This window comes from Micromonospora sp. NPDC005257, from assembly GCF_042872445.1.
GTDB lineage: Bacteria > Actinomycetota > Actinomycetes > Mycobacteriales > Micromonosporaceae > Micromonospora.
Genome location: NZ_JBIAKL010000003.1, coordinates 223,332 through 338,068 on the forward strand (window position 1 = coordinate 223,332; position 114,737 = coordinate 338,068).

97 protein-coding genes and 2 pseudogenes (2 of these 99 cut by a window edge) are annotated in these 114,737 nt (G+C 73.2%); 49 read left to right on the forward strand and 50 right to left on the reverse strand.

Annotated elements, in window-relative coordinates; translation table 11 throughout:
* Nucleotides 1-17, forward strand: the final stretch of a protein-coding gene (locus tag ACFYO8_RS07890) for a DUF3072 domain-containing protein (protein ID WP_091424546.1). It extends 208 nt beyond the left edge of the window; only the last 17 of its 225 coding nucleotides appear in the window; its start codon lies beyond the left edge, outside the window; it ends in the stop codon at nt 15-17.
* A gap of 2 nt (nt 18-19) precedes the next feature.
* Here ACFYO8_RS07890 and ACFYO8_RS07895 read toward each other — a convergent pair whose 3' ends face one another.
* Together ACFYO8_RS07895 and ACFYO8_RS07900 are read right to left on the reverse strand one after the other, a co-directional pair.
* Nucleotides 20-520: a YfcE family phosphodiesterase gene (locus ACFYO8_RS07895; RefSeq protein WP_354867159.1), complete on the reverse strand. Its 501-nt coding sequence runs from the start codon at nt 518-520 to the stop codon at nt 20-22.
* Between the two features lie 17 nt (nt 521-537).
* On the reverse strand, nt 538-2,313 hold the full coding sequence (locus ACFYO8_RS07900) for a glycoside hydrolase family 15 protein (protein WP_354867162.1): 1,776 nt from the start codon (nt 2,311-2,313) through the stop codon (nt 538-540).
* Nucleotides 2,314-2,424: 111 nt separating this feature from the next.
* Here ACFYO8_RS07900 and ACFYO8_RS07905 point away from each other — a divergent pair, with 111 nt between their 5' ends.
* The 3 genes from ACFYO8_RS07905 to ACFYO8_RS07915 all read left to right on the forward strand — a co-directional run bounded on the left by ACFYO8_RS07905 (nt 2,425) and on the right by ACFYO8_RS07915 (nt 4,758).
* Nucleotides 2,425-3,012, forward strand: a complete 588-nt coding sequence (locus tag ACFYO8_RS07905) for a general stress protein (RefSeq protein ID WP_354867164.1) — start codon at nt 2,425-2,427, stop codon at nt 3,010-3,012.
* A gap of 265 nt (nt 3,013-3,277) precedes the next feature.
* The gene (locus ACFYO8_RS07910) at nt 3,278-3,760 is read left to right on the forward strand and encodes a MarR family transcriptional regulator (protein ID WP_354867167.1); all 483 of its coding nucleotides are present in this window, start codon (nt 3,278-3,280) and stop codon (nt 3,758-3,760) included.
* An 11-nt stretch (nt 3,761-3,771) separates the two neighbouring features.
* The gene (locus ACFYO8_RS07915) at nt 3,772-4,758 is read left to right on the forward strand and encodes a pirin family protein (protein ID WP_354867169.1); all 987 of its coding nucleotides are present in this window, start codon (nt 3,772-3,774) and stop codon (nt 4,756-4,758) included.
* Between the two features lie 44 nt (nt 4,759-4,802).
* Here ACFYO8_RS07915 and ACFYO8_RS07920 read toward each other — a convergent pair whose 3' ends face one another.
* Nucleotides 4,803-4,928, reverse strand: coding sequence for a hypothetical protein (locus ACFYO8_RS07920; RefSeq protein WP_354867172.1), 126 nt, complete (start codon nt 4,926-4,928; stop codon nt 4,803-4,805).
* A gap of 137 nt (nt 4,929-5,065) precedes the next feature.
* On the opposite strand from ACFYO8_RS07920, the gene ACFYO8_RS07925 reads away from it, so the two are divergent.
* The 3 genes from ACFYO8_RS07925 to hrpB all read left to right on the forward strand — a co-directional run bounded on the left by ACFYO8_RS07925 (nt 5,066) and on the right by hrpB (nt 10,395).
* Entirely contained in the window at nt 5,066-6,655 is a 1,590-nt protein-coding gene (locus ACFYO8_RS07925) for a phospholipase D-like domain-containing protein (protein WP_354867175.1), read from the forward strand.
* Between the two features lie 178 nt (nt 6,656-6,833).
* Entirely contained in the window at nt 6,834-7,655 is an 822-nt protein-coding gene (locus ACFYO8_RS07930; RefSeq protein WP_354867178.1) for a SigB/SigF/SigG family RNA polymerase sigma factor, read from the forward strand.
* Nucleotides 7,656-7,869: 214 nt separating this feature from the next.
* A complete protein-coding gene (gene hrpB / locus ACFYO8_RS07935; protein ID WP_354867180.1) occupies nt 7,870-10,395 on the forward strand; it encodes an ATP-dependent helicase HrpB in 2,526 nt (841 codons plus the stop codon).
* Between the two features lie 7 nt (nt 10,396-10,402).
* Here the strand turns inward: hrpB and ACFYO8_RS07940 are convergent, their stop codons facing one another.
* On the reverse strand, nt 10,403-11,128 hold the full coding sequence (locus ACFYO8_RS07940) for a protein phosphatase 2C domain-containing protein (protein ID WP_357706900.1): 726 nt from the start codon (nt 11,126-11,128) through the stop codon (nt 10,403-10,405).
* Between the two features lie 212 nt (nt 11,129-11,340).
* Here ACFYO8_RS07940 and ACFYO8_RS07945 point away from each other — a divergent pair, with 212 nt between their 5' ends.
* Both ACFYO8_RS07945 and ACFYO8_RS07950 read left to right on the forward strand, forming a co-directional pair.
* Nucleotides 11,341-13,947 carry a glycoside hydrolase family 9 protein gene (locus ACFYO8_RS07945; protein ID WP_355096241.1) on the forward strand — a complete coding sequence of 869 codons (2,607 nt, stop codon included), beginning with the start codon at nt 11,341-11,343 and terminating at the stop codon, nt 13,945-13,947.
* A gap of 53 nt (nt 13,948-14,000) precedes the next feature.
* Nucleotides 14,001-14,321 (forward strand): multidrug efflux SMR transporter, encoded by a 321-nt coding sequence (locus ACFYO8_RS07950; protein ID WP_184684385.1) that lies wholly within the window; start codon nt 14,001-14,003, stop codon nt 14,319-14,321.
* Nucleotides 14,322-14,333: 12 nt separating this feature from the next.
* Here ACFYO8_RS07950 and ACFYO8_RS07955 read toward each other — a convergent pair whose 3' ends face one another.
* The gene (locus ACFYO8_RS07955) at nt 14,334-14,867 is read right to left on the reverse strand and encodes a GNAT family N-acetyltransferase (RefSeq protein WP_354867188.1); all 534 of its coding nucleotides are present in this window, start codon (nt 14,865-14,867) and stop codon (nt 14,334-14,336) included.
* Between the two features lie 197 nt (nt 14,868-15,064).
* Between ACFYO8_RS07955 and ACFYO8_RS07960 the strand changes: the two genes are divergently transcribed.
* A complete protein-coding gene (locus tag ACFYO8_RS07960; protein WP_354867191.1) occupies nt 15,065-16,330 on the forward strand; it encodes an MFS transporter in 1,266 nt (421 codons plus the stop codon).
* A gap of 23 nt (nt 16,331-16,353) precedes the next feature.
* Entirely contained in the window at nt 16,354-16,887 is a 534-nt protein-coding gene (locus ACFYO8_RS07965) for a GNAT family N-acetyltransferase (RefSeq protein ID WP_354867193.1), read from the forward strand.
* A gap of 4 nt (nt 16,888-16,891) precedes the next feature.
* On the opposite strand, the pseudogene ACFYO8_RS07970 reads toward ACFYO8_RS07965, so the two are convergent.
* The 4 genes and pseudogenes from ACFYO8_RS07970 to ACFYO8_RS07985 all read right to left on the reverse strand — a co-directional run.
* Nucleotides 16,892-17,947: pseudogene (locus ACFYO8_RS07970) on the reverse strand (cation:proton antiporter); the annotation flags it as partial.
* A gap of 37 nt (nt 17,948-17,984) precedes the next feature.
* Nucleotides 17,985-18,959 (reverse strand): TIGR03885 family FMN-dependent LLM class oxidoreductase, encoded by a 975-nt coding sequence (locus ACFYO8_RS07975; RefSeq protein WP_354867195.1) that lies wholly within the window; start codon nt 18,957-18,959, stop codon nt 17,985-17,987.
* 31 nt (nt 18,960-18,990) lie between these two features.
* The gene (locus ACFYO8_RS07980) at nt 18,991-20,403 is read right to left on the reverse strand and encodes an NADP-dependent succinic semialdehyde dehydrogenase (protein ID WP_354867197.1); all 1,413 of its coding nucleotides are present in this window, start codon (nt 20,401-20,403) and stop codon (nt 18,991-18,993) included.
* Nucleotides 20,404-20,415: 12 nt separating this feature from the next.
* The gene (locus ACFYO8_RS07985) at nt 20,416-20,679 is read right to left on the reverse strand and encodes a DUF6343 family protein (RefSeq protein WP_269700639.1); all 264 of its coding nucleotides are present in this window, start codon (nt 20,677-20,679) and stop codon (nt 20,416-20,418) included.
* 113 nt (nt 20,680-20,792) lie between these two features.
* Between ACFYO8_RS07985 and ACFYO8_RS07990 the strand changes: the two are divergent.
* A pseudogene (locus tag ACFYO8_RS07990) lies at nt 20,793-21,119 on the forward strand (antibiotic biosynthesis monooxygenase); the annotation flags it as partial.
* A 99-nt stretch (nt 21,120-21,218) separates the two neighbouring features.
* Nucleotides 21,219-22,058: a GDSL-type esterase/lipase family protein gene (locus ACFYO8_RS07995; protein WP_354867200.1), complete on the forward strand. Its 840-nt coding sequence runs from the start codon at nt 21,219-21,221 to the stop codon at nt 22,056-22,058.
* A 47-nt stretch (nt 22,059-22,105) separates the two neighbouring features.
* Here the strand turns inward: ACFYO8_RS07995 and ACFYO8_RS08000 are convergent, their stop codons facing one another.
* The 3 genes from ACFYO8_RS08000 to ACFYO8_RS08010 form a co-directional block, all read right to left on the reverse strand.
* A complete protein-coding gene (locus tag ACFYO8_RS08000; protein ID WP_354867202.1) occupies nt 22,106-22,840 on the reverse strand; it encodes an EcsC family protein in 735 nt (244 codons plus the stop codon).
* A 39-nt stretch (nt 22,841-22,879) separates the two neighbouring features.
* On the reverse strand, nt 22,880-23,026 hold the full coding sequence (locus ACFYO8_RS08005) for a hypothetical protein (protein WP_166456378.1): 147 nt from the start codon (nt 23,024-23,026) through the stop codon (nt 22,880-22,882).
* A 95-nt stretch (nt 23,027-23,121) separates the two neighbouring features.
* Nucleotides 23,122-23,967, reverse strand: coding sequence for a peptidase M23 (locus tag ACFYO8_RS08010; protein ID WP_354867205.1), 846 nt, complete (start codon nt 23,965-23,967; stop codon nt 23,122-23,124).
* Between the two features lie 390 nt (nt 23,968-24,357).
* Here ACFYO8_RS08010 and ACFYO8_RS08015 point away from each other — a divergent pair, with 390 nt between their 5' ends.
* From ACFYO8_RS08015 to ACFYO8_RS08025, 3 genes are read left to right on the forward strand one after another with little or no spacing between them, the layout of a single operon-like run.
* Complete coding sequence (locus tag ACFYO8_RS08015; RefSeq protein WP_354867207.1) at nt 24,358-25,278, forward strand: PAC2 family protein; 921 nt, start codon at nt 24,358-24,360, stop codon at nt 25,276-25,278.
* A 37-nt stretch (nt 25,279-25,315) separates the two neighbouring features.
* Nucleotides 25,316-26,113 (forward strand): exodeoxyribonuclease III, encoded by a 798-nt coding sequence (locus ACFYO8_RS08020; protein WP_354867210.1) that lies wholly within the window; start codon nt 25,316-25,318, stop codon nt 26,111-26,113.
* Nucleotides 26,114-26,138: 25 nt separating this feature from the next.
* On the forward strand, nt 26,139-26,453 hold the full coding sequence (locus tag ACFYO8_RS08025; RefSeq protein WP_354867212.1) for an antibiotic biosynthesis monooxygenase: 315 nt from the start codon (nt 26,139-26,141) through the stop codon (nt 26,451-26,453).
* Between the two features lie 56 nt (nt 26,454-26,509).
* Here the strand turns inward: ACFYO8_RS08025 and ACFYO8_RS08030 are convergent, their stop codons facing one another.
* Nucleotides 26,510-27,370, reverse strand: a complete 861-nt coding sequence (locus ACFYO8_RS08030; protein ID WP_387187843.1) for a class F sortase — start codon at nt 27,368-27,370, stop codon at nt 26,510-26,512.
* Between the two features lie 8 nt (nt 27,371-27,378).
* Nucleotides 27,379-27,957, reverse strand: coding sequence for a hypothetical protein (locus ACFYO8_RS08035; protein ID WP_354867214.1), 579 nt, complete (start codon nt 27,955-27,957; stop codon nt 27,379-27,381).
* Between the two features lie 83 nt (nt 27,958-28,040).
* On the opposite strand from ACFYO8_RS08035, the gene trmB reads away from it, so the two are divergent.
* A complete protein-coding gene (gene trmB / locus ACFYO8_RS08040) occupies nt 28,041-28,727 on the forward strand; it encodes a tRNA (guanosine(46)-N7)-methyltransferase TrmB (RefSeq protein ID WP_354867216.1) in 687 nt (228 codons plus the stop codon).
* Between the two features lie 60 nt (nt 28,728-28,787).
* A complete protein-coding gene (locus ACFYO8_RS08045; RefSeq protein WP_357706907.1) occupies nt 28,788-31,292 on the forward strand; it encodes a DUF3516 domain-containing protein in 2,505 nt (834 codons plus the stop codon).
* 27 nt (nt 31,293-31,319) lie between these two features.
* Here the strand turns inward: ACFYO8_RS08045 and ACFYO8_RS08050 are convergent, their stop codons facing one another.
* Together ACFYO8_RS08050 and ACFYO8_RS08055 are read right to left on the reverse strand one after the other, a co-directional pair.
* Nucleotides 31,320-32,045: a nucleotidyltransferase domain-containing protein gene (locus ACFYO8_RS08050; protein WP_354867220.1), complete on the reverse strand. Its 726-nt coding sequence runs from the start codon at nt 32,043-32,045 to the stop codon at nt 31,320-31,322.
* A gap of 281 nt (nt 32,046-32,326) precedes the next feature.
* On the reverse strand, nt 32,327-33,025 hold the full coding sequence (locus ACFYO8_RS08055) for a class I SAM-dependent methyltransferase (protein WP_355095598.1): 699 nt from the start codon (nt 33,023-33,025) through the stop codon (nt 32,327-32,329).
* 336 nt (nt 33,026-33,361) lie between these two features.
* Here ACFYO8_RS08055 and ACFYO8_RS08060 point away from each other — a divergent pair, with 336 nt between their 5' ends.
* Both ACFYO8_RS08060 and ACFYO8_RS08065 read left to right on the forward strand, forming a co-directional pair.
* A complete protein-coding gene (locus ACFYO8_RS08060) occupies nt 33,362-34,006 on the forward strand; it encodes a hypothetical protein (protein WP_354867225.1) in 645 nt (214 codons plus the stop codon).
* A 333-nt stretch (nt 34,007-34,339) separates the two neighbouring features.
* Nucleotides 34,340-35,599: an Nramp family divalent metal transporter gene (locus tag ACFYO8_RS08065; RefSeq protein ID WP_354867228.1), complete on the forward strand. Its 1,260-nt coding sequence runs from the start codon at nt 34,340-34,342 to the stop codon at nt 35,597-35,599.
* A gap of 55 nt (nt 35,600-35,654) precedes the next feature.
* On the opposite strand, the gene ACFYO8_RS08070 is transcribed toward ACFYO8_RS08065, so the two are convergent.
* From ACFYO8_RS08070 to ACFYO8_RS08085, 4 genes are all read right to left on the reverse strand, one after another.
* Nucleotides 35,655-36,599 carry an iron-siderophore ABC transporter substrate-binding protein gene (locus tag ACFYO8_RS08070; protein ID WP_354867231.1) on the reverse strand — a complete coding sequence of 315 codons (945 nt, stop codon included), beginning with the start codon at nt 36,597-36,599 and terminating at the stop codon, nt 35,655-35,657.
* Between the two features lie 32 nt (nt 36,600-36,631).
* On the reverse strand, nt 36,632-37,519 hold the full coding sequence (locus tag ACFYO8_RS08075) for an ABC transporter ATP-binding protein (protein ID WP_357706913.1): 888 nt from the start codon (nt 37,517-37,519) through the stop codon (nt 36,632-36,634).
* A complete protein-coding gene (locus ACFYO8_RS08080) occupies nt 37,516-38,526 on the reverse strand; it encodes an iron ABC transporter permease (RefSeq protein WP_354867237.1) in 1,011 nt (336 codons plus the stop codon). Before ACFYO8_RS08080 ends, ACFYO8_RS08075 begins: the two co-directional genes overlap by 4 nt.
* A 122-nt stretch (nt 38,527-38,648) precedes the next feature.
* Nucleotides 38,649-39,695, reverse strand: coding sequence for an iron ABC transporter permease (locus ACFYO8_RS08085; RefSeq protein WP_354867239.1), 1,047 nt, complete (start codon nt 39,693-39,695; stop codon nt 38,649-38,651).
* Between the two features lie 108 nt (nt 39,696-39,803).
* Here ACFYO8_RS08085 and ACFYO8_RS08090 point away from each other — a divergent pair, with 108 nt between their 5' ends.
* Nucleotides 39,804-40,748 (forward strand): MerR family transcriptional regulator, encoded by a 945-nt coding sequence (locus ACFYO8_RS08090; protein WP_354867242.1) that lies wholly within the window; start codon nt 39,804-39,806, stop codon nt 40,746-40,748.
* Nucleotides 40,749-40,901: 153 nt separating this feature from the next.
* On the opposite strand, the gene ACFYO8_RS08095 is transcribed toward ACFYO8_RS08090, so the two are convergent.
* Nucleotides 40,902-41,375, reverse strand: a complete 474-nt coding sequence (locus ACFYO8_RS08095; RefSeq protein ID WP_354867244.1) for a cytidine deaminase — start codon at nt 41,373-41,375, stop codon at nt 40,902-40,904.
* Between the two features lie 60 nt (nt 41,376-41,435).
* Complete coding sequence (locus ACFYO8_RS08100; protein ID WP_354867247.1) at nt 41,436-41,645, reverse strand: CGNR zinc finger domain-containing protein; 210 nt, start codon at nt 41,643-41,645, stop codon at nt 41,436-41,438.
* Nucleotides 41,646-41,857: 212 nt separating this feature from the next.
* On the opposite strand from ACFYO8_RS08100, the gene hrpA reads away from it, so the two are divergent.
* Nucleotides 41,858-45,853 (forward strand): ATP-dependent RNA helicase HrpA, encoded by a 3,996-nt coding sequence (gene hrpA / locus ACFYO8_RS08105; protein WP_355096628.1) that lies wholly within the window; start codon nt 41,858-41,860, stop codon nt 45,851-45,853.
* 103 nt (nt 45,854-45,956) lie between these two features.
* Here hrpA and ACFYO8_RS08110 read toward each other — a convergent pair whose 3' ends face one another.
* Nucleotides 45,957-46,886 carry a LysR family transcriptional regulator gene (locus tag ACFYO8_RS08110; RefSeq protein ID WP_354867253.1) on the reverse strand — a complete coding sequence of 310 codons (930 nt, stop codon included), beginning with the start codon at nt 46,884-46,886 and terminating at the stop codon, nt 45,957-45,959.
* A 35-nt stretch (nt 46,887-46,921) separates the two neighbouring features.
* On the opposite strand from ACFYO8_RS08110, the gene ACFYO8_RS08115 reads away from it, so the two are divergent.
* From ACFYO8_RS08115 to ACFYO8_RS08125, 3 genes are read left to right on the forward strand one after another with little or no spacing between them, the layout of a single operon-like run.
* The gene (locus tag ACFYO8_RS08115; RefSeq protein WP_354867255.1) at nt 46,922-47,653 is read left to right on the forward strand and encodes a succinate dehydrogenase cytochrome b subunit; all 732 of its coding nucleotides are present in this window, start codon (nt 46,922-46,924) and stop codon (nt 47,651-47,653) included.
* Between the two features lies 1 nt (nt 47,654).
* Nucleotides 47,655-49,589 carry a fumarate reductase/succinate dehydrogenase flavoprotein subunit gene (locus ACFYO8_RS08120; RefSeq protein WP_354867258.1) on the forward strand — a complete coding sequence of 645 codons (1,935 nt, stop codon included), beginning with the start codon at nt 47,655-47,657 and terminating at the stop codon, nt 49,587-49,589.
* The gene (locus ACFYO8_RS08125) at nt 49,586-50,347 is read left to right on the forward strand and encodes a succinate dehydrogenase/fumarate reductase iron-sulfur subunit (RefSeq protein WP_354867261.1); all 762 of its coding nucleotides are present in this window, start codon (nt 49,586-49,588) and stop codon (nt 50,345-50,347) included. Before ACFYO8_RS08120 ends, ACFYO8_RS08125 begins: the two co-directional genes overlap by 4 nt.
* Nucleotides 50,348-50,481: 134 nt before the next feature.
* Here the strand turns inward: ACFYO8_RS08125 and ACFYO8_RS08130 are convergent, their stop codons facing one another.
* Complete coding sequence (locus ACFYO8_RS08130) at nt 50,482-51,363, reverse strand: NAD(P)-binding domain-containing protein (protein ID WP_354867263.1); 882 nt, start codon at nt 51,361-51,363, stop codon at nt 50,482-50,484.
* 97 nt (nt 51,364-51,460) lie between these two features.
* Between ACFYO8_RS08130 and ACFYO8_RS08135 the strand changes: the two genes are divergently transcribed.
* The 4 genes from ACFYO8_RS08135 to ACFYO8_RS08150 all read left to right on the forward strand — a co-directional run bounded on the left by ACFYO8_RS08135 (nt 51,461) and on the right by ACFYO8_RS08150 (nt 55,529).
* The gene (locus ACFYO8_RS08135; protein ID WP_354867265.1) at nt 51,461-51,829 is read left to right on the forward strand and encodes a helix-turn-helix domain-containing protein; all 369 of its coding nucleotides are present in this window, start codon (nt 51,461-51,463) and stop codon (nt 51,827-51,829) included.
* Between the two features lie 284 nt (nt 51,830-52,113).
* Nucleotides 52,114-53,298 (forward strand): zinc-dependent alcohol dehydrogenase, encoded by a 1,185-nt coding sequence (locus tag ACFYO8_RS08140; protein WP_354867268.1) that lies wholly within the window; start codon nt 52,114-52,116, stop codon nt 53,296-53,298.
* The gene (locus ACFYO8_RS08145) at nt 53,295-54,239 is read left to right on the forward strand and encodes an SDR family NAD(P)-dependent oxidoreductase (protein ID WP_355095003.1); all 945 of its coding nucleotides are present in this window, start codon (nt 53,295-53,297) and stop codon (nt 54,237-54,239) included. The genes ACFYO8_RS08140 and ACFYO8_RS08145 overlap by 4 nt, the downstream gene beginning before the upstream one ends.
* A 144-nt stretch (nt 54,240-54,383) precedes the next feature.
* The gene (locus tag ACFYO8_RS08150) at nt 54,384-55,529 is read left to right on the forward strand and encodes an MBL fold metallo-hydrolase (protein ID WP_355095001.1); all 1,146 of its coding nucleotides are present in this window, start codon (nt 54,384-54,386) and stop codon (nt 55,527-55,529) included.
* 33 nt (nt 55,530-55,562) lie between these two features.
* On the opposite strand, the gene ACFYO8_RS08155 is transcribed toward ACFYO8_RS08150, so the two are convergent.
* Nucleotides 55,563-57,074, reverse strand: a complete 1,512-nt coding sequence (locus tag ACFYO8_RS08155) for a dGTP triphosphohydrolase (protein ID WP_355094999.1) — start codon at nt 57,072-57,074, stop codon at nt 55,563-55,565.
* Nucleotides 57,075-57,136: 62 nt separating this feature from the next.
* Between ACFYO8_RS08155 and ACFYO8_RS08160 the strand changes: the two genes are divergently transcribed.
* Both ACFYO8_RS08160 and ACFYO8_RS08165 read left to right on the forward strand, forming a co-directional pair.
* Nucleotides 57,137-59,605 carry a Tex family protein gene (locus ACFYO8_RS08160; protein ID WP_357706920.1) on the forward strand — a complete coding sequence of 823 codons (2,469 nt, stop codon included), beginning with the start codon at nt 57,137-57,139 and terminating at the stop codon, nt 59,603-59,605.
* 77 nt (nt 59,606-59,682) lie between these two features.
* Nucleotides 59,683-60,117, forward strand: a complete 435-nt coding sequence (locus tag ACFYO8_RS08165; RefSeq protein ID WP_354867282.1) for a hypothetical protein — start codon at nt 59,683-59,685, stop codon at nt 60,115-60,117.
* Here the strand turns inward: ACFYO8_RS08165 and ACFYO8_RS08170 are convergent.
* The 6 genes from ACFYO8_RS08170 to ACFYO8_RS08195 are packed head-to-tail and all read right to left on the reverse strand — an operon-like array spanning nt 60,080 to nt 66,332.
* Nucleotides 60,080-61,090 (reverse strand): DUF389 domain-containing protein, encoded by a 1,011-nt coding sequence (locus ACFYO8_RS08170; protein WP_354867284.1) that lies wholly within the window; start codon nt 61,088-61,090, stop codon nt 60,080-60,082. The genes ACFYO8_RS08165 and ACFYO8_RS08170 overlap by 38 nt on opposite strands.
* Nucleotides 61,091-61,144: 54 nt before the next feature.
* Nucleotides 61,145-62,092 (reverse strand): NAD-dependent epimerase/dehydratase, encoded by a 948-nt coding sequence (locus ACFYO8_RS08175; protein WP_355094530.1) that lies wholly within the window; start codon nt 62,090-62,092, stop codon nt 61,145-61,147.
* Nucleotides 62,089-62,814 carry a sugar transferase gene (locus ACFYO8_RS08180; RefSeq protein WP_355094528.1) on the reverse strand — a complete coding sequence of 242 codons (726 nt, stop codon included), beginning with the start codon at nt 62,812-62,814 and terminating at the stop codon, nt 62,089-62,091. Before ACFYO8_RS08180 ends, ACFYO8_RS08175 begins: the two co-directional genes overlap by 4 nt.
* Nucleotides 62,815-62,857: 43 nt before the next feature.
* Entirely contained in the window at nt 62,858-64,126 is a 1,269-nt protein-coding gene (locus ACFYO8_RS08185; protein ID WP_355094526.1) for a glycosyltransferase family 4 protein, read from the reverse strand.
* A gap of 47 nt (nt 64,127-64,173) precedes the next feature.
* Entirely contained in the window at nt 64,174-65,298 is a 1,125-nt protein-coding gene (locus ACFYO8_RS08190) for a capsular biosynthesis protein (RefSeq protein ID WP_355094524.1), read from the reverse strand.
* Complete coding sequence (locus ACFYO8_RS08195) at nt 65,292-66,332, reverse strand: polysaccharide biosynthesis protein (RefSeq protein ID WP_387256873.1); 1,041 nt, start codon at nt 66,330-66,332, stop codon at nt 65,292-65,294. Before ACFYO8_RS08195 ends, ACFYO8_RS08190 begins: the two co-directional genes overlap by 7 nt.
* Nucleotides 66,333-66,545: 213 nt before the next feature.
* Between ACFYO8_RS08195 and ACFYO8_RS08200 the strand changes: the two genes are divergently transcribed.
* Complete coding sequence (locus ACFYO8_RS08200; RefSeq protein WP_355094522.1) at nt 66,546-67,775, forward strand: glycosyltransferase; 1,230 nt, start codon at nt 66,546-66,548, stop codon at nt 67,773-67,775.
* Between the two features lie 49 nt (nt 67,776-67,824).
* Here ACFYO8_RS08200 and ACFYO8_RS08205 read toward each other — a convergent pair whose 3' ends face one another.
* The 3 genes from ACFYO8_RS08205 to ACFYO8_RS08215 form a co-directional block, all read right to left on the reverse strand.
* Nucleotides 67,825-68,871, reverse strand: coding sequence for a glycosyltransferase (locus ACFYO8_RS08205; protein WP_355094520.1), 1,047 nt, complete (start codon nt 68,869-68,871; stop codon nt 67,825-67,827).
* Between the two features lie 10 nt (nt 68,872-68,881).
* Nucleotides 68,882-70,384, reverse strand: coding sequence for a hypothetical protein (locus tag ACFYO8_RS08210; protein ID WP_357706926.1), 1,503 nt, complete (start codon nt 70,382-70,384; stop codon nt 68,882-68,884).
* 107 nt (nt 70,385-70,491) lie between these two features.
* On the reverse strand, nt 70,492-70,917 hold the full coding sequence (locus ACFYO8_RS08215) for a hypothetical protein (RefSeq protein ID WP_355094516.1): 426 nt from the start codon (nt 70,915-70,917) through the stop codon (nt 70,492-70,494).
* Nucleotides 70,918-71,403: 486 nt separating this feature from the next.
* Between ACFYO8_RS08215 and ACFYO8_RS08220 the strand changes: the two genes are divergently transcribed.
* Nucleotides 71,404-72,750, forward strand: a complete 1,347-nt coding sequence (locus tag ACFYO8_RS08220) for a hypothetical protein (protein ID WP_355094514.1) — start codon at nt 71,404-71,406, stop codon at nt 72,748-72,750.
* 29 nt (nt 72,751-72,779) lie between these two features.
* Here the strand turns inward: ACFYO8_RS08220 and wecB are convergent, their stop codons facing one another.
* From wecB to glgC, 3 genes are all read right to left on the reverse strand, one after another.
* Nucleotides 72,780-73,904, reverse strand: coding sequence for a non-hydrolyzing UDP-N-acetylglucosamine 2-epimerase (gene wecB, locus ACFYO8_RS08225; RefSeq protein ID WP_355094512.1), 1,125 nt, complete (start codon nt 73,902-73,904; stop codon nt 72,780-72,782).
* A 216-nt stretch (nt 73,905-74,120) separates the two neighbouring features.
* On the reverse strand, nt 74,121-75,764 hold the full coding sequence (gene pgm / locus ACFYO8_RS08230) for a phosphoglucomutase (alpha-D-glucose-1,6-bisphosphate-dependent) (RefSeq protein ID WP_355094510.1): 1,644 nt from the start codon (nt 75,762-75,764) through the stop codon (nt 74,121-74,123).
* Nucleotides 75,765-75,798: 34 nt separating this feature from the next.
* Nucleotides 75,799-77,031, reverse strand: a complete 1,233-nt coding sequence (glgC, locus tag ACFYO8_RS08235; protein ID WP_354867315.1) for a glucose-1-phosphate adenylyltransferase — start codon at nt 77,029-77,031, stop codon at nt 75,799-75,801.
* 93 nt (nt 77,032-77,124) lie between these two features.
* Between glgC and glgA the strand changes: the two genes are divergently transcribed.
* The 5 genes from glgA to glgB all read left to right on the forward strand — a co-directional run bounded on the left by glgA (nt 77,125) and on the right by glgB (nt 84,439).
* Nucleotides 77,125-78,336: a glycogen synthase gene (glgA, locus tag ACFYO8_RS08240; RefSeq protein WP_355094508.1), complete on the forward strand. Its 1,212-nt coding sequence runs from the start codon at nt 77,125-77,127 to the stop codon at nt 78,334-78,336.
* A 53-nt stretch (nt 78,337-78,389) separates the two neighbouring features.
* On the forward strand, nt 78,390-79,313 hold the full coding sequence (locus ACFYO8_RS08245; protein WP_355094507.1) for a class I SAM-dependent methyltransferase: 924 nt from the start codon (nt 78,390-78,392) through the stop codon (nt 79,311-79,313).
* Nucleotides 79,295-80,140 (forward strand): SDR family oxidoreductase, encoded by an 846-nt coding sequence (locus tag ACFYO8_RS08250; protein WP_357706930.1) that lies wholly within the window; start codon nt 79,295-79,297, stop codon nt 80,138-80,140. Before ACFYO8_RS08245 ends, ACFYO8_RS08250 begins: the two co-directional genes overlap by 19 nt.
* A 100-nt stretch (nt 80,141-80,240) precedes the next feature.
* Entirely contained in the window at nt 80,241-82,343 is a 2,103-nt protein-coding gene (locus ACFYO8_RS08255; RefSeq protein WP_355096078.1) for a maltotransferase domain-containing protein, read from the forward strand.
* Complete coding sequence (gene glgB, locus ACFYO8_RS08260) at nt 82,331-84,439, forward strand: 1,4-alpha-glucan branching protein GlgB (protein ID WP_355096076.1); 2,109 nt, start codon at nt 82,331-82,333, stop codon at nt 84,437-84,439. Before ACFYO8_RS08255 ends, glgB begins: the two co-directional genes overlap by 13 nt.
* Before the next feature lie 61 nt (nt 84,440-84,500).
* Here the strand turns inward: glgB and ACFYO8_RS08265 are convergent, their stop codons facing one another.
* Entirely contained in the window at nt 84,501-85,544 is a 1,044-nt protein-coding gene (locus tag ACFYO8_RS08265) for a phosphatase domain-containing protein (RefSeq protein WP_354867328.1), read from the reverse strand.
* A 118-nt stretch (nt 85,545-85,662) separates the two neighbouring features.
* On the opposite strand from ACFYO8_RS08265, the gene ACFYO8_RS08270 reads away from it, so the two are divergent.
* The 4 genes from ACFYO8_RS08270 (at nt 85,663) to ACFYO8_RS08285 (ending at nt 89,857) form a co-directional block, all read left to right on the forward strand.
* Nucleotides 85,663-87,267 (forward strand): hypothetical protein, encoded by a 1,605-nt coding sequence (locus ACFYO8_RS08270; protein ID WP_357706935.1) that lies wholly within the window; start codon nt 85,663-85,665, stop codon nt 87,265-87,267.
* A gap of 22 nt (nt 87,268-87,289) precedes the next feature.
* The gene (yaaA, locus tag ACFYO8_RS08275) at nt 87,290-88,087 is read left to right on the forward strand and encodes a peroxide stress protein YaaA (RefSeq protein WP_354867332.1); all 798 of its coding nucleotides are present in this window, start codon (nt 87,290-87,292) and stop codon (nt 88,085-88,087) included.
* A gap of 109 nt (nt 88,088-88,196) precedes the next feature.
* The gene (locus ACFYO8_RS08280) at nt 88,197-88,844 is read left to right on the forward strand and encodes a hypothetical protein (protein ID WP_355097117.1); all 648 of its coding nucleotides are present in this window, start codon (nt 88,197-88,199) and stop codon (nt 88,842-88,844) included.
* Between the two features lie 89 nt (nt 88,845-88,933).
* Entirely contained in the window at nt 88,934-89,857 is a 924-nt protein-coding gene (locus tag ACFYO8_RS08285; RefSeq protein WP_387187912.1) for a TAXI family TRAP transporter solute-binding subunit, read from the forward strand.
* Between the two features lie 7 nt (nt 89,858-89,864).
* On the opposite strand, the gene ACFYO8_RS08290 is transcribed toward ACFYO8_RS08285, so the two are convergent.
* Both ACFYO8_RS08290 and ACFYO8_RS08295 read right to left on the reverse strand, forming a co-directional pair.
* Nucleotides 89,865-91,310 (reverse strand): sensor histidine kinase, encoded by a 1,446-nt coding sequence (locus tag ACFYO8_RS08290; RefSeq protein ID WP_387189127.1) that lies wholly within the window; start codon nt 91,308-91,310, stop codon nt 89,865-89,867.
* Nucleotides 91,311-91,320: 10 nt separating this feature from the next.
* Entirely contained in the window at nt 91,321-91,977 is a 657-nt protein-coding gene (locus ACFYO8_RS08295; RefSeq protein WP_354867341.1) for a response regulator transcription factor, read from the reverse strand.
* Between the two features lie 84 nt (nt 91,978-92,061).
* Between ACFYO8_RS08295 and ACFYO8_RS08300 the strand changes: the two genes are divergently transcribed.
* Both ACFYO8_RS08300 and ACFYO8_RS08305 read left to right on the forward strand, forming a co-directional pair.
* Nucleotides 92,062-92,400, forward strand: a complete 339-nt coding sequence (locus ACFYO8_RS08300) for a DUF952 domain-containing protein (RefSeq protein ID WP_355096920.1) — start codon at nt 92,062-92,064, stop codon at nt 92,398-92,400.
* Nucleotides 92,401-92,464: 64 nt separating this feature from the next.
* Nucleotides 92,465-93,007 carry an acyltransferase gene (locus tag ACFYO8_RS08305; RefSeq protein WP_120570706.1) on the forward strand — a complete coding sequence of 181 codons (543 nt, stop codon included), beginning with the start codon at nt 92,465-92,467 and terminating at the stop codon, nt 93,005-93,007.
* A 54-nt stretch (nt 93,008-93,061) separates the two neighbouring features.
* Here the strand turns inward: ACFYO8_RS08305 and ACFYO8_RS08310 are convergent, their stop codons facing one another.
* The 4 genes from ACFYO8_RS08310 to ACFYO8_RS08325 all read right to left on the reverse strand — a co-directional run bounded on the left by ACFYO8_RS08310 (nt 93,062) and on the right by ACFYO8_RS08325 (nt 99,473).
* Entirely contained in the window at nt 93,062-94,810 is a 1,749-nt protein-coding gene (locus tag ACFYO8_RS08310; protein WP_387256874.1) for a CDP-glycerol glycerophosphotransferase family protein, read from the reverse strand.
* A gap of 191 nt (nt 94,811-95,001) precedes the next feature.
* Complete coding sequence (locus ACFYO8_RS08315) at nt 95,002-96,285, reverse strand: nucleotide sugar dehydrogenase (RefSeq protein ID WP_355095831.1); 1,284 nt, start codon at nt 96,283-96,285, stop codon at nt 95,002-95,004.
* 3 nt (nt 96,286-96,288) lie between these two features.
* Nucleotides 96,289-97,857: a glycosyltransferase gene (locus tag ACFYO8_RS08320; protein WP_355095833.1), complete on the reverse strand. Its 1,569-nt coding sequence runs from the start codon at nt 97,855-97,857 to the stop codon at nt 96,289-96,291.
* Nucleotides 97,854-99,473 (reverse strand): glycosyltransferase family 4 protein, encoded by a 1,620-nt coding sequence (locus tag ACFYO8_RS08325; RefSeq protein ID WP_355095835.1) that lies wholly within the window; start codon nt 99,471-99,473, stop codon nt 97,854-97,856. Before ACFYO8_RS08325 ends, ACFYO8_RS08320 begins: the two co-directional genes overlap by 4 nt.
* 229 nt (nt 99,474-99,702) lie before the next feature.
* On the opposite strand from ACFYO8_RS08325, the gene ACFYO8_RS08330 reads away from it, so the two are divergent.
* Entirely contained in the window at nt 99,703-100,893 is a 1,191-nt protein-coding gene (locus tag ACFYO8_RS08330; protein ID WP_387189125.1) for a hypothetical protein, read from the forward strand.
* A 4-nt stretch (nt 100,894-100,897) separates the two neighbouring features.
* Here the strand turns inward: ACFYO8_RS08330 and ACFYO8_RS08335 are convergent, their stop codons facing one another.
* The gene (locus ACFYO8_RS08335) at nt 100,898-102,799 is read right to left on the reverse strand and encodes a hypothetical protein (protein ID WP_354867361.1); all 1,902 of its coding nucleotides are present in this window, start codon (nt 102,797-102,799) and stop codon (nt 100,898-100,900) included.
* Between the two features lie 349 nt (nt 102,800-103,148).
* Here ACFYO8_RS08335 and ACFYO8_RS08340 point away from each other — a divergent pair, with 349 nt between their 5' ends.
* Together ACFYO8_RS08340 and ACFYO8_RS08345 are read left to right on the forward strand one after the other, a co-directional pair.
* Nucleotides 103,149-104,519, forward strand: a complete 1,371-nt coding sequence (locus tag ACFYO8_RS08340; protein ID WP_387256876.1) for a glycosyl transferase — start codon at nt 103,149-103,151, stop codon at nt 104,517-104,519.
* Nucleotides 104,516-106,666 carry a glycosyltransferase family 1 protein gene (locus tag ACFYO8_RS08345; RefSeq protein ID WP_355096546.1) on the forward strand — a complete coding sequence of 717 codons (2,151 nt, stop codon included), beginning with the start codon at nt 104,516-104,518 and terminating at the stop codon, nt 106,664-106,666. Before ACFYO8_RS08340 ends, ACFYO8_RS08345 begins: the two co-directional genes overlap by 4 nt.
* A 67-nt stretch (nt 106,667-106,733) precedes the next feature.
* Here ACFYO8_RS08345 and ACFYO8_RS08350 read toward each other — a convergent pair whose 3' ends face one another.
* The 5 genes from ACFYO8_RS08350 to ACFYO8_RS08370 form a co-directional block, all read right to left on the reverse strand.
* Nucleotides 106,734-108,350, reverse strand: coding sequence for a glycosyltransferase family 4 protein (locus ACFYO8_RS08350; protein WP_387189124.1), 1,617 nt, complete (start codon nt 108,348-108,350; stop codon nt 106,734-106,736).
* Between the two features lie 50 nt (nt 108,351-108,400).
* Entirely contained in the window at nt 108,401-110,071 is a 1,671-nt protein-coding gene (locus tag ACFYO8_RS08355) for a glycosyl transferase family 1 (RefSeq protein WP_355095663.1), read from the reverse strand.
* Nucleotides 110,068-111,093 (reverse strand): Gfo/Idh/MocA family oxidoreductase, encoded by a 1,026-nt coding sequence (locus ACFYO8_RS08360; protein WP_354867371.1) that lies wholly within the window; start codon nt 111,091-111,093, stop codon nt 110,068-110,070. Before ACFYO8_RS08360 ends, ACFYO8_RS08355 begins: the two co-directional genes overlap by 4 nt.
* Nucleotides 111,094-111,149: 56 nt before the next feature.
* On the reverse strand, nt 111,150-112,259 hold the full coding sequence (locus tag ACFYO8_RS08365; RefSeq protein WP_354867373.1) for a DegT/DnrJ/EryC1/StrS family aminotransferase: 1,110 nt from the start codon (nt 112,257-112,259) through the stop codon (nt 111,150-111,152).
* Between the two features lie 151 nt (nt 112,260-112,410).
* Nucleotides 112,411-113,043, reverse strand: coding sequence for a TetR/AcrR family transcriptional regulator (locus ACFYO8_RS08370; RefSeq protein ID WP_354867375.1), 633 nt, complete (start codon nt 113,041-113,043; stop codon nt 112,411-112,413).
* A gap of 153 nt (nt 113,044-113,196) precedes the next feature.
* Here ACFYO8_RS08370 and ACFYO8_RS08375 point away from each other — a divergent pair, with 153 nt between their 5' ends.
* Together ACFYO8_RS08375 and ACFYO8_RS08380 are read left to right on the forward strand one after the other, a co-directional pair.
* Nucleotides 113,197-114,099: an ABC transporter permease gene (locus ACFYO8_RS08375; protein ID WP_354867377.1), complete on the forward strand. Its 903-nt coding sequence runs from the start codon at nt 113,197-113,199 to the stop codon at nt 114,097-114,099.
* Nucleotides 114,092-114,737, forward strand: partial view of an ABC transporter ATP-binding protein gene (locus ACFYO8_RS08380; protein ID WP_354867380.1) — the 5' portion only. The gene runs 155 nt beyond the window's last position; 646 of the gene's 801 nt are visible here — the first part of the coding sequence; the start codon lies at nt 114,092-114,094; its stop codon lies off the right edge, out of view. The genes ACFYO8_RS08375 and ACFYO8_RS08380 overlap by 8 nt, the downstream gene beginning before the upstream one ends.

Below are 114,737 nucleotides of genomic sequence, written 5' to 3' on the forward strand. Positions count from 1 at the left end.
CCGGCCGGGGCCGCTGAGCTCAGCGCGGGGGCAGGCGGTGCAGCTCGACCCGGTCGAGCCGCCCCGCCGCCACCCGGGCGGTCAGGTAGGTGGCGTACGGCTGCGCCCGCCGGTCGGTGGGTGAGCCGGGGTTGAGCAGGCGAAGGCCGCCCGGGGCGACGCTGTCCCACGGGATGTGCGAGTGTCCGAAGACGAGCAGGTCGCAGTCGCCGTACGCGGCGGCGCAACGCTCCTCGCGGCGGGCCTTCGGGCCGGTCTCGTGCACCACGGCGACCCGCAGGCCGTCCAGTTCGACCCGGGCCACCTCGGGCAGCCGGGCGCGCAGCGCCGGCCCGTCGTTGTTGCCGTACACAGCGATCAGGCGGCGCGACCGCTCCTCCAGCGCGTCCAGCAGCGCCACATCCACCCAGTCCCCGGCGTGGACCACCACGTCCGCGGCCGCCACCGCCGCCCAGAGCGGCGCCGGAAGGTCCCGTGCCCGCTTCGGCACATGGGTGTCCGCCATGATCACGAGTTCCACACCCCCCATCCTCCCCCTCAGCGGGTGGCGGCGTCGGTGATGCGGCCGGCGGCGATGATCAGGCCGATGTGCGAGTACGCCTGCGGGAAGTTGCCCACCTGCTCGCCGGTGTCCTGGTCGATCTGCTCGGCGTAGAGGCCGAGGTCGTTGGTGCGGGCGGCGAGGCGCTCGAACAGCCGCCGGGCCCGGTCCAGCTCCCCCGCCTCGGCCAGGCAGGCGGCCAGCCAGAACGAGCAGATCACGAACCCGGCCGGGTCACCGTCCCAGCGCCGCAGCAGGCCGTCGCGGGACAGCCGCCGTTCCAGCACGTCCATCGTGGCGCGCATCCGTGCGTCGTCCGCCGGCAGGAAGCCGACCAGCGGCATGACCAGCACCGAGGCGTCCAGGTCGGCGGAGCCGAACGCCCCGGTGTACGCGCCGGCCTGCTCGTTCCAGCCGTGGGTGAGCACTGCCGCCCGTATCTCGTCGCGGGCGGCGGCCCAGCGCGCCACGTCCGCGGGCCCGCCGATGCGGGAGCCGAACCGCACCGCCCGGTCGAGCGCGGTCCAGCACTCCACCTTCGACGACACGTAGTGCCGCTGCGGGCCGCGCACCTCCCACATCCCCGCGTCGGGCCGGCGCCAGCCGCGCTCGGCCTGGTCGGCGAGAGTCCGCAGCAGGTCGCGGACCTCGAGCGACATGGGGTCGAGGTAGTACCGCATCAGCCAGGCGGCGTCGAGCACCTCGCCCAGCACGTCGTTCTGCCGCTGCCGCCAGGCGTCGTTGCCGACGAGCACCGGGCGGCTGTGCTCGTACCCGGCCAGGTGGTCGAGGTCGTGCTCGGTCAGGTCCCGCTCCCCCTCGACGCCGTACATGATCGGCACGGGCTCGTCGCCGATGCGGCCCATCGCCCGCGCCACCCAGGTGAACTGCCGGTCCGCCTCGTCCGGGCAGGCGGCCCGCCAGAGCGCCTGAAGCGTGAGGCTGAAGTCGCGCAACCACACGTAGCGGTAGTCGTAGTTGCGGTCGCCGCCGGGCTTCTCCGGCAGCGAGGTGGTCGCCGCCGCGACGACAGCGCCGCTCGGCGCGTACGTCATACCCTGCACGGCGAGCGCGCTGCGCCGCACCTCGTCGCGGTACTCGCCCTGGTAGTCGTGCAGCGCCGACCAGGACCGCCAGCCGGCGACCGTCTCGGCCACCACCTCGGCGGCGTCGGGCACCGCCGGTTCACCGCTGGCGTACGTCGGGGCGTACCCGAGGGTGAAGCGGTGGACGCTGCCGGCGCGGGCGGTGAACCGGCCGGCGGCGGTCCCCCCGGCGAGGGCCAGCGGGACGTCGGCGCGCAGTTCCAGGCGGCAGGCGCCGGCGGTGGCGGCCACCAATCCGTCGCGCTCGGTCAGGTAGGCGCCGACCCGGCCGTACTCGAAGCGCGGCGCGTAGTCGACGCGCATCGGCACCTCGCCGGTCAGCCCTTCGACCAGCCGGGCGAGCACTCGCGGCGAGCGCATCCCGATCTCGTGGCCGCGCGCGCCGGGCTCCAGCGCCAGCGCGTCGGTGACGGCGACCGCGCCGGTCGCCGTGGTGAAGACGGTACGCAGCACCAGCGTGTCGTCCAGGTAGGACCGGCTGCTGGTGGCCGCGCCCTCGGGCCGGATACTCCAGTGCCCGGCGTCCTCGTCGAGCAGGCGGCCGAAGACCGACGGCGCGTCGAACCGGGGCGGGCACCACCAGTTGACCGAGCCGTCGCTGTCGACGAGGGCCGCGCTGCGCCCGTCGGCGAGGAAGCCGTGCTCGCTGATGAGTCGGGTGGGCACGACTGTGGCTACCCGGCCCGGGTGCCGACATGCCTGGCCACATCGGTGCCGGTCGGCGCGTTACCGGTGTCCGGCGGCGGGAACGCGGCGGGTTGACGAAGGAGGATGCTCATGACCAGACCCTCGACTCCGACCGCGGCCTGGCAACCCGGAATGCCGGGCAGCGACAACCTCCCGTCCGGCCCGGGCGGTCGCCCGACGCCGCCGAGCGGGGACGGGCACGGCCCACATGCCGGGGCGGCGACCGTCACGATCGGCTCGTACCCGGACTATCCGTCCGCCCAGCGCGTGGTGGACTATCTGGCCGACAACCGGTTCCCGGTGGAACGTACCTCGATCGTCGGTACGGACCTCACGCTCGTGGAGACCGTGATGGGACGGCTCACCACGGGCCGGGCGGCCCTGCTCGGGGCCGGCACCGGCGCCTGGTTCGGCTTGTTCATCGGGTTGCTGTTCGGCATCTTCACCGCCGGCAACTGGCTGGCGGTGATCCTGGTCGGGCTGGTGATCGGCGCGATCTGGGGTGCCGTGTTCGGCGCGGTGGCGCACGCCATGAGCGGTGGGCAGCGTGACTTCACGTCGGCCAGTTCGCTGCGGGCCGCCCAGTACGCGGTCACTGTGGACGCGGAGCTGGCCGGTCAGGCCCAGCAACTGCTCAGCCGGATGCACCTGACACCGACCGGCGCCACCGCCCGCTGACGCGGGGTACGCGATGAGGGGAGGGCCGGTCGGCCCTCCCCTCATCCGTGGTAGACCCGCTCGCCGGCCGGTACGCGACCACCCCGTCCGGGCCGCCGGTGTCGATGCGCAGTTCCCGGAGGCCGGGCGCAGCGACGCCTCGGTCGTCCATCCCCCGACCCTAGCCGGGTTCATCATTTCAGGTTTTGAGAGAGGGCCGGCGTAAGCCATCCTGCGCTCGGCAGAATCACTCGTTGAAATTTTAAATAGTGCTACTCTCGGAGCCATGACGGAGAGCCTGGACGCGGAGCGGATGGCCTGCTGGCGCGCGTACATAGAGTCGAGCCAGCGGCTGTTCACCCGGCTCGAGGACGACCTACGCGCCGACAGCGACCTGAGCTTCGCCGACTACCACGTGCTGGTGCTGCTCTCCGAGGCGCCCGGCCAGCGGCTTCGCATGGGTGAGCTGGCCGACCGGCTGGTGTTCTCGCCGAGCCGGCTGACCTACCAGGTCACCACCATGCAGAAGCGCGGCCTCGTGGCGAAGGAGGCGTGTCCGGCGGACCGGCGCGGCAGCGAGGCCGTGCTCACCGCGGCCGGCCTGCTCGCCCTGCACGAGGCCGCGCCGCACCACCTGCGCTCCGTGCGCGCCCACCTGATCGACGACCTCGACGACGCCGAGGTCGCCTGCCTCACCCGGGTCTTCGAGCGGCTCGGCCGGCGCCTGCGCGCCGACCGCACCGCGTCGTCCACCCCGGCCGACAAGTAAGGAGCCCCGCGATGCCCGCGATCACCGTCGACGACGTCCTCGTCCTGCCCCGCCTGCCGAAGCTCGGCGAGGCCACCGAATACCGCTCGGTCCGCCGGGTCACCACCGCGCCCAGCGGGTACGAAGGTGAGGGTTTCCCGGTCCGCCGGGCCTTCGCCGGGGTGCCGATGAGCGAGCTGGACCCGTTCATCCACCTCGACCAGATGGGCGAGGTCGACTACGCGCCGGGCGAGCCGAAGGGCACCTCCTGGCACCCGCACCGCGGCTTCGAGACGGTGACCTACATGATCGACGGGATCATGGACCACCAGGACTCGACCGGTGGCGGCGGCACCATCACCGACGGCGACACCCAGTGGATGACGGCAGGTAGTGGCCTGCTGCACATCGAGGCGCCGCCGGAGCACCTGGTGATGAGCGGCGGGCTGTTCCACGGCCTGCAACTCTGGGTCAACCTGCCCCGGGTGGCCAAGATGAGCGAGCCCCGCTACCAGGACATCCGCGGCCGGGAGTCGGCGCTGCTGACCACGCCCGACGGCGGCGGCCTGATCCGGGTCATCGCCGGCGAGGTCGCCGGGCACCAGGGCCCGGGCTCGACGCACACGCCGATCACCATCGCGCACGTCACGTTGCAGCCCGGCGCCGAGCTGAGCCTGCCGTGGCGGTCGGACTTCAACGCGCTGGTGTACGTGCTGGCCGGCCGGGGCACCATCGGCACCGACCGGCGGCCGATCCACCTCGGCCAGCTCGCCGTGCACGGGCCCGGCGAGGCGCTGCGGATCACCGCCGATCCGAGGCAGGACGCCAACGCCCCGGCGCTGGAGCTCTACCTGATGGGCGGCCAGCCGATCCGCGAGCCGGTGGCGCACTACGGCCCGTTCGTGATGAACACCCGCGCCGAGCTGATCGAGGCGGTCGAGGACTTCCAGGCTGGCCGGCTCGGGGTCGTCCCGACCGGGCGGGTGCCGCACAGCGACGGCCAGGGCGACCGGCCCTGACCTGCCACGGGCGCCCCGGTTCGCCGGGGCGCCCCGGCGCGGTCTCAGGAGACGGCGAAGATCCCGGCCACCCCCAGGATCACCATCAACAGGACCGCCACCAGCGCACCCCGCTCCCCCTCCACCGCCTGGTCGCGGTCGGTCACGCTGTTCGTCGTCTCGGCGGGCATGTCGGTGCCTCCTCGGCTTCGCGGTCCAGGGGTCCGGCGCACCCCTGACGCGCGGCGCCGACGCCTGCTGCTCGGCGTGCGGGGCCCTGCCGGGGGTCCTACCGTGTGAGGACGTCGTCGACCTCGGGGGGTGGAACGTGACTCTGCGGGACTGGTTCCTCACCGCACAGGAACGCGCCAACCCGGGGTCTGAGTTACCCGTCTGGACCGATGGAAACCTCGCCGAGCCGCTGATTCACGGTGCCGCGTACTTCGATCGCCTGGTCAGCGAGGTGGAATCGCTCACAGCGGGCGACCACCTGTTCTTCACCGACTGGCGCGGCGACCCGGACGAGCGGATGCGCCCGGACGGCCCGACGGTGGCGCAGTTGTTCGCCCGGGCCGCCCAGCGCGGCGTGATCGTCAAGGGCCTGATCTGGCGTTCCCACGTCGACACGCTCTCCTACAGCGAGGCGGAGAACCGCGACCTCAGCGAGGCGATCCGCGCGGCCGGCGGCGAGGTGCTGCTCGACCAGCGGGTCCGGCGCGGCGGCTCGCACCACCAGAAGCTGGTGGTGCTGCGGCGCCCCGGCGACCCGAGCCGCGACATCGCCTTCGCCGGCGGCATCGACCTGTGCCACAGCCGCCGCGACGACGCCGGCCACGCCGGCGACCCGCAACCGGTGGCCATGTCCCCCCGGTACGGCCCCACGCCGCCCTGGCACGACGTGCAGCTCGCGGTGCGCGGGCCGGTGGTCGGCGCGCTCGACACGACGTTCCGGGAGCGGTGGACCGACCCGATGCCGCTGGACTCGGAGAACCCGATGGCGTACCTGCGGGACCGGCTGCGCGGCGCCGACCTGCGCCCGGACCCGCTTCCCGCGCAGCCCGCCGATCCGCCACCGTGCGGGCCGCACCACGTGCAGGTGCTGCGCACCTACCCGGCGGTACGACCCCGCTACTCCTTCGCCCCGGACGGCGAGCGCACCGTGGCCCGCGGCTACACCAAGGCGGTACGCCGGGCCCGGCGGCTGATCTACCTGGAGGACCAGTACCTCTGGTCGACCGAGGTGGCCGAGCTGTTCGCGCAGGCGCTGCGGGAGCACCCGGACCTGCACCTGGTGGCGGTCGTGCCCCGGCACCCGGACGTGGACGGCCGGCTCGCACTGCCGCCGAACCTGGTGGGCCGGGAGCAGGCGCTGTCGCTGTGCCACCGGGCCGCGCCGGAACGGGTGCACGTGTTCGACGTGGAGAACCACGACGGCACGCCGGTCTACGTGCACGCCAAGGTCTGCGTGGTGGACGACGTCTGGGCCAGCGTGGGCAGCGACAACTTCAACCGCCGATCCTGGACGCACGACAGCGAGCTGTCCTGTGCCGTACTCGACGACACCCGCGACGAGCGGGCGCCGGCCGACCCGGCCGGGCTGGGCGACGGCGCCCGAGCGTTCGCCCGCGACCTGCGGCTGCGGCTGTGGCGCGAGCACCTGGACCGCGATCCCGGCGGCGGGCAGGACGGCGATCTGCTGGACCCGGCGGACGCGGTGACGACGATCACCGCGGCGGCCGATGAGCTGGACCGCTGGCACGCCGGGGGCCGGGTCGGTCCCCGTCCGCCGGGCCGGTTGCGGCCGCACCGCCCGGAGCGCCTGCCCTGGCGTACGCGGCTCTGGGCGCTACCGGCGTACCGGCTGGTCTACGACCCGGACGGCAGGCCACTGCGGGCCCGCCGGGCCGGCACCTGGTGAAGCCAGGTATAGGCCCCTTCACACCGTTCACGTCCACCTACACCTTAAGTACATCGTACTTTCGGCTAGATTTCCGCAGCACGATCGGGCTATGGTGGCTTCCGAACGTACGAACAACATCTAAACCTAAGCGTCACGTCTTTTTTCTTCCGTGGACGAGGTGCAGGGAGGACCACCCATGACCGCTCCCACGATCAGCGCCCCGGCGACCACGCCGGCCGGCTCCTCGAAGCTCGACCCCCGCTCGCTCACCGACAGCGCCGCCGACCTGCTCGCCGCGATGGCCGCGCTGCCCGCCGACCACCCGTCGCGGCCCGCGCTGCGCGACCGTGCCATCGAGGCGTGGCTGCCGCTGGCGAACCACCTGGCCCACCGCTACGGCGGCCGGGGCGAACCCAGCGACGACCTGGCGCAGACCGCCGCGATCGGCCTGATCAAGGCCATCGACAAGTTCGACCCGTCGCGCGGCGTCGACTTCGCCGGCTACGCCATCCCCACCATCATCGGCGAGCTGAAGCGTCACTTCCGCGACCGCACCTGGGACATCCGGGTGCCCCGCCGGCTCCAGGAGCTGCGCCTGGCGATCTCCGACGCCAACAGCACGCTGCTGCAGACGCTCGGCCGCTCGCCGACTGTCGCCGACATCGCCGCCCACCTCAAGCTCACCGAGGAAGAGGTGCTGGAGGGCCTGGAGGGCGCCCGCGCCTACAACGCGGTGTCGCTGTCCACCCCGACCGGCGACGGCGAGCGGGCCACCGAGCTGGGCGACCTGCTCGGCGGCGAGGACGGCGAGTTCGAGCTGGCCGAGATGCGGGTGGCCCTCGGCCCGGCGCTGGCCACGCTCGACCAACGCGAGCAGAAGATCCTCACGCTGCGCTTCTACGGCAACCTGACCCAGTCGCAGATCGCCGAGCAGATCGGCGTCTCGCAGATGCACGTGTCCCGGCTGCTGGCCCGGGCCCTGACCAAGCTGCGCGGGCAGCTCGACGGAACCTACTAGGGGGTGGCGGCGGCCGGGGCGGCGGACCCGGCGTCGCGGTCCACCCGGCCCGGTCGGCGGTGCGCCGGCCGGGCCGTTCCGTGTCCGGGGGTGGCGCCGGCAGTGCCGTTCCGTCCCAGGCCGTAGCAACGGGTGACGGAGCGGATACGACGTGACCCGGCGTGCGGCGGGGGGCACCTCGGGGCGTGCGGCGGCGCGGTGCGAGAGTGGGTCGGTGCTCGCCGACATCCCGCTCGACCTGCCGGTCCGCCCGGTCCTGCCGGCGCTGATCGACGCGCTGCGCGAGCGCGGTGCCGCCGTCCTGGTGGCGCCGCCGGGCACCGGCAAGACCACCACCGCGCCGCTCGCGGTCGCCGGCGCGGTCACCGGCCGCGTGGTGATCGCGCAGCCCAGACGGGTTGCCGCCCGCGCCGCCGCGCACCGGATGGCCGCCCTGCTCGGCGAGCGGGTCGGCGACCGGATCGGGTACGCGGTGCGCGGCGAGCGCCGGGCCGGGCCGCGTACCCGGGTGGAGGTGGTCACCACCGGCCTGCTGGTCCGTCGCCTGCACCACGACCCGGAGCTGCCCGGCGTGGACGCGGTGCTGCTCGACGAGTGCCACGAACGGCAGCTCGACGCGGACCTGGCACTGGCGTTCAGCGTCGAGGCGCGCGGCACGCTGCGCCCGGATCTCTGGCTGCTGGCCATGTCGGCCACCCCGCAGACCGACCGGTTCGCCACGCTGCTCGGCGCGGGCCACCCCGCCCCGGTGGTACGCGCCGAGGCGGCGCTGCACCCGGTCGAGCGGGTGTGGGCGCCGCCGCCGCGCCCGGTGACGCCACCCGGCGCCGGCCGGGTCCATCCGGCGCTGCTGGACCACGTGGCCGCCACGGTCCGCCGGGCGTTGCGCGAGCACGACGGGGACGTGCTGGTCTTCCTGCCGGGCGCGGGCGAGATCGCCGCCGTCACGGGCCGGCTGGCCGACCTGCGTGACCACGTCACGGTCCTGCCGCTGCACGGCCGGCTGCCCGGAGCCGCCCAGGACGCGGCCCTCACCCCGGCCGCCGGGCGGCGCGTGGTGCTCGCGACGGCGGTGGCGGAGAGCAGCCTGACCGTCCCCGGCGTACGGGTGGTGGTGGACGCCGGACTGAGCCGCGTGCCCCGTACCGACCTGGCCCGAGGGCTGGGCGCGCTGGTCACGGTGCCGGTGTCGCGGGCGGGAGCGACCCAGCGCGCCGGCCGGGCCGGCCGGGAGGCGCCCGGCGCCGTCTACCGCTGCTGGTCGGAGGCGACGCACGCGCGGCTCGCCCCGCAGCCGGAACCGGAGATCGCCACCGCCGACCTGACCGGGTTCGCGCTGGAGCTGGCGGCCTGGGGCACACCGGACGGCGCCGGGCTGGCGCTGCCCGACCCGCCGCCGCCGGCCGCGCTGACCGTGGCGCGGGAGACGCTGACCACGCTCGGCGCGGTGGACCACGAGGGCCGAATCACGGCACGGGGGCGAGCGGTCGCGGCGGTGGGCACGCATCCCCGGCTGGCGCGGGCACTGCTGGACGGCGTGCCCCGGGTGGGCGCCGAACGGGCCGCCCAGGTGGTGGCGATCCTCGGCGAGGACACGCTGGGCGGGACGGGAGACGACCTGCCCGCCCGCTGGCGGCGGCTGCGCGACGGCACCGACCCGGCCGCCACCGCGCGCTGGCGCACCGAGGTACGCCGGCTGCGCGCCGCCCTGCCCACCGACCAGCGCCCCGCCGACCGCGTGAACCAGCGGGAGCGGCTGCCGGACGATCTGGCCGCGGGGCTGCTCGCCGGGCTGGCGTACCCGGAACGGCTGGCCCGGGCGCGGCGGCCTGGCGGGTCCGCGTACCTGATGGCCGGCGGGACCGCCGCGGAGCTGGCGCCCGGGTCAGGGCTGGCCGGAGCGGCGTGGCTGGCCGTCGCGGTGGCCGACCGCTCCCCCGGCGCCCCGGCCGCCCGGGTGCGGCTGGCCGCGCCGATCGACGAGGCGACCGCCCGGGAGGCCGGGGCGGCGCTGCTGCGCTCGGGGCGGGAGGTGGTTTGGTCCGGCGGGGACGTGGTGGCCCGGGAGCTGGTCCGGCTCGGCGCCGTCGAGCTGGTCGACCGGCCGCTGACCGCGCCGGAGCCGAAGCTGGTCGCGGCGGCGCTGCTGGACGGGCTCCGGCAGGAGGGGCCGGGGCTGCTGCGCTGGACGCCGGAGGCGACCGGGCTGCGCCAGCGGCTGGCGTTCTGCCGCCGGGCGCTGGGCGACGACTGGCCGGACGTCTCCGACGCCGCGCTGCTGGCCCGCGCCGAGGAATGGTTCGGCCCGGAGCTGGCCCGCGCCCGCCGCCGGGCGGACCTCGGCCGGGTGGACGTGGCGGCGGCACTGCGCCGGCTGCTGGACTGGCGGCAGGCCGCGCGACTGGACGAGCTGGCGCCGGAGCGACTCGCGGTGCCCAGCGGCTCGCGGATCCGGGTCGACTACGCCGACCCGGCCGCCCCGGTGCTGGCGGTCAAGCTCCAGGAGACATTCGGCTGGCGAGACGTGCCGCGCGTCGCCGACGGGCGGGTGCCGGTGCTGCTGCACCTGCTCTCCCCCGCCGGGCGGCCGGTGGCGGTCACCGCCGACCTGGCCTCGTTCTGGCGCACCGGCTATCCGCAGGTACGGGCGGAGCTGCGCGGACGCTACCCGCGCCACCCCTGGCCGGAGGATCCGACCACCGCCGAGCCGACCCGCCGGGCCAGCCCGCGCGGGCGGTGAGGGCTGGCTACTCCTCGACCACGTCGGCGATCACGACGGTGATGTTGTCCGGGCCGCCGGCCCGCAACGCCAGGTCGATCAGCCGGGCCGCGCAGGCGTCGCGTTCCGGCTGCTCGCTGAGCACCTCGGTGAGCGTGTCCGCGCGGACCACGTTGGAGAGGCCGTCGCTGCACAGCAGCCAGCGGTCACCGGCCCGGGGCACCATCGTGGCGTACGACGGGGAGACCTCGTCGCCCTGCAACGCCTGGGTCACCACGGCCCGCCGAGGGTGGCTGCTGGCCTGCTCGGCGGTGATGACGCCCTGGTCGACGAGCATCTGCACGAACGTGTCGTCGCGGGTGACCTGCTTGAGCACGCCCTCGCGGTACAGGTAGGCCCGAGAGTCGCCGACGTGCGCCAGCGCCAGGCAGCTACCGGTGCGGGCGAACAGCAACGCGGTGAGCGTGGTGCCCATGCCCTGGCGTTCCGGATCCTCCTCGACGGCCTGGCGGATCCGCGCGGTGGCCAGCTCGATCCCGCCCTGGAGCGCGGCGACGAGCGCGTCCTCCGGCGTCGCCAGGTCCAGCGGGGCGATCGCGTCGATGGCGATGCGGCTGGCCAGGTCGCCGGCCGCCATGCCGCCCATGCCGTCGGCGACCGCCACCAACCAGGCGCCCGCGTGCTGCGCGTCCTGGTTGCCGCTGCGGATCAGCCCACGGTCGCTCGCTCCGACGGAACGAAGCTTCAGGGTCATGGGTCGCAGCCTGCCAGGTCGAGGGCTCGGATGTCTCTAGGAGATCACTGACATCGTACGTGGCGCGCGGAATCCCCCCGCGCGCGGGCCGCGCACCTCATCGGGCCGGATCGATTGACAGCGACGGAACGCGGTGGAAACATCGGGCTGATATTGGGAGCGCTCCCAGCTTCCGGTCTCCCCCATCACCCCCGAGCACGGAAGGAACCTCCGTGACCCGATCCCGTCGTCGGCTCGCCGCGATCGCGGCTACCACGCTGGCGCTCACCGGCCTCACCGCCGGCCCGGCGAGCGCCGAGGTGCCGCCGGACGCCCCCGAACAACTACGCAACGGCGACTTCAGCGCCGGTGTCTCACCCTGGTTCTCCTACGGCACCGGCGACCTCGCTGTCGCCGACGGCCGGCTCTGCACCTCCGTCGCCGCCGGCACCGCCAACCCGTGGGACGCCGGCATCGGCCAGGACGCGGTGCCGCTGACCGAGGGCGCCGAGTACGAACTGTCCTTCGACGTCTCCGCCACCCCCGGCGCGGCCGTCAAGGCGGTGCTCCAACTCGGCAGCGCCCCGTACACCACGTACGCGAGCGTCGACGCGACCGCCACCGGCACCGCTCGGCACGTCACCACCACGTTCACCTCCCCCGCGGACAACCCCACCGCGCAACTGATCTTCCAGGTCGGCGGCAGCGCCGAGGCGCAGACGTTCTGCCTGGACAACGTGTCGCTGCGCGGCGGGGAGCCGGCGCCGCCGTACGAGCCGGACACCGGGCCCCGGGTCCGGGTCAACCAGGTCGGCTACCTGCCCGGCGGTCCGAAGCACGCGACTGTGGTCACCGAGGCCACCGACGCGCTGCCCTGGCAGCTCAAGTCGGCCGCCGGCGCGGTGGTCGCCAGCGGGCAGACCACGCCGCGCGGCACGGACGCCGCCTCGGCGCAGAACGTGCAGACCGTCGACTTCTCCGCGTACCGCACGCCGGGCACGGGCTACACGCTCACCGTGGACGGCGAGACCAGCCACCCGTTCGACATCTCCGGCGCGCTCTACGACCGGCTGCGCGCCGACTCGCTCCAGTTCTTCTACGCCCAGCGCAGCGGCATCGAGATCGACGGCGACCTGATCGGCGAGGAGTACGCCCGCCCCGCCGGCCACCTGGACGTCGCGCCGAACCAGGGCGACACGAACGTGCCGTGCCAGGCCGGCGTCTGCGACTACTCGCTGGACGTGCGCGGCGGCTGGTACGACGCGGGCGACCACGGCAAGTACGTCGTCAACGGCGGCATCGCCACCTACCAGTTGCTGAGCACCTTCGAGCGGACCAAGACCGCCGAGACCGCCGACGGCGGCGCCGCCCTGGGCGACTCCACGCTGCGGGTGCCCGAGCGCGGCAACGACGTGCCGGACGTGCTCGACGAGGCCCGCTGGGAGCTGGAGTTCCTGCTGCGCATGCAGGTGCCGGCCGGCAAGCCGCTGGCCGGGATGGTCCACCACAAGATCCACGACCGGAACTGGACCGGCCTGCCGCTGCAGCCGCAGGACGACCCGCAGCCGCGCGAGCTGCACGCGCCGTCCACCGCCGCCACGCTGAACCTGGCCGCTGTCGCGGCGCAGTGCCAGCGCCTGTACGCCCCGTACGACGCCGCGTTCGCCGCGCGCTGCGGCACCGCCGCGAAGACCGCGTACGCGGCGGCCAAGGAGCACCCGGCGATCTACGCCTCGGCCAGCGACGGCACCGGCGGCGGCGCGTACGACGACACGAACGTCAGCGACGAGTTCTACTGGGCCGCTGTCGAGCTGTGGCTGACCACCGGCGACAAGGCGTACCTGGCCGACGTCACCGGCTCGCCGCTGCACACCGCCGACGTGTTCGCCGCGAACGGCGCGTTCGGCTGGCAGAGCGTCGCCGCGCTGGGTCGCCTCGACCTGGCCACGGTGCCGAACACGCTGCCCGCCGCGGAGAAGACCCGCATCCGCGAGTCCATCACCGCCGCCGCCGACAGCTACCTGGCCACCATCGCCGGCCAGGCGTACGGGCTGCCGTTCCCGGGCAGCGCCGACGCGTACGTCTGGGGCAGCAACAGCAACCTGGTGAACAACGCGATCGTGCTGGCCACCGCGTTCGACCTGAGCCGGGACGCGAAGTACCGGGACGGCGCGGCGCAGGCCGCCGACTACCTGTTCGGCCGCAACGCGTTGAACATGTCGTACGTGACCGGCTGGGGCGAGCAGCACGCCCGCAACCAGCACAGCCGCATCTTCGGCCACCAGCTGAACCCGGACCTGCCGCGCCCGCCGGCCGGTTCGCTCGCCGGTGGTCCGAACGCCGCGCTCCAGGACCCGTTCGCGGCGAACCTGCTCGCCGGGTGCGCGCCGATGTTCTGCTACGTCGACGACATCAACTCGTACGCGACGAACGAGGTGGCGATCAACTGGAACTCGGCGCTGGCCTGGCTCGCGTCGTTCCTGGCCGACCAGGGTGACTCCGGCGCGGTGCCGGCGCGGTCCTGCGCGGTCAGCTACACCACGCACGGGAGCTGGCCGTCCGGCTTCACCACCCAGGTGACGGTGCGCAACACCGGCACGACGGCGGTGAACGGCTGGAACCTGCGCTGGGCCTTCCTCAGCGGTCAGAAGGTGAGCCAGTCCTGGTCGGCGCAGGTCGGCCAGAGCGGCGCCACGGTCACCGCGAAGAACCTGTCGTGGAACGCGAAGCTGGCGCCCGGCGCCAGCACCACGTTCGGCTTCAACGGCGTCTCCTCCCCCGGCCCCAACCCCGACCCCGGGCTGGTCACGCTGAACGGAAAGGCCTGCACGGTCTCCTGACCGGCTTTCCCGCTCCAACCGGGCGCCATCGCAGGACCGGGTACGGTCCTGCGATGGCGTACCTGTTCCTGCTCGGCGCGATCACCGCCGAGGTGATCGGCACGAGTCTGCTCAAGGCCACCGACGGCTTCACCCGGCTCTGGCCCACGCTCGGCCTCGCCGTGGCGTACCTGTCCGCGTTCGGGTTGCTCTCGCTGGCCGTCAAGGACATCCCGGTCGGCGTCGCGTACGCGATCTGGTCCGGGCTCGGCACCGCCGCCATCATGGCGATCGGCGCGGCGTTCCTGGGCGAGCCGCTGAGCGTGGCGAAGGTGGTCGGCGCGGGACTGGTCATCGCCGGGGTCGTGGTGCTCAACCTCGGCGGCGCCCACTGAGCGCGGCCCGGCTCAGCCCGGCCGCCCCGCCGGGCGCGGGACGGGGCGGCGCATCGCGATCCGCTCGGCCGGGTCGAGGCCCAGCGCCGCCTCGGCGGCCAGCAGCTCGATCAGGCCCGCCGTCAGCTCCGTCCCGCTCAGCTCGCGGAATCCGCACCGCACGTAGTAGGGCCCGTTCCACGGCACCGAGCGGAACGTGGTCAGCGTCAGCGCCGGCAACCCCTGCGACGACGCCCACCCCGCCACCCGGTCGAGCAGACGCCGCCCGATGCCACGCCGGGCGTACGCCGGATCGACGCTGAGCTGCTGCACGTGCGCCGCCCCGTCGACCACATCGGCCAGCACGAACGCGATCGGCCGGTCGGCCGGGTCGGTCGCCACCCACAGCCGGCCGGCGCGCTGCCCCGCGGCCAGCGCCTCGACCGGCAGCGGCGGCATGTCGGCCACCAGGGTCATGCCGATCTCCCGGAACGGGGCGCCGGAGGCCACCTCGATCCGCTGCACCTCGGTCAGTTCCTCGGCCGTGGCGATCCTGCTGCGCTCCACGGCGCCGACACTGGCAGAGCGGGGACCGGCAGGCGAGCGGATTTCCCGCACCGCGCTCGATCCGGGTGTTTCGGCGGTGACCAGCGGCGGCGACGCCCCGGCGGGCTCGCGGTGTGACAGGCGTCGCCCCGAGCGGGGCTCCGGGCCAGCCGGAACAGTCCTAGCGTCGATCCCATGGCCCTCGCCGGACCCCGCTGATGGGAAGCGTCTCGCCGCTTCCGCCGCCCGGGCCGCTGCGCACGCTCGCGTACGCCACGCTGGTCAACACCCTCGGCGCAGGGCTGTGGCTGGCGGGCGGGGCGCTCTACCTGACCCGGGACGTGGGCCTCTCCGCCACCTCGGTGGGCGCCGGACTGACCGTCGCCGGGCTGGTCGGGCTGAGCGCGAGCGTGCCACTGGGCGGGCTTGCCGACAGGTGGGACCCGCGTACGCTCCGGGCCGTCCTCCAGGTGGGCCAGGCCGTGGCCGCGCTGGCGTACCTGCTGGTCGGCTCGTTCCCGGCGTTCCTGGCGGTGGCCGTGCCGGAGGCGCTGCTCGCGGCCGGCAACCTGGCGGTACGGGCGGCACTCGTCGCCGCGGTGGGCGGCCCGGACGGCCGGGTGCACGCCTTCGCCACGCTGCGCGCGGTGGCGAACCTGGGCATCACCGTCGGCACCGCGCTGGCCGGGATCGCCCTGGCAGTGGACACACACCGGGCGTACCAGGTGCTCATCGTCGGCAACGCGGCCACCTACCTGCTCTCGGCGGCGCTGCTGCTGCGCCTGCCGCCGCAACCGGCCGCCGACGGCGCACGACGCACGCCGGGCACGCTGCGGCGCGGCGGGCGACCACGGCGCGGCGGACCGCTGCGGGACGGACGGTTCCTCGCGGTGAGCGGCACGTCGGCGGTGCTGAGCACGCACGCGACGGTGCTCGTGCTCGTCGTGCCGCTGTGGACGGTGAACCGGGCCGGCGCGCCGCCACCGGTGGTGTCGGCGGTGCTGCTCGTCAACACGGTGCTCACCGTGCTGCTCGCGGTGCGGCTGAGCCGGGGCGCGGAGCGGGCCGCACCGGCCGCCCGGAAGCTGCGCCGGGCGGGGCTGGTGCTCGCCGCGGCGACACCCCTGTACGCCGTGACCGGCGTCCTGCCGGTGCTCCCGGCGGTCGTGCTGCTGCTCGTCGCCACCGCGGTGTGGACGGTGGGCGACCTGTGGCACGGCGCGGCCGGTGCGGGGCTCGCCTACGACCTGGCCCCGCCCGGGGCGATCGGGGCGTACCAGGGCGGGGACGGCCTGCTCGCCGGGCTGGCCCAGGCGCTCGGCCGTGGCCTGCTCACGCTGCTGGTACTCGGCGGAGGTCCGGCCGGCTGGCTGGTGCTCGGCGGGGTCTTCGCCGCCGCCGGGCTGGCCGCCCCGGCGCTGACCCGCCGCGCGGTGGCGAACCGGTCGGCGCCGCAGGCCCGACCCGCCGGCGTGCCCGGCTGAGCGCGGTGTAGCAGCATGGCGGGATGACCGACCAGTCCTCCCTCACCATCCGCCCGGGTGGACCCGGCGACGCGCCCACGCTGCTGCGGCTGCTCGACAGCGCCACCGCCTGGCTGGCCGAACGCGGGCGTACCGACCAGTGGGGCGCCGAGCCGGCGTCGATCGACCCGCGCCGCATCGCCCAGGCCGACGCGTGGGCGGCCGGGGACGGCCTGCACCTCGCCGAGATCGACGCGACGGTGGTGGGCGCGCTCGTGGTGGGCGCGGCCACCGACTATGTGCCGCCGGCCACCGAACCGGAGCTGTACGTGAACCTGCTGGTCACCGACCGGGCGTACGCGGGGCGTGGGGTCGGTGCGGGGCTGCTGGCGTACGCGGCGGAGCTGGCTCGCGCACGCGGTGTGGGCCTGCTGCGGGTGGACTGCTTCCGCAGCCCGGACCGGGCGCTCGTGCGGTTCTACGAGCGCTGCGGCTTCACCGCCACCGAGCCGTTCACTGTGGAGCGGCCGGGCCGCGAGCCGTGGACCGGGCAGGTGCTGGAGCGCCGGGTCGGCTGAGTCAGCCGGCCCAGCCGATGACGACCGGGAACTGCACCGGAGGCGCCGGGTCACGCCGGCGGATCCGGGGCACGAGCCGGGCCAGGTAGGTGGCCGGGAACACCCAGACGAACCGGGCCAGGAAGACGGCGGCCAGCACCGCGGCGGTGATCGCGGCCAGCGAGCCGAACGGCTCGTCGATGTCGCGGACCACCTCCGGCAGTTGCAGGCCGACCAGCAGGAAGACCAGCCCTTCCAGCAGGAACCGGATGAGCCGCCAGAACGCGGTCACCTGCAGGCGGGAGGCGGCCGACAGCAGCGTGGGCAGCTTGTGCCCGATGCCCAGGCCGGTCACCACGACCGCGACCACACCGGAGGCGTGGATCTCCTCGGCGGCGAAGACCACGGCGAACGGCACGATCAGCGACAGCGCGTTGTCCAGCACCGGGTCGGTGATGCGCTTGTGCAGGTAGCCGAAGACCACCACGCCGAGCAGGCCGACCAGGATGCCGCCGCCGGCCGCGACGACCACCTCCCGGGCCACGTCGCCGACGCCGACCCCGCCGGTGGTGGCGGTCGCGGCGACGATCGCCACCCGCAGCAGCACCAGCGCGGTGGCGTCGTTGACCAGGCTCTCGCCCTCCAGGATGGTGACGACCCGCCGGGGCAGGCCGACCCGGCGGGCCACCGCGGTGGCGGCGACCGCGTCCGGCGGCGCCACCACCGCGCCGAGCGCCAGGCAGATCGCGTACGGCAGCTCGGGCAGGAACCAGTGCACTACGGTGCCCACCGCGAACGCGGTGAAGACGACCAGCCCGACGGCGAGCAGCAGGATCGGCCGCAGGTTGAGCCGGAACGCCGGCACCGACGTCTCCAGCGCCGCCACGTAGAGCAGCGGCGGCAGGATGCCCACCAGCACCAGGTCCGGGTCCAGCCGCACGTGCGGGAAGAACGGCAGGAAGGACAGTGCGAGGCCGAGCACCACCAGCAGGATCGGCGCCAGCAGGCCGAGCCGGCGGGCCAGCGCCGCGCCGAAGGTCGCGATGGCCAGGAAGACCACGACCTCGAACAGAGCATCCACGACCGTCGAGCTTATGTGCCGGCGGCCCGGTGTGGGATCAGGCGGCGGAGCGCAGCTTCGGCAGCACCTCGGCGCCGAACGTGTCGATGAACGCGCGCTGCTCCTGCCCGACGTGGTGCAGGGCGATCTGGTCGAAGCCCAGCGCCATGTACTCCTCCAGCCAGCCGATGTGCCGGCCCAGGTCGGCGGAGACGTTCACGGTCTCGGCGACCTTGGACATCGGCACGTCGGCGCTGGCCACGTCGAAGTGCTCGGGGGTTTCCAGGTCCCAGCAGACCGGCGGGGCGAACACGTTGCTGCGCCACTGCTCGTACGCGATCGCCTCGGCCTCGGCCTGCTCGGGCGCCCAGCTCACGTGCACCTGGAGGTGCAGCGGGCCGCGTCCGCCCGCGTCCCGGTAGGCGTCGATCATCTGGCGCAGATGCTCGACCGGCGCGTTGACGGTGATCAGCCCGTCCGCCCACTCGGCGCACCAACGGGCGGTGGCGATGCTGACGGCGGCGCCGACGAGCGCGGGCGGCTCCTCCGGCCGGGTCCACAGCTTCGCCCGGTCCACCGTGACGAGCCCGTCGTGGCTGACCTCCTCGCCGGCCAGCAACGCCCGGATCACGTCGACGCACTCGCGCAGCCGGGCGCTGCGGACGTCCTTGTGGGGCCAGACCTCGCCGGTGATGTGCTCATTGGCCGCCTCACCGGTGCCCAGCGCAGCCCAGAACCGGCCCGGGTACATGGCACCGAGCGTGCCGATGGCCTGCGCGATGATCGCCGGGTGGTAGCGCTGGCCGGGCGCGTTCACCACCCCGAAGGACAGATTCGTGGCCTGGAGCGCCGACCCGAGCCAGGACCAGGCGAAACCGGACTGGCCCTGCCGCTCGCTCCACGGCGAGAAGTGGTCGGAGCACATGGCCGCGTCGAAGCCGGCGCGCTCGGCGTGGATCACCGCCTCCAGCAGCCGGGCCGGGTGGATCTGCTCGTGGGATGCGTGGAAGCCGAACGCCGTCATGGTCGCCACTCCTACCCGTGACGGCGTCCGGCCAATCGCCCTACTCGGAGTGCGCGCCCGCGCCCGCGCCGGCCTGCCCCTCGCCGATCCACACGGTCTTGGTGTTGCAGAACTCGCGCATGCCGGCGGCGGACAGCTCGCGGCCGTACCCGGAGTTCTTCACGCCGCCGAACGGCAGCCCCGGGTAGGACGTGGTCATCCCGTTGACGAACACGTTGCCGGCGTCCAGGTCGACGGCGAAGCGCTCCTGCTCGGCCGGGTCGTTGGTCCAGGCGTTGGAGCCGAGGCCGAAGCTGGTGCCGTTGGCGACCTCGATCGCCTCGTCGTACGAGCCGACCCGGTAGAGCCCGGCGACCGGCCCGAACACCTCCTCGCTCCACATGCGCATCTCCGGGCGCAGGTCGGTCACCACTGTCGGCGGGTAGTACCAGCCGTCCCCGGCCGGCTTCTCGCCGCCGCAGAGCACCGTCGCACCCTGGTCCACCGCGTCGGTGACCTGGGCGTGCACCTCGTCGCGGCCGCGCTCGCTGGCGAGCGGGCCGACGTCGGTGTCGTCGTCCATCGGGTCGCCGACGCGCAGCGCCGCCATCCGGGCGGCGAACTTCTCGGCGAACGCGTCGAAGACGTCGGTGTGCACGATGAACCGCTTCGCGGCGATGCAGGACTGCCCGTTGTTCTGGCAGCGGGCGGTGGTGGCGACCTCGGCGGCGGTGTCCAGGTCGGCCGAGGGCATCACCACGAACGGGTCGCTGCCCCCCAGCTCCAGCACCGTCTTCTTGATCTCCCGACCGGCGATCTGGGCGATGGACCGGCCGGCCGGCTCGCTGCCGGTCAGCGTGGCGGCACGGACGCGTGGGTCGCTGAGGATCCGGTCGACCGCGTCGGAGCCGACCAGCAGCGTGGTGAAGGCGCCCTCGGGGAACCCGGCCCGGCGGAACAGGCCCTCCAGGTAGAGCGCGGTCTGCGGCACGTTCGAGGCGTGCTTGAGCAGGCCGGTGTTGCCGGCCATCAGGGCCGGGGCGGCGAAGCGCATCACCTGCCACAGCGGGAAGTTCCACGGCATCACCGCGAGCACCGGACCGATCGGCTGGTACCGCACGTACGCCCGCTTCGCCTTGACCGCGGCGGCGTCGGCGGGCTCGTCGGCGAGCATCCCCGGCGCGTTGTCCGCGTAGAAGCGGCAGGCGGTGGCGCACTTGGTGACCTCCGCCTTCGCGGCGGCGTACGTCTTGCCCATCTCGGTGGTCATCAGCCGGGCCGTCTCGTCGCGCTCGGCGTCGAGCAGGTCGGCGGCGGCGGTGAGCCACCGGGCCCGCTGCGCGACGGTGGTGTCCCGCAACTGCCGGAAGGCGAGGTCGGCCCGCTCGATCGCGGCGTCGATCTGCTCGTCCGACATCGCCTCGTACGTCTTGAGCACCTGTCCGGTGGCGGGATTGGTGGTGGCGATGGGCATCTCGTCCTCCTGTCACTCGAACAGCGAGTGCCGCACGCCCGGTTCCTCCCGGCGGCGCGCGGCGCGGCGGCGCTGGATCACGACCAGGTCGACCACCGCCACCACGGCGAGCAGCGCGCAGACGACGCCCAGCCAGGCGATGCCGGCGGCGAACGCGAGCACCGCGAAGACGGTCATCACGACCAGACCGAACGTCGCCAGCGCGAGCCGCAGGTTCAGCGCGCTGTTCGCGTGGCCGACCGTGCCACGGGCGCGCCGGGGTTGTGATCGGGTCATTCCTGGGGCCTACCCCGGCACGGGCAGGGCTAACCGGCAGCTACCGGCACGACCCGGGGACGTACCGGTGATGCGGGACACCCGGCGGGCGGTCGCCGGATGCGGCCGGCGGGCAGCACACCCGGGTGGAGCGGCGCACCGGCATCGAGGGCTGGTTCGACCCGCCGGTGGACCACGTGGTCGAGACGTTCGGCGAGCCGGAGCCGTCCGCGCCGCCGCGCTGGAAGCAGGCGGTCACGATCTGGCTGGCGTTCTTCCCGCTCAGCCTGGTCGCCACGCTGCTGACCACGAGGTTCCTGGCCGACGTGCCGCTGGCCGGCCGGACGCTGCTGATGACGCTCGTGCTCACCCCTCTGATGACCTACCTGGTGCTGCCCCGGATCACCCGGTTGCTGCACCGGTGGCTGCACGGCCGGCCCGCGCCGGCACGACAGATGTGAACGACGGTGGTCGATGCCCGATAGCCGACAGAACCGCCGCCGGGACCCCACCGGGGCATAGGGTCGACGCGCCCGTTGCCGCCGCCGGACGGGGGACCGATGAGACGCTGGATCGCCGCGCTGGCCTGCCTGGCGGCGCTCGTCGCGCTCGCCTGTGACGGCTCCGGCGACGCGTCCCCCCGGCCCTCCGGCACGCCCCGCCCCGGCGAGCCCCGGGTGCTGGCCGCGCTTGGCGACTCGGTCACCACCGGCTACGGCTCCTGCCTGGTGCTGGTGAGCTGCGAACGCAACTCCTGGTCGACCGGGGACGGCCTGCGGGTGGAGAGCGTCTACCGGCGGCTGCGCGCCGACGCGCCGGGGCTGCGGGCGTACAACCGGGCCGTGCCCGGCGCCCGCGCGTCCGCGCTGACCGGCCAGGCCCGGTCGGCGGTACGCGACAAGGCCGACCTGGTCACCGTGCTGATCGGGGCGAACGACGCCTGCCGGGGCGACGTCGACGACATGACGCCCGTCGCCACCTTCCGCGACCAGGTCGACGCGGCACTGGGCGTGCTGCGCGAGGGCCGCCCCAAGGCTCGGGTGCTGGTGGTCAGCATCCCGGACCTGTACCGGCTCTGGCAGATCGGCCACACCGAGCCCCGCGCCGTGCGGGCCTGGTCGCGGGGCGTCTGCCCGTCGCTGCTGGCCGACGCCACGTCGAGCACGCCCGCCGCGGTGGCCCGCCGGGCCCGCGTCCGGGACCGGATCGAGGCGTACGACGGGCAACTGCGCGCCGCCTGCCGGGCGTACGGTTCGCGCTGCCGCTGGGACGGCGGCGCGGTGCACCGCCACCGCATCGCCCTGGACCAGGTGAACGCGCTCGACTGGTTCCACCCGAACGCGGCCGGGCAGGGCCGGCTGGCGGAGGTGGCCTGGAACGCCTCCGGCTGGGCGAGCTGACCGGCCGGCGTCGGCCGCCCCGGGGTGGACGGCCGACGCGAGGCGGGTCAGGGCTGGCGCGGACCGGGTAGCCGCTGCTGGCCGGCGGTGCGGTAGAGGGCGCGCGTCCGGTCGGCCAGCTCCTTCGTCGCCGACGAGTTGGCCCAGGTGCCGAGCACGATCGCAGCGCCGGGCACGACCTTGGCGAACATCCGCTTGGCGGCGCGTACGCCGGCCATCCGGGCCAGCCGGACGCCGAGCTGGAGCATCACCCGGCCCAGCGCCCGGTCACCGGCGGAGCCGAACAGCGCGCCGGCCCGTTCCCGGCCGGCGGCCACGCCGAGCGCCAGGCGGGCGGCCTGGGTGGCCTTGTGCACCCGCTGGAGCACCAGCAGGTCGGTGGCCCGCTCGGGGTCCGTCGGGTCGGCGCCGTAGGCGGCCGCGACGTGCAGCACCAGCCGGGCCTGGGTCCAGGCCAGCACGCCCACGTCGATCACCGCGCCGGGCAGCCCGGCCGCGCCGGACACGGCGCCGGAGAGCCGGGCGTGGTTGACGAACTTGCGGACCGCCTGGTCGGCGAGCTGCTCCGGTGGCACGTCGGGCCGCAGCGCCCGCTCCCGGGCGGCCCACTGCGCGGCCTCCGGGCCGAGCCGGCGTACCGCTTCGAGGGCCAGGTGCTCCGGCGCGTACTGCGGGTCCGCCCGCATCCGGTCCCACAGCTTGGCCGGTGGCGCCTCGGGCACCTCCAACGGCGGAACGGGGGCGGCGTTGGGCTCCCCGTCGACGGGGGCGGGGTCGGTCACGAAGGGCTCCGGAGGCTCGTACGGCGAGGGCGACGCGGGTCAGCGCCGGCGCGACTGCAGCCGGGTCGCGATCTGCCGCAGCCGGGCCTGATTCTCCGGCTTGGACATCTCGCGCCGGCCGCGGTCGACCAGCTGCTGGCCCCGCGGCGACCGCAGGAAGGCGGTGATCCGTTGCATCAGCGACATGAGGGTCCTCCCGTCCCGCGGTCCCCTTCATGTGTACGCGGGACCGGCAAGCCCTTGATACCCGAATCGCCCCTTCGGCAACCACCCCGTCCGGGTCAGCCCAGGATCTCGGCCACCACCTCGCCGGCCCGCCACTCGTGCTGGGCGTACGCGTCCGGGAACGCGGAGATCTGCACCGCCTGCGCGGCCACCGAGATCGGCAGGTTCTGCCAGCCGGGGATCTCCTTCAGCGCGGACAGGAACGCCTTCGTCGCGTACTCGGGGTCCATGAGCTGCTCGACGGTGCCCCAGCCGCTGCTCGGACGCTGCTGGAACAGCCCGACCGAGTCGTGGTCCCAGCCGATCGCCTGGTGCGGGTAGCTCTGCGACTCGGGCAGCACGCCGCTGGCGTAGTTGAGCAGGGTGCTCTCCTGCATGGCGGTCGCCACCGCGATGACCAGGGCGCGGCGCGGCATGCCCATCTTCTGGCCGGCCTGCACGATCTTCTTGGCGTTGTTCATCTGGGTGCGGTCGAGGCCGGCGACCGGGACGATCTGCCGGACGGGCTTCTTCGGCTTGGGCTTGGCGGTCGCCTTCGGGCTCGCCGTCGCGGACGGGCCGGCGCTGGGGGTGGCGGGGGCGGTGCTCGGACGGGCCATGGCCCGGGAGGCCGGGTCGACCGCCGCGCGCTCGGCGACCTCCGCCGAGGGCGCCGGGCTCGCGGCGCGCTCCGGAGCGCCGGAGTCGGCCTGGCTGACGCCGACCAGGCCGAGGCAGCAGGCCGCGCCGGTGGCGACCGCGAGCTTCGTCCGGCCGGGCCGGGGGTTCGTGGGCGCCCAGAAGCGGGTACGCGGGAAGAGCCGCCGGAGCACCGTCGACCGGTTGATGGAGGGGGTATCGTCCGAACGGTCACCCGGGCGGCCGGAGCCGAACGGGTCGTCGAGGTTGCCGTCGTTACGCATCCGACGAGGCTAGACAGGGCAAACCGGGATCACCCAGGCCTATAGAGTGGCCCTCACCACATTCTGGTCCACGCGAAACGGACAGGTCGCGTCGGCCTCGGCCCGCAGGGGACGAACCTCGGCAACCGGGCCAATCGCCCGGCCGACGGTGGGCCTACCGGGCCGGGCACGAACGTCGCAGACCTCCCGGTCCCACCCGATGATCGACTAACTCGTCCGTTCGGACGATCCGGATATGGGTCGGCGGACCGGGGCGTAGCCGAATCGTGATCATCATCCGGGCATCGGACGTGGCCGTAACGGAATGGACCACCCACCCCGGTACGTTGGCCGAACCGGGGAGGCCGCACGGTCGGCGCTCCCCCGTACGCGTCGACAGGAGGACCACCGGTGCTCGATCCACACGAGCTCTACGAACTCACCGACGAGCTGCCCGAGCTCGGCCAGCCGGTGCTGATCCAGGCGCTCACCGGCTTCGTCGACGCCGGCAACGCCACCCGGCTCGCCCGGGAACAGCTACTCACCTCGCTCGACGCCCGGGTGATCGCCCGCTTCGACGTCGACCAGGTCTTCGACTACCGCTCCCGCCGCCCGGTGATGACGTTCGTCGAGGACCACTGGGAGTCCTACGACGCCCCGGCGCTGGAGCTGCACCTGCTGCACGACGACGACGAGACCCCGTTCCTGCTGCTCACCGGCCCCGAGCCGGATCTGCAGTGGGAGCGTTTCGTGGCCTCCGTCGCCGGGCTCTGCGCCCGGCTCGACGTCCGGCTCACCGTCGGGCTCAACTCGATCCCGATGGCGGTGCCGCACACCCGGCCCAGCGGCGTCACCGCGCACGCCACCCGCAAGGACCTGATCTCCGGGCACGAGCCGTGGCTGCAGAAGGTGCAGGTGCCGGCGGGAGTCGGGCACCTGCTGGAGTTCCGCCTCGGCGAGCAGGGGCGCGACGCCCTCGGCTTCGCCGCGCACGTGCCGCACTACGTGGCCCAGGCCGAGTACCCGGCCGCCGCCGAGGCGCTGCTGTCCGCGGTGTCCCGCAGCACCGGACTGCTGCTGCCGGTCGAGGATCTGCGGACCGCCGCCGAGGCGGTCCGGGTCGAGATCGACCGTCAGGTCACCCAGACCGAGGAGGCGGCGACGCTGGTCCAGGCGCTGGAGGAGCAGTACGACGCGTTCGCCCGCGGGCGCGGCGAGAAGAACCTGCTGGCCGGCGAGACCGGGCCGCTGCCCACCGCCGACGAACTCGGCGCCGAGCTGGAACGGTTCCTGGCCGAGCAGACCCGCCCCGGTGACAACCCGGAGCGCTGACCGGGCGGGGCGGGCGGGGATGCGGCAGGGTGGAGACATGCGTCTGGCGACCTGGAACGTCAACTCGGTGAAGGCCCGCCTGCCCCGGCTGCTCGACTGGCTGGCCACCACGAAGCCCGACGTCGTGTGCCTGCAGGAGACCAAGTGCCCGGACGGGGCGTTCCCGGTCGCCGAGGTGGGCGAGCTGGGTTACGAGGTGGCCAGCCACAGCGACGGGCGGTGGAACGGCGTCGCGGTGCTGTCCCGGGTGGGGCTGGCCGACGTGACCGTCGGCTTCCCGGGCGAGCCCGGGTTCCCCGAGCCCGAGGCCCGCGCCATCTCGGCCACCTGCGACGGGCTGCGGGTCTGGTCGGTGTACGTGCCGAACGGCCGCACGCCGGACGACCCGCACTACGCGTACAAGCTGGCCTGGTTCGCGGCGCTGCGCGACGCCCTGGAACCGGAGGTGGCCGGTCCCCTGCCGGTGGCCGTCTGCGGTGACTTCAACGTCGCGCCCACCGACGCCGACGTGTGGGACCCGGCGCTGTTCGTCACCTCCACCCACGTCACCCCGGCCGAGCGGGCCGCCCTGGCCGCGCTGCGCGACCTGGGGCTGGAGGACGTGGTGCCGACGCCGATGAAGGGGCCGCACCCGTTCACGTACTGGGACTACCGGGCCGGGATGTTCCACCAGAACAAGGGCATGCGGATCGACCTGGTGTACGCCAGCGCGTCGTTCGCCCGCGCGGTCCGCTCGGCGTACGTGGACCGGGAGGCCCGCAAGGGCAAGGGCCCCTCCGACCACGCCCCGATCGTGGTGGACGCGGACCTGGCGCCGGCCGTCGAGACGTTCTGAGCCCGGCGCTGGTTAGGGTGGACACATGGCTGTCGTGAAAATCAACGCAATCGACGTCCCGCCCGGTGCCGGCACGGAGCTGGAGAAGCGGTTCGCGGCACGGGCCGGCGCGGTGGAGAACTCCCCCGGATTCCTCGGCTTCGAGCTGCTGCGCCCGGTCGCCGGGGACACCCGCTACTTCGTCTACACCCGCTGGGAGAGCGAGGAGGCGTATCAGGCGTGGGCGCAGGGCCCGTCCCGGGCCGCGCACGCCGAGGGCGGCGAACCCCGCAAGCCCGTCGCCACCGGCGCCACCCTGCTGGAGTTCGAGGTGGTCCAGCAGGTCCCCGCCAAGCCCTGACCCCACCGCGTCGATCATGAAGTTGGCGGCGGGAAGGGCCGGCCAGGTGAGAGCGGTCAGCGGGTGAGGGACGCGAAGACGATCACGTTGTCCTGGTAGCCGGTACGGCCGCCCACCCACTCCCCGCCGCAGGTGATCAGGCGCAGTTCGGCCGGACCCGAGTCGCCGTAGACCCGCGCGGCGGGCAGGTTCGCCTTGTCGAAGTACTCGACGCTGTCCACCGTGAAGGTCACCACGCTGCGGTCCGCGCGGGTCACCTGAATCCGGGCGCCGGGCTTGAGCGAACGCAGCCGGTAGAACACGGCCGGGCCGCTCTTGGTGTCGACGTGGCCCACGATGATCGCCCGGCCCGGGTCGCCGGGCACGGCTCCCCTGTCGTACCAGCCGGTCTGGTCGTGCTCGGTCAGCGGCGGCACCGCCACCGAGCCGTCCTTCGCCTGCCCGACCGGGGTGACCGGCGCGTTGACCTTGATGGCCGGCACCGCCAGGCGTACCGGCCGGCTCGCCGGCTTCCGGACCGGGGCGGCGGCACTCACCGCGGGTGCGGCGACGCGCGATTCGCCTGAGCCGGTGGACGCGTCGGCGAAGTCGAACGGCCCGGCCGTGCGGCCGAGCCCGGCCCCGGTGGCGAACACGCCGGCCAGCACGAGCACCACTGCGAGCGGCTTCGACCAGGAGCCCCGGCCCCGGTCCCCCCTGCCCGGCGGCGCCGGTGGCTCGGCCGGCGGCGGCCCGGCGGGCCGTGGGCGCAGGGCCGGCGGATCGGCCGACGGCGGGTACCACGGTCGCGGCGCGGCGGGCGGTGGGCCGGCCCGGGACGGGCGGGTGGCGTCACTCGGTGGGGCGGCCGGTGGGGCGAGGAACGGCCGGCCGGAGCGCCGGGATCCGGCGGGCGGCGGGAGGAAGTGCTCGGCCATGGCCGGCCTCAGCGTCCCGCGGCGCCGCGAGCCTGCCGGCGGGACGCGGCCACGCCGAGCCCGGCGCCGACCACCGTCACCGCCAGCCCGACGGGCACCAGCAGGCCACCGAGCCCGGGGCCGGCAGTGCCGCCGAAACCGGTCGCCGGGCCGCGGCTGGGCAGATGGCTCGGCCGGTTCGGCTGCCGGGTGGGCTGGCCCTGCTTGATCACCTGGAGCATGGTGGACGCGGTCTCCCCGCCCGGGCATTCCAGCTTGACCCGGTAGTTGCCGGGCCGGGTGCGCTCGTGCACCATCGGCGAGGCGGTGAGCAGGCCGCGCTGCGGCTGCACCTGGATCTTGCCGAACGCGTCCGAGGTCGCGATCGCCGGTACGAAGTTGTCCCGGCAGCTCGCCCGGATGCCGACGAGGTAGCCGGGCGAGACGGTGCCCGGGGTTACCTCCACGAAGATCACGTCGGCCGGGGGCTGCTCCGGCACCGGTTCGACCGCGCGCGGCGCGGCCTGGGCGGACGCCGCGCCGGCCAGCGGGGCGGCGCACGCGGCGAGGGCGACCAGCAGCGCCTCACGTACCCTGAACGACCCCATGACCCCTCCCGGCGTACGGGATGAATCCTCTCACCCCCGGCCGCACATCACATCCGATCCGGGTGACGTAGGCTCGGGTCGTTGTGACCCTCACCGACCTCCCCGCCGCCCGCATCCGCACCTTCCATCCGCGTCGCGGGCGGATGAGCGACCGGCAGCGCGACGCGCTTGAGCGGCTCTGGCCCGCGTACGGCCTCAGGATCGCCGCCCTCGACGGGCCGTGCGATCCGGCGGCGCTGTTCGGACGGCGGGCGCCGCTGGTGCTGGAGATCGGCTCCGGCATGGGCGACGCCACCGCCGCCATGGCGGCGGCCGACCGGGACCGACACTATCTGGCGGTCGAGGTCCATACGCCGGGAATCGCCAACCTGCTCGACCTGGTCGAACGGCACGGCCTGGACAACGTGCGGGTGGCCGAGGGGGACGCGCTGGACCTGGTCCGGGCCATGCCGGAGGGCTGCCTGGACGCGGTGCACGTCTACTTCCCCGACCCGTGGCCGAAGACCCGCCACCACAAGCGGCGGATCATCCAGCCGGCGCACGTGGCGCTGCTGCGCTCCCGGCTGGCGCCCGGCGGCACGTTGCACTGCGCGACGGACTGGGCCGAGTACGCCGAGGCGATGCGCGAGACGCTCACCGCCGACCCGGAGCTGGTCGACGTGCACGGCGGCTACGCGCCCCGGCCCGAGCACCGGCCGGTGACGAAGTTCGAACGCCGCGCGCTGACCGCCGGCCGGGAGGTCTTCGACCTGATCCACCGGCGGCGCTGAACCCGGTGCGCTGAACCCGGTTGGCGCGGCGCGGTGGGATCCAGGCACGATGGGAGCGCCATGACTCTCACCGCCGCGCTGCCGAAGACCGCCGACCCCGACACCCTCTACGACGCGTTCGCCTCCTGGGCGTCCGAGCGCGGCCTGAACCTCTATCCCCATCAGGAGGAGGCGGTCATCGAGATCGTCTCCGGCGCGAACGTGATCATGAATACGCCCACCGGCTCGGGCAAGAGCCTGGTGGCGATCGCGGCGCACTTCGCGGCGCTCGCCGACGACCGGACCTCCTTCTACACCGCGCCGATCAAGGCGCTGGTCTCGGAGAAGTTCTTCGCGCTCTGCGAGGTCTTCGGCGCGGAGAACGTCGGCATGCTCACCGGCGACGCCAGCGTCAACGCGGACGCGCCGATCATCTGCTGCACCGCGGAGATCCTGGCGAACCTGGCGCTGCGTGAGGGCCGCCGCGCCGACGTCGGCCAGGTGGTCATGGACGAGTTCCACTTCTACGCCGAGCCGGATCGCGGCTGGGCGTGGCAGGTGCCGCTGATCGAGCTGCCGCAGGCCCAGTTCGTGCTGATGTCGGCCACGCTCGGCGACACCACCCGCTTCGTCGACGACCTGGCCCGGCGCACCGGGCGGCCGACCGCCGTCGTCCGCTCGGCCGAGCGGCCGGTCCCGCTCCTCTTCTCGTACGCGACCACGCCGATGCACGAGACCCTGGAGGAGCTCCTGGAGACCAAGCAGGCCCCGGTGTACGTCGTGCACTTCACCCAGGCCGCCGCGCTGGAACGCGCCCAGGCGCTGATGAGCGTGAACGTCTGCACCCGCGCCGAGAAGGACATGATCGCCCAGGCGATCGGCAACTTCCGGTTCACCTCGGGCTTCGGCAAGACGCTGTCCCGGCTGGTCCGGCACGGCATCGGCGTGCACCACGCGGGCATGCTCCCGAAGTACCGCCGCCTGGTCGAGACGCTCGCCCAGGCCGGCCTGCTCAAGGTCATCTGCGGTACGGACACGCTCGGCGTCGGCATCAACGTGCCGATCCGTACGGTGCTGTTCACCGGCCTGAGCAAGTACGACGGCACCCGCACCCGGCTGCTCAAGGCCCGCGAGTTCCACCAGATCGCCGGCCGGGCCGGGCGGGCCGGGTTCGACACGCTCGGCCGGGTCGTGGTGCAGGCCCCCGAGCACGTGATCGAGAACGAGAAGGCCCTCGCGAAGGCCGGCGACGACCCGCGCAAGCGCCGCAAGGTGGTGAAGAAGAAGCCGCCGGAGGGCTCGATCGGCTGGGGCGAGCCGACGTTCCAGCGCCTGGTCGAGGCCGAGCCGGAGCCGCTCACCTCCAGCTTCCAGGTCAGCCACTCGATGCTGCTCAACGTGATCGGCCGTCCCGGCGACGCGTTCGCCTCGATGCGGCACCTGCTCACCGACAACCACGAGGACCAGGCCGCCCAGCGCCGGCACATCCGCCGGGCCATCGCCATCTACCGGGCGCTGCGGGCCGGCGGTGTGGTCGAGGAGCTGCCCGAGCCGGACGAGACCGGCCGCCGGGTGCGGCTCACCGTCGACCTCCAGCTCGACTTCGCGCTCAACCAGCCGCTGTCACCGCTGGCGCTGGCCACCATCGAACTGCTCGACCGCGAGTCCCCGTCGTACGCGCTCGACGTGCTCAGCGTGATCGAGTCGATCCTGGACAACCCGCGCCAGGTGCTGTCCGCACAGCAGTTCAAGGCCCGCGGCGAGGCGGTCGCCGCGATGAAGGCCGAGGGCATCGAGTACGAGGCCCGCCTCGAACTGCTCGACGAGGTGACCTGGCCCAAGCCCCTCGCCGAGCTGCTGGAGGCCGCGTACGAGATGTACCGGCAGGGCCACCCCTGGGTCGCCGACCACGAGCTCTCCCCCAAGTCCGTGGTCCGGGACATGTACGAGCGGGCCATGACGTTCACCGAGTACGTCCAGTTCTACGGGCTGTCCCGGTCCGAGGGGCTGGTGCTGCGCTACCTCGCCGACGCGTACAAGACGCTGCGACAGACCGTCCCCGAGGACGCCAAGACCGAGGAGCTGGTCGACCTCATCGAGTGGCTGGGCGAACTGGTCCGCCAGGTCGACTCCAGCCTGATCGACGAGTGGGAGCGGCTGCGCAACCCGTCGGACGTGGCCGAGGTGGCCGCCTCCCTCGACGACCGGCCACCTGCTGTCACCCGCAACGCGCGGGCGTTCCGGGTGCTGGTGCGCAACGCGATGTTCCGCCGCGTCGAGCTGGCCGCGCTGCGCCGCTGGGACCTGCTCGGCGAGCTGGACGCCGGCGACGGCTGGAACGCCGACGCCTGGGCCGACGCGCTGGAGCCGTACTTCGAGACGTACGACGCGATCGGGGTGGGGCCGGACGCGCGCGGGCCGGCGCTGCTGATGATCGAGCAGGGCCGCGACACGTGGACCGTACGGCAGATCCTGGACGACCCGGACGGCGACCACGACTGGGGCATCAGCGCCGAGATCGACCTCGCCGCCTCGGACGAGACCGGCGCGGCGGTGGTCCGGATCACCGACGTCGGCCAGTTGTAGCGGCGGCGCGCTGAGGCGGCCCGCCGCTCAGCGGACGCGCCGTGCGTGGGCGACCGTTCGGCGGGCGTCGCGCCAGGCGACGAAGGCCGTCCGTATCCGGGGCGGGGAGACGTCCTCGCCCCGCCGTCTGGCAGCGAGCCGGTCGATCAGCCAGGCGGGGGCGTGCGCCTGGCTGATCGCCTGCGTCTTGGTGAGCAGCGCGCCCTCGCGGAGCGCGTGCCGGCCCCGCGCCATCGAGGTGAGACCGAGCTCGGCGACGGTGGGGTCCAGCCACAGCCATGGACGTCGGGCGGCCCAGGCCCAGTAGCCGGTCAGTTCGGCGCGGGCCGCCGCTCGTATGTCGTCGGCGGAGACCTCGGGGAAGACGTCACCCGGCGAGCGCCCGTGGACCGCGTATCCGTGCCGGGCCAGCTCCGCTCTGGTGACCCGGGAGAGGACGCGGTGGACGAGCCGGCCGTGGGTCCAGGTCGGATGCCGCAGGCCGAGGTCGGGAACGGTGGCGCCCTCGACGTACACGCAGCCGAGCTTGAGTCCTTCGCCGCTGCCGCCGTCGAGGCGACGATGAATCGCGACGAGGGCGTCCCGCCGGCCGGCGTCGACCGGTCCGTCGACGAGCGCGACCAGGTCGAGGTCGCTGACGCCCGGCACGTAGTCGCCGGTGGCAAGTGAACCCGCCACCATCAGGTCGCTGACCCAGCCCAGCCCTCTCAGCTCGTCGCCGAGGTCTGCGACGACAGCAGGTGACGCCGCCATGCGGCGAGTATAGGGAGCGGCCGGCGTCGATGCCGGAGTCCTGCGCCGACCGGCCCGGCCGACCACCGGCGGGCAGGCCGAGAAAGAATGTCCGGTCCACGTGAAGGTGGCACTAATCGTCGCGCTTGAGCAGTAGCGGTGCCAACTAGGTGCGGACGGCGGAAGCGTTTCCGTCCAGGTTTAGTTGGCACCTTCTTGAGCGGGGTGGCCGAGCGCGGCGACGTCGTCCTCGTCGAGCTTGATCACCACTGATGCCTGGGTCAGTGGACTTGGCCGGGATGCTAGGGCCGGCGGTGTGCAAAGAGGACCGCTCCTGGAAGGCTCTCGTCGAGGCCGAGCAGCATCTGGGCCTTGACCGTGAATCCGGCATCGCGCAGCCAGGTCGCCATCCGGTCCGGCTGACGGCGGTGCACGTAGACCTTCATCGGATGACCGCCGTAGCCTTCCGTCTTCAGCTGTGACTCATCTCCGACGTGAAAGCCGAGCAACAGAGGTCCATCGGGACGCAGCACCCGCCGAAAGTGGCTAAGAACCGCCGGGATCTCGTCGTCGGGGATGTGGATCAACGACCAGAAGGCGAGCAGGGCAGTGATCGAGGCGTCAGCGAGTTGTAGGTCCGTCATCGAACCCACCTCGAACCGCAGGTCGGGGTGCTCCCGCCGAGCGATGTCGATCATCGCGGGTGCCAAATCGACGCCGAAGGCATCGACGCCCAGCTTATGCAGGTGGGCAGTGACATGGCCTGGTCCGCAGCCCACGTCCGCCACCGGGCCACCGCCGGCGGCGTGGACCAGGTCGGCGAACAACGCCAAGGCCGCGAGCAGATAGGGCTCCCCAGCCAAGGCCACCCGTGTGTAGTCGGAGTAGCTGTCGGCGACCGTGTCGTAGGAGATCCGGATGTCTGCCAACCAGTCGTCCGCTCGCCTGCTCCGTGACCCAGAAGTGCCGCCGCCTTCCAACCGCGTTCCGGCATCCGTCATCGTTCGGCTCCTCCTCGTGAACTGGTGCGGACGCGTAGGTCTCGGAAGCCGCGCACGCTACCAGTTTCCAAGCCAACTTCGGTGAACTGAGCACCCACCTTCGAGGTTTTGACACCGCCCTGGCCGTCACCAGCTACAGCGAGACAGACGCCAGATGTCGGAGACCGGAGACCAGTGCCAACACAATCCGGACGGTGCCACCACTGGTGCCACCAACCGTGGACGGTGCCAGCTTCAAGTGGACCGGACAAGAACGTCCGCCGAAGCCCTGGGCGATGTCAGACCCGTCGATTAGAATGTATGTACTAATCCAGTCGTTGACCTGGGAGGACGCCAGTGACCGCGCCCACCTCCGCCCCTGTCACCCCCTACGCCACCCTCCTCGGCTTCACCCGGTACGTCGACCGCACCGGACCCACGAAAGCCACCTTCGTCGGCGGGCTGCGCCGGCAGCGGGCCAGCCGGCACGGCTTCAACCCGCACGGCCAGTTCGTCAAGGCGCTCAAGGCCGACGTCGCGTTCCACACCGGCGGCACCCACCTCGCGCAGGTCGCCGACCTGGTCAAGCCGCGCTGGCGCCCGCTCTACGAGGCGCTGGTGCCGGGCGCGACCCGCTGGCTGCACTCGCTCGGCGAGCCGGCCGGCGTCGACCTGGCCCAGACCCGCGACGCGCTGGCCATGCTGGGCGACCTGCCCGTGAAGATCAACCCGCAGTTCGGCGTCCGGTACGCCGACGGCCGGGCCGAGGCCATCCGACTGCACTTCGACGAGGCGCCGCCGAGCGAGGAGGCGACCCTGGCCACGCTGCACCTGATGACCCGGCACATGGACGCGGTGCTGCCGCACGCCGAGCCGGTGCTTGTCGACGTGCGGCGCGGCGAGGCGCACCGGATGCCCGCCGACGTCAAGCCGGAGCAGATCGAGCAGTGGCTGGCCGGTGAGGCCGCCGCCTTCCGGGCCATCTGGTCCACCGCCGCCTGACCGACCGATCCGATCCGGCTCACCGCCGCCCGACCGAACGGCCGTCCCGCACCCGGGACGGCCGTTCGGCGTGCTGCCGGCAATCATCGCGAGCCGGGCGGCACCGTCCCTCATGTGCGCTTTCCCCTCCGGGATCAGGTTAGTGGCATATATGAGTAATAGTCGGGAACAACCCGGCATGGCTGTGGCCTCCATGACCTCGTCGCGCTGGTCCCGTTCGCGGACGCGCTGGAGCGCAACCCGGCGACGGCCCGGCACGAACCCGCCTGACTCCGCCTCGCCCCCGCCGATCGTCGTCTCGTCCCGCCGCCCGTCGTCCGTCGAGGAGCAGCAGTGGTAACAAACGACTCGCCCGTCGTACCCCCGCTACGGACCGCCCGCACCCCGCGCCCGGTACGTGGCCGGCTCATCCTGCTCGGGCCCGCGTTCGTGGCGGCGGTCGCCTACGTCGACCCCGGCAACTTCGCCACCAACTCCACGGCCGGGGCCCGGTACGGATACCTGCTGGTCTGGGTGGTGGTGGCGGCGAACCTGGCCGCCATGCTGGTGCAGACGCTCACCGCCAAGCTCGGCCTGGCCACCGGGCGCAGCCTGCCCGAACTGTGCCGGGAGCACCTGCCCCGGCCGCTCAACCGGGTCATGTGGGCGCAGGCCGAACTGGTCGCCATGGCCACCGACCTGGCCGAGGTGATCGGCGGGGCGGTCGCGCTGTACCTGCTGTTCGGCGTACCGCTGTTGCCCGGCGGCCTGATCGTCGGCGCCGCCTCGTTCGCGATCCTGGCGCTGCGCGCCAGGGGCTTCCGCACGTTCGAGATCGCCATCGCGGTGCTGCTCGGCGTGATCGTGCTGGCGTTCGCGGTGAACCTGGTCAGCGCGCAGCCGGACGCCTCCGCCGCCGCGGCCGGGCTGCTGCCCCGGATGCAGGGCACCGACAGCATGCTGCTCGCCGCCGGCATCCTCGGCGCGACGGTGATGCCGCACGTCATCTACGTGCACTCGGCGCTGATCCCGAACCGCCTGCCGGCCGAGGGCGAGGCGCAGCGGCGGGTGATCGCCAAGGGCCTGCGGGTCGACGTGCTGATCGCGCTGGGTATCGCCGGGGCGGTCAACCTGGCCATGCTGCTGGTGGCGGCGAGCAGCTTCCACGGCACCTCGATCCCCGACACCGACACGCTCGACGGCGTGCACGCCGGGCTCGCCGCCACGCTCGGCACGGCCGCGGCGGTCGGCTTCGCGGTCGCCCTGCTCCTGTCCGGCCTGGCCTCCACGAGCGTCGGCACGTACGCCGGCGAGATCATCATGCAGGGCTTCCTGCGCCGCCGGATCCCGCTGCTGGTTCGCCGGATGATCACCCTGCTGCCCGCGCTGGTGGTGCTCGCGATCGGTGTCGACCCGACCCGCGCGCTGGTGCTGTCCCAGGTGGTGCTGAGCTTCGGCATCCCGTTCGCGCTGATCCCGGTGGTGCTGTTCACCCGCCGCCGGGACCTGATGGGCAGCCTGGTCAACCGGCGGGCCACCACCGCCGCGGCGGTGGCGATCACCGGGTTCGTGGTGGCGCTCAACGCGTTCCTGCTCTGGCAACTGGCAGCCTGAACACACCCGCGCCCGTCCGGCCGGGTGCGGCTGGACGGGCGCGGGTGGTGAGGGCTCAGGCGGCCAGGTACTTCTCCAGGTCGTCCAGGATCTTGTTGGCGGCGCCCACGCCGATGCCGGTCATCCAGATCTCGTCGGAGACCACGTGCGCCCTGCCGGCCTTGACCGCGGACAGGCCCTTCCACAGCGTGCCGCCGGTGACCTTCGCCTGCTCGGCGGCGGCCTTCTCGCCGTACGCGGTCACGAACACCACATCGCCGTCGGCCTCGGCGATGCGTTCCGGGCTGACCCGGTCCATCCGCTTGTCCTCCTTGCCGTCGAGCAGTTGCCGCTCGGGGCGGCCCAGACCGGTGTCGCCAACGACGATGCCGGAGAACGAGTCCGGCCCGTACAGGCGGATCTCGGTCGGCATGAAGCGCACGATGGAGACCTTGCGGGACGCGGCGTCGCCGAGCTTCGCGCCGAAGTCCTTCGCCCGCTTCTCGTACTCGGCCAGCAGGTCCTTGGCCTGCTGCTCCTTGCCCAGCGCCGCACCGTCGAGGAGGAAGTTCTCCTTCCAGGTGACGCCCACCTTCTCGGTGAACACGGTCGGGGCGATCTTGGACAGCTCGTCGTAGAACTTCTCCTGCCGGAACTTGCTGCCCAGGATCAGGTCCGGGTTGAGCGCGTTGATCGCCTCCAGGTCCGGCTCGGTGAGCACGCCGACCTCGGTGATGCCGGCGAGCTTGTCCGCGCCGAAGTAGGTGGGCCAGCTCTTCGCCTCACCGGCGGTCGCCGCGCCGACCGGGGTGACGCCCAGCGACAGCGCGGTGTCGATCTTGTCGGTGTCGAGCACGACCACGCGCTTGGGCTCGGCGGGCACCTTCGTGGTGCCCATGGCGTGGGTGATCTCCCGGGTCTCCCCGGTGCCGGTGCCGGCGACGGGGTCGCTCTCCCCGCATGCGGTGAGGCCGACCCCGAGAGCGAGGGCGGCGGTGAGTGCGACGGCGAGACGACGCATCAGGTTCCTTTCGGTGGTGCGGGTCGGCGCGCTCAGGCGTCGCCGACGGGGACGCCGGCAGTGGCCGGCGTGGCGGCCGGAACGGCCGAGGTCTGGGTGGGGCCGGTCTGGTTCGGGTCGGTCTGGTTCGGACCGGCCTGGGTGAGGGCCGGCACCACGAGCGGGGCGCCGCTGACCGGGCAGGGCACGACCACGCAGTCCAGCCCGAACACGTCGCGGACCAGGTCCGCGGTGAGGATCTCGCGCGGCGGGCCGGCGGCCACCACCGCGCCGTCACGCATGGCGATCAGGTGACCGGCGTACCGGGCGGCCTGGTTGAGGTCGTGCAGCACCGCCACCACGGTCCGGCCCCGCTCGGCGCGCAGCCGGTGCAGCAGGTCCAGCACCTCGACCTGGTGGGCCAGGTCGAGGAACGTGGTCGGCTCGTCCAGCAGCAGCGCGTCGGTGTCCTGGGCGAGCGTCATGGCGATCCACACCCGCTGGCGCTGCCCGCCGGAGAGCGTGTCCACCGCGCGATCGGCGAGCGCGCCGACGTCGGCCAGCCGCATGGCCTCGTCGACCGCCAGCCCGTCCTCGGCCGACCACTGCCGCCACCAGCGCTGGTAGGGCTGGCGTCCACGCCCGACCAGGTCGGCCACGGTGATCCCCTCGGGCACCAGCGGGCTCTGCGGCAGGACGCCGAGCCGCCGGGCCACGTCCCGGGTCGGCAGGTCCCGGATCGCCGCGCCGTCGAGCAGCACCGCGCCGCGCCGGGGCGTGAGCAGCCGGGCCATCGTGCGCAGCAGCGTCGACTTGCCGCAGGCGTTCGGGCCGACGATCACGGTGAACGTGTCGGCCGGCAGGTCGAGGTCCAGTCCGTCCAGCACGGTGCGGCCCTCGTAGCCGACGACCAGGTCGCGGGTGGACAGCAGCGCGGTCACGACCGCCTCCCTCGGGTGCGCAGCAGCACGAAGATCAGGTACGGCCCGCCGATCGCGGCGGTCAGCACGCCGGCCGGCAGTTGGGTCGGCGCCAGCAGCCGCCGGGCGCCCAGGTCGGCGAGGACCAGCAGCAACGCGCCCAGCAGCGCGGCGCACAGCAGCGGCGGACGCTCGGCGCGGACCAGCCGGCGGGCCACCTGCGGGGCCACCAGGGCGACGAAGTCGACGGCGCCGACCTGGGCGGTGACCATGGCGGCGGCCAGCACACCGGTGCCGGCCAGCCCCATACGCCGGGCCACCGGCCGCAGGCCGATCCCCCGCGCGGTGTCGTCGTCGAGCGCGCTGCTGCGCAGCGCCCACCCGGCCCAGAGCAGCACCGGCAGCAGCACGGCGAGCGTGCCGGCGATCCAGGCCGCCTCGCTCCACCCCCGGCCGGCGAGCGTGCCGATCAGCCAGACCTGCGCGCGCAGCCCGTCGATCGGGTCGGCGGTGAGCATGACCACCTCGATCAGCGCCCGGAACGCGAACGCCACCGCCACACCGGCCAGCACGAACCGCTGGGCGGCCAGGCCGTGCCGGGCGCCGAGCGCGAACACCAGCACGGCGGCGGCCAGCCCGCCGAGCAGCGCCGCCGGCGCCACGAGCACCGCCGCCGCGCCGCTGGTCAGCGCGATCGTCGCGGCCAGCCCGGCACCCTGGGTGACGCCGATGACGTCGGGGCTGGCGAGGGGGTTGCGGGCGACGCTCTGGATCAGCGTGCCGGCCACGCCGAAGGCCGCCCCGGCCACCGCCGCGAGGACCGCGCGAGGCAGTCGCAGGTCGCGCACCACGAGGTCGTACGGGGTGCCCGCGCCGGAGAGCGACCGCACCACGTCCCCCGGGGCGACGTACGGCGTCCCCAGGGACAGGCTGACCACCACCGCGAGGCAGAGCAGCACGAACAGCACCACTGCCACCACGACGGGCCGCCACCGGAACGGCACCACCACCGCCCCGACCCGCAGCACCCCACGCCCGCGCGGCCCTCCGCCACCTGGTCGATCTTGCACTTCCCGCCCCGAAGGCGCCCTGAATGCCCCTTCCGCCGGGGCGGCAACTGCAAGATCGCGGGAGCCGGAGGTGGGGGTGGTCATGTCGTCACCGTCTTGGCTCGGTGGACCAGGAAGGCCAGGAGCGGGGCGCCGAGCAGGGCCGTGATGATGCCGGCGGGGATCTCGCCGGGCGGGGAGACGAGACGGCCGGCCACGTCGGCCGCGAGCAGCAGCGCGGGGCCGAGCAGCGCGGCGACCAGGAGCGTCCACCGCTGGTCCGCGCCGACAAGCGCCCGGGCCAGGTGCGGCACTGCCAGCCCGACGAACGCGATGGGCCCGGCGGCGGCCACCGCCGCGCCGGTGAGCAGCACGCCACCGGCCCCGGCGGCGAGCCGGACCAGGGCGACCCGGTGGCCGAGTCCTCGGGCCACGTCGTCGCCGAGCGCGAGCGCGTCCAGGCCGCGGGCGGCGAGCGCGGCCAGCAGCATCCCGGCCACCACGAACGGCAGCACCTGCCCGGCGACGCCGACGTCCCGGCCGGTCAGCCCGCCGACCACCCAGAAGCGGTACTCCTCGAACGTGCGGGCGTCGATGCTGAGCAGCGCGTACACCATGGCACCGAGACCGGCGTCGAGCGCGGCGCCGACCAGCGCGAGGGTGACCGGGCTGGCGCCCTCGCGGGCGCGGTTGGCGACGGCGAACACGAGCAGGCCGGTGAGCAGCGCGCCGGCGACGCCGAACCAGACGTACCCGGCGAGCGTGCCCACCTCGAACACGGCGATGGCCAGCACCACGCCGAACGACGCTCCGGCGCTGATGCCGAGGATGCGCGGCTCGGCCAGCGGGTTGCGGGTGACCGCCTGGAACAGCACGCCGGCCAGCGCCAGCGCGACGCCGACGACGAGCCCGAGGACGGTACGCGGCAGCCGCAGTTCCCGGACCACGACGGTCGCGTCGCCGCTGTCCGGGGACACCAGCGCGTGCCATACCTGGTCGACGGGGATGTGCCGGCTGCCGAGCGCCAGGCTGGCGAGCAGCGCCAGCAGGAGCAGGAGGGCCGCCGCCACGGTGACCGCGACGCGGCGGACGGTGCCGCGGCGGACGGGAGTCCCGGCCCGCGCGGGCCGGGCGGCGACGGTGGTCACGAGAGGTATTCGCCTTCCGCTTAGGTGCGCCTTACCTTAGCTGACCAGGTAAGGCGCACCTGAGCGGGCACTGTCGATGGGGTTGCGCCTCCACCGGGGGGAGGCGCGATGGTGGTCCACATGGACGGTGCGGAGCGCTATTCGATCGGTGACCTGGCCCGGCGGACCGGGCTGCCGGTGAAGACCATCCGGTTCTGGTCCGACCGCGGCGTCGTGCCGCCCACGGACCGCGGGCCGGCCGGCCAACGGCGCTACGACGCGGCGGCGGTGGCCCGGCTGGACCTGGTACGGACGCTGCGCGAGCTGGGTGTGGACCTGCCCACCGTGCACCGGGTGGTGACGCGCGAGGTCACCCTGCCCGAGGTCGCCTCGGCGCACGCCGACGCGCTGACCGCGCAGATCCGCCTGCTGCGGACGCGCCGCGCGGTGCTGACCGTGATCGCCCGGCGCAGGGCCACGCCGTCCGAGGCCGACCTGCTGCACCGGCTGGCCGGACTGGCCGCACGGGAGCGACGGCGGCTGGTCGACGAGTTCCTGGACGCGGCGTTCGAGGGCCTGACCGAGCCGGCGTTCGCGGGCATCCGCCGGTCGCTCACGCCCGAGCTGCCGGACGATCCGGACGACGGCCAGATCGAGGCGTGGGTGGAGCTGGCCGAGCTGGCCCTGGACCCTTCCTTCCGGGCCGGGCTGCGCCGGCTGGCCGAGCAGCACGCGGCCGACCGGGCCGGCGCCGAGGGCGTACGCCGGGACGTGGTCGCCGTGGTCCGGGAGGAGGTGGCCCCGGCACTGGCCGACGGCGTCGAACCGGCCTCGCCCCTGGCCGACCCGATCCTGGCCCGGGCGGCGAGCCGGTACGCGCGGCTCTGCGGCCTGCCGGACGACGCCGCCCTGCGCCTTAGGATGCTGGACCGGTTGCGGACCGCGTGCGATCCCCGCCGGGAGCGGTACCTGGAACTGCTCTGCGTGGTGAACGGCTGGCCACCGGCCGAGAGCCTGGCGCCGGTGCTGGACTGGTCGATCCGGGCACTGTGCGCCCGGCAGCCCCTAGCCTGAGGGCTTGCGATTCGACAGGCACACGGTGGTGCTCCTGGTCCGCCCGGACGACGCGCCCGAGCTGCCGCAGGACGCCCTCGACCGGATCCAGGACGCCCACCTGGCGCACCAGGCCGGGCTGGTGGAGCAGGGCGCGGTGCTGTCGGTCGTGGGTCAGTCCTCCGTGGCCTGCCGGCTGCCCGGCACCACAGGCGTCGGCCACACCCCGGCGCGGGCGGTTACCGGCACCTCGACCTGGTGGTCGGACCAGACGTACGTCTCGGGCAGCAGGTCGGCGATCGGGATGACGCGCAGCCCGTCGGACGGGCCGACGATCACCTTGATCGACGGGAAGTAGTCGAGCAGCACCTGACGGCAGCGCCCGCACGGCGGAATGACGCCCCGCCCCCGGTCCCCCACCGCGACGATCGCCTCCAGCTCGCCCGCGCCCTGGGTCGCGGCGGCGCCGAGGGCCACCACCTCGGCACACGGGCCGCCGGTGAAGTGGTAGACGTTCACGCCGCTGAACACCCGGCCGTCGGTGCTGCGTACGGCGGCGGCGACGGTGTGGTTGTCGCTGCGGCAGCGCAGCTTCGCGACCGCGGTGGCGGCCTGCACGAGCGCCCGGTCGGTGTCCCGCATGATCATCCCCGCCCCTCGTCGAACCCGGTCGGCGGCAACTTTAGTCGCGGCGGCCACGGATCCCGGTCAGCCAGGCCGTCTGCGCTCCCGGTAGGCGCGCATCTTGGCCCGCGCGCCACAGATCCCCATGGTGCACCAGCGGCTCCGGCCGCCCGGGCTGTGGTCGTAGTAGACCCAGCGGCAGCCGTGCGCGGCGCACGCCTTCAGCCTCGGCCACGTGCCCGCCGCCACCGCGTCGAGCACGACCCGCCCGACCTCGGCCACCAGCAGGTCCACGCCGGCCAGCCCGGGAGCCGGCGCCGGACGGGCGCCGTCGGCCTCGCGCTCTCCACGGTTCCGATGCTCAACCGCCGGATCCGTACGCTGCGCCGGCCCGAGGACGCACGCCCGCACCGCGATGCCCCGCCCGCGTCGGTGACCGCGGACGCGAGCGGAGCGCGGTAACCCGGGGGCGGTCCGCCACGCGGCTGCCTATCCTTGGCGACGACATGCAGAATCCAGCCGTACCCGCCGCCCCTGAGACCGCCCGCGACCTGCACCGCCGCCTCGACCCCCTGATGTTCCGCGACCAGCGGCGGCTCCAGCGGCGGCTCGACGGTGTGCGCAAGCTGCGCGACCCGCAGCGGCGGGAGGCGGCGCTGGCCGAGATCGCGGCCGAGGTGGCCCGGGCCGAGGCGCGGCTCCAGGCGCGCCGCGCGGCCGTGCCGGCGATCGCCTATCCGCCGCAGTTGCCGGTGAGCGAGCGCAAGGACGACATCGCCGCCACGATCCGCGACCACCAGGTGGTGATCGTGGCCGGCGAGACCGGCTCCGGCAAGACCACCCAGCTCCCCAAGATCTGCCTGGAGCTGGGGCGCGGCATCACCGGCCTGATCGGGCACACCCAGCCCCGCCGGCTGGCGGCCCGCACGGTCGCCGACCGGATCGCCGACGAACTCGGCACCGAGCTGGGCGACGTGGTCGGCTACAAGGTGCGCTTCACCGACCAGGTGGGCGAGAACAGCCTGGTCAAGCTGATGACCGACGGCATCCTGCTGGCCGAGTTGCAGACCGACCGGATGCTGCGGCAGTACGACACGCTGATCATCGACGAGGCGCACGAGCGCAGCCTCAACATCGACTTCATCCTCGGGTACCTCAGGCAGCTCCTCCCCCGCCGGCCCGACCTCAAGGTGGTCATCACCTCGGCGACCATCGAGACCGACCGGTTCGCGAAGCACTTCGCCGACGCGGAGGGCAACCCGGCGCCCGTGGTCGAGGTGTCCGGGCGCACGTACCCGGTGGAGGTCCGTTACCGGCCGCTGGTCGAGGTCACCGAGGCCGACGAGGAGGACGAGGCCGACGAGGAGAACGTCCGGGACCAGATCCAGGCCGTCGGCGACGCGGTCGAGGAGCTGGCCGCCGAAGGGCCCGGCGACATCCTGGTCTTCCTCAGCGGCGAGCGGGAGATCCGCGACACCGCCGACGCGCTGGGCAAGCTGGTGCAGTCCAAGCGGTCCCTGCTGGGCACCGAGATCCTGCCGCTGTACGCCCGGCTCTCCACCGCCGAGCAGCACCGGGTCTTCGCCGCGCACTCCAACCGCCGGGTGGTGCTGGCCACGAACGTCGCGGAGACCTCGCTGACGGTGCCCGGCATCAAGTACGTCGTGGACCCGGGCACCGCCCGGATCTCCCGCTACTCCAGCCGGCTCAAGGTGCAGCGGCTGCCCATCGAACCGGTCTCGCAGGCCAGCGCCAACCAGCGCAAGGGCCGCTGCGGGCGTACCTCGGACGGCATCTGCATCCGCCTCTACGACGAACAGGACTTCACCTCCCGCCCCGAGTTCACCGACCCGGAGATCCTGCGGACCAACCTGGCCTCGGTCATCCTCCAGATGACGTCGATCGGGCTCGGCGACGTCGCGGCGTTCCCGTTCATCGACCCGCCGGACCGGCGCAACGTCGCCGACGGCGTCAACCTGCTGCACGAGCTGGGCGCGCTCGACCCGGCCGAGACCGACCCGGCGAAGCGGCTCACCGCGCTCGGCCGGCGGCTGGCCCAGCTCCCGGTGGACCCCCGGCTGGCCCGGATGGTCCTGGAGGGCGAGCGCAACGGCTGCGCCACCGAGGTGGTGGTGATCGCCGCCGCGCTCTCCATCCAGGACCCGCGCGAACGCCCGGCCGAGAAGCAGGCCCAGGCCGACCAGGCGCACGCCCGGTTCGCCGACTCCGAGTCCGACTTCGTCGCGTACCTGAACCTGTGGCGCTACCTGCGGGAGAAGCAGCGGGAGCTGTCCTCCAGCGCGTTCCGCCGGATGTGCAAGGCCGAATACCTCAACTACCTTCGGGTACGCGAGTGGCAGGACATCGTCAGCCAGTTGCGCCAGGTGTTGCGTACCGCCGACAAGGGTGAGGGCCGGCGCGGCGCCGGCGCCGACCTGCCGGAGGAGATCGACACCCCGAAGGTGCACCAGTCGCTGCTGCCCGGCCTGCTGTCGCACCTCGGCCTGAAGGACGCGCAGAAGCACGAGTACCTGGGCGCGCGCGGCGCGAAGTTCGCGATCTTCCCCGGGTCGGCGCTGTTCAAGAAGCCGCCGCGCTGGGTGATGGCGGCGGAGCTGGTGGAGACGTCCCGGCTGTGGGGGCGGGTGGCCGGGCGGGTCGAGCCGGAGTGGGTCGAACCGCTGGCCCAGCACCTGGTCAAGCGCAGCTACAGCGAGCCGCACTGGGAGAAGAAGCAGGCCGCGGTGATGGCCTACGAGAAGGTCACGCTGTACGGCATCCCGATCGTCACCTCGCGGAAGGTGAACTTCGGGCGCATCGACCCGGCGCTGAGCCGGGAGCTGTTCATCAGGCACGCCCTGGTGGAGGGCGACTGGCAGACCCACCACCACTTCTGGCGGGACAACCAGAGGCTGCTGACCGAGATCGAGGAGCTGGAGAACCGGGCCCGGCGGCGCGACATCCTGGTCGACGACGAGACCATCTTCGCCTTCTACGACCAGCGCATCCCCGCCGACGTGGTCTCCGGCCGGCACTTCGACTCGTGGTGGAAGAAGACTCGCCGGGAGCAGCCGGACCTGCTCACGTTCACCCGCGAGCTGCTCGTCAACGACGGTCGCGGCGGGGTGGACGAGGAGGACTTCCCGGACCAGTGGCGGGCCGACGGCGTGACGCTGCCGCTGACCTACACGTTCGACCCGACCGCGCCCACCGACGGCGTGACAGTGGACATCCCGCTGCCGCTGCTCAACCAGGTGCCGGTGGAGAGCTTCGACTGGCAGGTGCCGGGGCTGCGCGAGGAGCTGGTGATCGCGCTGATCCGGTCGCTGCCCAAGCCGGTACGGCGCAACTTCGTGCCGGTGCCCGACTACGCCCGCGCCGCGCTCGCCGCGATCACCCCGGGCGAGGAGCCGCTGCTGGCCGCGCTGACCCGGCAGCTGCGCCGGATGACCGGGGTGACCGTTCCGGCGGACGCGTGGGACCTGGGCAGGCTGCCGCCGCACCTGCGGGTCACGTTCCGGGTGCTCGGCGACGACGACAAGCCGGTCGCCGAGGGCAAGGACCTGCCGGCCCTGCAACGCGAGCTGCGCCAGGAGGTACGCCAGGTGGTGGCCGCCGCCGCGCCGGACGTGGCCCGTACCGGGCTGACCGAGTGGTCGATCGGCACCCTGCCGCGCACCATCGAGCAGGTACGCGCCGGCTTCGCGGTGACCGCGTACCCGGCGCTGGTGGACGAGGGCACGACGGTCGGGGTGCGGGTGTTCGACTCCGCTGCCGAGCAGGAGGCCGCGCACTGGGCCGGCACCCGGCGGCTGCTGCGGCTGACGCTGCCGTCACCGGCGAAGTTCCTCCAGGGCCGGCTGACCAACGAGGCGAAACTCGCGCTGTCCCGCAACCCGCACGGCAGCGTGCCGGAGCTGATCGAGGACGCCGCGGGCGCGGCGATCGACAAGCTGATCGGCGACGCGGGCGGTCCCGCCTGGGACGCGGAGGGCTTCGCCGCGCTGCGCGAGCGGGTACGGGCCGACCTGGTGGACACGGTGGTCGAGCTGATGGAGCGGGTGCGCCGGGTGCTCGCCGCCGGATACGCGGTCGAGCAGCGCCTCGGCGCCACCCGGAACCTCGCGGTGGTGGCCGCGCTGGCGGACATCCGCAACCAGCTCACCGGCCTGGTGCACAAGGGCTTCATCACCGAGACGGGGTACGCGCGCCTGCCCGACCTGCTGCGCTACCTGACCGCGATCGAGCGGCGGCTGGACCGGCTGCCCGGCAACCCGCAGCGCGACAAGCAGCAGCAGGACCGGGTCGCCGTGGTGCAGAAGGAATACCAGGACATGCTGGCCGCGCTGCCGCAGGCCCGCCGTCAGGAGGCGGCGGTCCGCCAGATCCGCTGGATGATCGAGGAGCTGCGGGTGAACGTCTTCGCCCAGGCCCTCGGCACCCCCTACCCCGTCTCGGAGCAACGCATCTACCGAGCCATGGACGACGCCGAGGGCCGCTGAAACTGACCCCTGCGCGTCGATCTTGCACTTCGCGCCCCAGCGCCGGGGCTTTCGCACCTTTCGCCGGGGCTGAATGTGCAAGATCGGCGAGGCGACAGGAGGGCTACAGCGGCTCGACGCCGGGCGGGAGTTCGGCGGTGGCGGTGGCGTCGTGGACGTACTCCAGGAGGATGCGGCGCAGCTCGCGCCCGGCGTGGGTGGGCACCACGTCGCGGCGGCGGGCCACCGCGATGGTCCGGCGGACGCCGGGCGGGACGAGCCGGGTGACCCGGATGCCGGCGCGGCGGGCCACCACGATGCCGGGCACCAGCGCGACGCCGAGCCCGGCCTCGACGAAGCTGAGCACGGCGTCCATCTCCCCGCCGTCGACGGACAGGGTCGGCTCGAACCCGGCCGCGCGGCACGCCTGGAGCGTGGCGTCGCGCAGGTCGTAGCCCTCGCGGAACATGACGAGCGGCTGGTCGCGCAGGTCGGTGATGCGCAGTTCCCCGGCGGCCGAGGCGCCCGGCAGCGGGTCGACCGAGGCGACCACCAGGCTCTCCCGCAGGATCGGGTCGGCGCGCAGCCCGGGGTCGGTGCCGGTCGACGGCATGATGATCAGCGCGAGGTCGAGGCCGCCGCGGAGCAGGTCCCGGACGAGGTCCTGCGAGCCGCCCTCCTCGACCCTCAGGTCGACAGTGGGGTGCGCGTCGCGGAACCGGCGCAGCACCGGCGGGGCGAGCGAGGTGGCGAGGCTGGGCGTGGCGCCGAGCCGGACCCGCCCGCGGCGCAGCCCCACCAGTTCCTGGACCTCGCGGGTGGCGGTCTCCACGTCGGCCAGGATCCGCTTGGCCAGCGGCAGCAGCACCTCGCCGGCCGCGGTGAGTGTGATGTTGCCCCTTACCCGTTCGAACAACGGGGCACCGAGGTCGGCCTCCAGCGCGTGAATTTGCTTACTCAACGAGGGCTGGGTTATGCCGACAAGATCGGCTGCCTGGGTGAAATGTCGTACTTCGGCGACCGCTACGAAGTACCGAAGCTGATGGAGCTGCATCTACATAGCTTACGGCTATCGACGCTGCGATTTCGATGCATTGGACGCCTGATCGAAGTGCTCCTAGCGTCGACCGCGTGGTAATCACGAAAACTCGGTCGCCCATCCGCTCGAACGTCGGCCTCAAGGCCGTCATGGCGGTGACGGGCATCATCCTTGTGCTGTTCCTGATCCTGCACATGGTCGGCAACCTGAAGATCTTCACGGGCGAGACCTCGTTCGACCACTACGCGCACTGGCTGCGCGACATCGGCACGCCACTGCTGCCGGCCACCTGGTTCCTGTGGATCCAGCGCACGGTGCTCACCGTGGCCGTCCTGGGGCACATCGGCGCGGCCACCGTGCTCGCGATGCGGTCCCGGGCCGCCCGCCCGGTGCGGTACGCACACCGCCGCAAGATCCACGTGAACTACGCGGCCCGCACGATGCGCTGGGGTGGTGTGATCATCCTGCTCTTCGTGATCTACCACATCCTCGACCTGACCACGGGCCACCTGAACCCGCAGGGCGACCCCGCCAACCCGTACGGCAACGTGGTCGCGGGCTTCGCGCCGGAGCGCTGGTACGTCACGCTCTTCTACACGCTCGCGCTGGTGACCCTCGGCTTCCACCTGCGCCACGGCGCCTTCAGCGCGTTCCGCAGCCTCGGCCAGCAGACGCCCCGGGGCGAGCGCCGGGCCCGGATCGCCGCGCTCGTCTTCGCCGTCGCGCTCGTCGGCGGCTACCTGCTGGTCCCGTTCGCCGTGATCACCGGATTGGTGTCCTGACATGGATCTCTACAGCGAAGGCGACCCGATCGCCGACACCCGGGCCCCGGACGGCCCGATCGAGACGCGGTGGGAGCGCCACCGCTTCGAGATGAAGCTGGTCAACCCGGCCAACCGCCGGAAGATGACGGTGATCGTGGTCGGCACCGGCCTGGCCGGCGGCTCGGCCGCCGCCACGCTCGCCGAGCAGGGCTACCAGGTGCGGTCCTACTGCTACCAGGACAGCCCGCGCCGGGCCCACTCGATCGCCGCGCAGGGCGGCATCAACGCCGCCAAGAACTACCGCAACGACGGCGACTCGGTGCACCGCCTGTTCTACGACACGGTCAAGGGCGGCGACTTCCGCTCCCGTGAGTCGAACGTGCACCGGCTGGCCGAGGTGTCGGTGAACATCATCGACCAGTGCGTGGCCCAGGGCGTGCCGTTCGCCCGCGAGTACGGCGGCCTGCTGGACACCCGCTCCTTCGGTGGCGCCCAGGTGCAGCGCACCTTCTACGCCCGGGGCCAGACGGGCCAGCAGCTGCTGCTCGGCGCGTACCAGGCCCTGGAGCGGCAGATCGGCCTGGGCAACGTGGAGATGAACGCCCGCCACGAGATGCTCGAACTGGTCATCGTCGACGGCCGGGCGCGCGGCATCGTGGTCCGCGACATGGTCACCGGCGAGATCAGCACCGAGATGGCCGACGCGGTGGTGCTCGCCTCCGGCGGCTACGGCAACGTCTTCTACCTCTCCACGAACGCCAAGGGCTGCAACGTCACCGCCTCCTGGCGGGCGCACCGCAAGGGCGCGTACTTCGCCAACCCCTGCTACACCCAGATCCACCCGACCTGCATCCCGGTCTCCGGCGACCACCAGTCGAAGCTGACCCTGATGAGCGAGTCGCTGCGCAACGACGGCCGGGTGTGGGTGCCCAAGGCCAAGGGCGACCAGCGCAGCCCGCGCGAGATCCCCGAGGACGAGCGCGACTACTACCTGGAGCGGATCTACCCGTCCTTCGGCAACCTGGTCCCCCGCGACATCGCCTCCCGCGCCGCGAAGAACGTCTGCGACGAGGGACGCGGGGTCGGCCCGACCGGCCTCGGCGTCTACCTGGACTTCGCCGACGCGATCAACCGGCTCGGACGCAAGGCCATCGAGGCCAAGTACGGCAACCTCTTCGAGATGTACGAGCGGATCACCGGCGAGGACCCGTACGAGGTCCCGATGCGGATCTATCCCGCCGTGCACTACACGATGGGCGGCCTCTGGGTCGACTACGACCTCCAGTCGTCGATCCCCGGCCTGTTCGTGATCGGTGAGGCCAACTTCTCCGACCACGGCGCGAACCGGCTCGGCGCCTCGGCGCTGATGCAGGGCCTGGCCGACGGCTACTTCGTGCTGCCGAACACGCTCGCCAACTACCTGGCCTCCGGCCCGCTGGACAAGGTCGACGCCAGCCACCCCGAGGCCGTCGCGGCGCGGACCGAGGTCGAGGACCGGATCAAGCGGCTGCTCGCCGTCAACGGCGACCGCACGGTGGACTCGTTCCACCGTGAGCTGGGCCAGATCATGTGGGAGCACTGCGGCATGGAGCGCTCCGAGGCCGGGCTGCGCAAGGCGATCGACGAGATCCGCGCGCTGCGCGAGCAGTTCTGGCAGCGGGTGCGCGTCCCGGGTGACGGCGAGGGCCTGAACCAGTCGCTGGAGAAGGCCGGCCGGGTGGCCGACTTCTTCGAGCTGGCCGAGCTGATGTGCATCGACGCCCTGCACCGCGAGGAGTCCTGCGGCGGCCACTTCCGGGCCGAGCACCAGACGCCCGACGGCGAGGCGCAGCGCGACGACGAGCGGTTCGCGTACGTGGCGGCCTGGGAGTACACCGGCACCGGTGAGCCCGTGCTGCACAAGGAAGACCTGAACTTCGAATACGTCCACCCCACGCAGCGGAGCTACAAGTGAACCTGACCCTGCGCATCTGGCGCCAGCACGGCCCCCAGGACAAGGGTCGGATGGTGACCTACCCGGTGCAGGACGTGTCGCCGGACATGTCCTTCCTGGAGATGCTCGACGTGCTCAACGAGCGGCTGATCCTCGACGGCGAGGAGCCGGTCGCGTTCGACCACGACTGCCGTGAGGGCATCTGCGGCACGTGCAGCCTCATGATCAACGGTGAGGCGCACGGCCCGCAGCGCGGCACCACCGCCTGCCAGCTACACATGCGGCAGTTCTCCGACGGTGACACGATCGACATCGAGCCCTGGCGGGCGCGCGCCTTCCCGGTCGTCAAGGACCTGGTGGTCAACCGCAACGCCTTCGACCAGATCATCGCCGCCGGCGGCTACGTCACCGCGCCGACCGGCAGCGCCCCGGAGGCGCACTCGGTGCCGGTGCCGAAGGCCGACGCGGACGCCGCGTTCGAGTCCGCCGCCTGCATCGGCTGCGGCGCCTGCGTGGCGGCCTGCCCGAACGGCTCCGGCATGCTCTTCACCGCCGCCAAGATCACCCAGCTCTCGCTGCTGCCGCAGGGCCAGCCGGAGCGCTACACCCGGGTGATCGGCATGGTGGACGCGCACGACGAGGCCGGATTCGGCGGCTGCACCAACATCGGCGAGTGCGCGACGGCCTGCCCGAAGGGCATCCCGCTGAACACCATCGGCCGGCTCAACCGGGACTACCTGAAGGCGACGGCCAAGCGCGCCGGCACCCCCGGCTCCTGACCGCACCGCACGACACACGCGACCGCCGCGCCCCGCATCCACGGGCGCGGCGGTCGCGCTTTCCCGCGGGTACGCCTGTCCGAGCAGATGTCCTGACGCGGTCCGGCCCGGCGCGTCCGGCCGGCGGGTGGCGGTCAGCGCATCAGCAGGTCGATGACGCCCGTCAGGTCCTCCTCGCCGCTGCCCTCGGCCAGGCGGCGGCGCATCAGCTCGAAGTACGGGCTGAGCAGCTCCGGGCTGACGCCCTGCTGCTCCGCGGTGCTCAGGAAGGTCGGCGTGCCGGCCACCTGCATGGCGAGAGTGGAGCCGACTCCCTTCGTATAGTCGCCGCTGCGCAGCCGGCTGGCGGTCTGGTGGACCGCCGGTGCCATCGCGACGAGCCAGTCGGCGAGCAGCGGGGCCAGGGACGTGGGGTCGATGTCCTCCCGCCGGATCAGGGCGAAGGCGTGCGCCGCCCCGGCGAACATCCCGTACATGGCGCTGAGCAGGGCCACGTCGTGCAGGGCGGCGAAGCCCGCGTCCTGACCGACGTAGGTGGTGCCGGCCGGGACGCCCAGCGTCTCCCGGTGCCGCTCGAACAGCTCACGGGAGCCGCTGTAGAAGACGTAGCCGCCGGCCTCCGGGACACCGATCATCGGCGGAACAGCCATGATCCCGCCGTCCAGGTAGCGGGCCCCGCGCTCGCGGGCCCACTCGGCTCGTGAGCGGGCTTCCGCAGGGGTGCTGGTGGTCAGGTTGACCAGATCCTTGCCGGCCAGGTCGGCGCCGTCCAGCACCGTCCCGACCGAGGCGTCGTCCAGCAGGCAGACGACGACCAGGGTGTTCGCGGCGACGGCCGCGGCGGCGCTGTCCGCGAGCCTCGCCCCCTCGGCGGAGATCGCCGCGGCGCGGGCCCGGGTGCGGTTCCAGACGGTGAGCGGGTGGCCGGCGGCGAGCCAGGTGTGGGCCAGCGCGGCGCCCATCGCGCCGAGGCCCAGCAGCGTAACGGAGGTCTTCTCAGGAGTGTCGTGTGCCATGCCGATCAGGCTGGTCGCCGGCCCGAAGAGGATCAAGTACGCACTTCGGAGTGGGTGGTTACCCTGAGGTGAGCGAGCAGGTCGAAGGGGCGGGGACATGACGACGTCGAACCGGCCGGGCGCACCAGGCGGACACGTGTGCGGGATCGACACCGCGATGGAGGTGATCGGGGGCAAGTGGAAGGTGCTGATCCTCTGGGCACTCCACGAGCACCCCGGCCGTCGCTTCGGCGAGTTGCGCCGGCTGCTGCCGGGGGTCACCGAGAAGGTGCTGGCCTCACACCTGCGTGAGATGGAAGCGGACGGCGTCGTGCACCGCGTCTCCTACGACGAGGTGCCGCCCCGCGTCGAGTACTCGCTGACCGAGGACGGCGTGCGCCTCAACGACGCGCTCGAACCGCTGGCCGCCTGGGGACGCGAGCGGCCGATCGCCCGCGGGCCGGAGAAGACGGGCCGGGGCGTCTGACGGCAGTGCCGGCCTCGGCCACTCGTTGAGCGCTGTGGCCGGCACGCTTGAGCCGGACCCGCCGGCCTGGTCGAACCGCTCGCCGTAGCGCTCGGCGAGCACCCGGGCGCGGGCCACGAAGCCCGGCAGCCCGCCTCGATCGCCTCGGTAAACGGCACCGCCGCCGCCACCAGCACGATCGCCGTGCCGGTCGACCGCACGCCACGGTGACCGGCGCCGCCGATTCAACGGCCCCCTGCCGGGTAGCACTCCGATGGACGGCACCGGAGAGGGGACATACAGGCATGAAGGCACTGACCTGGCACGGTAAGCGGGACGTTCGCGTCGAGGACGTCCCGGACCCCCGCATCGAGGAGCCGACCGACGCGATCGTCCGGATCACCTCGACCGCCATCTGCGGCTCCGACCTGCACCTGTACGAGGTGCTCGGGCCGTACCTCAAGCCCGGCGACATCCTCGGGCACGAGCCGATGGGCATCGTCGAGGAGGTCGGGCCCGGCGTGACCCGGCTCAAGAAGGGCGACCGGGTGGTCATCCCGTTCAACATCTCCTGCGGCTCGTGCTGGATGTGCGAGCGGCAGCTCTACGCGCAGTGCGAGACCACCCAGGTGACCAGCCAGGGCAAGGGCGCGTCGCTGTTCGGCTACACCTCGCTGTACGGCTCGATCCCCGGCGGCCAGGCGGAGTACCTGCGCGTGCCGCAGGCCCAGTTCGGGCCGATCAAGATCCCGGACAGCGGCCCGGACGAGCGCTGGCTCTACCTCTCCGACATCCTGCCCACCGCCTGGCAGGCGGTGAAGTACGCGGACACCCCGCCCGGCGGCACGCTCGCCGTGTTCGGGCTCGGTCCGGTCGGGCAGTTCAGCGCCCGGATCGGCCGCCATCTGGGCGCCGGCCGCGTGATCGGGCTGGACCTGGTGCCGGAGCGGCTGGAGATGGCCCGGCGCCACGGCATCGAGGTGCTCGACGTCAGCCAGCTCGACGACGTGCCCGGCACGCTCATCGACCTGGTCGACGGGCGCGGCCCCGACGCGGTGATCGACGCGGTCGGCATGGAGGCGCACGGCGCGCCGCTGGGCAAGATGGCCCAGACCGCCGCCGGGCTGCTGCCGGACAAGCTGGCCCAGGCGATGACCGACAAGGCCGGCGTGGACCGGCTCGTGGTGCTGCACGCCGCGCTCAAGGCCGTACGGCGCGGCGGCACCGTGTCGATCTCCGGCGTGTACGGCGGCGAGCAGGACCCGATGCCGCTGATGGAGATGTTCGACAGGGGCATCCAGCTGCGCATGGGCCAGTGCCACGTGCGGCGCTGGGTCGACGAGATCATCCCGCTGCTGGAGCGCGACGACGACCCGCTGGGCGTCGAGGACCTGCGGACCCACCGGCTGCCGCTGACCGACGCGCCGCGCGCGTACGAGATGTTCCAGAAGAAGGAGGACGGCTGCGTCAAGGTCGTGCTCGCACCGTGACCCGGACGGTGGTCGTCACCGGCGCCACGAGCGGCATCGGCCGGGCGACCGCCCGGGAACTGGCGGGCCGCGGGGACCGGCTGGTCCTCGCGGCCCGCTCCCCCGCCACCCTCACCGAGGTACGCGACGAGTGCCGGGCGGCGGGCGCGCAGGCGATCGCCGTACCGATGGACGTGACCGAGCCCGGCGCGGTGGCCGCGCTGGCCGACGCGGCACGGTCCGAGTTCGGCGGCGTCGACGCCTGGGTGCACACCGCCGCGGTGATGTCCTACGGCCGCTTCGACGAGACCCCGGCCGAGGTGTTCGAGCAGGTGGTGCGCACCGACCTGCTGGCCGCCGCCGCGGTCGCCCGGGAGGCGCTGCGCCGGTTCCGGGACACCGGCGGCGGCACGCTCGTGCTCACCGGCTCGGTGCTCGGGCACATCACCGCGCCCTACATGAGCGGCTACGTGGCAGCCAAGTGGGGCCTGCAAGGGCTGGCCCGCACCCTCCAGCAGGAGGCGCGGGAGACGCCCGGCATCGCGATCTGCCTGGTCAACCCGGGCAGCGTCGACACACCCGTCTATCGGCAGGCCGCCAACTACCTGGGCCGGATCGGCCGGCCGCCGCCCCCGGTCGCCGCTCCCGAGCGGGTGGCGCGGGCCATCGCGCACTGCCTCGACCGGCCGCGCCGGGAGGTCTCGGTGGGCCGACTGAACGTGATCATGCGCTTCGGCTTCACCGCCCTGCCCGGTGTGTACGACGTGCTGGTCGGGCCACTGATGCGCCTGGCCGGGCTGACCCGGCAGCCGGTCGCCGCGCACCAGGGCATCGTGTTCACGCCGAACCCGGCCGGCGAGTCGGTCCGGGGCGGATGGGTGCCCGACGTGTCCCAGGTGGTCCGTGCCGTCGGCGGGCGCGCGGCGACCGTGGCGTCCGCGGTGCGCCGCCGGCTGCCCTGACCGCCGCGGCGGACCGTCCCACGGGCGGACCCGTCGCGCGGGCTGGCTGTCGCGCGGGCGGACGGTCCCGCGGGTGGCTGTCGCGCGGGCGGACCGGGACGAGGGTGGTTACCGTGTACGACGGGACACGGCGGAGGGACGAGCATGCGGGAACCAACGGGGCGGGAACCGGACCGGACGCGCGGCGGGCGGGGGTGGAAGCTCGCCGGGCTGGCCGCCGTCGCCGGGCTGGCCTGGGCGGCGCGGGACGTGCCGGCCCAGCTCGGCGGCCGGCTCACCGGCGCCCGGGCGGAACGGGCGGCCCGGTCGCCGCGCTTCCGCGACGGCACGTTCCACAACCCGGCCGACGCGAGCGCCACGATGGTCGCCGACCCCGGCCGCAACCTGCTCCGCGAGCTGGTCTTCGGCAAGCAGAAGCGGCGGCCCGGCAGCCCGGTGCCGCTGCTGCGCCCGGCCCCCGCGCCGGCCGGCGACCCGGCCCGCGAGCTGAACGTCGTCTGGTACGGCCACGCCTCCACGCTCGTCGAGATCGAGGGGCGCCGGGTGCTGCTCGACCCGGTGTGGAGCGACAGGTGCTCCCCGTCCGGGCTGGTCGGCCCGCGACGCATCCACGAGCCGCCGGTACGCCTGACCGAGCTGCCCCCGCTGGACGCGGTGCTGATCTCGCACGACCACTACGACCACCTGGACATGGAGACCGTCCGCACGCTCGTCGACCTCCAGTCCGCGCCGTTCGTGGTGCCGCTGGGCGTCGGCGCGCACCTGGCCCGCTGGGGCGTACCCGAGCACCGCATCATCGAGCTGGACTGGTCCGACAACCACCGGGTCGGCGCGCTGACGCTCACCGCGACCGCCGCGCAGCACTTCTCCGGGCGCGGGCTGCGCCGCGACGGCACGCTCTGGAGCTCCTGGACCATCACCGGGGCACACCGGAAGGTCTTCTACACCGGCGACTCCGGCTACTTCGACGGGTACGCCGCGATCGGCGCCGAACACGGCCCGTTCGACCTGACGCTCATGCAGATCGGGGCGTACGACAGGGCGTGGCCGCACATCCACATGTTCCCGGAGGAGGCGGTCGCCGCCCACCTCGACGTACACGGCGGACTGCTGGTGCCGGTGCACTGGGGCACGTTCAACCTGGCCCTGCACGACTGGTCCGAGCCGGTCGACCGGCTCTGGGCCGAGGCGAAGGCGCGCGACGTCCGGCTGGCCGTGCCGCGCCCCGGCGAGCGGGTCGTGGTGGACGAGCCGCCGGCGGTGGACGGCTGGTGGCAGTCGGTCGCCTGACCCGGCGCTGACGCGTTCGTGCTCTGAGCCGGCTCAGAGCACGAAGGCGTCCGTCCAGAGCGCGCCGGAGCGGCCGGACAGCGCGTCCAGCATCGCCACCGCCTGACCGTCGGTGAGCTGCGCGACGAAGTCGATGATCGCCCGGCCCCGGGCCCGGCCGATCCGGTCCGGGGTACGCGGGTGCAGCTCCGCCTCGGCCAGCTCCACCAGGTCGTGCAGCCGGCGCGGCAGCCGGGACTCCTCCTCCGGGTCCAGCAGCCACTCCCAGAGCGCCTCCACCAACGTGCCCAGCAGCCGGGCCTGCCCGCGCTGGTGCAGGGCCAGGTCCGGGCGGGCCAGCACGAACCGGTGGTGCACGAACTTGAGCACCTGCACCTCGTGCCACTGCGCCTTCGCCAGCAGCACGTAGCCGGAACGGACGTCCGGCTCCGGGGTGACGGTGATGGCGTCCACGAAGCGGGTGGACCAGCGGGCGGAGAACCGGGCCACGTACTGCTCCGCCTCGATCGAGCCGTCGAACGGCAGCGCCAGCAGCCCTTCGACCAGTTCCTCGCGGACGTGCTCGACAGCGGCGGCGAACGCCTCGTCGTCGGCGATCCAGCCGTCCTTGCGGTGCAGTTGCCGGCGCAGCCGCTCGATCGCCACGCCGGGCCGCCGGGCCGCCGCCTCCAGCGCCGACGCGGTGATCGACCGCAGGTGCCCGCTCTCGCGCTGCCAGGCCATCAGCTCGGCCGCCACCGCGCCCTGCTGGAGCACACCGACCCGGTAGAAGTCCTCCACGTCGTGGATCGCGTACGCGATGTCGTCGGCGGTGTCCATCACCGAGGCCTCGGGGGTCTGCTGCCACTCCGGGATCCGCCCGGCGAACGGCTCGCGCGCCTGCCGCAGGTCGTCCAGCTCGGTGCGGTACGCGCCGAACTTCACCGACCCGCTCTCCGGATCCTCCGGTGGCGCCGCCGCACCCCGGGGCGCCGGGTCGAGGTGGCGCGGGTGCGGGTCGGGATGGTCCAGCCGGGTCCACGGGTACTTCAGCATGGCGGCCCGGACCGCGGCGGTCAGGTCGAGTCCGGTGGTCGCGGCGCCGCGGATCTCGGTGCTGGTGACGATCCGGTACGACTGGGCGTTGCCCTCGAATCCGTCGGCCAGCCCGAGGCGTTGCCGGGCCAGCCGGTCCAGCACCCGCTCCCCCAGGTGCCCGAACGGCGGGTGCCCGAGGTCGTGCGCGAGCGCGGCGGCCTCCACCACCTCCGGGTCGCAGCCGCCGAGCTTGTCCAGCAGGTCCCGGTGCGCCGGGTCGGCCGTCAGCCGCTCCGCGATGGCCCGGGCCACCTGGGCCACCTTCAGGCTGTGGGTGAGCCGGTTGTGCACCAGCAGCCCGGAACCACCCGGGCTGATCACCTGGGTGACGCCGTTCAGCCGGGCGAAGAACGGCGAGCCGACGATCCGGTCCCGGTCGGCCCGGAACGGGCCGGCGGCCAGGTCGCCGAGCGCCCGGGCGCTGCCGCCGAACAGCCGCCGGGCCCGCGGATCCGCAGGTGCCTCCATGATCGCCACGCTAGCGCAGCCAGCGGCGGGCCGGGCACAGCCGGTCCGAGGCGAACGGCACAATGCAGGGCGGAAACCACCCGAGAAGGCGGATGACAATCGTGACCCAGTCAGTGGACCAGCGGATCGCCGAGGAACTCGGCGTCGCCGAACGTCAGGTGCGGGCGGCAGTCGAGCTGCTCGACGGCGGCGCCACAGTGCCGTTCATCGCCCGCTACCGCAAGGAGGCCACCGGCCTGCTCGACGACGCGCAGCTGCGCACGCTGGAGGAGCGGCTGCGCTACCTGCGTGAGCTGGACGAGCGGCGCGCGGCGGTGCTGGAGTCGATCCGGAGTCAGGGCAAGCTCGACGAGGCGCTGGAGGCGCAGATCCTCGCCGCCGACTCGAAGTCCCGCCTGGAGGACATCTACCTGCCGTACAAGCCGAAGCGGCGCACAAGGGCCCAGATCGCCCGCGAGGCCGGGCTGGAGCCGCTCGCGGACACGCTGCTGGCCGACCCGGCGCAGGACCCGAAGACGGTCGCCGCCGGGTTCGCCGACCCGGACAAGGGCGTCGCGGACGCCGCGGCCGCGCTGGACGGGGCGCGGGCCGTCCTGATCGAGCGCTTCGCCGAGGACGCCGACCTGATCGGCACGCTGCGCGAGCAGATGTGGTCGCGGGGCCGCCTGGTCTCCCGGGTACGCGACGGCCAGGAGACCACCGGGGCGAAGTTCTCCGACTACTTCGACTTCGCCGAGCCGTACCCTAAGCTGCCCTCGCACCGCATCCTCGCCGTGTTCCGGGGCGAGAAGGAGGGCGTGCTGGAGCTGACCATGGACCCGGAGGCCGAGGGGGACGCCGACGCGAACCCGGGTCCCAGCCGCTACGAGGCGGCCGTCGCCGGCCGCTTCGGCATCAGCGACCAGGGGCGGCCCGCCGACAAGTGGCTGGCCGACACGGTGCGCTGGGCCTGGCGTACCCGGATCCTGATCCACCTGGGCGCGGACCTGCGCATGCGGCTGTGGCAGGCAGCCGAGGAGGAGGCCGTGCGGGTCTTCGCCACCAACCTGCGGGACCTGCTGCTGGCCGCGCCGGCCGGGGCGCGGGTGACGATGGGCCTCGACCCGGGCCTGCGTACCGGGGTGAAGGTGGCGGTGGTCGACGCGACCGGCAAGGTGGTCGCCACCGACACCATCTACCCGCACGAGCCGCGCCGGCAGTGGGACGCCTCGCTGCACACGCTCGCCAGGCTCGCCGCCGCGCACGGCGTCGAGCTGGTCGCGATCGGCAACGGCACCGCCAGCCGGGAGACCGACAAGCTCGCCGGTGACCTGATCAAGCAGCACCCGGAGCTGAAGCTGACGAAGGTGGTCGTCTCCGAGGCCGGCGCGTCGGTCTACTCCGCGTCGGCGTACGCCTCGCAGGAGCTGCCCGGCCTGGACGTCTCGCTGCGCGGCGCGGTGTCGATCGCCCGCCGCCTCCAGGACCCGCTGGCCGAGCTGGTGAAGATCGACCCGCGGTCGATCGGCGTCGGGCAGTACCAGCACGACCTGTCCGAGGTGAAGCTGTCCCGCTCGCTCGACGCGGTGGTCGAGGACTGCGTCAACGCGGTCGGTGTGGACGTCAACACCGCCTCCGCGCCGCTGCTCACCCGGGTCTCCGGCATCGGCGCGGGGCTGGCCGAGAACATCGTGCTGCACCGCGACGCCAACGGCCCGTTCCGCACCCGGGCCGAGCTGAAGAAGGTGCCGCGCCTCGGCCCGAAGGCGTTCGAGCAGTGCGCGGGCTTCCTGCGCATCCCCGGCGGCGACGACCCGCTCGACTCCTCCAGCGTGCACCCCGAGGCGTACCCGGTGGTCCGCCGCATCCTCTCCTCCACCGGGCAGGACCTGCGCGCGCTGATCGGCAAGTCGGCCATCCTGCGCGGCCTGCGCGCGACCGACTTCGTCGACGACACGTTCGGCCTGCCCACCGTCACCGACATCCTGGCCGAGTTGGAGAAGCCCGGCCGCGACCCGCGCCCGGAGTTCCGCACCGCGACGTTCGTCGAGGGCGTGGAGAAGATCGGCGACCTGACGCCGGGCATGGTGCTGGAGGGCGTGGTGACGAACGTGGCCGCGTTCGGCGCGTTCGTCGACGTGGGCGTGCACCAGGACGGTCTGGTGCACGTCTCGGCCATGTCGCACACGTTCGTCAAGGACCCGCGCGACGTGGTGAAGTCCGGCGACGTGGTCAAGGTCCGGGTGCTCGACGTGGACGTGCCGCGCAAGCGGATCTCGCTGACGCTACGGCTGGACGACGAGGCGCCGGCCGGCGGCGGTCGCCCGGGCGGCGGCCCGCAGGCCGCCGCTCCACGTGGCGGCCAGGGCGGCGGTCAGCGCGGCGGACAGGGCACCAGCCAGGGCGGTGCGTCGCGCGGCGACCGGGGCGCGTCGCGCGGTGGCCAGGGCGCGTCGCGCGGTGGCCAGTCACAGCGGTCGGGGCGCGGCGGCGGTCCCGCCCCGGTCAACGACGCCATGGCGGAGGCGCTGCGCCGCGCGGGCCTGGCCTGACCTCCCGGCACCCGGCCGCGTGGTGCGCCCTGACGCGTGGTGCGCCGGGGGCGGCGGGCGCGCGTACCCTCGCGGTCGTGGGTGTCGAGGACGACGAGCGGTGGCGGGAACGGCGGCGCCACGCGGTGCGGGCGCACGCGGAGGCCGCCGACCGCGAGCGCGCCGCGGAGCAGGCGGAGGCCGCGGAGCTGGTGGCCCGGTTCGCCGCCGAGGCGTCGCGGCGCGGGCTGCGCGCCGACCGGCTGACCGCTACCGGCCACGACGGGCGCGGGCGTTACCGCACGCGGCTGACCGGCTGGTACGTGGACCGGGCGCGCAGCCGCGCGGTGGACACCGAGGGGCGGTTCTACCTGCTCACCGTGCCGCCGGGTCTGCGGGCGCGGCTGTTCGGGGCCGACCCGCGGCCCAGCCCGCCGCCGCTCGTGGTCGGCCGCGGCGGGCGCGACGGCGAGTCGGTGCCACTGGCGACGCTGCTCAGCCGCCGTCTCGAGGCGGGCGACGACTGGCGCTGACCGGCGCCCGTCCCCGGCCGGCCCGCTGTCGCGGCAGTCCCCGGGCGGCGGTCCGGTCCACATGCCGCCACCAGCAGAGCTGGACCACCAGCGTGAACACTCCGGCGAGCACGATGGCCGCCACGTTGATCAGCAGCTGCAGGGCCGAGCCGGCCGCCTCGTGCCACACGCCGTACGCGGACGCGACAGCCACGTTCGCCGCCGCCGGCACCGTGGTCACCGAGATCAGCACGCCGACGAGCGAGCCGGACTTCTTCGAGGTCAGCGACAGCATCCCGGCGACGCCGGCGAGCAGGCCCACCACCCAGGACAGCGCGTCCGGGCGCCAGATGAAGTCGGTCAGCGGCCGTTCGGCCAGCAGCATGTCCCGGTCGACCAGGCCGGTGGCGGTGAGCGCCCAGGTGCTCAGCACGGTGGCGGCCATGGCGACGAGGAAGCCGACGGTCAGCGCCTGTACCGAGCGCACGGCCACGCGCGGCTGCCGCCGCAGCAGCGCCACGCTGAGCGCGGCGAGCGGCCCGAACTCGGGGCCGACCACCATCGCGCCGACGATCAGGATGGGCTGGTCGAGCAGCACGCCGATGCCGGCGATCATGGTGGCGACCACGATCAGGGCGACGAACGTGCCGGTGAGGACGGTCTGCTCGCCGGTCTTCGCGGCGATCTCGTCCCAGACCACGGCATCCTCGCCGTACCCGGGCGCCTCCTCGGCGGCCCGGTCGGCCGCCTCGGACAGGGTCAGCTCCACGTCGTCGGCGGAGATCGCGCCACGTGCCTCGACGCCCATCTCCTGAAGCACCCGAAGCACGTGATCGGCGCTCTCTCGCACGACGTCACAGAGGATGAGATCACCGACAGGGCGGCGGGCGGCGCCGGGCAGGACGGCCAGGTGCGCCACCCCCGGCTCAGCGGCCAGCAGGTCCGCCACCGCCGCGCTACGGTCGGCCGGGGTGATGATCCTCAAGTGCAGCACTGGCGGCTCCCTGGTGCGCGTCCCTGGCGTCGGCCGCCGCACTCTACCGGCGCGTCAGGTGTGACGCACGTCCCTCGCCGGGCCGGACGGCTGCCGCACCAGACCCGGTACCCGCTCGACCGTCTCGCGCCAGAGCGCCGTCAGCGAGTCGGCCAGCGGATGGACCGGCGTCCAACCGAGCAGCCGGTGGCCACGGCCGATGTCCGCGCAGATCCAGGGCACCGCCGCTGACCGGGTCGCGTCGGCGCCGAATGCGCCGGTGCGGATCTCCCCCGGAAAACCTGCGATGTCCGCGAGCTGCCGGACGGCGTCCCTGGTGGCCGTCGCCAGCCCGCTGCCCACGTTGAACACCCGCTGTCCCACCGCACCGCAGCGCACCGCGGCCAGGACCGCGCCGGCCACGTCCCGCACGTCCACGAAATCCCGCCAGGAATCGAGCAGACCCAGTGCGACGTGATCGTCGCCGCGCTCGGCCGCGGCCCTGATCAGCCCCGCCGCCCGCCCCAGCACGTTCCCGGGCGGCATGCCCGGTCCGACCGGGTTGAACACCCGCAACACCACCGTGTCGACCCGGCCGGACGCACCGGCGAGTTCGGCCAGCCGGGTGGCGGCGAGGTGACTCACCCCGTACTCGCTGATCGGCGACGTCGGGGCGTCCTCCCGCACTGCGACATCGCGGGCGACCACGCCGTACTCTGCGGCCGAACCGATCCGCACGAGCCGCGCACCGGGAGCGGCGGCGGCCATCGCCTCGATCACCTTGGCCGTCGTCACGGCGTGTGCCTGGACGAAGTCGTAGCCGGAGCCGACGATGCGCCCCGCCGCGAGGACCACGACGTCGGGTCGTTCCCGGCTCAGCAACGCGGCCAGGGCAGACGGGCCGACGGCCACCAGATCGCACTCCTGCCGATCCGGACACCGCACATCGCAGTGCGGTTCGAGGTTGCGACGGATGTGCCGGCCCAGGAACCCGCCGGCCCCGAACAGCAGTACGGCCGTCACCACATGCCCACGGATTCTCCGGCGCGCAGGTGCTCGCGGTCGCCGGGCTGCCGGTTGCCGGTGAACTCGTGCCAGGTGGCGGCGCCGGGCGCCGAGATGCCCTCCCGGCGCAGCACCGCACCGACCGTCGCGGCGAGGATCCGCAGGTCCAGGGCGAGGGAGCGCCGGTCGACATACTCCACGTCGTACTCGAACTTCTGCTCCCAGATCAGCGCGTTGCGACCGCGCACCTGCGCCAGGCCCGTGATGCCGGGACGAACCTCGTGCCGCCGGGCCTGACGGGCGTCGTAGAGGCTCAGGTAGCGGACCAGATGTGGGCGCGGACCGACAACGCTCATGTCGCCGCGCAGGACGTTCCAGAACTCGGGCAGCTCGTCGAGGCTGGTGGAACGCAGCCATCGCCCCACCGGCGTAAGCCGGTCCGCGTCGCTCACCAGCCCTCGCGCCGGGTCGACATCGTGCATGGTGCGGAACTTGACCATCTCGAAGAGCCTGCCGTCACGCCCCGGCCGGGTGTGCCGGAACAGCACCGGCCGTCCCAGCGTCACCAGCACCACGAGGGCGACCGCAGCCATGACCGGTGCGCCGAGCACCAGCGCCAGCACGGCACCGAGCACGTCCAGCAGGCGTTTCAGACGGTCGTACGGGCGCGGCGTGCCGCCGGACGAGGGCCGATGTGGTGCGGCGGTGTGGCGTCGCCGCCACGTGGCATCAGTGCTCATGAGATACCCATATCAGGACATAGTTCCGTCGGTGTGCAATCGGTCAGAACTCGCGGGCCTCTTCGCCGTGCCGCCTGGCCCCGCGGACGGCCGCAGCCGTCCGCAGTTCCTGCTCCACGCGGCGTATTCCCAGGTCGGCAGCGAACTGGCGCTCGTAGTGGCGGCGGCCTGCCTGACCGAGCAGTCGAAGCTTCTCCCGCCCCATCTGGCATGCCTCGCGCAGTGCAGCCGCGATGGACTCCGGGTCTCCGGGCCGAGCGGTGATGCCGCCGCCACTCTCCCGCGCCACCTCGGCCGCGTCACCGGGCGCGGCGACAAGGAGGGCTCGTCCGGCGGCAAGGATCGCCTGCATCTTGCTCGGCATCGTGCAGGCGGACATCGCCGTGTCCCGCAGGCTCACGAAGTGGATGTCGCCGGCCGCCATCACCGCCGGCATACGCTCGCTGGGCACCCGGCCCAGAAACCGCACGTTGTCCAGCCCCGCCGACCGGGCGCGCTCCCGCAGCCGGTCCTCCGAGACCCCCGACCCGGCGATCAGGCACACGAACCGGGAATCGTGCACCAGGGCGCAGGCATCCAGCAGGGCGTCGAGTCCCTGCGCCTCCCCCAGCGCCCCGGCGTACACCAGCACCACCCGGTCGTCGGGCAGTCCCAGATCGGCACGGAGGTCACCCTGCGGCGACCAGGGCCGCTCGTCCGCCCACATCGGAACGTACGTGAGTTTGCTCTCCGGCACCCCCCGGCCCCGCAGAAGGTCCCGAACGCCCGGCGATATGTAGGCCACCCGCGTGGCCGACCGGTACATCGCCCCACACCAGCCGTGCAGGCAGCGCTCGACCGCCCGGCCACCGGCGCCGTTGCCGAGAAAGCCGCTGGCCGCCAGGGTGTCGGGCCACAGGTCGAGCACGTGAAGCACCACCGGCACCCGGTACACGTGCCGGGCGAACCACATCGGCAGCGCCACCGTGACCGGGGAATTCCCCACCCAGATGGCGTCGAGCCCGCGGAGCGCCCTCACGCCGGACACGAGCGCGGACATCGCGAACGAGCCGTAGTTCGCCATCCGGTGGACGGCCGACGCGTCGTGGCTGGGGTAGAGGGCGACCCGGCGAACCTCCACACCGGCGAGGTTCTCGTCCTGCCGACGAGACATGCGGTAGCCCGGCGCCAGCCGTCCGGTCGGATAGTTCGGGAAGCCGGTGAGTACCCGCACCTCGTGCCCCCGGGCGGCCAGGCCGCGGGCCAGCACACCGGGCAGGCCGGCCGGCCCCGGCTCCGGGTCGAACCACTGGGTCAGCAAGCCGAACCGCATCTCGACACCTCGTCTCAGGAGCTCGGCGGGGGATGCCGGCGGCCGGGTCAGACCGCCGCGACCGCCGCTCGCGCTCGGGAATCCACGGGTTCGGGCCAGGTGTCCGGCTGGGCCGGGTCGAAGACCTCGTTGGCCCAGAACAGGGTGATGAGGGCACCCGAGCCGGTGTTGGTGATGTCGTGGGCCCACATCGTGGGCATGTCCACCACGACCGGATCGCGGCCGTCCACCCGGAGCCGGACGACCTCGTCGTCGAGGACTCGTCGCAGACGTATCTCGGCACTGCCCTGCACCACGCAGAACCGTTCCAGCTTCGCCAGATGGAAGTGCTCTCCCCGGGTGACGCCGGGGTGGGTGGAGGAACAGAAGGTCTGTCCCGGCCCGCCGTGCGACTTGACGACCTCGACGAGTTCGCCGCGCGCGTCGGACCGCCGGGGCAGCGGCAGCGGCTGGTGCGACGGAAGGCAGTGCGACCGGTACGTGTTGAACAAGCGCACCGCGTGCCGGTCGGTCAGTGCCGGGATCTCGCCTGTGCGGTAGCAGCCGGCCAGCTCCGAGAGCCGGTCGGCGAGCGCCTGGACACCGATGCGCAGCTCCGGCATCGAGGCATCCCACGGGCCTGCCTGTGCGGCACCGACCAGGCGGGCCGCCGCGTCGGTGGCGTGCACCAGGACCAACTCCCGATCCTGGTGCACCTCGGGCCGGCCGCCCTCGGCGAGCAGGCGACAGAACGTCGCCACGACCGAGTTGTAGCCGGGCAGCCCGTGCTCCCCGTAGAGGTTGGGCAGGCGCAGGTCGACCAGATCGGGGCGCACGGCGGCGAGGGTCTCGGCGGCGACCGCCTTCGAGTCACCGTAGGCGCTGCCGTTGCCGGCCTGGATCGAGTTCGCGAAGACGACGACGCCGGGCGGCGCGGCGCACCGTCCCAGTCCGCGCGCGAGCGCCGAGGCGAGCCACACGTTGCCCGCTGCGACCTCGGCCGGGTCACCTCGGTTGACCCCGGCCAGGTGCAGCACCCGGTCGGTGCCGTCGACCCGCGCCGCCACGGCCGCCGGATCGGCCAGGTCCGCCCGGGTGACCACGACGGGATCGGGCCAGCCCAGCGCACGGACGAGGACCCGTACGTGCCAGCCCAGGAAACCCCCGGCACCGGTGAGGGCGAGCCTCAGCACGTCAGCACCGCGTCCCGCAGCGTCAGTTCCGCCCGCATCTCCGGGATGCTCAGCAGGAGTTCCTTGATCTGCGCCACTTCCATCTGGGGCGCGTTGGCGGAGGTGAAGTCCTCGGTCAGCGGGCCACGCACGTCCCCCTCGGAGACGTAGAGGTCGTAGTTGAGGTCGCGGGCGTCGACCGGCACCCGGAACACGTCACCGAAGTCGTCCGCCCGGGCGAGCTCCTCGCGGCTGACGAGCGTCTCGTGCTGCCTCTCGCCGTGCCGGACCCCGATCACGTCGAGCTTGGCCGGTACGTCGAAGAGCTGACAGACCGCCTCGGCGAGGTCGCCTATCGTGCACGCGGGCGCCTTGCGGATGAAGATGTCACCGGGACGGGCGTGTTGGAAGGCGTGCTCGACGAGATCCACCGAGTCGGCCAGCGACATGAGGAAGCGCGTCATCGCCGGGCTGGTCACGGTCGGCGCCTTCCCGGCCTTGATCTGCTCCACGAACAGCGGGATCACCGACCCGCGTGAGTACATCACGTTGCCGTACCGGACGCAGGACACGACAGTCGTGCTGTCCGGGCGATTCCGGGCGTGCGCCTGGGCGACCTTCTCCATCAAGGCTTTGCTGATGCCCATCGCGTTGACCGGGTAGACGGCCTTGTCGGTGCTCAGCAGCACCACCGATCTCACCCCGTTGCGCTCCGCCGCCATGACCACGTTCTCGCTGCCGAGCACGTTGGTCCGCACCGCCTCCATGGGAAAGAACTCGCAGGACGGCACCTGCTTGAGCGCGGCGGCGTGGAACACGAAGTCGACATCGCGGGTCGCCCGGAAAACGCTGTCGAAGTCCCGGACGTCGCCCACGTAGTACCGCACCCGGTCGTCGCCCAGCCCTCGGCGCATGAGGTCCTGCTTGGCCTCGTCCCGACTGAACACCCGGATCTCGTCCACATCGTGGTCGAGCAGGCGGCGTACCAGGGTCTTACCGAATGATCCGGTACCGCCGGTTACGGCGACGCGGCATCCGGAGGGCAGAAAGGACACGTCCACTCCTCTTGGTTCGTGCGGTTCGGGCGGTCGCGATCGCGGGGAAGGGAGGGAGACGCTCTGCCGTACCGAAATACACCTTTGACACGTTCTGTCTTATATAACACTTCCTCAACGAGAGACGGACGGTCAGGTCACGCCTCGGCTGCCGGGCGACGGGCTCTGCGGTCTCGGCAGGCGAGTCCGGCACCCTCCGGAAAGGCAGAGCCGATGAGAGCCACCGTGACGGTGGAGTCGCGCTACGTCCGCACACCCGACGGCGCGGTCTGGACGTACGACGGACCCGCCTACCGCTTCTTCACCGACTACCTGCAGGTGTTCGACCAGGTCCGGGTCGTCGCCCGGGTGCGGACGGTCGCGAATCTGGAGCGGGCGGCCAACCGCGTGGACGGGCCGGACGTCGAGGTCTGGCCCATCCCCTACTACCAGGGCCCTCGGCAGTACCTGCAGCGGTTCCCCGCGATCCGGCGGGCCGTGGCGTCGGCGGCGTCCGCGGAGGACGCGGTGATCCTGCGCGTGCCGTCCTTCATCGGCTCGATCCTCGCCGCTGTACGCGACCGGGGGCGGCTGCCCTACGCCCTCGACGTGATGGGAGACCCCCACGCGGTGTTCGCTCCCGGCGTGGTGGAGCACCCGCTGCGGCCACTGCTGCGGCAGCGATATACCAGTCGGCTACGGCATCTGTGCCGCTCGGCGGTCGCCGTCTCCTACGTGACCGAGCGGTACCTGCAGGAGAGATACCCGGCCGGCCCGCAGACGGTGACCGCTGTCTGCTCCGACGTGGATCTGCCGCGACACGCCTACGCCGACCAGGCTCGCGCGCGGACGCCGGGGCTCCCCCACGTCACGCTCATCTCGGTCGGTTCGCTCGACCAGATGTACAAGGGGATCGACACGTTACTCGCCGCTGTGGCGCGGCTGCGCGCAGACGGCCTCGCCCCCCGGCTGGTACACGTCGGCGACGGCCGGTTCCGGCACCGACTCACGCAGTTGGCCGACCTGCTCGGCGTCGCCGAGCAGGTGACCTTCACCGGACCGTTGCCGTCCGGCGACGCGGTACGGCAGCAACTGGACGCGGCCGATCTCTTCGTCATGCCGTCGCGTACGGAAGGGCTGCCCAAGGCGCTCGTCGAGGCGATGGCCCGAGGGCTGCCGGCCGTGGCGTCGGCCGTCGGCGGCATCCCCGAACTGCTGCCGGAACAGCACCTGGTCGCACCGGACGACGCTGTCGGCCTGGCCGCGGCGATCCGACGGTTGTCGAGCACTCCGGGACTGATGACCGAAGCCTCCGCGGAGAACCTGACGCGCGCCCGCCGGTACGCCGCCGAACGACTCGTGCCGCAGCGCCACGCCTACTTCCTCGCCGTCCAGGATGCACACCGCCGGGCCCACCGGCTCGGCCTGTCCACCTCCGGGCGGCGAGTGCTGATCGACCCCTGACCGCCGTGTGCGACGGCCGGACGGCGTGCCCACGGGACGCCGCCCACCGTCAGCCGGTGAGCCGGTCGAGCCGCTCGGCCATCGCGGCGGCGACGTCCGCAGCGACCAGCCGGGGCACGCGCCGTGGCCCACGGTGGTACTCGGCGAGCATCGCGTCGGCCAGTCCGACGACGTCGGCCGGGCACCGGCGCCCGTTCTCCGGGGTGACGAGGTCGTCGGCGGCGGCGACCTCGACGGTGGCGATCACTGGCGTTCCGAACCCCAGGGATTCATTGACGACCAGGCCCCAGGCTTCTGTCCGGGACGGCACAACAGCCACGTCGGCGGCGGCGAAGGCCGCGCCGAGGCGATCGTGATCGATCGGGCCCAGGTAGTGGCAGTCGGCTCTGGTCGCGCAGTAATGCGCCACGTCCGGGGCCAGACTGCCGCCGCCCACGACCACCAGGGCCGTGGCACCGTCGCGCACCTTGTCGCGCACGATGTCGTACGCGGCGAGGAGCAGATCCGCCCCCTTGATCGGCTCCAGCCGGCCTACGAAGACGAAGACGAAACGGTCCTGGTCGCCGAGTGACGCCCGCATCGCCGGCGCTCCGGTTTCCCCGCGGGGCAGCTCCGGCAACGCGAAGGGGATGCGCCGGAACCGCCGGAACCCGAGCAGTCGCCAGTACGCCTCGTTGGCGGTGCCCACGGACCAGATCTCCGGCTCGCCGAGCAGCATCCGCAGATACCACCTCTTGGCCGCCCGCCGGCTCCGCGACCGGCGCAGTTCCGCTGACACGTTGCTGTCGCTGCGCAGTACCAGCGGCACCCGACGTAAGCGGGCTACCAGTGCCGCGGCGATCCGGGCCGAGCCCCGGTAACCGAAGAGGCACACGGCGTCGAGATCCGGTGCCGTCAGGGTCCGGAGGAACAGCCACCAGGGCTTGCGCCCTCGAAGGATGCGGTGCGAGTGAGACGGCTCCACCGTGCCCCAGCCGCGTGCGGAGTCGTCGGCCGAGACGTAGAAAACCTGGACTGGGCGGGACAGGTGGGCGGCGAGCCGGTCGAGAACCGGGTTGTGATGGGGTGTGCGGGACTCGAGGACAAATACGATCATGGCCGCTCTCTCATCTACAACGCTGGCGAACGGACTCGGGAACGCCGCCGCCGGCCGGGGACGCCGTCGAGGTCGTACCCAGCCGCGAGTGCGGCACGGGTCGGGACGGCGACGGCGGGCTCTGCGGCGGCACGGCGGTGGGCGCACGGGAGAACAGGGCATGAACGGCGAACAGCGCGGCGAGTATCAGCAGTCGGCACCCGGCGCGCGAGGCGAACGTCGCGGTGCCGACCCAGATCAGGTCGAGTGCCCCGACGAGCAGTACGATCGCGGCGACGTACGCCAACACCCCGCGCCTCGTCCCGATCAAGGGCTTACTGGCCGCCCGGACCACGCGGTCCGCCGCTCGCAACGCCAGCCCGGTAATCGGAATCATCAACACCAGGCCGGCCAGGCCGAAGTTGTAGAGCCATTCGCCGAAGAAGAGCGCTGCGTCGGAGTGTTCCGTGCCGGCCAACTGGGGAGAGAGGTAGGGCACGAGCACCGCGCCCAGGCCGCGCGGTTTGTCCTCCCAGATGGAACGGGGTACGAGGATCACGGCCGCCGCGTAGAAGCTCTCCCCCCACGCCTTGGGCAGTAGGCCGAGGTCACTCAGGCTCAACAGTTGAGCGAAGTCGTGGAACGGGCCCACCACCGAGAAGAGCCCATCGCTGTCCCACTCCGTCCTGGGGGTACCGGGGGGAGGCGGCGTCGGGGACGCACGGATCTTGGCGAGGAAGGCGAGAGTCGGCGGAGCCACGGCCAGCATCACCGCCTTCACCGGTCGGCCATTGCCCCGATTGGCGACGATGACCGCCAGGGCGAGCGCGAGCGCGCCCAGCACCAGACGGCCGAAGCTGTCGAAGAGAGTCAGGTAGTAGATGACGAGTCCGGCGACCGGCACCAGCCCGTACATCAGAGACGGTCTCCTGCGGGTCGTCGGCAGCAGACCGACACCCAGCATGATGACCCCGACGAACCCCGCAGAGCTGATCAGGAGATGCTGGAACCGCTCCGGCAACGACAGTTGCAGCAGTACCGCCAGCGCCAACAGCAGTGCGCCGCAGCGCACAGCCCAGCGAGCCACCTCCGGTGTGGTCGTCACGAGCGTTCCGGCGGTTGCGCGGGTGCTCTTGCCCGTCCAGAAGACGAGCCACGTCGACACCTGGACGAAGTAGCCGAGCGCGACGGCACGGAACAGCGGGAACTCCGGAGCCTCGATCCCGGATTCGAGCGCCTGGTACAGGGCGGCGAAGCCGACGAAGAGCGCGAACCCGAGGTTGTAGGCGCCGACCGTGGTGACCCGGGCACCTCCGTCCCGCCAGAAGACCCAGAGCCCGAACAGCACGGACAGCACACCGAAGAGGACGGTGCCGTCGAATCCCCACCGACCGCGTCCGGCCGTCGTGTCGAGCAGGAGCGGAAGGCTGCCGAGGCACAGCCAGCCCACGCCGGCCAGGACGGCGGCCCCGCGCCCGTGTCTCGCCGACGAGCGCCGGGTCGGCACCGTTGTGCCGGCACCCGGCCCGTTCACCTCGGTTCCCTCATGGACGACAACCTCCGAAGCTACCGCCACCCGGGAACGGGCAGCGCGCATGGTGATGTGGGGTGTGCGGACCGCCGACGACGGGCGAACGGCGTTCAGGGCCGCACGAAGATCGCGGTGTCCGTCACACCGCAGGAAGTCCAGATGGTGCGCCAGCCGGCCACGGTTTCGGCGACCTCTTGCCACACGTCGCTCGCGGCCCCGTCGGCGGGCGATCGCGAGTGCGGGGACCGCGAGTCGGACGGGAGGTACCAGTTCACGTTGTCGATCACCAGCATGCCCCCCGTCGCGATCTTCGGCAGCGCCTGGCGGGCACAGTGGTCGCGGTAGATACCGTCGACGAGGACGAAATGGAGGCTCTGGTCGGCGAATCGCGCGGCGGTCCCGACGTACTCGCTGTCACCGCCGCGCGTCTCCGGGACGTCGCGCGGCACGAAGAGGTGGTCCACGTTGTCGACCGCGTCGTCCTTGAGCTGCCGGGAAACCGCGTGGTGCCAGGTCTGGTCGTGTTCGACGCTCACCAGATGGTGGATCCGCTGGGCGAACCACCGGGTGCTCCATCCGGACCCGAACTCGAGCCCTCGGTCCGTGGGCAGCAGCATCTGGTCGAGCAGCTCCGTCGCCCGCGGTGTCAGCCACGGGGTACCCGGATGACTATGGCGGTAGGCCCACTCGCGGGAGCGGTGCAGGACGTAGCCGGGGGTCCAATGCCGAATGGTTCGCAATCTCGCCTCCGACGGTGCAGTTGGGCCGAGCAGCACCCGGCACTTTTCCTCCAACGACCAAGGTCGGTACGAAGTTCCGGCTTGCCGGACAATTAGCAATTACTGCACTCAACTCGGCAGCATTTCCCTCAGATCGCGCCGGGAGAACCACACAAATTCGCATCGACCCACCTGTAGGTGGCTGATCTGGTACAACTCAGGAGCCTGCGTCCCTGACCGCGGGATCGCACGCCCCGAGGTGGAGGGCCGCCGGTGACCGGACCCGCACGACAGACATCTCCAGTGCCTCCAGCCGATCCCGGCGAGCTGAGCGCCACCGGGCTGCGCGGCGTCGGCAAGCTGTCGCGAACTCGGCGCTACACCATCATCACGGCGTCGTCGGCGCTCGCGGGCGCCCTTCTCAACGCCACGATGCTGGCCCTCAGCGCCCGCTCCGGGCAGACCGGCGAGATCGCCGCCTACACCGTCATGGGGTCGGCCCTGGCCGGCGTGGCCGTGCTGTTGGCCGGTGGGACGTCGCTGCTGTACGCCGCCGGCGACGACCACGAGCGCCTGGCGGTGCGCTGCCAGCGGATCGTGATCGCGTTACCCGTGATGTTGATGGCCGCCGGCTGTCTCACCGCCGTGTACGGCCAGCGGGGCTACGACGTCGTCGCGCTGGCCGCCGCCGCGGTGATGGCCATCGGAAACAACCTGTTCGAACTGCTGACCGCCGACCTGACCCGTCAGTTCAGGTTTGTCGCCGGTGCGGTGGTGACCGTCACCGGTCGCGGCCTGGCGCTGGCGCTGCTGCTCACGAACGTCCCGCTCACCGTGGCCCTCGCCGTCGGCGTGCTCACCCAGCTCGTCGCCGCCGAGGTGCTGGCCTGCCGGGGCGCCAGCGGGCGAACGCCGATCTGGAGAGGAATCTCGGTCCGCGCGGCCCTCACCGCCTTTCGACTGAACCGCAACCTGATGGTGTTGAGCCTCGGCGACGCCTTCACCGGCCGCGGCGGCGGCGTCCTGCTGTCGATGGCAGCGTCACCGCACACCGTCGGCACCTACGGCGCGGTCTACGCCGTATACCAGGCGATGGCGGTGGTGCTCTACGGCGGGCTTCAGGTTCCGATGGCGGTGCGGGTGCGTCGGCGACACGGACTTGCGGTGGGCGGATCTACCAGCTGGGAGAGCGAAGTCATGGTCGTCGCCGCGGCAGCGGTCACGGCCGCCTGCGGTCTCGTGCTCGCTGGCCCGATCTGCACCGAACTACTACGGTTGCCCGAGGCCGCAACCGGCTGGTTGCAGCTCCTGCTGGTGGCCCTGCCCTTCATGACGGTCACCCGTGCCGTCATCCTCAACCGCCTCGGCGACGGCGACTACCCCGGCGCGACACGCCTGACGCTGTTGCCGGCCGCGCTGCTGGGCACCACGCTTCTGGTACAGCTACCCCACCTCGGTCCGGCGGGGACGGCCGGCGCGACCACCGTGGCGGAGGTGTCCACGGCGGCGGTGATCGCGGTTGTGGCGCTCTCACGCCGCCGCCGGGCACAGACGCGCCCGGCATCGGCCACGGCGCAGCAGCCGGCCCGGACCGCCACGACCGGGATGGCCCAGGTCCGGCAGGTGAGCGCCGCCGGCTCGGAGAACTGAGCGGGCTACCGCGGCGGCCGCCCGAGACGTCAGCGGCGGATGCCCGCCCAGTCGTGATGACGGCGGACCGTCGAAAGGATGAAGTCCACCACCCGCCGTGAGGTGTCGGCGACCCGGTAGTCGGCCGGGCAGGGCACCCCCTCCGCCGTCACCTGGTCGACCACCACCCGGACCGCCTCCACCACGCCCGCCGGGTCGAGCCCGGTCATCACGATGCCCCCGGCGTCGAGCGCCTCGGGTCTCTCGATGGAGTCGCGCAACGTCACCGCCGGGAAGCCGAGGATGGCGGCCTCCTCGCTTACCGTGCCGCTGTCGGAGAGCGTGCAGCGCGCCTGCCGTTGCAGGCAGACATAGTCGATGAGGCCGAACGGCTCGTGGAAGGCGATGCCCTCCAGAACGGTCGGATCGAGGGCGAGAGCCTCCAGCCGCTTACGGGTTCGCGGATGGGTCGACACCAGCACGGGCAGCCCCCACTCCTCCTGGACCGCCCGAAGGCAGTCGAGCAACCGGTTGAGCCGGTCCGGCCGGTCGACATTCTCCTGCCGATGCGCGCTGACGAGGAAATATCCGCCGGGTGACATGAGCAGGCGATCGAGGATCGTGGACCGGTCGATGTCGGGCAGATAGTGCTCCAGCACCTCCCGCATCGGTGAGCCGGTGTGCAGGATCCGACGGGGATGCAACCCCTCGGCCAGCAGGTTCCGGCGGGCGTGTTCGGTGTAGACGAGGTTGAAGTCCGCGACGTGGTCCACCAGCCGCCGGTTCGTCTCCTCCGGCACGTTCAGGTCGAAGCACCGGTTGCCCGCCTCCATGTGATAGACGGGAATCCGCATCCGCCGGGCCATCAGTGCGGCGATACAGCTGTTCGTGTCGCCCAACACCAGCAGCGCGTCCGGACGGACGTCCGCGATGGCCTGCTCGACACCGGTCAGCACCCCGGCGAGGACCCGTCCGAGCGAAGAGGTGTCCACATTCAGGTAGAGGTCCGGCTGGCGTAGGCGCAGCTCGGTGAAGAAAATCTCGGAAAGTGCGGGATCCCAGTTCTGGCCGGTGTGCACGAGCACGTGCTCGACGGTCCGGTCCAGCCGGTCGAGCACCCGAGCCAGCCGGATGATCTCCGGCCGGGTGCCGACCACCGTCATCACGCGAGTCATCCGTCTCCCATCCGTACCGACAATCGGCACTTGCCGCCGCTGTCGCCTCAACGAGAGATCCTCGACGGAGTTACTCCGAGGTCCTGGACGCTGTGGTGAGCTGTGCCGGTGGCGGGATACCTGTTCGGACTGCTGCCCGACCAGCTCCGGGACTGTTGCCGGACGGGTTGCGGGAGCACCTCAACCGCCGGGAGCTGCCCCGCCCCGATGACCCGGTCAGGCGGTGGCGAGCACGCCGTCGACGAGGGCCTTGGCCTCCTCCTGGATCCGGGCCAGGTGCTCCGGGCCCTGGAACGACTCGGCGTAGATCTTGTAGACGTCCTCGGTGCCGGACGGGCGGGCGGCGAACCAGCCCGACTCGGTGGTCACCTTCAGGCCGCCGATCGCGGCGCCGTTGCCGGGCGCGGTGGTGAGGATCGCGGTGATCGGCTCGCCGGCCAGCTCCGTGGCGGTCACCTGCTCCGGCGAGAGCTTCGCGAGCACGGCCTTCTGCGTCCGGTCTGCCGGGGCGTCGATCCGGGCGTACGCGGGCGCGCCGAAGCGGCCGGCCAGGTCGGCCCAGTGCTCGCTGGGCGTACGGCCGGTGGTGGCGATGATCTCGGCGGCGAGCAGGCAGAGCAGGATGCCGTCCTTGTCGGTGGTCCAGGTGCCGCCGTCGCGGCGCAGGAACGACGCGCCGGCGCTCTCCTCGCCGCCGAAGCCGACGGCGCCGTCGAGCAGGCCGGGCACGAACCACTTGAAGCCGACCGGCACCTCCAGCAGCGGGCGGCCGAGGTCGGCCGCCACCCGGTCGATCATCGAGGAGGAGACGAGCGTCTTGCCCACCGCCGCGGCCGGACTCCACCGCTCCCGGGTACGGAACAGGTGGCCGATCGCCACGGCCAGGTAGTGGTTGGGGTTCATCAGGCCACCGTCGGGGGTGACGATGCCGTGGCGGTCGGCGTCGGCGTCGTTCCCGGTGGAGACGGCGTAGTCGTCCCGGGCCGCGATCAGCGAGGCCATCGCGTTCGGCGACGAGCAGTCCATCCGGATCTTGCCGTCGCCGTCGAGCGTCATGAACCGCCACGTCGGGTCCACGAGCGGGTTGATCACGGTCAGGTCGAGGCGGTGCCGGTCGGCGATCTCCCCCCAGTACGCCACGCTCGCCCCGCCCATCGGGTCCGCGCCGATGCGCACCCCGGCGTCGCGGATCGCGTCGATGTCCAGCGCGGCGGGCAGGTCGTCGACGTACCGGGCGAGGAAGTCGTACCCCCCGGTGGTGCCGGCGGCACGCGCCCGGGCGTACGGGATGCGTCTCACCTCCTTGAGCCCGGCGGCGAGGATGGCGTTCGCGCGGTCCTGGATCCACTTCGTGGCGTCGGTGTCGGCGGGCCCGCCATGGGTGGGGTTGTACTTGAACCCGCCGTCGGACGGCGGGTTGTGCGACGGGGTGATCACGATGCCGTCGGCGAGGCCGCTGGTCCGCCCCCGGTTGTGGGTGAGGATGGCGTGCGAGACGGCGGGCGTCGGGGTGTAGCCGTCGCGGCTGTCGCGCAGCACAGTGACGTCGTTCGCGGCGAGCACCTCCAGCGCGTCGGCCTCGGCGGGCGCGGAGAGTGCGTGGGTGTCCCGGCCGAGGAACAGCGGCCCGGAAAGGCCCTGCTCGCGCCGGTAGTCGCAGAGCGCCTGCGTGACAGCGAGGATGTGGTCGGAGTTGAAGGCGTTGCGCAGGCTGGACCCGCGGTGCCCGGAGGTGCCGAAGGAGACCTGCTGCGCCGGGTCGTCCGGGTCCGGGTGCTCGGCGTAGTAGGCGGTGACCAGCCGGGGCACGTCGACCAGATCGTCGGGCTGCGCGGGCTGGCCGGCACGGGGGTGGGCCACTGCGGGATCCTCCTCGGGAAAGCCGTGGGACTGCTCAGGGTTCGACGCGCTGGCCCTTGCCGATGACGACGACGCCGTTGTCGGACACGGTGTAGCGCTGGCGGTCCTTCTCCAGGTCGACGCCGATCTCGGCACCCTCCGGGACGTGGACGTTCTTGTCCAGGATCGCGCGCCGGACGACAGCGTGGCGGCCGATCTGGACACCCTCCATCAGCACCGCGCCGTCGACGTGCGCCCAGGAGTGGACCTTCACCTTCGGCGACACGATCGAGTTCTCCACCAGCGAGCCGGAGATCACCGAGCCGGGCGAGACCATCGAGCTGACCGCGCGGCCCACCCGCTCGCCCCAGGCGTGCACGAACTTGGCGGGCGGGTACGGCGGCTGCTCGGTGTAGATCGGCCACTCGAAGTTGTAGAGGTTGAACACGGGGTGCACGTTGATCAGGTCCATGTGCGCGTCGTAGAACGAGTCGAGCGTCCCCACGTCCCGCCAGTAGCCGCGGTCGCGGTCGGTGCTGCCCGGCACCTCGTTGTCCTTGAAGTCGTAGACGTTGGCCTCGCCGCGCTCGACGAGCATCGGGATGATGCTGCCGCCCATGTCGTGCTTGCTGGTCTTGTCCGCCGCGTCGCGCTCGACCGCCTCGCACAGCGCGCGGGTGGTGAACACGTAGTTGCCCATCGAGGCGTAGATCTCGTCCGGCGCGTCCGGCAGCCCGACCGCGTCGGTGGGCTTCTCCCGGAACGCGCGGATGCGCTTGCCGTCCTGGCCGACCTCGATCACGCCGAACTGGTCGGCAGTCGACAGCGGCTGCCGGATGCCGGCCACCGTCACCCCGGCGCCGGAGGCGATGTGATCCTCGACCATCTGCCGGGGATCCATCCGGTAGATGTGGTCGGCGCCGAAGACGATCACGTAGTCCGGCTGCTCGTCGTTGATCAGGTTGAAGCTCTGGTAGATCGCGTCGGCCGAGCCGGCGAACCACCACGGGCCGCGGCGCTGCTGCGCGGGCACCGGTGTGACGTAGTTGCCCAGCAGCGTCGACATCCGCCAGGTCTTGGTGATGTGCCGGTCCAGGGAGTGGGACTTGTACTGGGTCAGCACGACGATCTTGAGGAAGCCGGCGTTCGCCAGATTCGACAGGACGAAGTCGACCATCCGGTACATCCCGCCGAAGGGGACGGCAGGCTTCGCCCGGTCGGTGGTCAGGGGCATCAGGCGCTTGCCCTCCCCGCCGGCCAGGACGATCGCGAGCACCTTGGCAGCCATGCTCAGACGCTATCCACCTGGAACCGACTTCACCACTCGGACGCCCACACTTGCGACCGCGTACGATGTGGCGCTCTGCACTAGGGTGCGGGCATGGCACCGATGCGCGTCGACCTGCTCACCCGCGAGTACCCGCCGGAGGTGTACGGCGGCGCCGGGGTGCACGTCGAATACCTCGCCCGCGAGCTGCGCCGGCTCGCCGACGTGCGGGTGCACTGCTTCGGCGCGCCCCGCGACGAGCCGGGCGTCACCGCGTACGCCGAACCGGCCGCGCTGGCCGGCGCGAACGCCGCGCTGCGGGTGATGGGCGTCGACCTGGAGATGGCCGCCGGCACGACCGGCACCGACGTGGCGCACAGCCACACCTGGTACGCCAACCTGGCCGGGCACACCGCGAAGCTGCTGCACGGGGTGCCGCACGTGGTGACCGCGCACAGCCTGGAGCCGCTGCGGCCGTGGAAGGCCGAGCAGCTCGGCGGCGGGTACGCGCTCTCCTCCTGGTGCGAGCGGACCGCGTTCGAGGCGGCCGACGCGATCATCGCGGTCAGCGAGGGGATGCGTCGCGACGTGCTGACCGCGTACCCGGCGGTGCACCCGGACCGGGTACGCGTGGTCTACAACGGCATCGACACCGCGCAGTACGCCCCGGACCCGGGCACCGACGTGCTCGACCGGCTCGGCATCGACCCGGGGAGGCCCAGCGTGGTCTACGTCGGGCGGATCACCCGGCAGAAGGGCCTGCCCTACCTGCTGCGCGCCGCCCGGGACCTGCCCGCCGACGTCCAGCTGGTGCTGCTCGCCGGCGCGCCGGACACCCCGGAGATCGCCGCCGAGGTGGAGGGCCTCGTGGCGGAGCTGCGGGAGAAGCGCTCCGGAGTGGTCTGGGTGGCGGCGATGCTGCCCAAGCACGAGGTGATCCAGGTGCTCACCCACGCCACGGTCTTCGCCTGCCCGTCCGTGTACGAGCCGATGGGCATCGTCAACCTGGAGGCGATGGCCTGCGAGACGGCGGTGGTGGCGACCGCCACCGGCGGCATCCCCGAGGTGGTGGCCGACGGCGAGACCGGGCTGCTGGTGCCGATCGAGCAGGCCGGCGACGGCTCCGGCACGCCGCTGGACCCGGAGCGTTTCGTGGCCGACCTGGCCGCGCGGATCAACGAGCTGCTGGCCGACCCGGAGCGGATCGCGGCGTTCGGGGCGGCCGGGCGGCGGCGCGCGGTGGAGCACTTCTCCTGGGACGCGATCGCCCGCCAGACGATCGAGGTGTACCGCTCGGTGGGGGTGCAAGGAGGGGCCCCTTCTTAACGCCTCCGGTAGAGGAAGGGCCCCTTCTTAACGGGTGCGGTTAGGGTCGCCGGATGCCGGATGCGATCTTCGCCCATCCGCGCCTCGCGCCGGTCTACGACGCCTTCGACTCCGACCGGGACGACCTGGCCGCCTACCTCGCGCTCGCCAGTGAGCTGGGCGCGCACACGGTGCTCGACGTGGGCTGCGGGACCGGGTCGCTGGCGGTCCTGCTGGCCCGGCACGGGCACGCGGTCGTCGGCGTCGACCCGGCCGAGGCGTCCCTCGACGTCGCGCGGGCCAAGGACGAGGCCGGCACGGTCCGCTGGATCCACGGCGAAGCCGCGGCGCTGCCTGCGCTCGACGCCGACCTGGCCACGATGACCGGGAACGTGGCGCAGGTCTTCCTGACCGATGCCGACTGGGGACGGACGCTCCAGAGCATCCACGCCGCGCTCCGACCGGAGGGGCATCTCGTCTTCGAGACCCGGCGTCCCGACCATCGCGCCTGGGAGGAGTGGGCGACGGATACCGGCCCGGTCGTCCGACCCGTCCCGGGCGTCGGACGGGTGGAACGGCGTTTTCGGGTCACCGCGATCGACCTGCCGTTCGTCTCCTTCCGCTTCACCTACCGGTTCCTGGCCGACGGGGCAGTGGTCACGTCGGACTCGACGCTGCGGTTCCGCGAGCGCGACGAGGTCGAGTCGAGCCTGACCGCCGCCGGATACCGGGTGCTCGACGTGCGGGAGGCGCCTGATCGCCCCGATCGGGAGTTCGTGTTCGTCGCGCAGCGGACGAGCTGGACGCGGAGCCAGCACCCGCGGGTGGTACGGGGCGTCGCCGTCGTCGGCCGGCCGCCGGTTATTGCCGCCGATTTTTGTCGCGATCGTCGCACCCGGCGCCGCCGGGCGTGCCAGCATCCGGCAAGACGCACGAGGCCGGCCCGGACCGGCCGTCGGCGAAGCGGAGAGGAACCGACATGGGTACGTACGCGGTGACCGGCGCGGCCTCGGGCATGGGCCGGGCGTCCGCCGAGCGGCTGCGGCGCGACGGGCACACCGTCGTCGGCGTGGACCTGCGGGACGTGGAGGTCGTCGCCGACCTCTCCACGCCGACCGGGCGCGCGGCGGCGGCGACCGAGGTGCTGGAGCGCGCCGGAGGGCGGCTCGACGGGGCGGTCTGCGCCGCCGGGCTCGGCGGCATCCCCGGCCGGGACCCGCTCGTGCAGCAGGTCAACTTCTTCGGCGTGGTGGAGCTGCTCGAGGCGTGGCGACCGGCGCTGGCCACCGCCGGCAACAGCAAGGTCGTGGTGTTCGGCTCGAACTCCGTCACGCTCACCCCGATGGTGCCGGAGCGCGCGGTGCGGGCGCTGCTCGACCGCGACGCCGGCAGGGCGCTGCGCGTGGTGGGGCGCTTCGGCAAGCGCTCGGCGCCGTTCGCGTACGCGAGCTCGAAGCTGGCGGTGACGCGGTGGGCACGCCGCGCCGCGATCTCGCCGGAGTGGGCCGGCGCCGGCATCCGGGTGAACGTCCTGGCCCCCGGCATCATCGCCACCCCGCTGCTGGAGGAGCAGATCGCCCGGGGCGAGAAGGGGGCGGTCGAAGGGCTTCCGGTGCCGATCGGCGGGCGCGGCAGGCCGGCGGACGTCGGCGAGTGGGTCGCGTTCATGCTGTCGCCGGCCGCCGACTTCCTCTGCGGTTCGGTGATCTTCCTGGACGGTGGCTCGGACGCCTACTTCCGCACCGACGACTGGCCCGTCTCCACCGGGCCGGCCGGGGTGCTGCGCTACATGCGGCGTGCCCGGGCGTGGCGGGCCCGGCACTGACCCGGCAGGCCCGCCCACCCGGGCACGGGCGCGTCCGGCGCGTCGCCGTGGAAGCAGGCGCAACCGAGCGCGAGAGGATCTCGCGCAGTAGGTTGAGCGGGTGACTGGACGGTTCCCGATCGAAGACGTCTCCCCCGTCGTCTCCTGCGGTCGCTACCCGGCCAAGGCAGTGGTCGGCGAGGTCGTGCCGGTGTCGGCGCGGGCCTACCGCGAGGGCCACGACGCGCTCGGGTGCAACGTGGTCTGGCTCGGCCCGGACGGCGCCGCCCGCCCGTTCACCCGGATGCGCTCCGGCGAGCCCGGCCAGGACCGCTGGCACGCCACCATCCGCCCGGACGCGGTGGGTCTGTGGCGCTTCGCCGTGGAGGCGTTTCAGGACCCGTACCTCACCTGGCAGAACGCGGTCACCAAGAAGCTCGCCGCCGGCCAGGGCGCGGCCGAGCTGGCGAACGACCTGGCCGAGGGCGCGCGCGTGCTCACCGCCGCGCTCGACCTGGTGCCGAGGGCCGACCGTGATCGCGTACGCGAGGCCGCGCGGGCCCTCGCCGACGACGGCCTGGACCTGCCGCGGCGGGTGAGCGGGGCGCTGGATCTGGCCGACCTGCTCTGGGCGTACCCGGTGCGCGAACTGGTCACCACCGGCGACGAGCGCACGCTGTGGGTGGACCGGCCCCGGGCGCTCTTCTCCGCCTGGTACGAGTTCTTTCCCCGCTCCGAGGGCGCGATCCCGGCGACCGTGGACGCGCCGGCCCGTTCCGGCACGTTCGCCACCGCCACGGAGCGGTTGCCGGGTGTCGCGGCGATGGGCTTCGACGTGCTCTACCTGCCGCCGATCCACCCGATCGGCCGGGTCAACCGCAAGGGCCGCAACAACGCGCTCACCGCCGGGCCGGACGACGTCGGCTCCCCGTGGGCGATCGGCGCGGCCGAGGGCGGCCACGACGCCATCCACCCCGACCTGGGTACGCCGGAGGACTTCCGCGACTTCGTCGTCGCCGCCGCCGAGCAGGGGCTGGAGGTGGCGATGGACCTGGCGTTGCAGTGCGCGCCGGACCACCCGTGGGTCACCGAGCACCCGGAGTGGTTCACCACCCGGGCCGACGGCAGCATCGCGTACGCGGAGAACCCGCCGAAGAAGTACCAGGACATCTACCCGGTCAACTTCGACAACGACCCCGACGGCATCCGGGCCGAGGTGCTGCGGGTGGTGCTGCACTGGGTGGGCGAGGGCATCCGGATCTTCCGGGTGGACAACCCGCACACCAAGCCGTTCGACTTCTGGCAGTGGCTGATCGCCGAGGTCAAAGCCGTCGACCCGGACGTGCTGTTCCTGGCCGAGGCGTTCACCCGGCCGGCGATCATGCACGGGCTCGGCAGGATCGGCTTCACCCAGTCGTACACCTACTTCACCTGGCGCACGACGGCGGCCGAGATGCGGGAGTACTGCGAGGAGCTGATCGAGGCGGCCGACTACATGCGGCCGAACTTCTGGCCGAACACCCCGGACATCCTGCACTCCTCGTTGCAGCACGGCGGTCCGCCGATGTTCAAGATCCGGGCGGTGCTGGCCGCGCTGCTGTCCCCCTCGTGGGGCATGTACGCCGGGTTCGAGCTGTTCGAGCACGTCGCGCGGCCGGGCGCCGAGGAGTACCTGGACAACGAGAAGTACGAGCTGCGCCCCCGGGACTGGGACGCCGCGCTGGCGCAGGGCCGCTCGCTGGCGCCGTTCATCACCACGCTGAACCGGGTACGCCGGGACAACCCCGCCCTGCACCAGCTGCGCAACCTGCGGTTCCACGACATCGACAACCCGGCGCTGTTGTGCTGGTCGAAGCACGACCTCCAGACCGGCAACACGGTGATCGTGGTCTGCTCGTTCGACTCCCGCGCGGTGCAGTGGGGCAACACCACGCTCGACATGCCGGAGCTCGGCATGGACTGGCACGAACGGTTCACCGTGCGCGACGAGCTGACCGGCGCCGAGTACGACTGGGGGCAGCGCAACGCCGTACGCCTCGACCCGTACCTGCAACCCGCGCACGTGCTCACCGTGCGCCGCCCGGCCGCGCCCGATCCGGCGCAGTCGGTCGCACCGGAGACGGCCGCGCCCGACCTCACGGTCGAAGACGTACCCGCCGACCTCTCCGGCGGCACCGCCCCGACCGCACCGGCCGACAAGGACGACACCCGATGGACCAGTTGATCGCCGGCGAGGTACACGACCCGCACGCCGTGCTCGGCGCGCACCTCGCCGACGGGAGCACCACGATCCGGACGCTGCGCCGGGGCGCGGGCGAGGTGACGGTGCTCGCCGACGGCGACCGGCACCCGATGAAGCGGTTGCACGACGCCGGTGTCTTCGAGGCGGTGCTCCCCGGCGAGGTGCTCGACTACCGGGTCGAGGTGGACGGCACGACGTACGACGACCCGTACCGTTATCCGCCCACCCTCGGAGACCTGGACCTGCACCTGATCGGCGAGGGCCGGCACGAGCGGCTCTGGTCGGCGCTCGGCGCCCGGGTCTTCGACGAGGGCGTCGCGTTCACCGTCTGGGCGCCCAACGCGCGCGCCGTGCGACTCGTCGGCGACGTCACCGGCTGGGCGCCGGACGACGGATGGCCGATGCGGTCGCTCGGCTCCAGCGGCGTGTGGGAGATCTTCGTACCGGGCCTGCCGGTGGGCAGCCGCTACAAGTTCCGCGTCCTCGGCGCCGACGGCCGGTGGCGGGACAAGGCCGACCCGATGGCCGCGCGCACCGAGGTGCCGCCGGCCACCGCGTCGGTGGTGCACGAGTCACGGTACGAGTGGGGCGACGCGGACTGGCTCGCGCGCCGGTCGCGGCAGGCGCCGCACCAGGAGCCGATGAGCGTGTACGAGGTGCACCTGGGCTCCTGGCGACCCGGCCTCGGCTACCGGGAGCTGGCCGAGCAGCTCACCGCGTACGTGCTGGAGATGGGCTTCACCCACGTGGAGTTCCTGCCGGTGATGGAGCACCCGTTCGGCGGCTCGTGGGGCTATCAGGTCACCGGCTACTACGCGCCGACCGCCCGGTTCGGCGACCCGGACGACTTCCGCCACCTGGTCGACCGGCTGCACGCCGCCGGGATCGGGGTGATCCTGGACTGGGTGCCGGCGCACTTCCCCAAGGACGAGTGGGCCCTCGCGCGCTTCGACGGCACCCCGCTGTACGAGCACCCCGACCCGCGTCGCGGCGAGCACCCCGACTGGGGCACGTACGTCTTCGACTTCGGCCGCAACGAGGTGCGCAACTTCCTCGTCGCCAACGCGCTGTACTGGCTCGACGAGTTCCACATCGACGGGCTACGCGTGGACGCGGTGGCCTCGATGCTCTACCTGGACTACTCCCGGTCCGATGGGCAGTGGGCCCCGAACGTGCACGGCGGCCGGGAGAACCTGGAGGCGATCGCGTTCCTCCAGGAGGTCAACGCGACCGTCTACCGGCACCACCCGGGCGTGCTGATGATCGCCGAGGAGTCCACCGCCTGGCCCGGCGTCACCAAGCCGACCTCCGAGGGCGGGCTCGGATTCGGGTTCAAGTGGAACATGGGCTGGATGCACGACACCCTGCTCTACACCTCGAAGGACCCGATCTACCGGCAGCACCACCACCATCAGCTGACGTTCTCGCTGGCGTACGCGTGGAGCGAGAACTACCTGCTGCCGATCAGCCACGACGAGGTGGTGCACGGCAAGGGCTCCCTCGCGGGCAAGATGCCCGGCGACACGTGGCAGCGGCTGGCCACCACGCGTGCCCTGCTGGCGTACATGTGGGCGCACCCGGGCAAGCAGTTGCTCTTCATGGGCTGCGAGCTGGCCGACGACCGGGAGTGGAGCGAGGAGCGCGGCCTCGACTGGTACCTCACCCACGACCCGGCGCGCGCGGGCGTGCAGCGCCTGGTCGCCGACCTGAACCGGGTCTACCGGGACACCCCGGCGCTGTGGGCGCAGGACACCGACCCGGCGGGTTTCCGCTGGATCGCCGGGGACGACGTCGCCAACAACGCGGTCTCGTTCATCCGGATCGCCCCGGACGGCCGGACGCTCGTGTGCGTGGCCAACTTCTCCGCCACACCGCTGGAGGACTACCGGATCGGCCTGCCGGCCGCCGGGACGTGGGCCGAGGCGCTGAACACCGACGCCCACCACTACGGCGGTTCCGGCGTGGGCAACCTGGGCGAGGTGCACGCGGAGAACACCCCTTGGCACGGCCTCCCGGCGTCGGTCTCCCTGCGGGTCCCCCCACTCGGCGTGCTCTGGCTGACGCCCCGTCGATCATGAGCTTGACGACACTTGTGGATCTCCACAAGGCCGTCGACCTCATGATCGACCGCGTGGGGGGTCAGACCAGGTCGGCTTCGCGGAGGAGCTTCCATAGGCCGGCGCCGTCGGGGGCGCTCAGCCACTTCTGGCCCACCGGGCCGGACGACGAGGAACGCTCTCCGGGCGCGGGCAGGCTGCCGGCCAGCACCGACTGGGTCGGCGACAGCTGCCGGATCGCCACCCCCGCCACGTTGTCCGGGTGCGCGGCGGCGAACTCCCGGTAGATCTCCGGGTCGTGCTGCCCGTCGTCGCCGATCAGCAGCCACCGCACCTCGGGGAACTCCCGGGACAGCCGGGCCAGCGTGGCCCGCTTGTGTTCCCGGCCGCTGCGGAACCACCGGTCCGCCGTCGGACCCCAGTCGGTGAGCAGCAGCGGCCCGGCCGGGTAGAGGTGCCGGGACAGGAACCGGGTGAGCGTGGGCGCGACGTTCCAGGCGCCGGTGGACAGGTAGAAGACCGGCGCGCCCGGGTGGGCGGTGGCCAGCCGCTCGTACAGCACGGCCATGCCGGGCACGGCGTTGCGGGCGTGCTCGTCCAGCACGAACGTGTTCCACGCGGCGAGCAGCGGCCGGGGCAGCGCGGTCACCATGACCGTGTCGTCGATGTCGGAGAGGATGCCGAAGCGCACGGCCGGGTCGAGGACGCGGACCAGCGCCTCCACCGGTTCGGCGTCGGCGACGCTGAGGCGTACGCAGCCCCAGCCGGGGGTGAAGTCGGCCTCGATCACGGCGTCGACGAAGCCGCTGCGGTCGGCGGTCACCTCCTGGCGCACGCCGTTGGCCTCGATGGTCACCCGGACGTGCTTGGCGGGCAGGGTGGCGAAGCTGCGCCAGCCCCGCACCTTGTCCAGCCGGCCCCGCCGCCGGGTGTCCGGACGCCCGAGCAGCACCCGGCAGAGCACGCGCGCCCAGCCCGGGGCGCCGTAGCCCGCGTACGCGACGATGTTGGGCTGCCACCCGGTGCGCCGCAACCGGCGCTCCACCAGGCCGTGCACGGCGTCCTCGAAGCGCGCGGCGCGGTGCAGTTGCGGGACGGCGAGCTGGTCCGGTGGTGTGGGCGGCACACGGCAACAGTGCCACAACCCGCCCGGCCCGGCCACGCGAGTGATCCACGCCGATCCGCCCCGGGCCCGGCCGCCGCCGTGACAGACTGCGGTCGGGACGACGACGGGGGCGTTGGTCGTGTCGACGACGAAGCAGGACCCGGTACGGCCGCGTCCGGACGCGCCGGCGCTGGTGGCGCTGCTGCTCGGCGTCGCGGGTGTCGGCTACCGGCTGGTGCTGACGCTGTTCACGGTGCCCGCGTCGAACAGCGACGAGGCCACGTTCGGCCTGGCCGCGCTGCACATCGCCGAGCGCGGTGAGCGGCCGGTCTTCCTCTACGGCCAGCGCTACATGGGCGTGCTGGAGTCGTACCTGGCCGCGCCGCTGGTCGGCTGGGCCGGGCCGAGCTGGCCGCTGCTGCGGCTGCCGCTGCTCGCGCTCTTCGCGGCCTTCCTGTGGCTGGCCTACCGGCTGACCCGCCGCCTGTTCTCCCCGTGGCTCGCCGTCGTCGTGGTGGGCCTGCTGGCGCTCGGCTCGGAGCGGGTGGTCCGCGACCAGCTCACCGTGGTCGGCGGCCGTCCCGAGGTCAAACCGGCGGTGCTGGCGATGCTGTTGATCGCGGTGGCCCTCGGCGACCGGCGGGTCCGGCACCACTGGCTGGCCACCGGCGCGTTCGGGCTGCTCGCCGGGCTGTCGCTGTGGTCGGACTGGCTGATCGCGCCGTACCTGCTGGTGGCCGCCGTGGTGCTCGCAGTGGCGGTGCCCCGGGATCTGATCGGCTGGCCGGGTGTGCTGCTGGTGGCGGGCTTCCTGGCCGGGATCGTGCCGGTGATCAAGGACAACCTCGTCGCGCCGCCCGGGCAGGACTCGCTGTCGGTGTTCCGCGAGATCAGCACCAAGGAGGGGGTCGCGCCGTCGCTGGCCGAGCGGCTGCGCGGCGGGCTGCTGGAGGGCGTGCCGCTGGCGTCGGGCCTGTGCCCGATGGACGGCTGCGCACGCTGGGCGCAGTGGTTCGGCGTGCTCTATCCGGTGCTGCTGGTGGCCGCCGCCGGGCTCGGGCTGCGCGCGTACCGCCGGGCCGCCGACCACGCCGCGCGGGTCCGGGCCGTGGCGATCCTCGCCCTGGTGGTGGGCGCGGCGCTGACGCTTCTGGCATACGTGCGCAGCCCGCTCGCCGCGACCGACCCGCTCGGCAACGCCCGCTACCTGTCGGTGCTCCAGATTTCGCTGCCGGCCGTGCTGTGGCCGCTCTGGCTGGCCGCCGCGCACGCGCTGCGGGGCGCCGCCGGACGGTCCGCCCGGCTCGGCGGCGCCACCGCGGCGGCGGTGCTGGCCGGGCTGACCGCCGCCACGATCGCCGGCACCGTGGCGTTCCTGGCCGGCGTGCCGGCGGTGCGGGACGAGGAGCGCACGGCCCGCCGCCTGGCCGACACGGTGCGGGCCGCCGGGCTGCGCGAGGTGTACGCGGACTACTGGATCTGCAACCGGTTGATCTTCAACACCGGGGAGACGGTCGCCTGCGGGGTGCTCGACGGCGCGCTCACGCCGGGGCAGAACCGCTATCCGGCGTACTGGCAGCGGGTGGCGCGCGCTGCGCGGCCCGGGTACGTGCTGGCCGTCGGCTCCCCGGCCGAGCGCACGCTGCGGCGGCTGCTGGGCGACCGCGCCGACGCGGCGATGGTGGCCGAGGTGGGCGGCAGTCGCGTGTACCACCCCGACCGTGCCGTGCGGCCGTGGCGCTGAACCCGGCCCGTACGCTGTGCCGATGCTCATCCTGCTACCCCCGTCGGAGGGGAAGGCCGAGGCCGGCACCGGCCGCAGGCTGGACCTGTCCCGGCTGTCCCTGACCGAGCTGAACCCGGCCCGGGAGGCCGTGCTGGCCGCGCTCGTCGACCTGTGCGCCGGGCCGGACGAGACGGCGGCCCGGAACGCGCTGGGCCTGACCGAGGGACAGCGCGGCGAGCTGCGGCGCAACGCCCGGCTGCGGGAGGCGGCCACCGCACCGGCCGGACGGCTCTACACCGGGGTGCTCTACGAGGCGCTGGGCCTGGACACGCTGCCCCCGGACGCGCAGCGGGCGGCCCGCCGCCAGGTGCTGATCAGCTCCGGCCTGTGGGGCGCGGTACGCCTCGCCGACCGGATCCCGCCGTACCGCTGCCCGATCGGGGCGCGGCTGCCCGGGCCGGGGGCGCTGTCGGCTTACTGGCGGGTGGCGCTCGGCCCGGTGCTGGAGTCCGCCGCCGGGCGTGGCCCGGTGCTGGACCTGCGCTCCGGCGCGTACGCGGCCACCTGGACGCCGCGCGGCGCGCTCGCCGAACGCACGGTGACGGTGCGGGTGCTGCACGAACGCACCGTGGACGGCACGCCCACCCGGTCGGTGGTGAGCCACTTCAACAAGGCCACGAAGGGCCGGCTGGTGCGGGATCTGCTGCTCACCGGCGCCCGGCCGCGCACCGCCGACGCGCTGGTGGGCGCGTTGCGGGAGCTGAAGTACACGGTCGAGGAGGCGCCCCGGGCGGCCGGCCGGCCCCGGCAGGTCGACCTCGTGGTCACCGAACTCTGAGGCGCGGGCTTCCCGCAAATTTTGCTCAAGGCTCGGGCGCAGCGGTTCCCGGCCCGGCGCTCGGGGGCCACGGTAGAGGCACCCCGAATCTGACCGAGGAGCCGCGCCGATGCTCACCACGCTGCTCGACCGCCCGCGCACGTCGCCACCGCCGCTGGCGTGGCTGCCCCTGACCGACGCCTTCGAGATCGCCTGCATGATGCGCTGCACGCCGCCGCCGGCCGCCGGCGTACGCCGGCTCGACTCCGGACCGCACCGGGTGGGGATCGCCGAGTTCAACAGCGAGGACGCGGCACACCGGATGCGGCAGCTCCTGGGCCGCCTCGACGTGCCGGTGGAGCACGATCTGACCACCGGTGGCCTGCGCCGCCGCTACGAACTGCACCGGCTCTCGGTGCCGCAGGAGCACCGGGCGGCGTACGCGAATCTGCTGACCACGGGCTGGCGGCAGGGCCGCCGGGAGCTGCTCGGCGGGCCGTTCCCCGGCGCCTCGGCGGCGCGGCGACTGTGGCGGCCCCGGCTGGCCGCGGCGGCCTGGCGGGCGGCGCTGCTCGCCGGCGGCCGGCACGTACGCCGGCACTGCCTCGGCATCCGGCTCGCCGACCGCGACCTGGCGGCGGTGCTGGTACGCGGCGCCGCGCTGCTGGACGTGCCGGCGGCGCTGCGGCCCGGCTCGGGCTGCTTCCTCGTGGTGGTGGCGAACGGCGAGCACCGGAACCGGATCACGGAGAGCGCGGAGCTGGCCCCGGCGAGCTGACCGGTGCACGGGCGGCAGGGTGCCCGGTCCGGGCTTGCGCGGCGACGGGTGCACGGCGCAGAGTGCAGCCCGTGAGCCGACACTGGCCTGTGCGCGCCGCCGCCCCGCTCGTGCTGGTGCTCCTGCTCGTCACCGGGCCTGCCGGGTGCCGGGACGAGCCGTCCGAGCCGACCCGCATCCGGATCGCGACCGGCAGCCCCACCGCCGTCTACCACGCCTTCGGCAAGTCGCTCGCGGCGCTGCTCAACCGGGAGTTGCCCGGCGTGCGGGCCGAGGTGGTGGTCACCGCCGCCTCGGCGCAGAACGTCCGGCTGGTCGGCGCCGGGGAGGCGGAACTGGGCTTCACCCAGGCCGACGTGCTGCCGCCGCGCGAGCCCGCGCATCCGTCGGTGCTGGCGGTGGCCCGGGTCTACGACGACCTGCTGCACCTGGTCACCCGCGCCGGCGGGCCGATCCGCACGCTCGGCGACCTGCGCGGCCGGCGGGTGTCGGTGGGCGCCGACGGCTCCGGCACGGAGATCACCGCGACCCGCCTGCTGGCGGTGGCCCAGCTCGACGGCGACCGGATACGCCAGGAGCACCTGGGGCTGGACGACTCGGTGGCGGCCCTGCGGGAGGGACGGATCGACGCGTTCTTCTTCTCCGGCGGGCTACCCGTGCGCGGCGTCGCCGACCTGGCCCAGCGGACCTCGCTGCGGATCGTCGACCTGGGCGCCTGGACCGAGCCGCTGCGCCGGGCGTACGGGCAGGTCTACGTGACCCGGGACGTGCCGCGCTCGGTCTACCGGGCCGACCCGGTCAGCACCGTGGCGAACCCGAACTACCTGATCGTCCGCGCCGGCCTGCCCACCGCGCTGGTGCGGGAGGTGACCCGGCTGCTGATGGATCGCCGGCAGGAGCTGGCCGCCGCCCACCCGGCGGCGGGACGGATGAGCCCTCGGTCGGCCATCGTCACCACCCCGCTGCCGCTGCATCCGGGCGCGGCGCAGTGGTATCGCGACGCGAAGCCCTGACGCCGGGTCAGCGCCGGGCCGGCTCGACGGCCTCGTGCGGCGCGACGGCCCCGGGCAGGTCGACGACCGCGGGCGGGTCGTCGGCGGGCGCCGGGAACCACAGCTCGGCGACGAGGCCCCGGGGCTCGCCCTGACGCATGGTGAGCCGGCCGTCGGAGGCGTCCACGAGCACCGCCGCGATGGTCAGGCCGAGACCCACGCCGTCCACGTTCTGCGCGTCCGGCGCCCGCCAGAACCGCTCGGTGGCCTGGTCGAGCTGACTCGCCGTCATGCCCGGACCGGTGTCGCTGACCGTCAGCACCGTCCCGCCGCCGCCGCCGGCGCGTACGGTCACCGTCACCTCTCCCCCGGTGCCGCTGAACTTCACGGCGTTGTCGATCAGGGCGTCGAGCGCCTGGTCGATGGCGGTCGGCACGGTCCGGGCGTACACCGGCGCGTCTTCCACGTCGAGGCGGAGCGCGACCTCGCGGTGCCGGGCCAGCGGCAGCCAGGCCGCCACCCGGGAGGCGGCCGTGGCGGTGGCGTCCACAGTGACCCGCTGGTTCTCCTCCCGCTCGGCGCGGGCCAGGGTGAGCAGCGCGTCGAGCACAGTGGCGAGCCGGTCGGTCTCCTCCAGCGCCAGCCGGTGCTCGGCGCGTCCGTCCGGGTCGGTGAGGTTGGGACCCAGTTCCTCCACCCGCAGCCGTAGCGCGGTGAGCGGGTTGCGGAGCTGGTGGCTGGCGTGCGCGACGAAGGCGCGTTGCCGGTCCATCACGTCGGAGACCGCGTCGGCCATGTCGTTGAAGCTGGTCGCCAGCCGGCGCAGTTCGGGCGGGCCGAGCCGGGGGCGGACCCGCGCGGTGCGGCGGCCCTCGGCGATCTCGTGGGTCACCGCGTCCAGTTCGGTGACCGGGCGCAGCACCCAGCCAGCCAGCCCGAACGCGGTCGAGACGCAGGCCAGCACCGCCAGCAGGCCGATGCCGGCCAGCAGCAGCCACCACAGGGCGACGGAGCGGCGCACCCCGTCCGCCGGGCTGGTCGTGACCACGGCGCCGAGCACCTCGCCGCCGTCGTTGATCGGCACGGCCGTCACCACCGGCGCGCTGTCCCAGGGCCAGACCGACTCCGGGCCGCTGAACTGCTGTCCGGAGAGCGCGGTGTCGAGCGCCGGGCCGGCGCCCTCGTCCGGCTCCCAACCGGAGGAGGCGACCACGGTGCGCCGTTCCCGGTCGACCACCGCCGCGCCGATGCCGTACAGCGCCTCGTAGGCGGCCAGTTCCCCGTCCAGCGGGCCGGGACTGCCACCCCGCAACGCGGGCCCGGCCAGCGAGGCGAAGCGGGTGGCGTCCGCGAGGCGGTCGGCGCGTACCCGGTCGGTCTCCCGGGTCGCGAGGGTGGCCGCCAGCGGGGTCTCCAGGGCGAGCAGGACCAGCACCATCAACAGCAGGTAGCTGATCACCAGCCGGCGGCGCACGGGCCCCTCCTCACGCGTCGCGGAGCCGGTAGCCGACCCCGCGTACGGTCTCCACCAGCGTCGGGTCGCCGAGCTTGCCGCGCAACGACCCGACGTGCACCTCGACGGTGTGCCGGTCGGCCCAGGTGGTGCCCCACACGTCGAGCAGGATCCGCTCGCGCGGCACCGCCACCCCGGGCTGGCGGGCCAGGGACAGCAGGATGTCGAACTCCTTACGGGTGAGCGTGACGTCCCGGCCGGCCACGTTCACCGTCCGGCCGCCCACGTCGATGCGGACCGTGCCGGCCTCGATCAGGTTGCGTTGCGGCGCGGTGTGCGCGGCCCGGCGCAGCACCGCCTCGATCCGTGCCTGCAACTCCACCATGGAGAACGGCTTCACCACGTAGTCGTCCGCGCCCAGCCGCAGCCCCAGCACCCGGTCGCGTTCCTCGCCGCGCGCGGTGACCGCGATGATGCCGAGCCGGCTGCTGCGCCGACGCAGCTCACGGCACACCTCGGTGCCGTCGCCGTCGGGCAGCCCCAGGTCGAGCAGCACCAGGTCGCAGGGCGCGGCGGAGAGCGCGGCGGCGACAGTCGCGGCGTGTTCCACCTGGTAGCCGCGCCGGCTCAGCGCGGACGACAACGCCGCGGCGACCCGGCGGTCGTCCTCGACCAGGAGGATCCGCACCCGCGCCTCCCTCCGCTCGACGTGTTGCCCTGCGAATGGTGGCAGACGCGCCGCCGGGACGCGAGGCCGCTCTAGGCTGCTGCCGTGATCTACAAGATTCTCTCCGACGACGAGTGGGCGCAGGCGCGGGTGGACGGGCGGTTCGCCGGCACCGCGATGGACCGGCAGGACGGCTACGTGCACCTGTCCGCCGCCGACCAGGTGGTGGAGACCGCACGCCGGTTCTTCGCCGGGGTCACCGGTCTGACCCTCCTCGCGGTCGACGAGGCCCGGCTCGGCGACGCGCTGCGCTGGGAGGCTTCGCGCGGCGGCGCGCTGTTCCCGCACCTGTACGCGGCGCTGCCGGTGGACGCGGTGGCCGCCGCGCATCCGCTGCCGGCCGACCGGCCCGCCGCCGACGCGGTGGCCGAACTGCTCGGGTGAGCGCTCGTTATGCTGCGTCGAGCCCGCCCGACGGCGCGACGCGCCCTGCATGATGCGAGTTGAGATGACTGACAGCAACGACCGGTCCGCCTCCGTCTTCGTCCACCCGACGGCCGACGTGGAGTCCGGCGCCCAGGTCGGCGACGGCACCAAGGTCTGGCACCTGGCGCACATCCGGTCCAGCGCCCAGGTCGGTGCCGGCTGCGTGATCGGCCGCAACGTCTACGTCGACGCGGGCGTCACCGTCGGCGACCTGGTGAAGATCCAGAACAACGTCTCGGTCTACCAGGGCGTGACCATCGAGGACGAGGTGTTCGTCGGCCCGTGCGCGGTGTTCACGAACGACTTCCGCCCGCGCGCACAGAACCCGGACTGGACGATCACCCCGACGCTGGTCCGCCGGGGCGCCTCGATCGGCGCGAACGCCACGCTCGTCTGCGGCATCGAGGTCGGCGAGTACGCGATGATCGCCGCCGGCTCGGTGGTGACCCGCGACGTCAAGCCGTACCAGCTGGTGGCCGGCAACCCGGCCCGCCCGAAGGGCTGGGTCGACGCCAAGGGCGAGGTCGTCTCCCGCGACGTCGACAACCCGCCGCACCAGGGCTGAGCAGCGAACGGGGCGACGACCGCGCCAGTCGTCGCCCCGTTCCGTCGGTACGCGTCAGCCGCAGAGCCGGCCGATCTCGTCCCGGAACCGGTCCATCGGGTTCGACCCGGCCGGGCCGAGCAGGTACTCCTTCAGCTCCCGCCGCGCCCCGGTCATCGGGTCGTCCCCGGCCCGGGTCACGTCGAGGATCTTCGTCAGCTCGCCGCAGTCCGCCGCGAGCAGGTACGCCGCCCGCGCGGTCGGGAACTGCCGCCGGAACTCGTCCTCGGGCAAGCCGGCCGGGTTGGCCACCACGTACGGCCGCTCGCTCTGCACGAAGTCGGAGACCACGCTGGACACGTCGCTGACCAGCAGGTCGGTGACGTTGAAGCAGTCGAACAGCCCGGGCGTACGGCCGGTGACCACCAGGTGCGCGGCGCCGTCCAGTGACGACGGATCGGTCTCGCCGCCGGCGGCCTTGATCCGGGCCACGATCCGCTCGTGCACGGCCCGGGCCTTGGGCGAGCGCGTCCCGGTCAGCGGGTGCGGCTTGTAGATCACCCGCACGTCCCCGGCGGCCAGCAGGCCGGACACGATCCGCTCCCCCATCAGCACGAGCGACGTGTGGTACGGGTCGTCGTCGAGCCAGCCCTCCCAGGTCGGCGCGTACAGCACCGTGAAACGGTGGTCGGCGGCGCCGGAACCGAACGTGTGCACCCCGGCCAGCTGCGGGCGGCCGACCTCCACGATGTCGCGGTCCAGCACGCCGACGTCGGCCCGGGCGTACCGTTCCCGCCCGGCCGGCCCGGCCACCCAGACCTCGTCGTACACCTTGCTGTACGGGTTCACGCTCGCCTGCTTGTCGCTGTCGCCGTGGCCGACGAAGACGTGCTTCACGCCCGGCTCCCGCAGCAGGTGGATGTTGGCGCCGACGTTCGCGGCGTACAGCGCCACGCGCAGCGAGCCCAGGTCCAGGTTCATGAAGTCGACACCGGCCGGCACGCAGATCACCGGCAGCCGGGTGTCGGCGAGCTGCTCGAACGCGTCCGCGGCGCGCAGCAGCACGACCGCGCGACGGTCGGTCGCCTCCACCGGCGCGAGCCACATGTTGGCCTGGTAGACGTCCTTGGCCGGGCCGGCGAAGTAGAGCGCCACCTCGGGCCGTTCCCGGGCCATCCAGTCGTGCACGGCGGGCAGCACACCCGGGGCCTTGCCCCGGCCGCGCAGCGCGGTGAGCGCCAGCACCGCGGCGGTGACCAGGCCGGCGGCGAGCGTGGCCAGGCCGGTGACCACCACCGGGGCGACCCGGTCGAGCGCGGCGGCCACCACTGCGGCCGGCACCAGCAGCACGTTCAGCAGCGGCATGCGCAGCCCGGCCAGCTGCCGTGCCCAGGCCGGCGGCACCGGAACCCGCCGCAGCGCGCCGAGGTCGATGTTGCGGGTGTACGCCGGGGGGTCGACCCGGCCGTCGATCACCTTGGTCACCGCGTTGGTGGCGACGGCCACCGTCCACAGCGCGGCGGGCAGCAGCAGGACGGCGACGGTGCCGGCCACCCCGGGTCGCACCGTGGCGACCACGAGCAGGACGACCGACAGGTCCCGCACCAGCCGCCGGAAGATCTCGCCGAGACCGGCCTTGTCGAGCAGCGTGGCGGTCCCGGTGTGCCGCCCGGCCAGGGCCAGTTCACCGGCGACGGCGACCACCGCGGCCACCGCGTACGGGACCACCAGGCCGAGGACTCCGGCGAGGACCATGACCGCGTAGCCGAGGAGCGTCGCGCCGACCGCGGCGAGACCCTGCTGGCTGCGTACTCTGCTGAACAACGACACGCTCCCTGTCTGCCCGACCGATGTCGGTCCGAGTCGATTTCCGACGGCTGCGACCCTAAACGGGTCACATGACACAAGTATTGCCGGGGTGTCCGGCAGGTGAACTCCGCACGGCGTGATTCCGGCGGCGGCACGCGACGGGCCCCGGCCGTTCGAGACGGCCGGGGCCCGTGAAGTCGGTAGGGTCAGCCCCCGATGACCACCCGGCGCACGCCGGTCCAGCGCGCCGGGTCGGTGACGCGGCGGCCGTCGACGAGCACCGTCACGCCCGGCAGGTCGGCCGGGGCGAGAGTGCGGTACTCCGCGTGGTCGGCCTGGATCACCGCGGCGCCGACCGGCTCGCCGTCATAGCCGGGCAGGCCGTGCGCGACCAGCTCCTCGTTGGTGTACATCGGGTCCGAGACGTACGGCACCGCGCCCCGCCGGCGCAGCGCCTCCACGGTCGGGAAGACACCGGAGAACGCGGTCTCCTTGACGCCACCCCGGTAGGCGGCGCCCAGCACCAGCACGCCCACCCCGGTCAGGTCGCCGTACGCGGCGGCGAGGAGGTCGACCGCGTACTCCGGCATGGCCGCGTTCGCCTCGCGGGCCGAGCGGACCACCGTGGCGGCCGGGTCGTTCCACAGGTACATCCGCGGGTAGATCGGGATGCAGTGGCCGCCGACCGCGATGCCCGGCGAGTGGATGTGGCTGTACGGCTGGGTGTTGCACGCCTCGATGACCTTGGTGACGTCCACGCCGACGGTGTCGGCGAAGCGGGCGAACTGGTTCGCCAGGCCGATGTTCACGTCCCGGTAGGTCGTCTCGGCGAGCTTGGCCAGCTCGGACGCCTCAGTCGAGCCGAGGTCCCAGACGCCGTTGGGGCGGTCCAGGTCGGGCCGCTCGTCGAAGTCGAGCACCGCCTCGTAGAACCGCACGCCGTGCGCGGCCGACGCCTCGTCGATGCCGCCGACCAGCTTGGGGTAGCGGCGCAGGTCGGCGAAGACCCGGCCGGTGAGCACCCGCTCAGGGCTGAACACCAGGTGGAAGTCGGTGCCGGCGGTCAGGCCGGAGCCCTCGGCGAGCATCGACGCCCACCGGTTACGGGTGGTGCCGACCGGCAGCGTGGTCTCGTAGCTGACCAGCGTGCCCGGCTTCAGCCCACGGGCGATGGCCCGGGTGGCGTCGTCCATCCAGCCGAAGTCCGGCACGCCCTCGGCGTCCACGAACAGCGGCACGACCACGACGACCGCCTCCGACTCGGCGACCGCGGCGGCGGTGTCGGTGGTGGCCGACAGCAGGCCGGCGGCCACCGTCTCCTTGAGCTTGACGTCCAGGTCGGCCTCGCCCGGGAAGGGCACGGCACCGTCGTTGACCAGCTGGACGACCCGCTCGGAGACGTCGGCGCCGATCACCCGGTGCCCCTTCGACGCGAACTGCACGGCCAGGGGAAGACCGATCTTGCCGAGCGCGACGACGCAGATGTTCATGAACTACTTTCCTCCAGAGGGCCAGATTCGGCGCAGGCGGGCAAGGAACCGACCGGGGGTCACCGGCGTGATCGCGACGATCACCTGGCCCTTGTGGTTCGTGGTGGGCGTGACGAGGTGCCATCGGACTCCGCGCCGGGCCATCAGCCGGGGTGCGCCGACGGGGTGGTCGGCGCACAGCGGCGCCGCGCCCGTTCCGCCCAGGGCGGAGACCTCGGCGCGCACGATACGACGCTCGCCGGCCGCCGCGACGACCGCCAGCAACCGGTCCACCGCGAAATCCGTTCGTACGACGGTACCGGGCCCGGCGGACTCCACCGACGTGACACCCGTCAGATCGCCCACGCTGACGCGCAGCGCGTCCGCGCTCAGCTCGGTCAGCTCGGCCCGGCGGCTGCGCGCGGTGATCACCAGCGCCTGCGCCCCGGCGGCGTCGCGTCCCCAGGCCAGCCCGGTCGCGGTCAGCCTGGCCAGCAGCGCGGCGGCCCGGCCGGTCACGTCGTACCAGTCGTCCGGATAGCCGAACGCCGGGTCGCGGAAGCCGACGTGGTCGGCGTACCAGCTGTCACCCTCGACGACGACGTCGGGCAGGGACCGGTCCGACTGCTGCCCGATCAACGTGCGCAGCGCGTCGAGGTCGCCGTCGCGCGCCACCGCCACCCGCAGCCGCTCCTCCGGCGCCATCCGGGCGGTCACGCCGTCGGTCAGGTACGCCTCGGCGAGCTTGCGGATCCGGTCGTGGACGTGCCGCTGCACCTCCGGGTCGAGGGTGAGGAACTCCTCGCGCAGCAGCTTCGCCACCTCCCAGGTGAAGTGGCGGACCAGCACCGCGTCGCGTCGCGCGCCGGGCTCGATCAGGCCGGCGACGAAACCGACGAGCTCCTCGGCGCAGCGCAACCGCTCGGAGAACCGGCTGGCGTAGGTGATGTTCTGGGCGTTGTCCCGCTTGACCGCGTAGTAGTACTCGTAGTCGCCGAGAACCGACACCTTCTTCGCCCGGAAGCACGCCTCCAGCGTGAACGGCTGGTCGCTGCCCATCGGCATGTCCGTGCGGAACCGCAGGCCGTGCCGCTCGATCAGCTCCCGCCGGAACAGCTTGGTGTTCGACAACGACCAGGGCAGGTCGCTGTCGAACAGGTCGAGCCGCTCCCGGGTGGTGGCGTAGACGGCCTGGTGCACGTACCGCTTGTTGGTGCCGACCATCCGGCCCAGCACCACGTCGGAGTCCCACCGGTCGGCGGCGTCGACGAGGCGCTCCAGCGCCTCCGGGCCGAGGTGGTCGTCCGAGCCGATGAAGAAGACGTACCGGCCGCGGGCGTGGTCGAGCGCCAGGTTGCTCGGCGCCGCCGGGCCGCCGGAGTTGGCCTGGTGCAGCACCCGGACCGTGCCCGGGTAGCGCTGCGCGTAGCGGTCCAGTTCCGCGCCGCTGCCGTCCGTGGAGCCGTCGTCGACGGCGACGACCTCCAGCCGCTCCAGGCCGATGGTCTGCCCGACGAGCGAGTCGAGGCAGGCGGTCAGGTAGGGCATGGTGTTGTAGACCGCCACCACCACTGTCACGTCCGGCCCGTTCACGCCCCCACCTCCACCTGTGCCGGCTCCACCGGGGCGGGCGCCGGCGACGCCGGACGGGGCGGCGCGCCGGGCAGCAGCCGGGTGTAGACCTCGTCGAGCACCCGGGCCTGCGCCTCCCAGGTCCAGCCGGCCAGCAGGCCCGGCCGGTCGTACGCGGCGCGGTAGCGCTGCGGGTCGGCGAGCACCGCGGTGACCGCGCGGGCGAAGTCGGCCACGTCCTCGGCGCGGAACACCTCGCCCTGACCGGTCTCCCGGACAGTCTCGGCCATGGTGCGCACGTCGGAGACGACGAGCGGCAGGCGGGCGTGTGAATACTCGAAGAACTTGGTGATCAGCGCGATCTCGTGGTTCGGCCAGTGCTGGATCGGGATGACGCCGACCTGCGCGCCGCTGAGGTACCGGACCACCTGGTGGTGCGGCACGTACGGCAGCACGTGCAGCCGGTCCGCCGCGCCCAGCTCGCCGGCCCGGGTGACCAGGCCCCTGACGTACGCCGAGTCGGGCTTGTTGACCACGAACGCGACGTGCGCGCCGGGCAGCCGGGGCAGCGCCTCGACCATCACCCCGAGGCCGCGCTTGGCGGCGGCCACCCCGCTGTAGACCAGCAGCGGGGTGTCCGGGCCGAGCCCGCAGCGGGCGCGGATGTCCGGCGCCGGCTCGGCCGCGTCGGCGGGCAGCTCGTCGACCGCCGGGGCGTTGAGCACGACCGCCGGCCGTTCGACCAGCCCGTGCTCGGTGCGCAGCAGGTCGGCCAGGCCGCCGGAGACGGTCATGGTGGCGTCGGCGTACGGCACGTACTCCCGCTCGTGCGCCACGTTGCCGGGCAGCCAGCGGGCGTTGTCGCGCCACGGCTGCACGCCGGGCAGGTACTCGTGGGCGTCCCAGACCAGGGCGATCCGCCGGCCCTTCGCGGCTGCCCGGACCTTCGCGCGGGCGCCGACGCCGAGCATCCGGAAGTCGTTGGCGTGGATCAGGTCCGGCGCCAGCTCGTCGACCACCGGCCCGTAGGCCAGCTCGTAGTCCCACAGCCCCGGCTCCAGGCGCCGCCATGCGCCGTCGCCGCGCAGCTTCCGCCAGAACAGCGTGTACGCGCGGTCCCAGGGGCCGTCCAGCTTGCGGCCCTTGCGGGCCCGGGTGAGCTGACGGTTGCGGAACCCGACCCACTTGCGGGTCAGGCCGGACAGCTTCTCCTCGGCGCGCAGCGCGGCCCAGGGCAGCCCGCCGGGCCGGCCCGCGCCGGACTCGCGGGCCGCGACGGTGAGCGCCGCCCGGCGTACCGCCAGGTCCGCGCGCCAGGCCTTGACCGCCTGGGTACGGTGCGCCGCGATGCCGCTGGGCGGATAGGCGAGCGGGTGTCGCAGCCAGGCCCGGCGGAACTCGTGCCGGCGGCGGGCCAGCGGCTCGGGCATCGGCACGAGGCGCACCTCGGCGGCGCCGACCCGCCAGCTCTGCGGCTGACCGGCCGGCGCCCGGCCGAGCAGCACGACGTCCCAGCCGGCGTCGGCGGCGGAGCGAGCCGCCTTCTGCACCCGGGAGTCCCCCATGACCCCGTTGTCCACCAGCATCACGACCCGTCCCCGGGTGCCCGCCGCTGCGATCGTGCCGTCAGATCCCATTCCTGCCCGTTTCGTCATCGCCAGCACCGCGCCCGCGGACCCGAGCGAGTCTACGACAGCGGATCGCGCCCGAACGCCCGCCGCCGCCGGTGCCCCCCGACCTCGTGTGACTGTTGCTACCCTCCATCCTGTTCAACGACCGGCGCCCGCTCCGGGTCGTTCGCCGGGTCGCCGGCCGCGCCACGCGGGCCCTCGGACATCCCCAGCTCAGCGCGAACGGGACCGCACAATGGACGTGGTGACCACCGAGGAACCCAGCCGGCCCGCGCCAGCCCCGCACACCGGGCCGGCCACAGCCGAACCCGTCCGGCCGGGCCCCGTCCGGCGGCTGCGCGACGCCGCCCGGGACGCGGCCCCCGCGCTGGCGGTGTTCGCGGTGATCCGGCTGATCGGCGTGCTCGTCGTCTACCTGTGGGCCCGCAACCTGGGCGAGTCCCCGGTCGAGCGGCTCACCCGGGCCGACGGCAACTGGTACGCGGGGATCGTCCAGCACGGCTACGACGGCTACGAGAAGACGCAGAGCAACATGGCGTTCTTCCCGCTCTACCCGGGCCTGACCGCGGGCCTGGAGCGGATCTCCCCGTTCACCCCGCGCGAGTCGGCCCTGATCGTGGCGTGGCTGGCCGCGCTGGCCGCCGCCTGGGGCCTGTACGCGATCGGCGCGCACCTGCACGACCGGCGCACCGGCATCCTGCTCGCCGCGCTCTGGGGCGCCGTGCCGCACGCCGTCGTGGAGTCGATGGGCTACAGCGAGAGCCTGTTCACCGCCCTGGCCGCGTGGACGCTGTACGCGCTGCTGCGCCGCCACTGGGTCGCCGCCGGCGTGGTGTGCCTGTTCGCCGGCCTGACCCGGCCCACCGCCTCGTCGCTGATCCCGGTGGTGGGGCTGGCCGCGCTGCTGGCGATCGTCAAGCGGCGCGACGGCTGGCGGCCCTGGGCGGCGCTGCTGCTCGCCCCGGCCGGCTGGCTGGGCTACCTGGCCTGGGTGGGCGACCGGACCGGCCGGCTGGACGGCTGGTTCCACATCCAGTCCGCCGGGTGGGGCACCACGTTCGACTTCGGCGTCTACACGGTCGACCGCGGGCAGCGGGCGCTGGTCCAGTTGGCGGCGCTGCCGCTGCTGGTGGTCACCGTGGTGGCGCTGCTGTCGATCATGTTCTTCGTGCTGAGCGCGATCGACAGGCAGCCGTGGCAGCTGCTGCTCTACAGCGGCCTGATGCTCGTCACCACGCTCGGCGCGGCCGGCTACTACCACTCCAAGGCACGGTTCCTGCTGCCGGCGTTCCCGCTGCTGCTGCCCGCCGCCGTGGGCCTGGCCCGGGCCGGCTGGGCCCGGGCCGCCACGGTGCTGGCGACGCTCGTCGCGTTCTCCGCCTACTTCGGCGGCTACCTGCTGATGATCTGGACGAAGTCGCCGTGACCGGTCAGCGGGTGAACGGCCGGACGTCCCAGACCCAGACGTCCGCGACCCGCTCCCCCGGGCCGTAGAGCGCGTCCAGCACGGTCTTCAGGTCGTCGTGGCGGCGCGCGCCCCGGTCGGGCAGCACCACCGCGTCGGCCTTCCAGTGGCGGACGTCGGCGCGCGCCCGGTCGACGTCGGCCGGGCCGACGGTGGTGTCCCGCTCGCCGAGCGAGACGGCGGTGAGCAGCTTCGCCGTGGGCTGCGGGTCGACGCCCCAGCGGCCGGTGTTGTCGGTGGCGGACACCGGGGCGAGGAAGTAGCCCTCGGGGACGGCGAAGCCGGCCACCGCGGCGGAACTCCAGTACAGCGACGTCATGCCGTTCACCGGAACGGGCACCAGCGTGCGGCCCGGCGCCACGTGGTCACGCCAGGTGCCGGCGGTGACGAAGTCCGGCACCGGGGTGCGGCCCTTCGCGTCCAGCGGCATCGGCAGGATCGGCAGCAGCGCGGCGGCCACCGCGACGGCCCCGACGCGGGCGGCCAGCCGGCCGGCCGGTTCGCCCCGGCGGGCGGCGAGCCGGTCACCGGCGACCGCCAGCAGCACGCCGAGCGCCACCGTGGTGATCAGCGCGAACCGGGACACCACCACGGAGTCGAACACGGGCAGGTTCTGCACCAGGGCGAACGGCGCGGGGACGTCGGTGCGACGGGTGCCGACGGTCCAGGTGGTGCCGATGGAGAACAGCGCCGACACCACGGCGACGGCGCCGAGCACCCGGACGATGGTCTCCCGGCGCAGCCACCAGAGCACACCGGCCGCGAGCACCACCAGGGACCAGCCGTAGAAGCTGGCCTGCTCGGTGGTGTTCGGCGCCCAGCCGATCGCGCTGGTCGGGCCACCGGCGAGCGACTTGGTGGCGAATTGGACGAACGAGCCGAGCTTGAGGGCGTAGATGTCCGGGGTGCCGGGGTGGCCGACCCGGTGCTGCGGCCCGGCGAACTGCATCCACAGCGGGTACGCCGCCGCGGCCGACACCAGCACGCCGGTGATCGCCAGGCCGGACAGCAGCGGACGCAGCCGGCGCACCGCGTCGCGGGGCCGGAACGCGAGGTAGGCGAGGACCAGCATCAGGCAGCCGAGCGCGGTCAGGAAGAGGATCTCCAGGCTGATGAAGAACTGGGCCACCACCAGCCCGCCCAGGATCAGGCCGTCGCGGATCACCCGCTCGCCCCGGGAAAGCGCGACCACCCGCCAGACGATGAACGGCACCAGCCACTGCGCGGTGATGTGCGGGTGGCCGTTGCTGTGCGAGATCAGCGCGGGCGCGAAGGCGCAGAACAGTCCGCCGACGAACGCGGCCGGCCGGGAGCCGACCACGTGCCGGGACAACACGTGGTACCAGGCGTATCCGGTGCCGGCCAGGTTCAGCGTGATGAACAGCAGATAGGAGAAGGACGCGCCGAACAGCAGGGTGAACGGGGTGAGCACCAGACCGGGCAGTTGCATCCCGACGTTCGTCATCAGGTTCACGCCGGCCGGGGCGTTCTGCAGCGTGGTGAAGAACGGGTTCTCCAGGTTGGTGACCGCGTGCGCCGCGTACGCCAGCATCCACTCGTTGAAGCCCTGGTCGTTCGGGCGGCTGCCGAGCAGCCGGCCGTCGTAGTCGCGCCAGCCGCGGGCGGTGACCCAGAACGCCCCGGCGAGGTAGATCAGCGCCACGAGCGCGTCGGCCCGCCGCCACCGGCCGCCGCGCCGCTTCTCGGCCGCCGTGTCCGGCTCCGGCTGCTCCGGCCGATCCGGGGCCGTGGTCGTCGTCGGGCGCGGGGTGGACGGCCCCGGATCGGACGAGTCGTCGGCCACGGGCCCGTCGCCGCCGCTGCGGGCGGGCTCACGGTCGCGGGTGTCGGGCGCAGGCGCGGTCATGGCGTAGGAGTCTACGAAAGCGGAGGCCGCGGTCGAGGACCGGCCGAGACGGCGTGTCCGGCCGGCCGGGCCGGCGGCGGAGGTGCGGTGATCCGGGGCACGGCGCCCGGGGTGGCCGCCGAGCGGCGGCGGGCCCGGCGCACGCGACGGCGTTATTGTAGTGTCCGCACGCGCTCCGGCGGTCGTTACCGGGCCACCGGTACAGCAGGCGCCGCGTCCGGCCGAGCCGTCCAGGCCGCGACACGGCATCTCCCCAACCTCCCCAGGATCGGAATCGATGAACAACGGGCGAACTCTCTGGGACTCGTTGAAACTCCCCCGGCCGCGACGGTCCGGGTCCCGGCCGCACATGGTCTACCTCGCGATCGGCTTCCCACCGGCGGCCAAGAGCTGCGCCTACCGGATGCGGGAGACCGCCAACCAGTTCGCCGCCGCGGGCTGGGACGTGACCGCTGTCACCATCGCCGACGAAGCCTGGGAGCGGGAGTACGGACTCGACCACACCCTCTCCGAGGGCGTGGACCCCAACGTGCGCGTGGTGAAGCTGCCGCTGTTCCGCGACGACCTCGAAACCGACATCCGCACGTTCACCGAGCAGCGCGCCCTGGCGCACCTGGACTACCTGGCCGGCCTGCGCAAGCAGAACCTCAAGGTCTTCCCCGAGCCGGTGTTCGGCGGCTGGCGTCCGGCGCTGGAGAAGGCCCTGCTCCGCATCCACAAGGAGCGACACGTCGACCTGCTGGTGACCACCTGCGCGCCGTACGTGAACCTCTCCGCGACCTGGAAGCTGTGGGAGACGCACCAGGTGCCGTACGTGGTGGACTTCCGCGACGGCTGGTCGGTCGACGTGATCAACAACGGTGAGGCGTTCACCCGCGAGTCGGTCTCCGGGCAGTGGGAGATCAAGCTGCTCACCAACGCCGTCGCCATCTGGAACGTGAACGAGCCGATCTCCCGCTGGTACCGCGAGCGCTATCCGGAGCTGGCGCACAAGATGCGGGTCGTGCGCAACGGCTACGACGCGGCGAGCATCCCGGCCCAGGTCCGCCCCGCCCCGCCGGACCGGCCGCTGACCTTCGGTTACCTCGGCGCGCTGAACCTTCCCGTACCGCTGCTGAGCGCCGTGCTGGAGGGCTGGCGCACGGCGCGCGCGGAGGACCCGGCGCTGGCCGACGCCCGCTTCGAGGTGCGGGGCCACATCGGCGCCGCCTGGGCGCGCGGCGACAACGCGCACGCGGAGCTGCTCAGGGCCGCCGCCGTCGACGGCGTGCTGGTCGGCGGCTCGGTGCCCAAGGCCGAGGTGGTCGACCTCTACGCCCGGTGGGACGCGGTGGTGCTGATGGTGACCGGCGGCCGGTACATGACCTCCGGCAAGGTGTACGAGTACATGGCCACCGGCCTGCCGGTGGTCTCCGCCCACGAGGCCGACCACGACGCCTCCACGGTGCTGTCCACCTACCCGCTCTGGACCGGCGCGGTCGGGCTGGACCCGGCCGAGCTGGCCGGCGCCTTCCGCCGGGCCGCCGCGATGGCCCGTACCGCGGACGAGGCCGAACGGGAGAAGGCCCGCGCCGAGGCGCGGCAGTACGCCCGCGAGGAGCAGCTCATCCCCGCCGTCCGGGAGGTGACCGACCTGGTGCTGGGCGCCGGCGGCACGGCCGGCACCGCACAGCCCTCCCCCGCCGGCGCGCGCGTCCTGGCCCGAGAAGGTAGGTCATGATCGAGGTCCTGATGGTTATGGGCACCGTCCCCGGACGGGTGGCGGTCCTGACCGACGCGCTCCAGCAGTTCCGCGACAAGGGCGTCACCGTACGGGTGGCCACCACCTTCGACCCGGTGGAGAAGATCCCGGCGGCAACCGAGCTGGCCGAGGTGCACCTGCTGCCCACCGCCAAGGAGCTGGGCCCCCGGTTCGGCCGGATGGTCAAGCGGGCGGCCCCGGCCCGGCGCCCGTGGCTGCGCGCCCAGCGCGACCCGTGGGTGCGCCGGCACGCCAAGCGGGCCGACGTCCTGGTCGCGCTCGACGCGCAGGCACTGCACACCGTCTGGCAGCTCGCGCAGCGGTACCGGCGGGCCGACGCCGTCTACGGCATCGCCCCGGCGCTGCGCGCGGTGGAGAAGCGGTCCACCGACCCGGCGCGCTACCGCCGTCCGCGGCTGAACACCGTCGGTCCGGCCCCGAGCGTGCTGGCGAGCGCCACCCGCAGCCAGACCGTCGACCTGGCGAAGCGGGTGTTCGAGATCAGCACCGGCGGGCGGGCCATGAAGCTCGGCCCGGTGCGCTGGTTCTGGCAGGGCGCCGTCACCGCGCCCGGCCTGCCGGAACGGCACCGCGGCACGATCGCCCGGCGGGTCACCGGCACCATGCTCAAGACCGGGCACGACGCCAGCGCGAAGCGGTTGGCGCTGGCGGCGCAGGGCCGCCTCAAGAGCCCGGCGACGAAGGGCCAGCTCCTCGGCCCGATCGTGGACGCGGAACTGAGCCAGGGCAAGGTGCCCGAGCACCTGATGACAGTGGTGCGGGGTCAGCTCAAGCTCGCCGACGGCTTCCTCAAGAAGCGCAACCCGGGCAAGGCCGCGCCGCACGTGCTGCGGGCGTTCAACCTGATGTTCCACCGCATCGTGCAGTTCGACGGCACCACCTCGCCGCTGGCCGAGGACCCGGAGAAGTTCCTCGCGCCGCTGCACAACAGCGAGGCCGGGCAGGCGCTGGCGACGCCGCGCGGGCGGCAGAGCCCGGCGGCGTTCCCGCCGGCCGGCCGGCCGCACCGGATGCTCTTCTTCACCGGGCTGAACGACAACTTCCTCGGGCCGATCCTGGAGCGCTACGAGGCGATGCCGGGGGTGGAGGTCCGCCGGCTGAACCTGATGGAGGAGTCGATCCTCCCGGTGCTCAGCAACGGCCGCACCAACGTGACGCTCCACATGCTCGCCGGCGCCTCCAAGCGGGCCGGCGAGGTCCAGGAGGCGTGGGGCCCCCACCTGGAGTGGGCGGACACGGTCTTCGTGGACTGGTGCAACCTCGGCGCCGCCATGCTGACGATGATCGACCCGGGCACCACCCGGGTGATCGTCCGCCTGCACAGCTTCGAGGCGTTCAGCTGGTGGCCGCACCTGACCGACTGGTCTCGTGTGGACGACGTGGTGTTCGTCTCCGAGCACCTGCGTGACCTCGCGCTGGCCGCCGTGCCGCGGCTGCGCGCCCCGCAGGGGCCCCGGACCCACATGATCACCAACGCGATGGACCTGCACCGGTACGTGGCGCCGAAGGCCTCCGCGGACAGCCGGTTCACCCTCGGGCTGGTCGGGACGAGTTCGCTGGCGAAGGACCCCCGCTGGGCCCTGGCGGTGCTGCGCGAGCTGCGCCGCCACGACGAGCGGTACCGCCTCAAGCTCGTCGGCGACGACCTGAACCCGGAGCTCAGCCCGGCGATCGCCGCCTACGTCCGGGAACTCGACGCCGAGCTGGCCGAGCTGGAGCCGTCCGGCGCGGTGGTGCGGACCGGCCGCACCTCGGACGTGCCGGGCGCGCTCACCGACGTCGGGGTCATCCTCAGCACCTCGCTGCGGGAGAGCTTCCACTGTGCGCTCGTCGAGGGCGCGGCCAGCGGCGCGGTGCCCGTGGTGCGCGACTGGCCGTTCTTCGCCGGCCGTCCGCACAGCGCCCGCAGCCTGTTCCCCAGCGACTGGGTGGTGGGCACGCCGCAGGAGGCCGCCGAGCGGATCCTGGCCCTCACCGCCACCGAGGAGGTCTGGCGGGAGGCGGGCCGGGCCGCGGCGTCGCACGTGCTGAGCACCTGGGACTGGTCGGTGACGCAGAAGGACTTCGACCGGCTGCTGCTGGAACCGCCGGCCACCGCCGGCTGACCGACGTACGACGAGATCGGCCGGCTCCCCGTGGCGGGGAGCCGGCCGAACCGTTTCGTGCCGGGGATCAGCGCGCGGTGGCGGCGTACTCCCGCTCGTCCTCGGGACGCCGGGACGACGGGGGACACGCCCCGCCCTGGGACCCGCCCAGCAGCGAGGCGTACACCTCGTCGAGGATCCGGGCCTGCGCCTCCCACGTCCAGCCCTCCAGCAGGCCGGGCTTGTCGTAGGCCGCCCGGTAGCGCTCCGGGTCGTCGAGCACGGCCCGGACGGCCCGGACGTAGTCGGCCCGGTCCTCGGCGGTGAACACCTCACCCTGCCCGGTGGCCCGCGCGGTCTGCGCCATGGTCTTCACGTCGCTGACCACGATCGGCAGCCGGGCGTGCGAGTACTCCAGGAACTTGGTGATCAGCGCCAGCTCGTGGTTGGGCTTGTGGTGGATCGGGATGACCCCGGCGTCCGCGCCGGACAGGAACGGCACCACCTGCCAGTGCGCCACGTACGGCAGCAGGTGCACGCGGTCCGCGACGCCGAGTTCGGCGGCGCGCTCCCGTAGCGCCTCGGAGAACTGGTTGTCGCCGTTCGGGTTCATGGTCACGAACGCGACGTGCACACCGGGCAGCTCCGGCAGCGCCTCCACCATGATCTGGCAGCCCCGGCTCGGGTTCACCGCACCGGAGTAGACGAGCACCGGCGTACGGGCGTCCACGCCGCACAGGGCCCGCAGGTCCGGCACGTCGCCGTCGGCCTCGGCCGGCGGCGCCATCGGCGCGTTGAGCACCACGGCCGGCCGGTCGGACAGACCGTGGGTCTCCTGGAGCAGGTCGGCGAGCGTGTCGGAGACGGTCACCACCGCGTCCGGGTAGGCGGCGTACTCGGCCGTGTAGGCGATCTGGGCCGGCAGCCAGCGCGGGTTGTCGGCCCGGCCGGTGATGCCGCCGACGAACTCGTGGGCGTCCCACACCAGCTTGGTCCGCCGCCCGGCGGCCCGGGCCCGCAGCGTCGCGCGCGCGCCGATGCCGAGCATCCGGAAGTCGTTGGCGTGGATGATGTCCGGCTTGAGCTCGTCGAGCGTCTTGCGGAAGGCGATTTCGAAGTCCCACAGGCCCGGGTCCAGCCGGCGCCAGGCACGGTCGCCCATCAGCCCCTGCCAGAACCGCACGGGCAGGCGGCTGAACAGCGCCTCCGGGTCGGCCTGCGACGTGCGCAGCCGGCGGGTCTCCCGGCTGCGCAGCCGCACCCAGCGGGCGAGCGCCGTGGCGGCGGCGCGGGCCGGCAGCTGGGCCGCCCGGCCCACGGTGGCCGGCAGCCCGCCGCCCAGCGCCTGGGTCCGGACGCGGCGCTCGAACAGGTCGGCCTGCCAGGCCTTGATCTCCTGGACCCGGTAGGCGGCCTTGGTGGTGGACGCGTACGCCAGCGGCCGGCGCAGCGACCGGCTGTACTCGCGGGGCAGCCGGTGCAGCGGCTTGGGCACGCGCAGCAGTCGCACCTCGGCGTCGCCGATGCGCCAGGTGTCGACGTCGGAGTGGGCGTTACGGATGCCGAGGAGGAAGACCTCCCAGCCGGCGTCGGCGGCCGACCGCGCGGCCTTCTGCACCCGGGAGTCGCCGTGGACGCCGTTGTCGACCAGCATCACCACCCGGCCCCGGGTCGGTCGGGCATCGCTGTTAGCGCCAGCTTGCATCGGGTGTTTCTCCTCGTTGACGGGGCGGGCGTGGGTGGTGGGCGGACGGGTCACCGCAGGAACGCGTCGAAGACCTCGGCGGTGCGTCGCCCGTCGTGGTGGTCACGGACGTAACGTGCGCCCTCCGCGGCCAGGGCGACCGCGGCGGGCCTGTCGTCGAGCAACGACTCGATGGTCTTGACGAGCGTTCCGGGCGTGGCGTTGGCGATCGGCGGCGCGACTCCGGCGGCCCGGTGCGGGCCCTCGCTGACGTACGCCACCACCACCTTGCCGGCGGCCATCCCCTCGCAGGAGAAGGTGCCGTAGCTGCCCATCACCAGCTGGTCGACCACGATGTCGCACTCCTGCACCTGGCGGCGCATCTCGTGGTGCGGCAGCCCTTCCACCAGGCACAGTTCGATGATCCGTCGGTCGTGCAGCTCCTGCAACCGGGGCAGGAGCCGGTCGGTGCCCTTGGTCCACCGTTTCGACGGCGCGTGCAGCACCACCGGCCGGGCGCGTTCCAGCACCGGGCGGTCGCAGGCCCAGGCGTCCACGTCGACGATCAGCGGCGCCCAGGTGGCGAACGGCACGTCGTCCAGCAGGTCGGGGGTGGTCACGAAGAACGGCAGGCCGCTCTCCTCGGCGGTGCGCCGGTTCCGTTCGGTCACCGTGGTGAGCTGCCCGACCAGGTCCTCCGGGGCGTCCCGGAACGCGGACTCGGGATGCCGTTCCAGGTGCGCGCCGGGGTGGCGGATCTCACTGCCGTGCGCCAGCAGCGCGACCTTGAGCCGGGCCCGGCGCAGCGCGGGCAGGTCCGCGGAGATGTCGTCGCCGTTGGCCCGGCCGAGCACCGGGCGGAACGCGTCCACGATCAGGTGGGTGTACCAGCCGAGCACCCGCTCGGCCTGCGCGGCCTGCACGTCGAGCCGGTGTTCACCGGGGTAGTTCAGGTAGCGGTCGGCCGGGTAGCGGTAGGTGGCCGGCGGCTTGGCCATCACCAGTTCGACGCCGACGTCGGCGCGCGCGGTGGTGATCGCCACCGCCAGGGCGGAGAGCTGCCCGGCATGGTTCGCCGTGCCCAGCCCCAACCGGATCGGCCCGGCGCCGAGCGGACGCCAGGGGCCGGGAGTGCCGGCTTCGATCGGCGCGACCGGGGGCTCCGGCGGCTCCTCGCCGCGCTGCCGGGCCCGTTCCACCGCCTTGGTGAAGGACGGCAGCGAGCCGGGGGCGAAGAGATCACCCACGCCGTGCCGGGCCAGGTGCTCGCGGACCGCCCGGCTGTCGGCCGCGACCACCGGCAGTCCGGCGGTGCGGAAGGTGTCCAGCAGGTCGAGGCCGGCGTCCGGGTCGAACCCGAACACCCCCACGTCCGCGGAAGCGAGAAACGCAGCCGTCACCGGGCGCGGGCGCGGCACCACGTGGACCCGGCGCCGGGCCTTGCCGGCCCGGCGGATCAGGTCCTGGGCCGCCGCCCGCTCCGCCTCGTCACAGGCCAGCGCCAGGTGGACCTCGGGCAACCGGGCCAGGGCGCGCAGCACGCCGTCCAGCGCCCGGTCGCGTGTGATCCCGCCGGCGTGCACCAGCAGCGGCGTGCCGGCGGGAAGCTCACACAGTTCGCGTACCGAAGGGGTCTGCCAGGGCCGCGTGCCGGCGGCGGCCCGGCGGAGCGCGATGCGCACCCGCCGGGGGATCCGCCGCCGTACCGCCGAGACCGTCCGCCGCACCGGCGCCGGGCTCATCGCAGTGCCGGCTCCGCGTCGCTGCCGCTGGCCGCGACGGACACGACCTTGCCGTCGGCGGACGACTCCAGCAGGGCGGCGGCGACCCGCACGGTACGCAGGCCCTGCCGCAGCGTGACGATGTCGCTCTGCTTGCCCTCCACCGCGTCCCGGAAGCGCTCGTGCTCGACCAGCAGCGGCTCCCGCTTCGGGATGGCGAAGCGGACCATGTCGCCCTCGGCCACGCCGCGGAAGGCGCGCAGCGCCTCCCACTCGGTGTCGATGGCGGCGTTGGCGTAGAACGTCAGGTCGGCGGTGAGCGTGTCGGCCACGAAGCAGCCCTTGTCGCCGGTGACGACAGTGGACCGCTCCTTGAGCGGGCTGAGCCAGTTGACCAGGTGGTTGACCATCGTGCCGTCGGCGAGCTGGCCGACCACGGCGACCATGTCCTCGTGCAGCCTGCCGCTGCGCGAGACGGTGCGGGCGGCGACCGAGCTGTACTGCTGGCCGGTCACCCAGGCGGTCAGGTCGATGTCGTGGGTGGCCAGGTCCATCACCACGCCGACGTCGGCGATCCGGTGCGGGAACGGGCCCTGGCGCCGGGTCACGACCTGGAACACCTCGCCCAGCTCACCGGCCTCCAGGCGGGTGCGCAGGCTCTGCAGCGCCGGGTTGTAGCGCTCGATGTGCCCGACGCCCGCGACCAGGCCGGCGTTCTCGAACGCCTCGACCAGCCGGGTGGCGGCCTCGACGGACTGGGCCAGCGGCTTCTCGATCAGCGCGCAGACGCCGTTGGCGGCCAGCTCCATGCCGATCGGCTCGTGCAGCGCCGTCGGGCAGGCCACGACCGCGTAGTCGACGCCGAGGGCGAGCAGGTCGCTCAGCTCGGGTACGACGGGCGCGCGCAGCGTGCCGGTCACGTCGCCGGCCGGGTCGACCACGCCGACCAGCTCGACACCGTCCAGGTTGGACAGCACGCGGGCGTGGTTGCGGCCCATCGCGCCGAGGCCGATCAGACCGGCCCGCAGCTTCCGTCCACTCACTGCGCCCTCCTTCGTTCGCGACTGCGGGGCTCGCAAACCCGGCTCACTCCTCGCGCTCACCGGGCACCGCCGGCCAGGTTCGCGCCCTCGGCGATCCGCTCCAGGTCGGCCTGGCTCAGCGACGGGTGCACCGGCAGCGAGACCACCTCGGCGGCGGCCCGCTCGGTCTCCGGCAGGTCCCACGGGCCGGGCTTGCCGTCGGCGGTGAGGTACGGCTTGAGCCGGTGGATCGGGGTCGGGTAGTAGACCGCGTTGCCGATGCCCAGCTCGGTGAGGCGGGCCTGGGCGGCGTCGCGGTTGCCCCGCACCCGCACCGTGTACTGGTGGTAGACGTGCTTGGCGCCGTCGGCGACCGGCGGGGTGATCATGCCGGTGATCGCCGAGTCGAGGAACTTGGCGTTGGCGCGGCGCTGCTCGGTCCACTCGCCGAGCTGGGTGAGCTGCACCCGGCCGATGGCGGCGGCCACGTCCGTCATGCGCATGTTGGCGCCGACGATCTCGTTCGCGTACCGCTGCTCCATGCCCTGGTTGCGCAGCAACCGCAGGGTGCGGGCCAGCTCGGCGTCGGCGGTGCTGATCATGCCGCCCTCGAGGGAGTGCATGTTCTTCGTCGGGTAGAAGCTGAAGCAGCCGGCGGTGCCGAACGCGCCGACCGGGGTGCCGTTCAGCTCGGCGCCGTGCGCCTGGGCGGCGTCCTCGACCACGGCCAGGCCGTGCTGCTGCGCGATCGCCGTGATCCGGTCCATCGCGGCCGGGTGGCCGTAGAGGTGCACCGGCATGATCGCGACGGTCTTCGGCGTGATCGCGGCGGCGACTGCCTCCGGGTCCACACAGAAGCTGCCTGGCTCGATGTCCACGAAGACCGGCTCGGCGCCGACCAGCCGGACCGCGTTGCCGCTGGCGGCGAACGAGAACGAGGGGACGATGATCTCGTCGCCCGGACCGAAGCCGAGCGCCATCAGCGTCAGCTGGAGCGCGGAGGTGCCGGAGTTGACGGCGATGCAGTGCCGGCCGCCGACCAGGTCGCCGAACTCCTCCTCGAACGCCGCGACCTCGGGGCCCTGCACGACCCGGCCGCTCCGCAGCACCCGGACGGCCGCCTCGATCTCGGCTTCGCCGATGATCGGCCGTGCGGGGGGAATGAACTCTGGATGCGGCCCGGCCATGGGGCTTCCTCCTGTCGAAGCGTGGTTCATGGGAGACATTTCGGGGGATGGTACTGCCCTGTCGGGGAAACCAGCCGTTCGCACTGATTGTCCGACTGGTTGTGACCTTCTGTTCATGATCGGCGACGGACCTCCGGGGGCGGCCCGGGGCTCACACTTCCACCTCGTCGCGCGCAGGCTCCACGCATGCTACCCGCAGGGCGGCGACGATCGCGGCCGCCATCCGGGGCACCTCGGCCGGCTCCAGCGGGGCCCGGGAGATCGCCATCCGCCAGTAGACCGGACCGACGATCAGATCGACCGCGGCACGCCGGTCGGTGGCCGGGGACAGCTCGCCGCGCTCGACCGCCCGGCCGATCAGGATCCGGCCCACCGCCTGCTGGTAGTCGTCCAGGGCGGCCTGCAACTTCTCCGCGATCTGCGGGTTGCGGGCGGCCTCGGCCAGCAGGTCCGGGATGATCTGCGCGGCCAGCCGGTGGCGCAACGCGCGCGCCAGCACGTGCAACAGGATCTCCAGGTCACCGCGGAGGCTGCCGGTGTCCAGCAGCGGGATGTTCCGGCCGGCCACCGCCGAGACCATGTCCAGCACCAGATCGAGCTTGGAACGCCAGCGGCGGTAGATGGCGGTCTTGCTCACACCGGCGCGGCGGGCCACCGCCTCGATGGAGAGGCGACCGTAGCCGACCTCGGCCAACTCCTGCATCACCGCGGCGCGGATGGCGCTGGTGATCTCGCCGCGCAGCACCGCCGCGCCGGCCGGGGCACGCCTCTTCTCGGTCGTCACGTGGAACAATGTAGCGCAACGACGGTACGGTTGCGTCCCGACGTTCGGTGGACTACCTTCCATGCAGCAGCGAGGCGGCTCCTTCCGCCCGGCCACGCTGGATCACTTCACCGCACTGCTCCCCATCAGCACGAAAGATCGGAGCGCCTCAACATGGCCAACACCGCGGTGGCCGACCCCGAATCCGGACTGACCCGGGCCGAACTGGCCCAGCGGTACGGACTACGGGTGGCCGGGGAACGACCACCCCTGGGCGAGTACGCCCGCCGGCTGTGGGCGTACCGGCACTTCATGACCGCGTACTCGCGGGCGAAGGTCGCCTCCTCGCTGAGCAACACCCAGCTCGGCCAGCTCTGGCAGGTGCTGACACCGCTCACCAACGCGGCCGTCTACTTCCTGATCTTCGGCGTGATCCTGGCCCAGCACCGGAACGTGCCGAACTTCATCGCGTACCTGTGCACGGGCATCTTCATCTTCATCTTCACGCAGACGGCGGCGACGAACGGCGTCAGCGCGATCACCGGCAACCTGGGCCTGATCCGGGCGCTGCAGTTCCCCCGGGCCGCGCTGCCGATCACGGTGACGCTGGTGCAGCTCCAGCAGCTGCTCATGTCGATGGTCGTGCTTGCCGCCATCGTGCTGATCACCGGCGAGCCGATCACCCTGCGGTGGGTGCTGATCGCGCCGATACTGCTGCTCCAGACGATCTTCAACGTCGGACTGAGCATGGTCATGGCCCGCCTCGGCTCCAAGGCCACCGACCTCAAGCAGATCATGCCGTTCGTGATGCGCACCTGGCTGTACGCCTCCGGCGTGCTCTACCCGGTGGCGCTCATCCGCCAGCACCTGCCGGGCTGGGCGGCGAACGTCCTGGAGTGGAACCCACCGCTGGTCTTCATCGAGCTGGCCCGCTACGCGCTGCTCGACTCGCACCAGGCGAACCTGATCAGCTCGCCGCTGAAGCTGTGGACGCTCGGCCTGTTCTGGGCGGTCGTGATGGGCGTCGGCGGGTTCGTCTACTTCTGGCGCGGAGAGAAGGAGTACGGCCGTGGCTGAGCAGACCCTGCCGCTGAACGCCGGCCCGGTGACCGACTCGGGTCGCGTCCCCACAGTGGTGGTGGACGACGTGCACGTGATCTACCGGATCCACAAGGGCGCGAGCGGCGGCACCACGCCGGTCTCCGCGCTCAAGCGGATCGTCTCCCGCACCAAGGCGCCGAACATCCGCGAGGTGCACGCGGTGAAGGGCGTGAGCTTCACCGCGTACGAGGGTGAGGCGATCGGCCTGATCGGCAGCAACGGCTCCGGCAAGTCCACACTGCTGCGGGCCATCGCCGGGCTGCTCCCGCCGGCCCGCGGCGCGGTCTACACGAAGGGCCAGCCGTCGCTGCTCGGGGTGAACGCCGCGCTGCTCAACGACCTGTCCGGCGAGCGCAACGTGGTGCTCGGCTGCCTGGCCATGGGCATGCAGCCGGAGGAGGTCAGGCGGATCGCCCCGGAGATCATCGAGTTCTCCGGGATCAACGAGCGCGGCGACTTCGCCTCGCTGCCGATGCGCACCTACTCCTCCGGCATGGGCGCCCGGCTGCGCTTCGCGATCTCCTCGGCGAAGAAGCACGACGTGCTGCTCATCGACGAGGCGCTGGCCACCGGCGACCGCAAGTTCCGGGTCCGCAGCGAGCAGCGGGTCCGCG

What these genes read in the sequence shown, in the direction of transcription:
- ACFYO8_RS07950 (WP_184684385.1), top strand. Translation starts at nt 14,001, where the DNA reads ATGGCGTACCTGTTCCTGCTCGGCGCGATCACCGCCGAGGTGATCGGC.
- ACFYO8_RS07920 (WP_354867172.1), bottom strand. Translation starts at nt 4,928, where the DNA reads ATGCCCGCCGAGACGACGAACAGCGTGACCGACCGCGACCAGGCGGTG.
- ACFYO8_RS08330 (WP_387189125.1), top strand. Translation starts at nt 99,703, where the DNA reads ATGGACGTGGTGACCACCGAGGAACCCAGCCGGCCCGCGCCAGCCCCG.
- ACFYO8_RS08315 (WP_355095831.1), bottom strand. Translation starts at nt 96,285, where the DNA reads ATGAACATCTGCGTCGTCGCGCTCGGCAAGATCGGTCTTCCCCTGGCC.
- ACFYO8_RS07915 (WP_354867169.1), top strand. Translation starts at nt 3,772, where the DNA reads ATGCCCGCGATCACCGTCGACGACGTCCTCGTCCTGCCCCGCCTGCCG.
- ACFYO8_RS08155 (WP_355094999.1), bottom strand. Translation starts at nt 57,074, where the DNA reads ATGGAGGCACCTGCGGATCCGCGGGCCCGGCGGCTGTTCGGCGGCAGC.
- ACFYO8_RS08340 (WP_387256876.1), top strand. Translation starts at nt 103,149, where the DNA reads ATGGTCTACCTCGCGATCGGCTTCCCACCGGCGGCCAAGAGCTGCGCC.
- ACFYO8_RS07940 (WP_357706900.1), bottom strand. Translation starts at nt 11,128, where the DNA reads ATGACCCTGAAGCTTCGTTCCGTCGGAGCGAGCGACCGTGGGCTGATC.
- ACFYO8_RS08055 (WP_355095598.1), bottom strand. Translation starts at nt 33,025, where the DNA reads ATGACGGATGCCGGAACGCGGTTGGAAGGCGGCGGCACTTCTGGGTCA.
- ACFYO8_RS08045 (WP_357706907.1), top strand. Translation starts at nt 28,788, where the DNA reads ATGACTCTCACCGCCGCGCTGCCGAAGACCGCCGACCCCGACACCCTC.
- ACFYO8_RS08005 (WP_166456378.1), bottom strand. Translation starts at nt 23,026, where the DNA reads ATGTCGCTGATGCAACGGATCACCGCCTTCCTGCGGTCGCCGCGGGGC.
- ACFYO8_RS08035 (WP_354867214.1), bottom strand. Translation starts at nt 27,957, where the DNA reads ATGGGGTCGTTCAGGGTACGTGAGGCGCTGCTGGTCGCCCTCGCCGCG.
- ACFYO8_RS08200 (WP_355094522.1), top strand. Translation starts at nt 66,546, where the DNA reads ATGAGAGCCACCGTGACGGTGGAGTCGCGCTACGTCCGCACACCCGAC.
- ACFYO8_RS08250 (WP_357706930.1), top strand. Translation starts at nt 79,295, where the DNA reads ATGGGTACGTACGCGGTGACCGGCGCGGCCTCGGGCATGGGCCGGGCG.
- ACFYO8_RS08205 (WP_355094520.1), bottom strand. Translation starts at nt 68,871, where the DNA reads ATGATCGTATTTGTCCTCGAGTCCCGCACACCCCATCACAACCCGGTT.
- ACFYO8_RS07995 (WP_354867200.1), top strand. Translation starts at nt 21,219, where the DNA reads ATGAGACGCTGGATCGCCGCGCTGGCCTGCCTGGCGGCGCTCGTCGCG.
- ACFYO8_RS07965 (WP_354867193.1), top strand. Translation starts at nt 16,354, where the DNA reads ATGACCGACCAGTCCTCCCTCACCATCCGCCCGGGTGGACCCGGCGAC.
- ACFYO8_RS07910 (WP_354867167.1), top strand. Translation starts at nt 3,278, where the DNA reads ATGACGGAGAGCCTGGACGCGGAGCGGATGGCCTGCTGGCGCGCGTAC.
- ACFYO8_RS08050 (WP_354867220.1), bottom strand. Translation starts at nt 32,045, where the DNA reads ATGGCGGCGTCACCTGCTGTCGTCGCAGACCTCGGCGACGAGCTGAGA.
- glgB (WP_355096076.1), top strand. Translation starts at nt 82,331, where the DNA reads ATGGACCAGTTGATCGCCGGCGAGGTACACGACCCGCACGCCGTGCTC.
- glgA (WP_355094508.1), top strand. Translation starts at nt 77,125, where the DNA reads ATGGCACCGATGCGCGTCGACCTGCTCACCCGCGAGTACCCGCCGGAG.
- ACFYO8_RS08150 (WP_355095001.1), top strand. Translation starts at nt 54,384, where the DNA reads ATGCGGGAACCAACGGGGCGGGAACCGGACCGGACGCGCGGCGGGCGG.
- yaaA (WP_354867332.1), top strand. Translation starts at nt 87,290, where the DNA reads ATGCTCATCCTGCTACCCCCGTCGGAGGGGAAGGCCGAGGCCGGCACC.
- ACFYO8_RS07930 (WP_354867178.1), top strand. Translation starts at nt 6,834, where the DNA reads ATGACCGCTCCCACGATCAGCGCCCCGGCGACCACGCCGGCCGGCTCC.
- ACFYO8_RS07980 (WP_354867197.1), bottom strand. Translation starts at nt 20,403, where the DNA reads ATGCCCATCGCCACCACCAATCCCGCCACCGGACAGGTGCTCAAGACG.
- ACFYO8_RS08030 (WP_387187843.1), bottom strand. Translation starts at nt 27,370, where the DNA reads ATGGCCGAGCACTTCCTCCCGCCGCCCGCCGGATCCCGGCGCTCCGGC.
- ACFYO8_RS08135 (WP_354867265.1), top strand. Translation starts at nt 51,461, where the DNA reads ATGACGACGTCGAACCGGCCGGGCGCACCAGGCGGACACGTGTGCGGG.
- ACFYO8_RS08245 (WP_355094507.1), top strand. Translation starts at nt 78,390, where the DNA reads ATGCCGGATGCGATCTTCGCCCATCCGCGCCTCGCGCCGGTCTACGAC.
- wecB (WP_355094512.1), bottom strand. Translation starts at nt 73,904, where the DNA reads ATGACTCGCGTGATGACGGTGGTCGGCACCCGGCCGGAGATCATCCGG.
- ACFYO8_RS08160 (WP_357706920.1), top strand. Translation starts at nt 57,137, where the DNA reads ATGCAGGGCGGAAACCACCCGAGAAGGCGGATGACAATCGTGACCCAG.
- ACFYO8_RS08110 (WP_354867253.1), bottom strand. Translation starts at nt 46,886, where the DNA reads ATGCAGCTCCATCAGCTTCGGTACTTCGTAGCGGTCGCCGAAGTACGA.
- ACFYO8_RS08365 (WP_354867373.1), bottom strand. Translation starts at nt 112,259, where the DNA reads ATGGCCGGGCCGCATCCAGAGTTCATTCCCCCCGCACGGCCGATCATC.
- ACFYO8_RS08140 (WP_354867268.1), top strand. Translation starts at nt 52,114, where the DNA reads ATGAAGGCACTGACCTGGCACGGTAAGCGGGACGTTCGCGTCGAGGAC.
- ACFYO8_RS08115 (WP_354867255.1), top strand. Translation starts at nt 46,922, where the DNA reads ATGCATTGGACGCCTGATCGAAGTGCTCCTAGCGTCGACCGCGTGGTA.
- ACFYO8_RS08120 (WP_354867258.1), top strand. Translation starts at nt 47,655, where the DNA reads ATGGATCTCTACAGCGAAGGCGACCCGATCGCCGACACCCGGGCCCCG.
- ACFYO8_RS08280 (WP_355097117.1), top strand. Translation starts at nt 88,197, where the DNA reads ATGCTCACCACGCTGCTCGACCGCCCGCGCACGTCGCCACCGCCGCTG.
- ACFYO8_RS07960 (WP_354867191.1), top strand. Translation starts at nt 15,065, where the DNA reads ATGGGAAGCGTCTCGCCGCTTCCGCCGCCCGGGCCGCTGCGCACGCTC.
- ACFYO8_RS08345 (WP_355096546.1), top strand. Translation starts at nt 104,516, where the DNA reads ATGATCGAGGTCCTGATGGTTATGGGCACCGTCCCCGGACGGGTGGCG.
- ACFYO8_RS07985 (WP_269700639.1), bottom strand. Translation starts at nt 20,679, where the DNA reads ATGACCCGATCACAACCCCGGCGCGCCCGTGGCACGGTCGGCCACGCG.
- ACFYO8_RS08355 (WP_355095663.1), bottom strand. Translation starts at nt 110,071, where the DNA reads ATGAGCCCGGCGCCGGTGCGGCGGACGGTCTCGGCGGTACGGCGGCGG.
- glgC (WP_354867315.1), bottom strand. Translation starts at nt 77,031, where the DNA reads ATGGCTGCCAAGGTGCTCGCGATCGTCCTGGCCGGCGGGGAGGGCAAG.
- ACFYO8_RS08350 (WP_387189124.1), bottom strand. Translation starts at nt 108,350, where the DNA reads ATGCAAGCTGGCGCTAACAGCGATGCCCGACCGACCCGGGGCCGGGTG.
- ACFYO8_RS08020 (WP_354867210.1), top strand. Translation starts at nt 25,316, where the DNA reads ATGCGTCTGGCGACCTGGAACGTCAACTCGGTGAAGGCCCGCCTGCCC.
- ACFYO8_RS08010 (WP_354867205.1), bottom strand. Translation starts at nt 23,967, where the DNA reads ATGCGTAACGACGGCAACCTCGACGACCCGTTCGGCTCCGGCCGCCCG.
- ACFYO8_RS07905 (WP_354867164.1), top strand. Translation starts at nt 2,425, where the DNA reads ATGACCAGACCCTCGACTCCGACCGCGGCCTGGCAACCCGGAATGCCG.
- ACFYO8_RS08070 (WP_354867231.1), bottom strand. Translation starts at nt 36,599, where the DNA reads ATGCGTCGTCTCGCCGTCGCACTCACCGCCGCCCTCGCTCTCGGGGTC.
- ACFYO8_RS08185 (WP_355094526.1), bottom strand. Translation starts at nt 64,126, where the DNA reads ATGCGGTTCGGCTTGCTGACCCAGTGGTTCGACCCGGAGCCGGGGCCG.
- ACFYO8_RS08305 (WP_120570706.1), top strand. Translation starts at nt 92,465, where the DNA reads ATGACTGACAGCAACGACCGGTCCGCCTCCGTCTTCGTCCACCCGACG.
- ACFYO8_RS08180 (WP_355094528.1), bottom strand. Translation starts at nt 62,814, where the DNA reads ATGAGCACTGATGCCACGTGGCGGCGACGCCACACCGCCGCACCACAT.
- ACFYO8_RS08325 (WP_355095835.1), bottom strand. Translation starts at nt 99,473, where the DNA reads ATGGGATCTGACGGCACGATCGCAGCGGCGGGCACCCGGGGACGGGTC.
- ACFYO8_RS08335 (WP_354867361.1), bottom strand. Translation starts at nt 102,799, where the DNA reads ATGACCGCGCCTGCGCCCGACACCCGCGACCGTGAGCCCGCCCGCAGC.
- ACFYO8_RS08130 (WP_354867263.1), bottom strand. Translation starts at nt 51,363, where the DNA reads ATGGCACACGACACTCCTGAGAAGACCTCCGTTACGCTGCTGGGCCTC.
- ACFYO8_RS08025 (WP_354867212.1), top strand. Translation starts at nt 26,139, where the DNA reads ATGGCTGTCGTGAAAATCAACGCAATCGACGTCCCGCCCGGTGCCGGC.
- hrpA (WP_355096628.1), top strand. Translation starts at nt 41,858, where the DNA reads ATGCAGAATCCAGCCGTACCCGCCGCCCCTGAGACCGCCCGCGACCTG.
- ACFYO8_RS08375 (WP_354867377.1), top strand. Translation starts at nt 113,197, where the DNA reads ATGGCCAACACCGCGGTGGCCGACCCCGAATCCGGACTGACCCGGGCC.
- ACFYO8_RS08095 (WP_354867244.1), bottom strand. Translation starts at nt 41,375, where the DNA reads ATGATCATGCGGGACACCGACCGGGCGCTCGTGCAGGCCGCCACCGCG.
- ACFYO8_RS08090 (WP_354867242.1), top strand. Translation starts at nt 39,804, where the DNA reads ATGGTGGTCCACATGGACGGTGCGGAGCGCTATTCGATCGGTGACCTG.